The sequence below is a fragment of the Paraburkholderia sp. FW306-02-B genome (assembly GCF_058782725.1).
On record NZ_JBYSXZ010000003.1, the window covers coordinates 113,720 to 224,056 of the forward strand.

Below are 110,337 nucleotides of genomic sequence, written 5' to 3' on the forward strand. Positions count from 1 at the left end.
GAGCGCCCGCGTCTGGCGCGTAACGCTCCTCATTGCGCGCCTCACGAAACCTTGACGCGCGCCTCGTCTCGACTGAGCCACGCATGAATCTGGCTGACAACTGCTGCGCCGTCCCCTACCGCTGCGGCCACCCGCTTCGGCGCGCCTGAACGGACGTCACCGATCGCGAAGAGCCCCGGCACATTCGTCTCGAGCGGGAGGCGCCGAGTGCCTGCGCTCGCATCGGACGATCCCGTTTCGACAAAGCCGCGCTCGTCCAGCTGAACGCCCAACGATGTCAACCAGTCCGTTTTTGGATCCGCGCCGATGAACAGGAAAAGATGCCGCGCCTCTATGAGCTCGCTGCCCTTGTCGTGATGAAAGACGCGAATTCGCTCAAGACCACCGTCGCTCGCTTCCAGTGATTCGAGCGTGCATCTTGCGCAAATCGACACGTTTGGCAGAGCGCTGAGCCGGTCTATCAGGTAACGGGACATGGTCGCTTCGAGACCGTCTCCACGTATCAGAACGCGTATGCTTTTCGCAAAGTTGGCGAGAAAGACGACAGCCTGCCCAGCCGAGTTACCCCCACCTATCAGCACAACGTCTTTCCCGCTGACGAGACGCGCCTCGATGGGCGACGCCCAATAGTAGATCCCTCTGCCCTCGAAACGTTCAAAGCCCGTCACGGAAGGCTTTCGATACACCGCTCCGCTCGCGACCACGACCGTCCGCGCACGAACGCACTGTCGATCGGATAGCGCGAGCATGAAGTTGCCCGCCGCGCCCTCGACCCGATCGACCGCAGTGGGAATGGCCACGTGAACACCAAATTTCAATGCCTGCTGAAACGCGCGTGCCGCAAGGGCTTGCCCCGATATGCCAGTCGGAAAGCCGAGATAGTTTTCGATACGTGCGCTCGCACCGGCCTGACCACCCGGCGCGCGCCGATCGAAAACGACGACCGAAAGCCCTTCCGAAGCTGCGTAAACGGCCGCCGCGAGGCCCGCCGGACCCGCGCCGATGATTGCGATGTCGTAACGCTGCGACGCACTGAACGTCGGCACGAGGCCGAGCCGGGTGGCGAGCTCCACTTCGTCGGGCGCCCTCAGGACCGACCCGTCCGGGCAGAAGACAAGCGGAAAATCCTCGGCCTTCGAGGTGAGGCCGGCAAGCAGTTGCACGGCGTCCGAATCCTTGTGTGCATCGATCACCGCAGCCGGATAGGCATTGCGCCGCAAAAAGCCTTGCAGGCGGACCACCCTCGCGTCGTCACCCTTGCCGACGATAATCGGACCGAGCCCCTGCTCGATGAGCCCGAGACGCCTCAGGATCAATGCGCGCATGATGTGCTCGCCCAACTGGGCGTCCGCGATGATCAGCGCCCGCAACTGCTCCGAGTTCAGGACGAGCGTCTCGCAGTCAGTCATGGCAATCGCGTCCACCAGCGACGGTTTGCCGGTGAGTTGCGCCATTTCGGCCATGAAATGGCCGTCATGATGGTCTGTCACGACCGTGGTACGTCCTTGCGGATCGCACGAATAGATCCGGACACTCCCGTGCAGCAAGATGAATAGCCCTTCGGCAACGCGCCCCGTCCGGAAAATCGAATCGCCAACCTTGAACGCCTTGGGGCGGCCATAGCGGCTCGCACTACGGATCTCCGCATCAGAAAGGCGCGGAAACATTTGGTGCTGCCGATACTCAAGGGACGAAAATGGAGGTTCAGCGTCGACTGGGCCTGCGTCCGTATTACCTGCGTCGATCATATTTGCCTCGCCTGTCGACCAAGTTGAGTTAGAGTCAGAATGTTAGCGATAGGGAGCCCAAAAGTTCTTGTCGCGACGCTGAATAGTTCTGAAGAGAGCAGCAACCGTTTTCGTCAGCGACGCGAGCATTTGGGAAATCGCAATGAAGTCAGGAATCGCGAAGCTGGACGCAGATGTGAACGAGCTAGTAGCCCGTATTGAAGAAGCGGGCTTTCGCGAACTGCCCATGACGGCGGCGCACGCTGCGGCAGTTCGCGATCTGGCCGATATTCACCGCGATCCGTTTGACTGGTTACTGGTTGCGCAGGCCATTACCGAGCCATTGCGGCTGCTACCCGCCTGAAGGTCACGCGGGCATCACTAGCATTCGAATTCCGAACCGCGCACTGACTCGACCAGATAATCGACGAACGACCCGATGCGCGACGAAATCGCAGTATTGCGGTAGTACACCGCGTTGATCGGCTGCCGGAGATCCAGTGTCTGGCGAGGCAGAAGCTGCACCAGCGTCCCTTCGCGACGGTCGCGCGCCGTCATGAAGTCGGATAGACACACAATGCCGGCACCCGCCAGGGCCAACTGCCGAAGCGTCTCGCCACTCGAGGAGTGAACGGCGGGCGAGATGCGGTAAGGCGCATTGTCGGGCCCGAGAATGGGCCAGACATTCAACCCTTCTGGTTGAGTGAATCCCAGCAGTGAAAGTTTCCTTAGATCCTCCACCCGCCTCGGCTGGCCATGCGCGTCCAAGTATTCCGGGCTCGCGAGAATACGCATACGGCTGCTGCCCACCGGTCTGCTGTGCAGGGTCGAGTCCTTCAACTGGCCGATCCGGATGGCAACATCGGTGCGATGCTCGAGCAGATCGATGATCCCTTCATTGCTATTGAGCTCCAGTTCCACTTGCGGATAGCGAGTTCGATAACCCGGCACGTTCGGCACGATGACGTGCAGCATGAATGGCGTCGCTGCGTCAATACGCAAGCGCCCCGACGGTCGCTCGCGGCGGGTTGCCATCTGCTCCTCCGCGTTCTCCAGAAGCGAAATAATCGCCCTCGCGTCGCGGAGAAACGCTTGTCCTTCTTCCGTCAATTCCAGCCGGCGTGTCGTCCGGCGCAACAACGTCGTCCCGAGCTTGTCTTCGAGCCGCCCCAACGTTCGGCTCGTTGCCGAAATGGTTAGATTGAGCTGATTCGCGGCTGCCGTGATGGATCCCGTGTCGACCACGGAAACGAATGCCTCTAACTCATCGACCGTACTCTTCATACTTGTTTTCGGAACAAAATCGTGTCGTTTTTGAACAGGTTTAGGGTCGAGATTCTGACACGCCGATCGCCAATATTTGATCTTTTTTCAAATATCTTTCTCGCTAGCCGCAGTTTTTCGCCAGGATATGAATGGGTAGAATCGCGCCTTCGATCCAGGAGGCCAGTCCGCGACCGAAGCCACGGGGATAGAGCGATTCTAATCACCCGCGTGTATCCGACTTTGCAGGGATGGGATTTGCCGGACAGCTTGTTTTGACCGCAACGGATAATCGTACCGTTGACCCGCATGGTGCTTTGATGGTTACCCGGTATAGCCTGACATTCGGCCCGTTCCGCATCGACTTCCCGCAGCGGGTCCTCACCAGAAATGGTGACGAAGTCCGCATCGGCAGTCGTGCGCTCGATATTCTTATCGTGCTAGCCGAGCACGGTGGCGAACTGGTCTCAACGCGTCAACTGCGCGACGAGGTCTGGAAAGAAAGCGTGGTCGACGATGGCGCGCTTCGTGTGCACGTTTCCACCCTTCGGAAAGCGCTGAGCGATGGACAATCGGAAAGCCGGTACATCGTCAACGACAATGGACGAGGCTATCGGCTGGCGGTGCCGGTCCATTCCACGAGGGCTACGCAAGTCACCGCCCCCGCGCCGACTGCGCCGACCAGTACCCCCGATGAAAGTGCGCGAGCGTTGCCGGTGACCCTCGCCCGGGTCGTCGGCCGGGAGGATGTCATTGACGGCCTGACCGACCAGCTTCCCGAACGCAGGCTATTGACCATCGCCGGTCCCGGCGGCATCGGCAAAACCACGGTCGCCGTGGCTATCGCGTATCGCTTTTCCGGGCGTACCGGTATCCGCGCACTATTCGTCAACTTCGCCCCCGTTTCCGACAAGGCGAGCGTCGCCAGTACCGTGGCGTCGACGCTCGGCGTCGCCGTATTCAGCGGCAATCCAGTCCCCGGCCTGATTGCCTCACTGGGCGACACCCCAATACTCCTGGTGCTCGACAATTGTGAGCATGTCGTCGAGGCGGTCGCGCAGGTCGCGGAACAATTGCTGCAAGGCACGTCGGGTGTGCACCTTCTGGTAACAAGTCGGGAGCCGTTGCGCGCGGATGGCGAGTCGGTGCATCGGCTTTCGGCCCTGCCGTTTCCCGACGTCGGTGCGCGGATCGGCATCGAGGCGGCCGGAAGTTTTCCGGCCATCTCGTTGTTTCACGACCGCGCAAAGGCGGCCGACGACGCCTTTCAGTTCACGGTTTCGAACATCGGCGCCGTGGCCGACATTTGCCGGCGCCTGGACGGAATTCCTTTGGCGATCGAATTTGCGGCGGCGCGCGTCGCGCACATGGACGTGCGTGCGATCGCCGCGCGCCTGGACGACCGCTTTGCGCTGCTCACACAAGGGCGCCGAACCGCACTGCCGCGGCATCAGACGTTGAAAGCGACGCTTGACTGGAGCTACGAGCTGTTGGACCCGCGTGAGCAGCACGTCCTGCGCCGGCTGTCGGTGATGCGCTCTTCGTTTGGCATGCGTGAAGCCGTTGCCGTGGCAGGCTGTGGGCAGATCGATGAACTGGCGGTGTTCGACGCGATCAGCGGCCTTGTCGCCAAGTCGCTTGTCGCACGCGATATCGGTGACGCCGACAACCCGTATCGGCTTCTCGACACGACCCGCCAATACGCACACCTTCGATTGCTGGAAGCCGGCGAAGCGAACGCGACCAGGCGCCTCCATACCATACATTGCTGCGAGACCTTCGCGGACCTGGGCGCCGCCTGGGAGGGCAAGGCGCAACCGCAATGGCTGGCCCAGCTCAGCAAGCGAATCGACGATATCCGCGCGGCGTTCGAGTGGGCCTCCCATCAGGAGGGGGATCCGGAGCTCGAAATCGACCTCGTTATCGCCACGGCGCCGCTCTGGCTCCATCTGTCGCTGCCACACGAGTTCCTCAGCATGGCCGAACACGCCATTGCAGCGGTTGAGCGCTCCGAGCGCTCCGAGCAGGCCGGCAGCACGCGGCACGCCGAACTGCTGGTGGCCTACGGACACTCGCTCTGGCATACGCGTGGGCCAACCATCGAAATGGCACGCGCTTTTGAACGTGCCTACGCGCTGAGCCGACGACTGGGTGACGAGGCGCTGGAATTCCGCATTCTGTGGGGCGTATTTGCACATCGGCTTGTCACAGGTCGATACCTAGAAGGTCTCGCACTGGCCGAGGCGATGCAGGCGTTCGCGGATCGTTCCGCAGACTCGACGCTCAATCAGATGTCGGGCCGCAATCTCGCCTATGCACACCATTACCTCGGCGATCAGGCGAAAGCGCGTACGCTGATCGAGAGGGTCATCGCGCTCGAAGCTGGCCCCACGCGGGAAAACCTTTCAAAGGCAAACGATGCGCAAATGGATGGCCGCATCGCGAGCATGACGGTGTACATGCGAATTCTCTGGCTGCAAGGCGAGACTGAGCGCGCCGTGAGGCTGGCAAGGGACTGCGCCGAACTCGTCGCTTCGATCGAGCACGACCTGTCGCTCGTCTACGGCCTCGCACTCGGTTCAATACCCATCATGATCTGGGCAGGCGAGCATGACTTCGCCCGGCAGCTCACGCGCATGCTTCGCGAGTGCACGAGCCGGCGCGGATTGGCGCATTGGGACGTCTACGGCGAAGGATTCGAACACATCCTTGCCGGCAAGCCCGTGACCCTATCGAGGGCAACCGTTCCGCAACTGGAAGCGTTTGCCAGCGTCGGGTGCAAAGTCTCCATGAATGCGCTGATTCTGGCGGATCGCGTTGCAGAGCCGTGCTGGGTGAGCGAGACGCTTCATGAATACGCGCGCTCAGGCGTGCAGTGGCCCGCTGCTTGCACGGGTGGGGCTCGCGGCGGCGAAACGTGATGCTGGCGCGCTGCCGGGATTGCATCCCTGGCTAACGCTTCTTAGCAAACTTTAACTGAACGGTCCGGACCCACCGGCTGGAGAATAGCGGCTACCGGGACTCGACATCGTTTCAGGCTCAACAGGTGCAGTCGACACTGTGTGAGGCGCGACTGGGAGTCCCCCAACCGCTCAACTCTGATATGTCGGCTTTCATGGACCACGTTCCGCCTGCAAGTACCGTCGATTCCGCGTCACCGCGTCTCGCGACGCCATGGTCATCCCACCCGGTGCTGGACCCCGAGACGCAGCAGTTTCTCGATCTGGTGGCCGAAGCCGGCATGCATCCGGATTCGCTGCTCGCCGAACAGCCATCGTTTCCCGGCCGCGCCGACAGTGACGACAGTTGCGCAGACGAGTATGCCGTCACCATCGAAGCGCTGACCTTCAAGACCGGACCGACGGGCACCATTGACGTGCACATCGTGCGACCGGCCGGCGCGCCGGGCTTACTGCCCGTCGTGCTCTACTATCCGGGCGGCGGCTGGCGCATGGCGAGCTTCGCAACCCACCGCAGGCTCGTCTCACGCCTTTCGGCTGAAGCAGAGGTGGCGGTTGTCTTCGTCCGTTGTTCACCAGCGCCTCAGGTCCTGTTCCCGACACAGAACGAAGAGGCATACGCCGCGCTGCAATACGTCGTTGCACATGCCGAAGTGCTGCAGCTCGATGGTCGCGCGATCGCGGTGGCCGGCGATGGTGCAGGCGGAAACATCGCTGCAGTCGTGGCGCGATGGGCGAGAGACCGGCATGGCCCGAGTCTGCGCCTGCAAGTGCTGTTTTGCCCCATCCTGTCGGCAGACGCCACCACGCAGTCATATCGTCAGTTCGCGACGGGGCCCGGTATGACGGCCAGGGCGCTGGAGCGTTTCATCGAGTCACAGTTTCCTGAGAGATCGCGGTCACTCGCGGCGGCGATGCCGATAAAGTCGAAACCCGACGAACTCGAAGACCTGCCCGCCGCACTCGTCATCACGGCAGAGAACGACATTACGCGAGACGACGCCGAAGAATATGCCCGCAAGCTCATGCGCGCAGGCGTCAGAGTGAACGCCGCTCGTTATATCGGCACGATTCATGACTTCATGGTTTTCGATGGGTTGGCTGACACCTGCCCGACAGACGCTGCGTTCAGACACGCCAGCAGCGTTATAAAGCGCGCACTCCGTCGGTAGCCGACATAACTTCACCACTCACCGCTGGCGAAGACACGCGTGCCTATTTCCCTTGCTGGAGGCGACCTTATGAAAATCGGCCGGATCGAACTCGATATGGACGCGCGACGCTTGCGGCGCGATGGCGAGGATGTGCGACTGGGCTCTCGCGCCTTCGACCTGCTGGCGACGCTCGCCTCGGCAAACGGTCGAGTGGTGTCGAGGTCCGAGCTGATGCAGACGGTCTGGCCCGGCACCGTCGTCGAAGACTGCAATATCGACGTCAACATCTCTGCGCTGCGCAAGGCGCTGGGTGATGACCGGGACCTCATCGTCACGGTCGCGCGCCGTGGCTACCGGTTGGCCCCGTCTCGGGACGTACAGCCGAAACTCCGTACTGCCGCCAGTCCGCGGCCGCTCCCGCGCCGCGTCGGGAATCTCGTCGGGAGAGACGTGGTCGTGGCCAAGGCAGCCGAGGCATTGGTCGACTCCCAGGTGCTTACGCTGACGGGCACAGGTGGTGTCGGAAAATCGAGTCTTGCACTTGAACTCGCCTATCGGATAGCGCCGTCATGCCCGGCGACGGTGGCCTTTGTCGATCTTTCATCCGCAGCCACGATCGACCAGGTGCTGAGTGCCATCGCGTACGGTTGCGGTGTCGACATGCCGGAGGACGTCGTCTCTTCCGAGCGTCTGGGCGCAGCGCTGTCGAATGCGCCGTGGTTGTTGATACTCGATGGTGCGGAGCACGTCATCTCAGTGGTTGCACAAATCGTGGAAGCATTGTTGGCGGCAAGCCTGAATATCCAGTTCCTGGTGACGAGCCGGGAGCCCCTGAAGATTCGCAACGAGACGGTTTTCCGGGTGAACCCGCTTGGCGTTCCCAAACTTACGGACCGTTGCGACGAGATGTTGGACAGCCCGGCTGTCCAGCTGTTTGTCCACCATGCGCAGCAGATGCATCCGAGGTTTGTCCCTCGCATCGGCGAGATAGCGAGCATCGCAAAGATTTGTCAGCGCCTGGATGGTATTCCACTCGCAATCGAGTTGGCCGCCGGCAGGGCGGAATTGTTGGGCGTCGAAGGCGTGCAACGCCTTCTGAGCGATGGACTGTCGTTCCTATCCGGGGGATACCGCACTGCGACGGCGCGGCATCGCTGTCTACGGGCAGCCCTCGATGTCAGCTTCGACCTGTTGAGCGACTCGGCCCAGTCCCTGCTCGTTCAACTTTCCCGGTTCGTCGGACCGTTTAGCTTCGATTCGCTGCGTGGAGTCGTCAACGACATGGCAATGACGACAGGCAGCTTGATTGAAAACATCGATGAGCTTGTCTCGAAGTCGCTTGTCAACGTCTGTATCGACGGGCCGGAGGCGATGTATAGCCTGTTCGAATGCACCCGGACGTACGTCGCGGAGAAATTCCAGTGCGCGTCGGATGAGCACGCCGCCAGGAGGGCAGTTCAAAAACCTCTCGAAGGCGATGTTAGCTTTCTCGGCGAGCTGTTGCCCTTAAGCGTCTGAACAACGAACCCGTTCGTCGATCGGGCCAGCCGTAGTCAAAGCCTGAACGACGTAGACACAGGGCGCGATCCCCGCAACGCTCCTGACGCCGCCGGGATCGGCACGATAGCCGGCAAGTCCTACCACCCGTACTTGAGTTCGACGCCCGCGTAGTCGGCATTGCGGCCGCCCGCCTTACGAATCGAGTTTCCCACCTGGAAGTGCACGGCTTCGACCGAACCTACCAGGTTGGCCGCAATCGTCCAGTCCGCGCGCAATTGCACGTACATACCTGTCCACAGGCTGCCTTTGCCCGCCGTGCCCGGCACAGGCTGATTCGGCTGCTGGTACACGGCGTCGCCAGTCGTCTCGCGCCACTGGAAGCCCAGCGCGCCAAGCAGCGTGAGACTGGCCGAAGGCCTGAGCGTAATCGACGGTTTGATATGGATCAGGTTCGCGTAGCCCGTATAGCCTGCCAGCGTGAAGTAATAGCCGTTCGGAAATAGCGGATTGAAGGTCTCGAGCCGACCATCATGCGGGTGCCGGTCGCCGGACGCCGCATCGATCTGCAGTGCGACGCGCGGCGTCCACGGCATGTCGAATTTGTAACCTGCGAGCGAGCCAACCGCCCACGCGAGAACCGTACTATTACCGACCGTTCCCGTCTGCAGCATCGCCTCCGCATCCCAATCGACGCCGCCGCGCGTGCCGAAATAGTGCAGGTCCCAGACGTCGCGGTGCTCAGAACCCTGAGCGTCGAGGTATCGCGCGTTGGTGTTGTTATAGCGGGACCAGTACCCGGACATGTCACCCGGCCCGACGGATTGCCGCTCGAAACGCACGCCGCTGAAAGTGAGATTGCGGTTCGACACCTCGTCGAACACGGTCGCGTTGCGGTACTGCACGGGCTGCGTTGCGTAGGCGATAAAGCGCCACTTCTGGTATTCGTAGTCTGCCCAGATGGCATCGAAGGCCTGTCGTACGTTCGGGCCATCGCGTACGGCAATGAAACGCTGCAAGTCGAATGCCATTTCCTGGCGGCCAACGCGAAACTTGAACGTACCGCCGCCGAGCGCTCCGGTGTAGGCCACGAATGCCTGCTCGAGATCGAGCGGATTCTTGTCCACCGGCGTGACCACGTTTTTGCCAAACGCTCGCGCATCCTCAAGTTGGACGAAGAACTGCCAGTGCTCGGCGAGATGTGCATCGGCATGCACTTCGATGCGCTGAAGCAGATAGGTATCCGACTGCGCAGAGCCGACACCGAACAGCGGGGCGTCATTGGTTTCGATACGCTCACGCAGGTTCGCACCAAGCGACAGATATGACGCGGGGTCGCCGCCGAGCGGAATGTACTTGAGGCTGTCGAGCGGCTTGCGCGGAACGCATGGGTTCGCAAGCACCGACCAGTCTTCCTGCCAGCGGTTGAACATCACGGCAGGACGTTTGACGTTGCATGCATCGGTCATTGTGGCGGCATTCAATGCGGTGCCTGTGTTCGCGCCGGCTGCGTCAGCCGCGAGGCTCGCACCTGCAACCGGTTGCGCAGCTGTGTCTGCGAACGCCGCGTCGGCGCCCGCCAGCAGCAGCCCGGCGATGGCCGTCCAGCGCGCTGCCTTCTCGAATCGACGCCCGCGCATCTTGCTCGATACCATGGATTTCCTTGCCTTTGTCGGCTCGTGTTTGTGTTTGCTCGTCCCGCGCACGCGCCCAGCCTGAGCAGGATGATGTTCTTCGCCGCCTGGATTCATGAGCGCCCCGCTGCAATCGCGCGCTCATGCTCTCCCGTAGTCACCGCCAGCCCGGCGAGAGCACACGCCGGCGCAAGCAGCGCCCAGAAGCCCATGTAGACCACTCCCAGTGCGCCGGCCACCGCACCACCGGCAAACGCGACAATCGCAGGCATCATCAACCGGAAGCGCAAGCACGCCGCTGCACGCACGCTGTCGGCCGTGTCCGGCGACAGCATGTCGATCACATCCAGAACGGCTTGCGTGACATTGCCCGTCATTACGGTGTTGGGCACACCAGGGCGTTGGACCAGGCGCGGATGCGCATTCTGCACACCCATCGCGAACGCCCCCACGACGCCCGCCAGGATGACAGGCAGGCTATCTGGCTGGCTGATCGGCGTCGCCCATACGCCGGCGAGGCAAAAGCCGACTATCAGCACGGCCTGCACCGCATAAAGCAAGCGTGCGCCCTGACGTGCCTGTCCCTGCGGGAGCCAACGCACGAGCAGGCTGCTGAGAACGACCCCGCCGATAAACGCGGGGAACACGATCAGCTTGAGCAGAACGCCCTGCCCGGAGCCGGCGATGCCGGCGCCTATCAATACGAAGTTGCCCGTCACGTGTGCGGTGAACAAACCGAACAATGCAACGAAGCTCAGCGTATCGACAAAGCCGGCGATCGCGGCAAGGATCGAGTCCTCAGACTTCATTGCGCCGTGACCGCGTGAATTTCGGCGATATAGCCGCCGGGGAACTGCACGATCGCGGCATCACGGCCGGCCGACGTGAACGGCGGCACCAGCACGTTGCCGCCAGCGGTCTTCGCCTTTTGAAGCGTATCGGCCAGATTCGATACTTCGTAGCCGGTCACTTCGCGCCCGTACGGGTAAGGCAAGTGGCCGTCCGTCACGAGCACGGTCATCTTGCCGAACGGCGATTCGATCCGAATGCGGCGATAGGTGTCGTCGGGTCTGCCGATCTCGACTCCCGGCGCCTTCAGGTCATCGGACACCACCTTGCCGTGTGAGAATTTAACGAAATCGTGAACCAGCTTGTGCACGCTTTGCGGCGACACGTAGACCCGATTTTCGGGAATGGTCTGCAACTTGTCGTAATGCGGCGCCTCGGTGTGCCAGTAGAGCTGCATGTTGGTGCCGCCCGGCCACGTGATGATTGCGTCGCGGCCGATCGGGTCGGGGAACGTATCGACGATCACATCCGCACCGAGTGCACGCGCCGAGTTCACCGCCGCGTCCATATCCGTCACGAGGTAGCCCGTGCGCTCCGCGCCGAACGGATACGGCATGGGCGTCTTGAAGCCGAATACGGATATCGTGCCTGCCGGGGTAAACACGAGCTGCGACATCGTCTGGCTCGGTGTCGGCGTGACCTGGAACACCCCTTGTTTCGACTTGCTGCCGCCGAACGTCGCCACGAAACTGTCGGTGAAGCGATCGAAGTTCTCTGGCGCTACGTATACGTGCGTCGTGTCGTACTGTGGACCGACTGCGACCGACGGCGATTCGATCGGCATTACGGGCGGCTTCGCGAAAGAAACGGGCGCGGTGGCGAGACCGCCCGCGATCATAAGTGAAACTAAGGCAGTGCGAATTGCTTTCATAGCGGAATTTCCTTGATATTTCATCGTACTGATCAATCGGTCAGGCGCGGTTCTCGCCGACCGGACGCTGCATATCGCCGAGCAGGGTCGCGAGCACCAGGCCCGCGATCAGTCCAAGATGCTCGAAAAAACTGTTGAGCGCCATGAAGCGGTCGGCACCGGCATGGTTCCAAAAGTCGTTGGCAACCAGCATCGCGACGACGGTCAGCATGCCGAGGCCGCCAGCGCCGATCCATGTGAAGCGGCGCAATACCACGCACAGTGAGCCGACGATCTCGACCGCCACCGCGAGCGCTGCCCAGAGAGCGGCCGGGTGCAGGCCGAAATGCGCCTGCTCCGCAACCGCGCCCTCGAAGTTCAGTGCTTTGGTGACACCGCCGATGAGGTAGGCGGACACGAGCGCAAGGCGCACGAGCGGTCCCACCCACGGCTGCGATAGCAGCGCATCAACCCATGCGGGGTTGGTGCTGCCGTTCCATGTCGTCATGTCAGATCGCCCAGCAAGAGCAGCCGAATGCGCCCCAGAAGCCCCTTGCATCCGAAGTCGGCAACGCACTGGCCCACGCGCTCGCGTGCGCATGGCCATGCACGCCGCAGGCGCTCGCGCAGGCACACAGCGCCGCGGCAGCGGCACGCCCGAGCGGCGCGCCGTCGCGCTGCGTCGCGCCCCAGCCGCCATAGCCGCCGTATTGGCGCACCGGCGACCAGTCCGGCATTGCAGGCGGGATGGGCTGATCGTGTTGCGAGAACGGGCCCGCGCCCCAGACGATCTTTCCGCCGACCACCGTGAGCAATGCGGTGGTGCCGGCAATGTCGTCCTCCGCGCACGAGAAGAAGTCACGGTCCGGAACCATCAGGTCGGCGAGCTGCCCCGGCACGATGCGCCCCTTCTTGCCCTCTTCGTTCGAGAACCAGGCGACGTACTCCGTCCACATGCGCAGCGCCGTATCGCGATCGAGCAGGTTACGTTGCGGATACATCCGCAGACCGCCAACCGTCTTGCCGCTCACGAGCCATGCGAGCGACACCCACGGGTTGTACGACGCGACGCGGGTCGCATCGGTGCCAGCCGAGACCTTGATGCCCTTCTCGAGCATTCTCGCGACGGGCGGCGTGGCTTGCGCCGCCTGGGCGCCATAGCGCTCGACGAAATACTCGCCCTGGTAGGCCATGCGATGCTGAACCGCGATGCCGCCACCGAGCGCTGCGATGCGATCCATCGAGCGCTCCGAAACGGTTTCCGCGTGGTCAAAGAACCAGTTGATACCGTCGAGCGGAATATCCTTGTTGACCTTTTCGAACACATCGAGCGCGCGGCTGATGGTTTCGTCGTAGGTCGCATGCAGGCGCCACGGCCAGCGGCTCTGTGCGAGTACCCGCACGACGCCTTCGAGCTCGCCTTCCATTCCGGGCGGCAGTTCGGGGCGCGCCACGCGGAAGTCCTCGAAGTCAGCCGCCGAAAACACCAGCATTTCACCCGCACCGTTGTGGCGGAAGTAGTCCGAACCATCGTGATACTTGACCGATCCGGTCCAGTTCACGAAGTCTTCCTTTTCGGCCTGCGGCTTTTGCGTGAAGAGGTTGTACGCGATGCGCACCGTCATTTCGCCGGAATCGTGGAGCTTGCGGATGACTTCGTAATCGTCCGGGTAGTTCTGCGAGCCGCCGCCGGCATCGATCGCGCCGGTCACGCCAAGGCGGTTGAGTTCGCGCATGAAATGGCGCGTCGAATTGTATTGATACTCTATCGGCAGCTTCGGGCCTTTCGCGAGTGTCGCGTAGAGGATCGACGCATTGGGGTTCGCGAGCAGCAACCCGGTGGGGTTGCCTGCGCTGTCGCGCATGATCGTGCCGCCCGGCGGCTCAGGCGTGTCCTTCGTATAGCCCACGACGCGCAATGCGGCGGCGTTGAGCAGCGCCCGGTCGTACAGATGCAGGATGAACACGGGCGTATCCGGCGCGACGGCGTTCAGCTCATCGAGCGTCGGCAGCCGCTTCTCTTCGAATTGGTGCTCGGTGAAGCCGCCGACCACGCGCACCCATTGCGGCGCGGGCGTGATCGCGACCTGCTGCTTGAGCATCTCCATGGCAACGGTGAGCGAGCGTACACCGTCCCAGCGCAGCTCCATGTTGTAGTTCAGACCGCCGCGAATCAAATGCAGGTGATTGTCGATGAGGCCAGGCAGCACGGGCCGGCCACCGAGATCGATAACTTTAGTCGCACGGCCCGCAAGCGGCATGACGTCCGCATCGCTGCCGACCGCGACGAAGCGGCCGTCGGCAATCGCCACGGCACTAGCGACCGGGTTCGAACGATCCAGCGTCGTGAACCGTCCGTTATGCAAAATCAGATCGGGATGGGTAGCGGTTGCGCCCATTTGCGTTTCCTCGTTTCTGTCAGTTCGGTTAAAAGCCCAACAATTGCCTCAGGGATGGAACGGCCTGCGCGCCGATCAACATGCCAAGCAGGCCGATGAGGGCAACGAGCGGAGGCGCGGGCGAGCGGACCTTGATCACGCTGTAGATCACGCCTATCAGCATCCCTGCAGCGAGGGACAGCAGATAAGATTCCATACGATCAGTCTCTCTGTGAGTGTGGAATGCTGATGCGAGACCTCGCGGTTCAACCCGAGTACCTCGCGGGGGATGCACTGCAGCGCAGCGATCGGCAGATCGCATGCGCTACCGCCGCCTTTACGCGGAGCGCATCGCCCCGGTTCCGGCGATCGCGACGACGAGGCGATTAACGTGCCGGTACGGCCGGCAGCACCTCGTGCTGCGTAGCGGTGCGCTGCGCTGCCTTGTGGACCATCGTGTATGCGTAGTCGACGCCCATGCCGTACGCGCCCGAGTGTTCCTTCGCGATCGCCATCACGGCGTCGTAGGTCGTGCGGTGAGCCCAGTCGCGCTGCCATTCGAGCAGGACCTGCTGCCACGTGACGGGCACGGCGCCCGCCTGGACCATACGCTGCATCGCGAAGTCATGCGCGTCTTTCGACGTGCCGCCCGATGCGTCGGCCACCATGTAGATCTCGTAGTCGCCTTCGAGCATGGCGCACAGCGCGAACGTCGTGTTGCAGACCTCGGTCCACAGACCCGCCACGACCACCTTCTTGCGGCGATTCGCCGCGAGCGCGTCGCGCACCTTCTGGTCGTCCCACGAATTCATCGACGTGCGTTCGAGCACCTTGTGCTCGGGGAACACGTCGAGCAGTTCCGGATACGTGTAACCCGAGAAGCTCTGCGATTCGACCGTGGTGATCGTGGTCGGAATGTCGAACACCTTGGCCGCCTTGGCCAGACCGACGACGTTGTTCTTCAGCACCTGACGGTCGATCGACTGAACGCCGAACGCCATTTGCGGTTGGTGATCGATGATGATCAGTTGGCTGTTCTGCGGAGTGAGTACTTCGAGCTTCGAATTGTTCATGACGGGTATTTCCTTTGAACCGGACAGAGGAGGAAGTCGCCATGCCGGCCTGGCCGGCGGGCGTCCGACGTGCATTGGCGCTGGGCGATTCGACATCCAGCTGCGGTTATTTGACACGCAAAGACAGAGCAGCAACAACTAAAAAAGGGATTAAATTTTATGGCCCGAATAATTAATCTTAAAAAGCCTTAATCGGGATTTTCTTAATGCAGAGTAACCGCTAGGCTTTCCACGAATTCGCTCGGTAGATCCTGTCATGGGACAGGTCGTCAATGAGGCTCGCACTATGAAACCGTATATCCTTTCCCTGTTGGCCGGCATCCTTGCCGGGGTCGTCTACGGTGCGATCGGCGTGCAATCGCCGGCGCCGCCCACCATTGCGCTGATGGGCCTGCTGGGCATGCTGGCCGGCGAGCAGATACTGCCGCTCGCGCGCAGGGTGCTCTCCGGTTCGAAGTTGGGTGCCGCATGGCGCGAGGCGAAATGCGGCCAGCACATGTTCGGCTCGCTGCCGGGCGCTCACGGCTCCAACGCAGCCGCAAAGGACCCGCAGTCATCCTCATTCTGATCGGCATCTCTCGGGCGTCGGCCTCGAATGCCCGAGAGAACCCTCCGGTTACCTCGCCCAATCCCTCGAGTCACGCGTTGACGACATACGTCATTCGTCGCGTGACCCAAGCCTCCTTCACGCGAGCTCGAAACGGTCGAGGTTCATCACCTTGACCCACGCGGCCACGAAGTCGCGCACCAACTTCTGCTCGCCGTCCGCGCTCGCATAGACCTCGCTCAGCGCGCGCAACACCGAGTGCGCACCGAAGATCAGGTCGACGCGCGTGCCGGTCCACTTGAGCTTGCCGGTGTTGCGGTCGCGGCCCTCGAACACGTCCTTCGCCGCCGAGACCGGCTGCCATTCGGTGCTCATGTCGAGGAGGTTGCGGAAGAAGTCGTTGGTGAGCGTTTCGGGACGCTCGGTGAAGACACCGTGCGCGTCCCGGCCCGTGTGGACGTTGAGCACGCGCAAGCCGCCAATCAACGCAGTCATCTCCGGCGCGCTCAGCATGAGCAACTGAGCCTTGTCGACGAGCAGCGCCTCGGCGGACACGGGGAACTCGCCCTTGAGGAAGTTGCGGAAGCCGTCGGCGGCCGGTTCGAGCATGTTGATCGATTCAATGTCCGTCTGTTCCGCCGACGCATCCATGCGGCCCGGCGAGAACGGTACCGTAACGGCGTAGCCGGCTCGCTTCGCGGCCTCCTCGATGGCCGCGCCGCCCGCGAGCACGATCAGGTCGGCGAGCGAAATCTGCTTGCCGTCCGGCTGCGCGCCGTTGAACCCGGCCTGAATGTCTGCCAGTATGCCGAGCACCCGCGCGAGTTGCGCGGGTTCGTTCGCCGGCCAGTCCTTCTGCGGCGCGAGACGGATGCGCGCGCCGTTCGCGCCGCCGCGCCTGTCGGAGCCGCGGAAAGTCGAAACCGAAGCCCAAGCTGTCTGCACGAGTTCGGCGACCGACAGCCCCGAAGCGAGAATCGTCTGCTTGAGCGCCGCCACGTCTTTCTCGCTCACGAGCGGATGATCGAGAGCCGGAATCGGGTCTTGCCAGATCGGGGTCGCTTCAGAAAACGGAAAATAATGCACGTTAAGCGGACAAAGCCCGTCTGGGCTCGGGCTTTGCGCTATCGCGCGGCGAAAGCCTGAGTCATCTGACGTGCCCGCTTGACCTCGTCGCTTTGCAGGTAAATCGAGGTGGTCGCGATCGAGGCGTGGCGCAGGTTATCCCGAACCGTCGTCAGTTCCGCGCCACGGGCCAGCGCATGTGTGGCATGGGTGTGCCTCATCCAGTGCGGGCTGGCGCGTCGCAACTTTTCGGCGGGCGCGGGATGGTCGGCCGCAATGACATCGGCGACCTGACCAAAGAAGCGCCGCATCACGTTCCACAGGCGGGTACCGGTGATGCCGGTCGTGCTGTCCTGCTCGAGGCTCGCTAGCAGCGGCGTCCTTGGATCCCAGCGCGCCGGCGTGACCGGAAGGCGACGCTGTACAAGATACTGATCGAGCGCCGTGCGTGCCAGTGGTGGCAAAGCGACCTTGCCGGGCTTGCCCCCCTTGCCGACCAGATGCAGCCAGTGATCGCCGTGTTCGTCGGTGCGGATGTCGCCCAGCGCCGCTCCGACGAGTTCACTCGCACGTAACCCAGTCGCATACGAGAAGTCCAGCATGAAGCGCATCCGTTGAGCCGCAGGCGCTTCCCAGCCATATGACCATTCGAGGCCGTCTGCAATCGTGCGAACGAGCAGCCATTCTCCTTCGCTAAATCCACGCGACGTGTCGAGCGGCGCGACGCGCGTGCGGCCCCGCACCTTGATGCCGGCAAACGGGTTGGCCAGCACATAGCGCTGCTCGATCAGCCAGCGAAACAGTGCGCCGAGTACCGACAGCGCGTAGGCGGCCGAACGCGCAGACAGGTTGCCGGCGAAGGGCCGCCAGTCCGGTGCAGTGCGTGGTCTCGGCGGTCCAACCCAGCGCTCGCGTGGCGTCGGCCGGCGCAGGAAGGCCCGGTAGGCGATCGCATCTTCCGTGGTGAGTGAGGAAAGCGCCCGTCCGCGCTCGACAATCGCCCACAGGATGAGCCGCTCCGCCTCCTTGCGATACGCACGCTGGGTGGTCGGCGCCTCGTGCAGCGCGAGCCAGGCCTGCACCGCGTCATAGTCGTTTGACGCGTCAAGCGTACACACCTGCCGGGGGGCGCGAAAGCTCCCGTGTGAGCCATCAACTTCATGCGGCAACCGCAACCGTTCCCATGGCACAACCGTGCCCGGCGAGGCACTCGCGATCAGTGCGCGCGCCCGTTGCGTCAATTGCGGATAGGCCTCGAAGAACATCTCGATCTGTCGGGCACTGGTCTGGCCCAGACCGGGGATCGCGGTCCACCAGCGACGCCGGCGAGGCACGCGCACGGTCAGGTCCGCAAGCGTTGTGATGCCGGCCGCACGCAGCACGCGCACGGCGCGGGGGTTCAGCCACAGTTCGATGTCGTCGGCGATCTGCGGCTGCGGTGCAGGCAAGGCGCTGAGTATCTTAAGCGCATGTGCGACCGCACTGGCACGCTCAAGCCGTTCGTTGACGGGATGCTGGAAGAGATCGGCGAGATCGGTGCGCTGACGATGACGGGCAAAGGCGACCAGTTGCCGGCGGATCTGGCCGATGACGCCGCGCGCCGACTGGCCAGAAGTCTTGCCGTGCGGCAGGTAGCGGTCCACCGCGGCCGTGGAGGACAGGCCCGCATACCAGCCGCGCAGCGCCGCTAGCTGGTCGGCATCGGGAATCGTTGGCGCATCGGGAGTGTGGCCGTGCCCGGGATCGGAAGACTGACGTATTTTCATGACCCGAAGTTTAGTGTAAAAATGTGTCCATTACGATAAGAAGGATTATCTGAATAGACGTAAATTTCGTGGCTTTTTGGTACCACAACCATGGTCTCAGTCAGCCGAAATAGCACTCAAAATACCGCCGCGTGAAGGCCTTGCGATACTCCGCTTTCATCGGTTGCCGCGTATTGGGTGTCCAGCCCTGACCGCCGTAGCTCGCGCGGCAATACGCACAGCGATATGGTGCCTCCAGAAGCCGTACGCTCGCCACATATGGCGCTTCATAACCGCAGCGCCGGCACGCCGTTTCCAGTGATCGGTGATGCGCCGGGCAGGCGTAGATGCTTTCCAGCTGATGCAACACGCTGTGGTAGCCGTGTGCCATACAACGGTGACAGTGGCGGAAAACTCCGCTGCAACGTCGCCGCTGGTTCGGCTGCAGCAGCGACGCATGTAGCGTTTTGATTGGTACGGGAAGACTTTCATGCAGCCGACGAATATCAACCAGACCCAGTTGCGGCACGACACCTTCGTAGGGATCGATGTCCGGTCCCATCAGTCGTGCGACCACGTGGCCTGGTAGAGCATTCGCCTTTTCAAACTTCCAGAGAATCGAGATGAGGGACTCACAGGGATCAATCCACTTCTTACTGAAGACGTAGCCCAGCGCGGGCGTTAGCTTGCGCTCGTCAAGTGTGAGGATCGGAAAGCGCGGCGCGCGCAGCAATGCTGCGCTACGCGGCGGCGACGAGAACGCGGCCGGTTGCATGACGGGACTGGACGTAACCGCAGTGATGGACCGCATGTGCCCATAGCGCAGCATCTGGCGTGTATTGAAGCCCGTCCTTCAGTTCACTCTCTTTAAGCACGATCTCGACAGCCCTGGCGAACGATTCCATGGGTATCTCAAGTCTTCCGGGCAGATTCGCCCTATGGTGCGCAGACTCAAACGCGTGCCACAGAACGCCTGCGTCGCTGACCAGACGATATCCAGTCTCGAATGCGCGAGGGACGTAAAAGCGGGTAAAGCTCCAATCGCTGCCCTCCGGGTAAGCCGTCCTGTCATAGCCGTCGAGACAGGTAGCCACGTCCTCCGCGTCGCGTATACCGTAGAAAGACAGTTCATCGACCATCAGTCGCGCGACGATCTGCGTCTTTCCGGCGATCTGCAGGCCGGTCTTCCGCGCGAGAAGCTCCTGCTGACCAACCAGGAACGTGAAAAGCTTGATCTGTTGACGGTCCAGTGCATCGTGGACATCGCGCAGCCACTCATATTCGTTCTCGTTGTAGCGTTGCGCTTCGTCGCAAAAGAGCAGTACGGTACCGCTGCCGGCGCGGGCGGCCGCCTCGCGTATTCTTAGCGAGAGTCGCATCCGCTTCGACGGGTTCGAACCCGCGTTGGGATCGGGGTCCCCGACCGCCTCGAGCAGATTCGCAAAGAATGGGCCTTCGGCATGGCGGGGCTTATGCTCACACTGCGCGTGATAGCTGCAACTGGTTGCTAGTTTTGACGCTGATTTCGTACAGAGCGGTCGAACAAGCCCGAGCTGCAAATCGATATCGGGCACGGCGCGCCGAAGATGCGAAGATATGTTTCGGCATGCGAAGATAAAGGTATCAGCAGGTCGAGCACAATCGCGACGCTGGGCTGAGCGCCGACGATGCTACGCCTCGCCTGGACGTGAGATCAGTTTTGGCAGTAGTGCCGCAGGTTGATCATCGTATAGGCGAGCGTCTTTAATGCGTAGTGCACGTCACTGATGCGTTCGAAGCGCAGCAGCAGACGGCGAAACTTGTCTTCCCAGGCAAAGACGCGTTCGATGGTCCTGAAGCGCTCCTCGAAGATCGCCGGATCAAAACGCTGCTTGCGCCCACGCTTCGGTGTTTTTCGCCCACGCGGGTTTTCGGGGATGTTCGGGGCCATGCCACGATTGAAGATCGCCTTGCGGTTGGCCCGGCAATCGTAGACGCCATCCAGACTGACGGTTGAACCCTGCAGGTCCGCGCCAATGGCGCGGACCAATCCGGTGAGTCTGGGCAGCGCATCGCGCAACAGGGGCGATTCGTTGCGGTTGCCCGGGGCCGTCACGAACGGCGCAATGATGTTGCAGTCGCGATCGCAGAAGGCGACAACCTTGCAGCCCTTGAGATGCTTATGTCCGCTATAGCCGAGGTTATCGCCGCCTTTCTTCGCTGCGGTCGTCGTGCCGTCGCCGTGGATGACGGAAAGCTCGAGCAGTTGGTCCTGATGAAGTTGATGTACCGTGCCCGCAAAGATTCGCTCGATGCTGCCATCGGTCTGCCAGCGCCGCATTATCCGGTAGACGCGCGTGTGGTGGATTTCGGGGCGGCCTTTGTCATTGCTTTCGATTGGCAGCATCATCCACTGACACCCCATATAGAGCGCCGTCAGGATGTAATTGAAGATCTTGTGCAACGACAGCGTCGGCGGCGGTCCGCGTCGGCCACGACTCAGGTGTGGCAAGACAAATTCCTCGAACTGCGCTTTGCTCAATTTCGTCGGAATCGCTTGCCAGCAGGGGTTATCCGTCATTCGATGCGTCCAGAAATCTGGACTCTAACCGATTTTGCCCTGACGCTCAGAAACCCAGCCTGGGCGGGGCTGGCAGACAAATTCGACCATCTCGAAAAACCCGCAACCAGTTGGACAGCCGATACGTTACCGGTGTCCATCCTCAGAGCCGGATAAACGTGTCCCAACGCGACTGGACTGTGTGCGGGAAGCGCTGCAAGGCAAAGGAAGAAGGAACGGTTCACGGCTCTGTTCCATCTGATCGACATTGACCTGCTGGAAACTTCGTTCTTCTGGTTGAAGAAGAAGGCGGCGGCTGCGGTTGATGGCGTGACGTGGCACGACTATGAGCACGACCTGGAGCGAAATCTCAACGACCTGCACGGGCGTCTGCATCGACAGGCCTATCGTGCGCTGCCGAGTCGTCGACACCACTGGCCAGTTTCAGTGCTGTGTGAAGCGCTGGAAGTCAGCCCCAGCGGATATCATCAGCGCCAGCAACGCACCGCCCAGGACAAGCCGCACAGAGGCTGCATGAGCAACGATGCCCTGCTCGCGCACATCAAGGCGATTCACGCGCAGGTCAAAGGCGAATACGGCTGGCCGCGCATGTGGAAGGAACTGCTCGCGCGCGGCGTGCGCGTGGGCAAGGAGCGGGTTCGCAAGCTGATGGCGCAGCATGGCATTCGTGCACGGCACAAGCGCAAGTACATCGCGACGACGAACTCGAATCACAACCTGCCAGTTGCACCAAATCTGCTGGAGCGCAACTTCACGGCGTCGGCCCCGAACCTGGTCTGGACGAGCGATATTACCTATCTGGCGACAGCCGAAGGCTGGGTGTACCTCGCGGTCATCATCGACCTGTTCAGCCGGCAGGTGGTGGGCTGGTCAATGCAGCCGCACATGAAAGCGGAACTGGTCACAGACGCGCTACGCATGGCGTGGTTCCGGCGCCGCCCTGAGGCTGGTGTAATCGTGCATAGCGACCGGGGCAGCCAGTATTGCGGCGGCCTGTTTCAGGACACGTTGAAGGCCTACGGCATGCGCTCGTCGATGAGCCGACGCGGCGACTGCTGGGACAATGCGCCGACAGAAAGCCTGTGGGGTTCGCTGAAGGTAGCACGTATGCATGGACGGCACTTCACCACGAGGCGTGCCGCAATGGATGAGGTGATTGACTGGCTGGGCTTTTACAACGCACGCCGGTTACACTCGACACTCGACTACGTCAGTCCCATGACGTTCGAGAACAACTGGTTCGCAGCTCAGCAGGGACGAGCCGCATAATTCCCTCGGTTATGGGATTCGCGGAACAGGGGCAAGGTCAGTCATCGAGCAATTCGCCCTGGACGGCGAGACCTGGAAGGAGTAACCACCCCGCCCGGCCAGCAGCTTAGCCTATTGAGCTGCTGTGAGCTTGAGTCCCGGCCGCAACGCCTGCGAGGTCTCTGTTTGGCCTTTGCGCTGATCAGAAACCTGCTCGATGCCGTTTTTCAAAACCTCTTCGCAAAAGGCCAGGCGCGTACGGTAGTAATCCGCATGCATCTGCGCGTCCAGAACACGTTGCTCCGCCTGAAAAAGCTCCAGACGCAGTTCTCGCAACGCCCGCTCAGCCTGCTTCTCCGGAGTGGGTGCGTTACGCACAGCCCAGCTTGCAATCCACCGCAGCATAATGAAGCCCTCCTGTCGTCGGGTGCGCTTCCGCTGATGTCAATTCATGCTGTCACGCCGGGGCACGAAACGGCGGGCTCCGGTCGCCAGCAAGACCAAGGCTATCAAAAATAAGGGGAACACCTGTGTGGCATGCACCGCTTTGTTGTGAGAATGACGCACCACCCTTCCTGCGTGCCGGCTTTGACGCTGCAGGGCGTCCGCAAAGATTCGTGAGGAATTGGGCAAGAAGGAGTCTTGGAGCGGCGGGTTAAGTCTTGCGATTCGGCGGAACGCCTGGCGGGCCGGTGACGGCGAACGGTGGTGTGCTTGTGCGGCATCGGCGGGTAACGCAGAAAAGGCGGGCCGCTACCTTACCAGTCTCCCCCCACGCCGACGAAGTGCACCAACGCCCACGCGATACGCTATCCGTGGCGTCGCCCCCCTGCCGAGCGTGCACCGAGGTAGACATTGCGTTCGATGAACGAATAGAGACGGTCGGCAGCAACGTGCGTGATATGGCGCATAGCAGCGCTTCCCGGTTCGTCGACCTGATGCACTTGGGCAACGGCTGGGCGATACGGTCGGCCCGACTTCCCGTGACCGGCCATAAGGTCGATCAGAAAGAACATGGCACAGCCGATCCCGACCGCAGCAAGGATGACGAGCAGCGTGCCGACGAAGGTTTGCAGTTAGTCAGACATGATGGTCTCACTGAGTGGTAAGACTTTATTTTCGAAAGCCTGTCGTGGCCCGGGATCGGATCCTTTAACCCCTCCATGGCTCGCCGGCACAAGGGGCAATTCAAGGGGCCGAATCCCGTTCGTTCGTTAGGCAACACACCGGCATCGAGTAGGCCAAGGCCTCGCGGTTTTCATCCAACGAACTGTGTGAAACTGCTTGCTCGCTCACGCTGTGCAGGAATGCCCGGCGATGGCTCGGACCGACGTCGGCGACGCGCATTGCATTTTGGAAAGAATCTCCGGGGGTGCTTACGGATATCGAACGTAAACCTTGTGAGGTTTGACATGACTACGAATGACGAAGATGGTGTGTCCGCTGGCCCAGTTCCAGTAATCGACCCGGTGAACTCGGGGGATGACTCGCCTGTGCCCGATCCAATAATAATCGACCCGATGGGCCCGATAGTCGAACTGGTAACCCCCGGACTCGAGCCATCGTTATCTGGCGACCCCATGCCGGAACCAGGTGAGGAACCCGTTCCAGTTGTAACTGCACCTCCCCCGCCTGAATTCACTGATGTAACTGATCCGCCCGTTGAGGGTGGTGGTGAAGGTGGTGAAGGTGGTGGTGGTAAAGACGATCCAGATCCCGGCGAATAATAGTCGTAGTCGCCTGAACTTCGCACGTTGTTGAGCTCGGCGTTCAATAATTGAACGCCGGCACTCATTCCGAACTTCACAAACCAGCGCGCTAATCTGCTGATAGCGACGTTGAAGAGCCCTGGATACGGCGGTACGCGTTGTAGTGCCGGAGCGCTCTTGCTTGTCCCCTCGAAGTTCCTTGAGTCTTGCAAGGTTGTAGTGTGCGTCCGCGTAATCCGGCTCAATCGCGAGGCACTTTTCGTAGCCATTCAGCGCATCCTCGGGGCAGTCTAGCTCTTCCATGGCAACGGCGCGGTTGAAGTGAAGCTGGCAATCGTCCGGGAAGTATTCCAAAGCCCTGTCAAATACTGCCAGCGCTTCTTCGCAGCGTCCCGCTTCACACAGGATGGACTGTCAAAAAGCGCGGGGTTTTCGGCAACGCTAGCATTGAACCTCGCCAGTGCCTACGCCGAGGTACGTGATGAAAATCGTCGTTCGCGTCGAATTGATTACCGACTGGGGTGATGCAAAGACGATCGAGGTGGGCCGGATCGACCGGCCAGGCCAATCACTCGATTCCGAATCTATAGGGCTGTCGTTGGCGGACGGAAAGCTACTGCTGCATAACCTGCAACAGGCGTTGATCCCAGCCCAGGCGGACGAGATCTGCGCCTTGCGACGTATCTGTCGATGATGCCATCGGTGGCCGGCGTTGAAGGACTACCGGCAACGCAAAGTGGATACCGTGTTTGGTACCGTCGGCTTCCGCAGCCCACGCATCGTGTCGTGCGCCTGTGAGCCGCCCTGGTATCTGGAAACAGCGTTCTGCCCGCTATGGCCGATCATACCGGAGCGTGCCACGCCGGAGCTGTTGGCCCTCCAGGCGAAACTCGCGGCGCAGATGTCCTATCGACGGGTGGTCGAGACGATGCGCGAATTTCTCCCGGTTAGTGAACAGTGCAATCATGTGGCGGTCCGAAACAGGACGTTACGGTTTGGCGCGCGGATTGACGCGATTGAACTGCTGGTCGCGCATACACGATTAGTGGTGACGTACCGGTGCTGGCAGTGTCGCTGGAACTGGCGGCGGCCAAATGGAAAGTCGCACTTCACGACGGTCGGCGCGAGAAGCCGGCCGTGCACACGGTCGCACAGCCGCAGGCCGCGGCGCGTCTGCAGGCGGTGCTGGACCTGATCGAGGCACACAAGGAGAAGTGGTCGTTGCCTGCAGACGTACGGGCCGTCGTGAGCTATGAGGCGGGGCAGGATGCGTTCTGGATCTGTCGTGCGCTGCAGCCCCGAAACATTGAGTGCCATGTCGTACTTCGCCAATCCCTTTCAGACGCGCCAGCGCATCGCAACGCTGGCGCGCGGGTGCTGGTACGTTTGTCTGTCGCGTCTTCTCAAGCGCCGCAACCAAAACTATGTCACAGGTCTGTACCGTGCCGCTGGCCTGGGTGCCGGTCACAGCAGCCACAGTGGTCCGCAGGACGTTCGCGAGCCGCTTGGTAGCACAGGGCCACTCGCTCGACACCGTTCAGTTGCTGCTCGGCCATTCGCATCTTGATTACGTCTCACCCTATCTGGACGTCACGGCGCGCGAGCAGCGCGATGCGCTACCGGCGTTCGATCAGTTGGAGTGGGACTGAAGAAAACGCTTTGATGTGCCGATACCAGTTAAAGTTGGACGTCGTTTTCGATGATAGCAATGCTTGCAATCCGTCGCCTGAATGATATCATTGATATCAACATCACAGGAGGCATTGCAATGGCAAATCTTTTGGTGCGTAACGTGGACGACGCCTTGGTTCAGAGTTTGCGCGAACTGGCCGCTGCGCATGGCCGCAGCGCCGAAGCCGAGCATCGCGAAATATTGGCAAAGGCGCTGCGAAAGCCCAAGCGTAAGAGTTTTGCGGAAGTGTTGACGGGTATTCCAAACGTCGGTGCGGATTCGGATTTTGAGCGCGTCGATGACGGCGAGGCTTCGCGTGTATTTGGTTGATACGAACGTTATCAGCGAGGTCCGAAAACGGGACCGCGCGAACAAAGGGGTGCGTGCTTTCTTCCGCCAAGCGGTGCGAGACGACAGCGATATTTATTTGTCGGTCGTCACCGTTGCGGAATTGCGCCGTGGAGTTGAGTTGATCCGCCACAGGGGCGACACACAGCAGGCGACAATCCTCGAAACGTGGCTTGAGGCGATCATGGTTGACTATGCCCAAAACGTTCTTTCTGTGGACGAAGAAATCGGCCAACTATGGGGACGGCTCCGCGTGCCGCATCCGGAGCATGCCTTGGACAAACTGATTGCGGCCACAGCCTTGATTCATGACCTCACCGTTGTCACGCGCAACGTCGATGACTTTGCAGGAACAGGGGTCCGGTTGTTGAATCCCTTTGACTAAGGAAAAGCGTATGCGATTCATCCCAACGGATTACTCGCAGACGGGCGGCTCGCTGCCCCGAACCGATCCGCGCGCGAAAGCCGACTTCATCCGGCAGCATGTGAGGCACGGGTGGACCGAAAGCGATGCCACGGCGCGTTATGAATTATGGGCGGCGCAGGCGATCGATACCAACCCCGACTTGAATATCAACTCGCACCAAAGACTGGGCGATGAGGCAATTGCGAGCGCGCGCAATTCGTCGCGCTCGCAGGACTAGGAAACGTTGGCTAATCGGGTATCACCAGCACCAAAACAAAGCAAAGGGAAGAGAAGATGAAATCGAACGGAACGGATCTTTTTGCGCGACGCGATGCTATCCGCGAGCAGTTGGCGGTTTCGATTGGGTCGTTGCAAACGGTCGGCGGGAAAGTCGCATTCGTCGCGGCGATGCAGCCGCACCTGCTGCAGTTCAAGCTCATCGAATCGCTAACAGACCTAGAGCGCGAGTTCAATTATGCAATAGACATGCTGTCGTTGGTTTTGGCGGGCGGGGCAGCCGAACTCGAAGCAGCGGTCGAAGGCGCGAGGAAAGATTTCGATGATGTACGCGGAAGGTTGGAGTCTGAGTATGCTCCTCTTATCGAAAAGCTGACCAACTCAGTCCTGCCCAACGGTTAGTAAACACCGGAAAAGAGCGAACGATGAACAAAGCAACCTATTAGAAATGCGCCCGTTGGAGTTGGTCGACGCCGCTGGACGCGAGGGGCGCGACTATCTGCTCGCCCCAGCGGAACAACTTGATGCTGAAGCTTGTATCGCGCTTGGACTGTTGACCGTTCATGATGGTGTCGCGCTTCTCACTGGCGATGGTCGGCGTTTCATCATTCACCTGAATACCTAACGGAGCGGAAATGTATGGAAGACAATCATCCCATTGGTGCACAACTGGCTGCTCGCGAAAAGGTAGAAGCGCTGGTTACGCGTATTCGCGTCCAGGGAGAAAGTGATCTTCGCGAAGCGAAGGCGATAAGCCGAAAAATCAAATGGACAGCGCGGTTGGTCTTGCTGCTTGCCTTTCTATCGTTCGTTGTCAGCATTCTCGCAACAGGTTTGAAAATACCAAGCTACTACGTAACCATCGCACTTGCGTTGACCGGCGCCTTGGAGTGGCTTCGCCAAAATCGCGGCTGGCGCGAGAAAGCCGGTGCTTTATGGGCGTCACACGATCGGTGCGACGAGTTGGTCCGAGAACTGGAGTTCCAGAACGCTAAGGTTTCATACGATCGCTTGGCAAAGCTTGATCGTGACTTTACGGAACATCTCAGGAAGCGCGGAGGAAGGCTTAGTAGGGCCGACGAAGAAGCGGATAAGAAAAATCTCGCTGGTATTTTTACGTCCGCCAAGCATGACGCGCAGGGTAAATAACTGACCGGAAAAGCTAATGAAAATCACGATCAATCTGACCGATGCGTCGACAGAACAGAAAGCCCGTTTTCAGGGCGCGGCTCTCAATCAAACTGTCTCAGACATTCGCGATGCGGTAGGCGACGATCTGGCTACTATCGAAGTGCATGGCGCAAAGCCCTTTGTTACGTACATCGCCGCCGTCCAAACGACTGCCGATCTCGAAGCCACGGGATTCAACATTGTTGACAAGTATCGCGAGCAACCCGGAATGCTGCTAGGTACGCTGCAAAGCCTCACACCGGTCTCGCTGTCTCAAGATGATGAGGACCTCGCGTTTACCGTCGTGACCGACTTGCTCGCGCGCAAGTCCGACGCGCATCTGCTCGACGTGTACGAATGCCTGCGCACAAAACCATCGCTGGTGACGTTCGCGGACGCGATGCGCGCTGCCTGCATTCCGTCGTAACCATCGGAAAAGCGCTTGCGACGGTCGTGCGGGCCAAACAGGAGAACACTATGTTCAAGAGGCTGCGTGATGCTTTTTCGCCGAAGCTTCCCAATGTCGTTACGTCCCAACCAACGGCCCTCATCGCCGCTTCGGTTGCCATCCGCGACGCTTGGACGAACAACTTGTACGCGACGCAGGATTTAACGCCGGATTTCAAGGAGCAACAAGCGAAGAGGTGGATCGAAAAGTCGATGGAAATTCTCGCATCGCCCAGCCCTGTCCTCGCAAATCGCAACGTGCTTGCCGGTTACGTCGCAGAAGTCGCCGACTTTCAGGTTCTCGTTATGGACCCTGAGCCTGCTTCCGATCCGTCAAGTCTACGAGGAATATTGGGTATCTCCGGTGAGCTAAAGACGCACCTCGATCTGTTATCGCTGCGCTGTCGGAAGTTGGCTGAGTTTCTGCATGAAATTGGGGCCGATCTGAGTCACGACGAGAAGTGGAATGCGGTTGTCTATCGTTACCGCGTCGTTTGGGCGGGTATGAACATCTTCAATGCGTTGAGGAAGTCTCTCGGCGATGCGCACAGCGGGGCTGTGTCGCGCTAAGCACTGGGGTAAAATCGGAGCCCGCCCACCGATGACGAACACATGGCCAAGATGAAGACGCCGCGCAGGACGCTGCCCGCTGGCATTGGCAAGGTGCTGAAGCGGCTGCACTACCCATTCAAGAGCGGCGCCAATCTGGCTGCGCTCGAAGCGCTTAACGCCGAGCGGCCGGCACCGATCAAGGTCCGCCAGAGCAAGTATCTGAACAACATCGTCGAGCAGGATCACCGCGCTGTCAAACGCATCGTCAGACCGATGATGGGATTCAAGACTTTCCGCTGTGCGCGCATCATCCTTTCCGGCATTGAACTCATGCACATGATTCGCAAGGGGCAACTGCAAGATGACGGTGTTGCTAGGACCGCAGCCGGGCAATTCTATTCCTTGGCCTATGCATATTGACCTTGCTCGTCCTACCCTCCTTATCGCGACACAACCGTCTGCGGCTCGTCTGGGCCGTTGTGAACGACGGGTTGAGGATTTGGGTAATTTGGTGCCCACCAAATTATTGCGGACACCAAAGGGGACAAAAATTGAGGGCACGCACTGGGCATTGGTGCATGGATCGCAAAGAGGGCGAACTTCGCTCTTTGATATCCGCCTTTCATTGTCGGCAAATACAAGGGTGAATAGCCTAACCACCTGGAAAGGAAGAATAGCGCGACGCAGAAAACGGCCTGATCGGCCATGCCTGCCCGTGCCCGCCGTCAGCGCAGCCCCCCCGGATGCCGTGCGCTTGTGACGGCGCGGCATGGAGAGTGCGCCGTGCATCTGAGCGCGGTGCGTAAAAATGTTGATGGTCGGCGTGTGACTTCAAACGAACGCGGGTGCGGTTGGCGGTGGTCGGGGGCGTGCGACGGCGGCGGTTTCGGCAATTGGCGCGCGTCCGCCGCGACCATCGAAGAAGCTTTACATCAAGCTCATTGCCAGCTTGCTTTGCTCAACGGCGCGTTGCCAGATAAGAGGTATTAGAAACTCAATGCTCAGCGTTCCATCATCAATCATGGCACCCCCTGCTTTTAATGACTTCGTTGCATCGGGATAAGAAGTCACCAATCTTTGATACATCGGCTCGGTAGGAGAAATTGTATTCCAGCCTGCACCCTGCAACTCGCGCTCCCAAAGACTAGCGGCGAGAGCGTACTGGAGGAGGGAACTCTTGAAGCTAGCTATGGCCTGCGGGTGCTGCACTCCTTCCTTCGACGCGGCGTACAATTTTAGTTCAAGGTTTGCGTCGCCGACGAGTACGTTGTAAACGCGATAATTTATGCCTGTCTTGATCTGTGCATCGATATTCATGAATGCACGTTGCAACTCTCTGCTCGACTGAGCAAACGCCGGTGCTCCTAACGGCAACCCAAGAAAGGCCGGTGCTCCCAACAGCAACCAAAGAAAGGCAACAAGTGCAATTTTAAACTTTGTCATTTTTGATTTCCCTTTCGATGGCGTGTGAGCATTAAGCGTGCCATTGACTCGGACGCAGCGTATGCATTGGCTAAGACCCACAACCCACCTTCTTCAAGCCACGGATTCGGGCGCCAGTGTTTCAAGACTGAGACGCCCCCGGTGGTCCGTACCTGTTTGAGGAAAGTTGCCGAAGGCGGGTTTATCAACTGCGCTCGACGCAAGGTGACTGCCCACACGGGCGCGCCGGGCGGGTGCGGTAATCGGCGTGCATTGTGGTCTGAACCGAAAACATCTCGCAACGGCCTGCCGCACGTCGGACCTCCGGGCACGGTCAACCCGCGGCGCGCACGCCCGTGGCGGGCCGCCTGGTCGCCTTGGCGGGCCTTCCCGCAGGGTGTAGGGGGTATTCCATCTCTACGGGCAAGGCCGCCGAGAACGCGGTCGGGGTGTTTCTTTCATCGCCGCGATTCAAACGATGGTAGGGGTATCGCCCAATGCGTATCAGCGCACAGAAAATGATCGGCAAATGGGTATTGTTGATCCACGGCATGGGGGAAGTTTTTGCCGTGGCCTGAACCGGGCGCGCTACTGCTCGCATAGATTGCAGCGCGCAATCGGACAGACGACCAACAATCACACGCCCGCTTGGACCGGCACGACAAAAATGAAACGGGGACCAAATCATGAAACATGAAACCCTGAAGGGCATCGCGCAATTGCAGTCACGGCAGCGTGAGCGGCTGGCTGAAGACGCCACGCGCACCCTGCGTGACGGGAACCTGACGCTCTCACAGCGCGAGCTGCTGGGTCGCATGCGCCTCGCGCTGATCGACATCGACGTAGGGACGGTGTTCGGACACGATAAGGCGAACTACGTGTCGCGTTACGTGTACGAGGCAGTTCAACAGGTGCTTAACGATATCCGGCTCGTGCTGCTCGAATACGGCTGTCCGTCGGAAGCTACAGTGACCGACTGGCTGCGCGAGCGGCTTGAGGCAACCAAATGAAAACCGACAGGTACAGCTCGGCGATTCTGGCGGTGCCAACCTGCGCGCGAAAATGCGCATCGAGGTGCATTACCGAAGCGAACCGGTACGGCGCGAGCATCGGGCGAATGCTGCGCAAGGTGTGGACGGCGCACTGGCCCCGAAAAAGCTCACCTTAAGGCACGTAGAAATCGCTGGCGGGTCCGGGACACGCGTCGATATCACCCGAGCCCTGCGAGCGGTTTGCAGGCGTCTACCGGATGGCGGGAAGCGGCATTCGCGGCTCGGACCTTCCCGCGCATCACCAGCGACGACAACATCGTCGGACGGCTCCCCGCGCGGCATGCCCATTTCTGAGTTTATTCATCGGATTTGCGCCGCCATGAGCCGGTCACGACAGGCAACAAGCAGCCATTTCTCGCCTAACGATCGGAGGGCCTTCCACGGTTGGATCTGGGGGCTAGACGCGGCCCCACTGTCGCCAGGCATCCCCTACACATTGAACTACGATCCAACGGATGCGGAATTGCTCGCACCTAAGGCCGCTCGTCGTCCTTTGCTCTCAGAGAGGGTTTCCGTCTTCTGACTCCTTTACGATGTAGAAGTGATCGCCCATTGGCCTGATAAGACTTTTCGGGAACGGCCATCTTCTGACATTCACTGACGCCGTCGCGCGGACATTTGAAAGTCGGTTTCACGGCAGAAAGCGGCCCTACGTGGAACGATGCCATCCGGTGGGCCGTCGGTGCGGATTCAACCGGTGGATGCAACACACTAAGACTGCGCGAGCAGAAGGAGTGTTGCAAATGAAGCAGCGAAGTGGGTCCGTCGGGTCAGGAAAAACCGCTCAGGATTGGATAAATAATTGGCAGGATAAAGGACGTCAGAATGCCGTTCAGGCCCATCCCGAGGCCTGCAAATGCGCCGGCTTCTTCGCTCATCTGCAACGCACGAGCAGTGCCGCTTCCATGGGATGCTACCCCCAGTGCGAAGCCACCCAGGTCATGCCTCGACACGCGAATCAACCTCAAAAGGCCGCTGCCAATCACCGCCCCGGTGATGCCGGTCATGATCACAAGGACGGCCGTCAGCGACGGCAACCCGCCGATTTTCTCGGAAATACGAATAGCAATTCCTGCCGTAACGCTCTTCGGAGCAATAGTGGCAAGTATTTGACCCGTGGCCCCCAGGAGCCTTGGGATCAAAACAGCCGATGAGATGCCCGTCGCACACCCCGCCACAAGTGCGCCAGCCAACTGCGGGGCTAGCCGGCGCAATTTAGGCAATTGTCGGTGCATCGGTATAGCGAGCGCGACGATTGCCGGTCCGAGCAAAAATTGAATGGGCTGGGCGCTTTGCATGTAGGTGACATACGAGGTGTTCGATTCACGCAAGGCAAGTATCAAAAGCGCTATTGCAATTAACACGGGATTCGCGAGCGCACTTTTTCTTAGCGAGCCGGGACGACCTGCGCGATTGCGTACGCGAGGAACGTGAGGGTCAGCCAAAGAAGGGTGTTGTTCCGAGAAATCCCCACGCGGACGCGATGTTCTGATGAAAGTTCACGGTGTATAAACCGTCGCAATGTCGGCAGCCGGAGGCGCTGTGTTTCCGTCGGCATGGAACGGCGATGCAAACGGTGTTGTCAGCGGTGCAGCGCGCGGGGGCCATAAAGCGCACAAGCCTTGGCCGACAAGCGCGGTAACGACGATTGTTAGCACCGTACTTACAACAATGGACACGGCTATCGGGAGCAGGTCATGAGCCACTTGGCCGGCAAAGACCATGATGCCCACTCCTGCCGGAACGAACAAAAGAGGCAGAAACCTAAGCAGGGCAAGAGAGTCGCTCATCAATGGCGGATGAAAGGCCGGGGCGGAGACTCAGGGAGGCTAACAACAGGATCATCCCTATCATCGCGCCGGGAATCGGCAGGTTCCCGGCGTATGCGATTAACTCCCGCCGTAGAGCGCGTTCAAGCGATCCAGCGTGCCGTCCTTCTGGGCGCGCTGCAATTCCTGATAGACATCCGCGCGAGTCTTGCCAACGTGGGCACCGCTCATGCTACCGCCCCCGGGCGTGCCGCCGACTGCGGCCGACGTCATGGCTGCGTTGCTGTCGGTTGCCGTACTCGCTATGCTAGCGTCGTCGCCCGCATAGGCCAGCGTGGCGCACAACGCCAATACGGCAATAGGGATCAAAGTCAGAGTTTTCATCATATCCTCAAGCATGGTGTATGACATGCCCAACGCCAATCGAATCATGCAGTTGGCGCCGGGATTTCGTGCCGCTTCGAAAGGCATCGAAGGTTCTTGCAAGGACTCGGCACGCTCTTGCAATACCAGGGCAGAATTTTCTTTATTCGCGAGTTATCTCCTTTTTTGTATCGCGACCGCTCCAGGATAGGACCCGGGCATCCAGCCAGGGTCTATTTTCATCACCTGCAACTGACTTCCTTGGTATTTATGAAAGTTCTGCCGGGTGTTCCAGTTGGAACGATATTGGAATTATTTTTGAGATCTGTAAGTAGGACGTCGGCGTAGCGCACGCAAGCCAGCTCAAGGCTCTGTCTGGATGGACGAGTCCTATTTCCCACGGCCCATCCATAGGGCCAAGACAGTGCGGAATTCAGAACTGTGCCGAATTCAGAACTACAACGTTCAATGGATATTGGTGTTCATGGCGGCGATCCTCGTGGAACCGCTGGGTTTCGACTGCCCAGCCCGTCCACGTGTTGCGGCACGCCGGCAGGTACCACTGCACTGTATGCGCTGACCGCACGCGCCTGAATAAGGCACTGTTCCTAAACGAGGCTAAGGGATTGCCTTATTCAGTGACCGGGCTCCGCCCTATTGGCTCTCGATCCACTGAATTGCGAAGCGAATCAGCTCGTTGCCGTTACGGATATTCAGCTTTTCTTTGATGTTGGCCCGGTGTGCCTCGATGGTCTTGACGCTCCGATTCAGTTTCTCGGCGATTTCGCGGGTACTGAAGCCGAGTCCGATCAGCTGCAGGACCTCGAATTCCCGTTCCGAAAGGCTCGCAATTGGGCCCGCCGGCATTTTTTTGGGACCCGCGAAGGCTCGCGCCAGCTTTTCATGCATGGTGACACTCAAATAAATATTGCCCGCCAGCACTTCGCGGATGGCGCTCACGACATGCTCTGTGGCCTCGAGTTTCATCAGATACCCGTTTGCCCCGGCCCGTAGTGCGCGTTCGGCAAACAGGCTTTCGTCATGCATGCTGAGGACGAGGATTGCCAAATTTGGGTAGCGGTGGCGGAGGGTTTTGACAAGATCCAGGCCGGAGTCCGATTGCAGACTGATGTCCACAATGGCCATGTTGGGCTGGCAGGCCATCGCGACCAGGGCTTCTTCGGCGCTGCCGGCCGCACAGCAGACGTGCAGATCCCCTTGCAGATTCAGCAAGTGCGTCATCCCCTCCCGGATGATGGGGTGGTCATCCACGATAAGGATTTGAGTCGCGCGGCCTGGGCTAGACGAGTTCCCGTGCATGGTCTGGGCGCTCCGGTATCGGATAGCTGATGGCGACCGTGGTGCCACCCAAAGCATTGCGGGTCACGGTGCAGGAGCCGCCCAGAAGACTCGCCCGGTGACGCAGGTTTTGGAGTCCCAGTCCTGCGGCACGCTCCATTTGTTCCAGGCCGACGCCCACCCCGTCGTCACTGATTGAAAGCGTCTGCAAACCGCCTGCGCGCCCCAGGTCGATCCAGATGTGGCGGCCTTCGCTATATTTCAGCGCGTTGTTGACTGCTTCCTGTGCCGCACGGTACAGGTTGATCTGAGTAGGCGGATCGAGTAAGTCCACGTCTGGCTCGATCCGGAGCATGCAGTCTATGCCATTCGGCGTGCGAGCCGTTTCCGCCAGCCCATGCAGTGCGGCTGCAAGGCCACCATATTCAATGGCGACCGGGTCCAGCCCATGGGCAATCCTGCGAGTCATCAAGGACGCCTGCTTCACCAATCCGACGATGATAGTGGCGTCGGCGGCGGCTGGGTGACCCTGCGTCCGGAGTTTCTGATTCAAGGCGGCGCAGTACAGACCCAGGCTGGTCAGGTGTTGCCCAAGTCCGTCATGCAACTCCCGGCCGAAGAGTCTCTGCTGCTGATCGCCGACCAGGATCAGTTCTCCTTCCAACAGACGGCGCCGCGCCATCTCCTCCTTTAGTTCATTGTTTGTCTTCTCCAGGTCTTCGGTTCGCTCCTGGACGCGCCGTTCCAATTCGATGTGGGATGCCTTGAGCAGGCTATGGACGCGCTTCTCCTGAGCACGTACCGCCACCAGCAGCAGTCCGGTTACCGCCACAACGTTGGCGAAGGTGCACCACCTCACGAGGCTATCCACCGGAAATTTGGCGGCGAAGGGGCCCGTGCCGTGGGTGGTACCCCAGATGGCCACGACTGAGACCATCAGGGTCGCGAGACTGGTGCCCAGGTGATCGAAGCGAAGAGCCGCCCAGATAATGAACGGAAAGATCGCCAGGGCTGCAGGATAGTAGCCGTGTCCGGCAAGTTGCGGGGCGCCGAAGATGAGGTAGCTCACCCAGAAGGTCGCAATGGTCAGTCCGCACGCCTCCACGGCCTGCTCCGTCGAGCGGATGGGGTTTGGATACGCGAGCAGGCTGAGCAGGGGCGGAGCCACCACCAGCACGCCCATCATGTCACCGAGCCACCATTTCAGAAAGGCTGCGCCGTACTCGGCGACCGGCACCAGGCCCCCTCCGAATAAGGCGGTTGTGCCGATCAGCGCACTCACTGCGGTGCTGAGCACCGCAGCCAGGGCGATGAGGGCTAACACGTCCTTAATGCGGTCGAGGGTGATCTGGAATCGGGCTACGCGGTTCAACAGTATTGCTGCCGTCAAGGCTGCAACTGTACCGCCGGCGCTAATCACCGCGGCCACTGGCAAGGGCACGCCCACCGACACGTTGGCGAGGAAGGAGCCAATCGCAATTCCGGGGGCAACCTCGAAGCCCAGAGCGAGCAGTGCAACCAGGGCGATACCGCTGGAAGGCCACACCAGAGAGACTGCGCCGCCCACTATCGCATAAGCAAGTCCTACTTTTGCGCCTGCGTAGTACGCCAATGCCACAAGCCCGGTGTGCAGGAAGAGTCTAAACCTGGAATTGCCTCGAATAATGACCATTGTTCGCTTCAAACCCTCTACGCGAGCGATGCCCCACGCGTCCCTGCACAGCCCGCAAGCAGCAATCCTGATGAACCTATCAATATGGCGAATTTGATGCCGGGATTACGCAGGTCACACGCCTCATATCAAGACGACCAAAACTACTATGAACCCACGTCAGAATTCTTCTGCGCGCCATCGCACATACGAAGGACGGATCTGGTGCAAAAAGGGGACGCGGCCGAGACGTTTCTTATAGATATGGATACCTTATCGATTGAACAGGACAGCATTCCAGACACCGGTCGTAGCGGTATCGTTGATGCCGAGATCGGAGAAATCGAACTGCCTCTTGCGAATGCGATGCATCAACTCGATACTTGAAATGGTGGTCGCGGCACTCCTGAACCGTTTGAAGCCGAGCATCACGTTCGTTCTGGACTTGATGTGACGGTGGTCCTGTTCGATCAGATTATTGAGATACTTCGAAGACCGCACCTTCGTGTCCTTGGGCAACAGGCCATCAGTCTTCATCTCCCGTACGGCGCGGTGCGATGCGGCATACCCATCGAGCGTGACCGTCTCCGGTGGCTGGCCCTGATGTTTGATTGCCTTGCTGAAAAAGGCTTTTGCCGCAGCCACATCGCGCTTTGCCCTGAGCATGAAGTCTACCGTCTGGCCGACGCGATCCACCGCCCGATATAGATAAACCCATTTGCCCCGAATCTTCAGGTACGTCTCGTCAACCCGCCACGACCGTCCCGCAGGCGTGGCGAAATGGTTCCAGCGCTTGACGAACTCGGGCGTATAGCGCTGCACCCAACGCAGGATCGTCGTGTGAGCCAGCGACAACCCTCGCTCAGCCATCATCTCGACGAGATCGCGCAGGCTGAGTTTGTAGCTCAGATACCAGCGCACACAAAGAATGATCACATCACGGTCAAAGTGACGGCCCGCGAACAGCCCGTCCAGACTCTTCAGTTTGCTCATCGCGGGTCCTCAAATTCCCAGCCTGACACTCTAACCGATTCGTTAACCGCTATTTGCACCACAGCCCCGCAGATTTGGCAGGAGCGCAAGAAAGTCTTCAGGCGGTTGCCACCCGACCAGATAGCGGACTGCAGCCGGGTCGCCGATTTCCGGCCATATGTGAAACGGGAGGTCAGGCGCGCGTTCGGCGAAGATAGCCAGCCAGATGAGGCCGCGTTCCGGGTCAGCCTTGTAGAGAATGGTCATATTGTCGTTCCGGTCTGGCTAACTTTGTGCGGAACTGGCGCCTGAACACACGGGAGACCGGACTTCACGCTGTTCAATAGCCCGCGGCCCAGCGGTTCAGATCGGAGGCAGATTGCTGGCCGTCGAAGCATCCAATCACGCGGGCACCGATAAGTGGGCCGAACTTGAACATCTGGCCGTCGCAGTTCGTGATCACGACGGTGCGTCCCAGTGGGTCGACGCGGAACCGCTCGCTGGCGTCCTTTACGTAGTACCCGACCTGCATGCGGACCGGCCTGTATCGGGCAGCTTGCCGAAGGAACGGGGAAAAATGGCTGATGACCTCATCGCCTTCGGAGGCCAGTGACTGGAATCCATCGCATGGACGCCCGGGCCGCCTATGGCTTCCAGAGCCGAATTTCAGTCCTGTCCCGTGAATGGGCGCGATTGCGTAGTTATCGCCGGGGCCGAGATCGGTGAGACAGGGGCTGTTGCGCCATGCATCGAGATACTCTTCCGGCGGTTCCACATAGCAGACGGCCTGCCGGAATGTTTGCATTCCTCCGTAGTCGGGAAAGAGCTCGGGGAGCCAGGCGCCGCATGCGATGACCACGAGGTCTCCCGACACAAGCGAGCCATCTTCGAGCGTGACCTCGCTGCGCGCTGGGTCGACGCGTACCACCCTGGTATGCGCTCTTTTCGCGGCACCTTTGGCCGAGACCCAACGCGCCAGATCATCGACTATGCGACTGGCAAACAGCGCGCCCCCCGTCGGCGCAAGAAGCCCCCAGTTGTTCTCCGGCAAGCTCAATTGAGGACACATTCGCTCAGCCGCTTCCCGATCGAGGACTTCATGCGCGATGCCTAGCTTGCGAAACGTCGCCAGACTCCTTCCCGTGTAGTCGCCGGGTGACTGCGAAATGCCCATCGTTCCGGTGTTGGAGAAATGCTGAACGCCGAGATCGGCCCATAGACGATCCCACTCTTTAAATGCGTCATCCACCATGCGCGTATAACCCTCAGCGTCACCGTACTGATAGCGGATCATCCGATGCTGGTCGTAGGACGCGGAAGTGGGGTTGGCGATCGCGCCTTGCTCGAGCAGAGTGACCTTGTGTCCGCTTAGCAGCGCCGAACGGGATACAGAGAGGCCGACAATTCCGGCTCCGACAACGACAATATGGCCCATAAGGACAGTACCTCAACTCAATGTGCTTTCAACTGATTCAAGCTTCGGAAGTTCACGTGACTGCTATGCCGGGCGGTCCGCAGGACGAAACCTGACCCTCACACCCGCCGTCGGTAAAATCGCAGCCAGGAGTTTGATCTGGCAACAGTGCGGTGCATGGACAGTCGTGGTTCCAGCCATGACCTCATGACGAGCAACACCGCGAAATTGACGATCAGGTACAGCAATCCAGCCAACGTGAATACTTCGACAACCGCAAATGTCTCGCTCATCAATCGTTTGGCCAGGCCTGTAATCTCAAGAACCGTAACGGTCGACGCAAGACTCGACTCCTTGACGATGACGGTGATCTCGTTCGCATAAGCCGGGAGCGCCTGGCGAAATGCAAGGGGAAACCGGATACGCCGGAAGCATCGCCAGTTCGACATCCCGCACGCGCGAGCCGCCTCGATCTCGCCAGCGGGAATCGCCATGAGGCCGCCCCTGAGGATTTCCGAGGTATAGGCAGCGGTATTCAACGTAATGGCGAGCGTCGCGCAGTTAAAGCCATCGCTGAAGAACCACCAGAGGGCAGTCTGGTCCCTGAGAAACTGTAACTGCCCCAGTCCGAAATAGATGATGAAAATCTGCACCAGCAGCGGTGTGCCACGAAACACCATGCTATAGAGCAGGGCGAATGCGGCGAGGCTGCGGTTTGAAGATAGTCTGGCGAGTGCGAAGCCAAGCCCTAGTGGAAAACCGACGACGATCGCCACGAGACCTATTCCGAGTGTCGTAGCGAGTCCCTTGAGGAGCAGCGGGATGGCCTGTTGAATGAGGTCGATGTCCATCATTACACCACTCTCACGCCGCGATTCAGGTTGCGTTCGACCAGACCGAAAGCAACCTGGCTGAACAGGGTGATGACGAAGAACACGACGGCTGCGATGACAAAGAAGATCAGCGGTTGCCGCGTGGTGCCGGCGCCGATGTAGGCGACACGAATGAGTTCCGCCAACCCTGTCACCGAAACGAGCGACGTATCCTTGATCGTCGCCTGCCAGACGTTGCTGATGCCCGGCAACGCGTACCGGAACATCTGAGGCCCGATGATCCGTGTATAAAGCTTGCCTGTTTGCATACCGACGGCGCGCGCTGCCTCGATCTGCCCGGGATGAATCGCATCGAGGGCGCCGCGAAAAACCTCTGCCGCATAGGCCGCGGCAATGGCCCCAACGGAAACCACACCGACGATAAAAGAGTAAGCACTTTGAAACGCATCGGCATACCCGAAAAACGTACCCACTCTCGCGATGAACTCGACCGATCCGAAGAAGATCAGATACACCACCAGCAGCCCCGGCACGCTTCGCACGATTACCGTGTACACATCGGCCACCTGCGAAACGACCGGAACCCGGGCCCATTTCACAGCGGCCAGCAGAAGCCCGAGTAGCAACCCGAAGCCCATTCCGAGAACGCCAACCGCCACCGTGACGACGCTCCCGCGAAGAATGGACAAGCCCCATCCGTCTTCCCATAGCAGGCGTGAAAGAGCAATGTCCATAACGGCTCCAGAGTTAAATTACTTGCAGGTCAGCGAGTAGTCGTCGCTGAACCACTTCTCGCTCATCGCTTTCATCTGACCGCTCTTGATGATGTCACAGAGCGCGATGTCGATTTTCTTCGTCAGATCCTGATTGTCCTTGCGGATGCCGACGCCCATCCCATGACCCAGGGTGGACGGGTCGTCTGTTGCTACGACCTTGACTGGAACCATTTCAAAACTGGCACCCTCCGGCTTTTTCAGGTAGTCGGTCCATGAAGACCCGTCGTCAAACGCAGCGTCGAAACGCCTTGCACTCAGGTCGCTCTCCATCTGGGTCAGTGAATCGTAGCTCTTGATCGTTGCATCGGGAATGTTCTTCGCGATATATCGCGAGTAGGTCGTGCCTGTCACCACACCGATGGATTTCCCCTTCAGCGCAGCGAGGAGCGGAGGCAGCGAAGCAAGCTTCGCGAGGGGCGAACCCTTGGGTACGATGAAATATTGCGGTGCTGACGCGTAGGGGATCGAGTAACCGATTTTCTTTTTCCGCTCTTCGGTGATACCCAACCCGGAGATGATGATATCGAACCGCTTGGCGTCGAGGGCTGGAATCAATGTGTCGAAAGCCTGGACGACAAATTTGCACGTGACGTCGAGCTTTGCACAAATCGCTCGCGCGACATCTGCGTCAAAGCCCATTACATTGCCGCTGGCGTCGGCCATGCTATAGGGCGGAGCGTCGCCCTCGGTTCCGACGGTCAGGACCCCTTGCGCAGCCACACCGGAAGTGGAAATGGCAGCGAACAACAGGCCAAGCAGACAACTTAAGAGTTTTGCTTTCGACATTTCCATTCTCCAGATTGTTCGGGCTCCCACTATTGGGTGCCCTTGGTTGCATCAAACAGAAAAGGTGTTCGCCCGTAAATCCACGCGGTCCGTCGCGACGAATCAGAATTGTTGCCGCAAGAATCTGCGCGTCTGGTCAGACTGGGGGGAGTCGAACAGGTGGTCCGGTTTTCCTTCTTCCTCCACTCGTCCCTGATGCAGGAATATGATCCGGTCCGACACTTCGCGCGCAAAGCGCATTTCGTGCGTGACGAGAAGCATCGTGCGGCCCTCGTCAACCAGCCCGCGGATAACACGTAGCACCTCTCCGACGAGTTCCGGGTCGAGGGCAGATGTCGGTTCATCAAACAGCATGACTTTCGGCTGCATGGCAAGCGTGCGGGCAATTGCAGCGCGTTGTTGCTGTCCACCTGAGAGGCGACTGGGATAGTGGTCCCGCTTGTCGGAGAGTCCGACCTTTGCGAGTAAATGCAGCGCGTGTTCGGTCGCCTCTTTACGTGGCTTCCTGAGCACGTGAACTGGCGCCTCGATCACGTTTTGCAGCACCGTGAGATGCGACCACAGGTTGAAACTCTGAAACACCATGCCGGCGGTTTGACGAATGCGTTCGATCTGGCGCCGGTCCGCAGGCTCGTTGCGCCCTTGACCTCCCGACCGCAGCCTGACCAGTTCGCCGCAGATCTCGATCTCGCCCGCATCAGGTGTCTCGAGCAGGTTGATACAACGCAACGCCGTACTCTTGCCTGATCCGGACGCGCCGATGATCGAAATCACGTCTCCCTGATTTGCTGCTAGGTCGATGCCCTTCAGGACCGGGACGTTTCCGAAGCTTTTCCTCAGGTCGCGAACGGAGACAGCGGGGATGGGGCTGCACGTTTTTCCGCTACACGCGGTCGCATGGACGGGATCTGAGATCGTGGACACGGGATGCCCTGGCGGATTGGGACTTTCGACGGAGTCTCCAACTCCGGGATGACGCGCAACCCGTTCAAGAATCGAACCAGCAACACCGTCTGATGCGAAAGTCTCGTCTGACATGAAAGCGCTCCTGGAAGAGGGCGTGTGGGCAGGCGATGGGCTTAGAACCTTGCTCCGTCGCGCACCAGTTCGTCGGTTACCTGTCTGATGGCTGCTGCCGTGATCTCCATCATTTCGTCGACTTCACTCTCCGTCATGACCAGCGGCGGCGCAAAGCCGAGGATGTCTCCATGAGGCATGGCTCGCGCAATGAGTTGCCGGTCCCGGGCTGCCCTGGAGATGCGCGCGCCGACTTTCAAGGCTGGATCGAACCGGAGCTTCCGGTCACGATCGGCCACGAACTCTATGGCCGCGAGCATGCCAACGCCCCGAACCTCTCCGACGATCGGAAGGTCTGCGAACCGCTCGTGCATGCGCGCCTGGAGGTATGCCCCGGTCGAAGCTGCCTTTTCGACCAGGTTTTCCCGCTCGACAATGTCGAGAACCGCATTGGCTGTCGCTGCGCCGATCGGATGGCCTGAGTACGTGTAACCGTGCGAAAAGGCTCCGACGCGGCTCGCGCCTGCCTCCATCACCCGATAGACTTTTTCACTCACGATCGCAGCCGACAGTGGGAAGTACGCAGAGGTCAATCCCTTCGCCACGGTAACGAGATCCGGCACAATTCCGTACATGTTGCAGCCGAAGGGCGTTCCGATACGGCCGAATCCGCAGATCACCTCGTCGGCGATAAGCAGGATGTCGTACTTGCGCAGCACCGATTGAATCGCGGGCCAGTAGCCCTTCGGTGGCGGAGTGAGGCCGCCGGTGCCCAGCACGGGCTCGGCGATGAAAGCACCGACGGTATCCGGGTCCTCAGCGAGAATCAGTGCTTCAAGTTCCTGCGCGCGCCGCAAGGAAAAGGCTTCCTCGGTTTCGCCGGGCACGGCGCCCCAGTAATGATGCGGGACGCCGGTGTGCAGGATTCCGGGGAATGGCAAGTCCATGTGATCGTGATAGAAACTCATTCCCGTCATGGATCCGGCTACCACCGTGCAGCCGTGATATCCCCGGTCCCGAGAAATGATTTTTTTCTTTCGCGGCCGGCCAAGCAGATTGTTGTAGTACCAGACCAGCTTTGCCTGAGTCTCGTTGGCGTCTGAACCGGAAAGTCCATAAAAGACCTTGCTCATGGTTCCTGGCGCCATCTTTACCAGCCGGCTTGACAGTTTCGCCAGCTCCTCGGTCGTGTGCGCGGCGTAGCTGTGGTAGTACGCAAGCTTGTTTGCCTGACGCGTAATGGCGTCCGCGACTTCAGTGCGACCGTAGCCCACGTTCACGCAATACAGGCCGCCGAAGCCATCAATGAACTCCCGCCCGGTCGAGTCCTTGATCCTCACACCCTTTGCCGTTTCGACGATCGTCGGGTCTCCGAGGGTGCCATCGGCGAAGTCTTTAAGGTTCGTGAACGGATGCAGGACGCTCGCGCGGTCCAGCACCGCTGTGCTGCTACTGGTTGCCATTCTTTATTCTCCGATGATCTACCCGGCCAGATTGCCGAAGCAGACGTATTTGAGTTCCATGTAGTCATCGACACCGTGGCGCGCTACTTCAGAGTCTGCATCCATTGCGGCATCGATCCACCCCTCATCGCAACGCGCTACTCCGCGATAATCTCGCCCGTCACCGGATCTGTCACGGACATCGAGCCTTCCCCTGCGACTCAGCGTTCTGCCACGAGTGCACCGGTGCCAGGTAGACCGGCATAACTCAACGGCTTTTGCGTGTTTCGGGAGAGACCCGGCACGCCGAGGCTCCGCGAGTGAAGGAGTAGGAGTGGTCGATTGAATTGACATGAGGTAGATTAGCTGGGCAATAAAGCAAAATCCGGCGAAAAAATTCACCTTGACGCAGTATTCGGGCGTATAGCTAGGACAAACGCAGCAAAACTGCGTTCCACAGATGGCGAATATTGACCAGATCGATGCACGTATTCTCAAGGCCGTTCAGGCGAACAATCGCCTCACGTCGGACGAACTCGCGGCAAAGGTGAACCTTTCGTCGACTGCCGTACAACGTCGGCTGAAAAGGCTTCGTGCCGAGGGTGTGATCCAGGCGGACGTTGCGGTCATTGAGCCGAAAGCGGTCGGACGGCACATCTCGATGTTCGTGCTGGTGTCACTTGAGCGGGAGCGCGCGGACATAGTCGACCGCTTCAAGGAATCGATACGTACGACGCCTGAGGTGATGAATGGGTACTACGTGACAGGCGAGTCGGACTTTGCGTTGGTCGTCACCGCCAGGGACATGGAGGACTACGAGAAATTTACCCGCCGCTTTTTCTATGAGAACCCGGACATCAAAGGCTTTAAAACGATGGTCATCATGGACCGGGTAAAGGTGGGATTTTCTATTCCTGTGGGCGTGGTCGACGATCCCGCTTAGGGCGGAGCGTCATGCGCCAGGAGGCGAGCGACCAATTCGAAATAGACCTGACGCATCTCGAACGGATCATTCCGTTACTTGTGCACGGAAATCCCCTCGCGCTAGCGTACTGGCGGCGTCGCGTTTCCTCGCTATCGCCGCAGCAGAGTCTGCTTCCCGATGGAAGCAGGCGCGTAACCCGACTGCTTAATGTATTCGATGAAGTCGAGCGCGCATTGATATCAGGCAAGGCCACCGCCCGACGGTCACCGGAATGACCCGCGACGCGCTTACGTCTCGGTCACAGCGTCTTCAAATCCGGCAACAGGCGCTCGAATTCCCGCTTCATCACGGTGCAGCACTCGCAGACATGCCTGATGTAGCGGGAGGCTGCGGTGACGCCTCTCAAGACCGCGTAGACGGGTTGGGTCCAATGGTACCGGAGTAGCGGAATGGGGTCTGCTCACGATGGCGGGCGAAGTAAATTTCCGCCCGCATCGCATCAGATCACCGAGACCATATCACTCCTTTCCCCCACCGTTGATCCCGCTTCCACTTCGCCATACCTGCTTTCCCCGCTCGGAGAGCTCGCCGCAACTATGCTCCGCGTCGGCTTCCGTCCCTTCTACCGCCATTTCGCCGCCTGCCTGTTCCTGTGCCTTCTGCTTCTGCCTGTGTCGCACTGCCACGGCTTCATCGTGCGACCTGCCTGCGTAATTCATGGTCATTTCGCCAACTCCTCCAAAAAGTAGTCTTTGCAACCTGCCAATCTGCCCAGCGCGTGTCATTTCTCGAGCGACAATCCCAATTGCCTGCGTAGCTTTTCCAATGCATGGTGTTCACCCATCCAACGGATCTCCCGCTTGCGCAGAAGGCTACGCCTGTATCGCCGCAGCGACACGCCGAACATCAGCGCCAGCCCGGCCGCGATGCCCCACATTGCGTACGTCATATCATCCTTTTCAATCTGTTCTCGCTTTACATCAGGCGACAGACCGCACGATAGAGAAATAGCACTCGCACGCCCCAGCGCCTCCAAAAATCATGTTGAATCACTCAGTGCTTATGGCGCAGCCAGTCGCGAATCGGATGCGTGTCTAGCCAACGGGTAACCGGCTCGTCCTTGTGTTCTCGCCTGTACCGTGCCGCTGTGAATATCGCGACGCATAGCAGCACCGCAATCCCGACTACAAAACTGATCATTGACTGGCTCATGGCAGCCTCCTTTGAGGTCGGAACCATGCTTATATATTAGGTGACCAGAGAAATAGCAGCGACCATTCTCATTCACCGAGCCTTGTTTCGCACGCTCCTTTTCTCCCAGCCGCGGTCTGTAGTCAAAGTGCGACGCCCGATCAAAAATCTCCAATCCAAAGTATTCCGTATCCTGGAAATAAAAAACCGGCGCTTCGCCGGTCTCTCCAATTCCACTATGTCAATGCAGGGCAACGTTTCGCTTAACGAGCACCGACCGTCTCCATCGCATAGGTGTGCCTGCTGTTCCTGGCTACATCCTTGCGCTTATGTCCTGAACTTCATCAACGTCTCCCGCCTTGCATGCATCTGCGAGAACCCGACAGGAAGCCGGTCGACTGGACGATGTCTTATCGATTCTTCAGTTCATGCTCGGCAGCCAGTGCGATGAACGCAGAGCGCGTCATGTGACGCTCTTTTGCCGCTGCATCGACTTGCTGCAGAAGGCTCTCAGACAGGTTGAGTGGAAGGCCCACGGCCTTCGAGGTAACCGGCGTCGGGTTGATGCCGACAAACACCCAGATTCCCTCACGTCATCCATGTCGAGCACATGCCATGCCGATGTATTGCAGGTGGGCGCTTTTTGTACGAACGTCATTCGACGAGCTCTGCACGCATGCCCCATTAGACGCTTCGTCTACGAATACGCAACGACTTTCTCGTGTCACGCCGATGCTTCATCAAGGAAAGCCCGAAACCGCATATACACAGCGTGACCTGCATTGTGGCTTTCGCGGAGTCATGACACGCGGAGCGTGCCAAGCCACGATTGTGAGGTTCAATGCGTCTATTCAGCGGTGCCAAGGATTACATCGATAGCGGCCTGGCCGGCAATCTCCGCAACAAGATAGGCCCAGCGACGGGAAAACGGCCCGCCCCGGATCTTGATACGCTCGCCGAGCGCTGCTACGCCGGGAGGCCTGACGGGGCCTTCGATACGAAACCAGACGTCGAACATGTCCTTTGACGTGGACAGCAAATCAACGTGAATTTCGAATCCGCGATATTCGACCGTTCGTTGCATGAAGATCTCCGGTTTCCACACCGCCGCAAGACAGGCAAATCAATGGTCGGCCATTTTGTCTTCAGTCGTCGACGTCAGGCGCCACGCCGCGTCGTTTTCGGCGGCCGCTGTCGCGAACTCCTCCTCAGAAACAATCGATCTCCCGAGTTCGCTGAAGGTAAGGTTCAGGTGCCTTTTGGGTCAGTCGTATCCGTTTCCCAGAGTTAAAATTCACCTTCTGCCAGCGCCTTGTGCTGCAAGGTCCCAAGAAAATTATGGTGTTCATCAGGTTCGATCAGTTGCATCTTCGGCCCCTCCGTCTGTTCGGCAGGGATATCTGTGACCCATTCGCGACGACGTCATGGCCTCAGAGGCATACGCCGCGCCTGAATGCGTTGTTGCTGCGGCTGAGGTTGCGAAAGTTGAGCGCCATGGTCTCATCCGGGCCCGATTCGGTCGCAGTCGGGAACCACCAGCGTACAGCTCTTGTGTGCGCACTCTATGTCAAACCGGGCGGACAGTTTTGTCATATGTCCTGCCATCCTTCATGACCCGTCGCAATTTGCTCGGTTTCGTGAGCGACCGTGAGCGGCCGAGGAGCCGCCCGCAGATGCGGAGAAAGACACACAGCCACGTTCCTGGCATGTCCCTTCTGCGTAAGGTCCTTATTCTCAACCATGTCATTGCATGACGTTGTCCCTGCCGGGTATCGTTTGCATGGCGCCGCTGTCAGCAACGATTGGGCAAAACGCCCTGGGGCATGTATCTGTACCGATGGTAACGTCCGTTCGAGGGACGAGTTGATCCGAATGAACGAATCGGTCGATAGGTAGACCGATAGTTGAGGTCCTTTGACCACAACAGGACTACACTCGAAATCAGATAAGTCCCGGAGGGGTACCATGGCCGACGCTACACCAAAAACCACCTTTCGTGGTCTTCCTTTGACTCCGGAGCAAGACGCAGAAGTCCGGCACTACATGAAGAAGAAAAAGCAGCAGGGCGTGCCGTGGGACACACCGGAGTTGGCGGCCATGCTTAGAGACATGCTGGAGCCCCCGGGCAACGACGACGGAGGACTCGGCGCCACTGTCGACGAAACGAAGGCGGCCACAGAACGCGCGACAGCTTCCATCGACGAGACCATGGAGCCCATTGAGGCCAGCGAAGAACGCAATGCCGCGATGGAAACCGAGGGTATGAGGGGACCGAAGCGTTGAACCCTAGGCAGCGCCCCCACCAGTTGGAAGACGGCGGCCCGCTGTGCATTTCGATGCGCGCTCCCCAGAGATGCCTTTCGGAAGACAGTGAAACACGGTCTATTGATGTACCTTTATCCGTGCCGGGCACAAAGCCGATTTAAAGGTCGGCGTGGAAGCGAGCCGCGGATCTGTTGCAGTCATTGCTCGAAGCCATTCGCGACGAGCACGAAAAAAACAATCACGCACAAGGTGCAGGACGACCCGCGCGGGGATTTTGCCTGGTCGGCTACAACTCCTCTGTCAGATGGAAAGCCCGGTGGCTTTCGTCTGACGAACGTCGATCGTGAACGCACACGGGGCGCGTTGTGCCGCGCCTTCCGCGGAACTGCGCGGAAGCACAAATAGGTGTGCGGCACACCGTACCCGGGATGCTCACGCGGACGCTGTACCCGTGGCGCCCTCTCGACGAATATTCCTATCTACGACAGGAGGAGATCGTGAAACGCGATATGAATCTGGCACTCGCAATATTGAAGACTCTCGAGGAAAACAAGTCCCCGCACCTCAGCGAGTTTGACATTGAAGGTGCGCTCAAGGATACGTTCGATGTTTCAAACCGAGGCGTGTGGTATCAGTTGAACCTGCTGGCCGACGCAGATCTCGTTCGCTCGATGGGTAGCGACTGGCGGCTAACCTGGGATGGCCACGAGTTCTTGAAGTCGGCAGTTCCGAATGCCTTCGAAGACACCTAGAGTACGAGTAGAACGTTGACAACGCCCCCCGGCTTTCGTGGAAACAACCTAAGTGCGGGGCATCGCACCGGAGGCGCCCAAGGCAATCTCCATGTCGGATAGCCATCGAAGTCATCCGCCGCTCACCTCCATGCTGGGCGCCGATTCTCGCTGCCGCGACCTATCGCGATCGGCCTAACCCTCGAGATGGATCGATGCACTTCAATCGATGATTGTTCGCATTGCAAAATACCTTCTTTGAATGCTTGGTTCTCGACGTCTCAAGCGCGCTCACGCCTGCTCCGCACTCTCTTGTCAGAGACGCCGTTGCTCCTGGTGCAATAAGCCCGCGGCACCTCGATGGCACGTTAGGAACCGAGCCTTAGCGCGTGTGGTGCGTATCGCGCGATTCATCGGTGACCACGTAACTCTATGTTCGGATTGCAAAACGTTCAGCCAACCTCGCGAAATTCGCAGCCCTCCTATCAACCAAACAGGACGACTTTAGTACACTTTTCGGACGACTTTGTGTCGTTTGACACTTAGACGCCGGATAGCCTGATCCGACGATCGTAGTTCATCCGGGCGAGCACCTTTTGCATAGCCTTGATTTCTCCTTCGTCGACCTTTCGAACATCCAGCTCGTAGTTCCGCAGGCTGGTTGCCAGGCGCACTACGGCTGATTTTCTGTCAAGGTGGAGTTCTTTGAGCAATTCGTCATCGTCTTCCAGGTACCGTTCAAACGAGACTCTCACTCCTCGCTCCCGATCTTCAAGCAGATGCTCGTACTTCGGCGTGCGCTGAAGGGTGAGACCGTCGATCTCGGTCGGATCCGCCGGCTCGATGACCGCAAAGGACACGATCAAGTCGTCCCCGTTTTGGGTTGAGATAAACGCGACAGTTTCCATAGTCCACGGGTTAACGAACACTGCCCCCTGAGCTGCCGCCCCGCCCGGCGGGCCGAAACTCGGCAAATTACTCGTGCCCGGTTAATGTGTCCGTGCGACGGCCTGGACGAGCCAATCCCCGTCGGTCAACTGAGGACGTTTATTCCCCGACGCGATTCTTTCCAGCGTGACGAACTGACGCTCGAGGAGCGCGTCCAGCTCGGCGCGATCCATTTGAAGTTGATCTGGGGCGTCCTTGACGAGCAATAGAGTAGCGAACTCATGCGGGCTGAGCATTTTCGTCTCCGAATATCAACGATGATGCTGTGGCGGCGGACCTGCATCAGAAGTCAACCGTCGCTAGTCGTATCTCTCCGCAGCGCGTGCCCCCGCGCAAGGGGACGATGGCCAGATGAACGACTGGCGATGTCTGCTGGAGTGTGTAGCCGTAGAGGACGCACTCTATCGAAGAACCGCCGGATGGTTAAAGCGGTGTTAACGCTATGCAGAAATACGTACGCTGTTCACGAAGCATCGGTAAAGATGACGTCCGCCGGCAGAGCAGGTCCGCATGAACGGCACGTGAGCGTTTGCATCCGCGGCCAGACAGTAACGAAAAAGCGCCCGCTGGCCGCTGGCGATTGTCTGTCCGATCGGGTCCGTAAATAGGCTTTTGTCCATGCTTGGCGACACCAATTTCGATGGGACTCCTGCGCGTTGCATCGAGGTATCGCGCGCATACTTGAGGTCCCTCCCCCACCCATCTGTGTCATCGAAAATTTTCAGGTTCACGGAAAAATGGAGAGCCCAAATGAACGAAGATACCTTCAACCTCAGTGTACGTAAGTTCTTAAAAATGGTTGGCGTAAATTCTCAGCGTGAGATCGAGCATGCAGTGGCCAAGGCCATTGCTAGCGGTGCCATCGCAGGAACTGAATCTTTTCCCGCGAAAGTTACGTTGGAAGTTCCGGAAGTCAAGCTGAAAGTCGAATTCGAGGACTTAATCAGGCTCGAATAAGAGCGCGAGGTACGCCACGGCCCATCGCGCCCACCGCCCCAGCGGCCACGCCCCTTTGCATTTCCAATCCGTCTGCAATGGAGGCTGACCAGGAATTCCGGGCTGGTCCGAACGTTTGTGATTCGAAGCCAGGCAGCTACTCCTCGCCGTATGGTGCGCAGCTATATCGGGCGCTTGCGGCCCCGATTGTTTACCGCCTTGAACTTGCTGCCATCAATCGCGACGAGGGCATCGGAGAAAAGATCCAACTGCTCGCATAGCTTCACAAACTGCCGGCAGACCGCCAGGATTGCTTTGCCGTTGTCTTTGCGGAAACGGGCGATCGTCTGGTTCTGTAGCAGAACCCTGCCGGTTCGCGGGAGATGCGTAACGTGAAGTCACCGCCTCAACCCGGCACGAGCCCTTTTTCCATCAGCCAGGCAGGATTGAATAGCCGGGCAAAGTACAGGTCCCCACGATCGCACAGGAGCGTGACGATGGTGTGGCCCGGCCCCATCTGCTGCGCCAGCCAGACGGCTGCCGCTACATTGATGCCGCTGGAGCCGCCCACGAACAGCCCCTCCTCCCGCAGCAGGCGGTACACCATCGTGACGCAACTCTGGTCATCGATCCGCACCGCGTCGTCGATCGGCGCGCCCTCGAGGTTGGCAGTGACACGGCTGGAGCCAATGCCCTCCGTGATCGAGTTGCCTTCCGCCTTGATTTCGCGCGTTTTCACGAAACTGTACAGCCCGCTGCCGTGCGGGTCGGCAAGCACGGTTCTCACCGCCGGATTCTGTTCCTTGAGAAAGCGCGCGACGCCGGCGAGCGTGCCACCCGTCCCTGTAGCGCACACGAAAGCGTCCACCGTACCCGCCGTGTCGCGCCAGATTTCCGGCCCGGTGGTTTCATAGTGGGCCTGCCGGTTGACGAGGTTATCGAACTGGTTGGCCCAGATAGCGCTCTCCATCTCCTGCGCCAGACGGCTGGCGATCTTCTGGTAGTTGTTCGGATCCCTGTACGGCACCGCCGGCACCGGACGCACCTGCGCGCCGAGTACGCGAAGGAGGTCCATTTTTTCCTGCGACTGGGTCTCCGGAATGACGATCACGCAGCGATAACCACGCGTGGCGCAGATATGCGCCAGCCCGATGCCGGTATTGCCGGCGGTGCCCTCCACCACGGTGCCGCCAGCCTTGAGCACGCCACGCCGCTCGGCATCCTGGATGATATACAGCGCCGCGCGGTCTTTCACCGATCCGCCCGGATTCAGGAATTCCGCCTAGCCGAGAATTTCACACCCCGTTTCCGCACTGAGCCTGGCAAGCCGGATCAGCGGCGTGCTGCCAATGCAGTCGACGAAACCATTCTGTACATTCATGATGTTCCTCTGGACGCGCTCAATCGTGACGAACGGCGGATGCTTCCAGAATAGGCCGATCACCCCGACGGGCGCTACCCCTGTTCAGTTGGCTCGGGTGCAAATTTGCAGGCCCTTTCGACACGTCATTTGAACCCGATCAAGGCTTGCCATTGATCGCCGTCAGATACCTCGCGATCGGCTCAACCTCATCAGCCGACAGTGGCGCGCCGTAAACGGTGCGCATCTTGTTCACTTCGGCCTTCCACTCGTCGAACGAAAGGGTGGGTTGTCGCGTCACCATCCCGACGGAATGGCATTGCACACATTGCGAGTTCGCGCGGTCCGCCCCGTCGCCGGGCGGGAACGTCGCCGTACCGCCCGGCATCGTGACGTCGACGGTCCGGGTCGCCGCACTGCCCGGTTTGTCCGGGCCGGCGGCCGCCGCGGACGGCCATGCACAGATCGCGCACATCGACAGGACTACAGCAGCCGCCTTCATGTTCCCCTCCTCACGCGACGACCACAGTCGCCAATTCGACGACATTGCGCATGTAGCCGCCGGCATTCCAGTTCGGGGTGTCCGGTTGAGCGACGCCGTGGTCGTTGACGGCTTTAACCTTCAGCACCCACTGGCCGGCGTGACGCGGCGTAAACTGCGCGGCGGTGAGCGGCCATCCGGCGGGCTTTGGCTCAGTCGCGATCGGCAGCATCAGGATGGTTCTCGCCTGGCAATTCGGCGCCGTGCGCACGGATCGCGGCGATCAATTCGGCCGGCGTGATCTCATAGCGCACCTCGCGGTGGATGCCAGTTTTGCGCGAATCGACGTCGATCAGCAGCAGGCTCTTGCCATCGGGCGTGGCTTCGAGCCGCACGGTACGCCGCACGCTCGCGGTGAGCGCGTCGCTGTCGGTCAACAGATGGACGGTGCCGTGCGCGCCGTTGTGAGAGGGTGGAAAATCGGCAATTTGGCCTTCCGGCCTTATCGGGCGCGGGCCGCAGCCCTTCTTTCGCTAGCAAATGCTGTGAACATGGTTAGCGCAATTAACGAACGTCAACATGTGCAAACGCCAGCAGATGCGCTGGAGCCGGCTAGGTGCACACTGCCTCATCCAGGTTCGAACTGCGCTTTTGAACCAGGAACTCAATGCGCTAGCGCAGCGCCAGTTTCCTTGGCCAGGTGGGCGACGCATTTCCTGGCCTTGGCAGAAAACTTCCCACCCTTTTTAACGGCTTCCACCCAACATCTGTTGGAAGAAACGCGCGCAGCCGCCATTCGCATCGTTCGCTCGCTGCCACGAGATGAGACGACGCTGGAACGTTTCGCCCAGACCGGTCGTGAAGAACCTTTGCTACGCAGTCTTGCCGATGCCTTGAGCAAGCGACCTGCCCAGAGCACCGTCCAGGACTTCACCGCTCTGTCGTCAAGGTTCCGCCCTCGTCCGACCCCGTCTGTGTCTTCTCCACACGTTCAATCTGCACGCGCATCGACCGCGCGTCTGGCAAACCCAGGGCTTCCGCCGCGGCGTAAGAGAGATCGATAATCCGGCCTTTGACGTATGGTCCCCGATCGTTGATGCGAACGGCAACCGACTTTCCGGTAGCCAACGATCTGACGCGCACATAGCTGCCGAGCGGTAATGTTCGATGGGCGGCAGTCAAGGCGCCGCCATCGTAGCGTTCTCCGTTTGCGGTCAGATGCCCCTGGAACGTTGCCGAATACCATGACGCCTCGCCGGATTGCAACATCTCGTGCTCGTGCCGGGGGCGACAGGAATCAGCTCTGCACGCAGCATGCCTGGACGGAATCTGTCCGCAAGCAGTGAACAACGCGCAGATTCCCAAGACTGCCAGATAGCGAAGTGATAGCACCATAGACCACCCGTCAGTCAATGAGACGTGGTTCTAACGGTCTCCAGAAGTTCGCGTTGGCGGCGTGCCCGGGTTACGGAACCCCTAGACAATATTTTAGGTGACACGCGAGCTCATTCGGGAGGTGTCGGAGGCGGACTGGCCCTTCGTCTCACGGGGCGCCGAATTCATCTTCATCCCCTGTTCAATCGTCGCGCACTCATACGAAACCGGCACCTGTCGCCATGGGCGGTTCTTGTTGGGCGATGGCTGCCAGTCGTTGAAAACACGCTGTAATAGCACAATCCGGTTGCTTGCAGCGATTCCACGTCCTGCGCGATTTCGTTCTGTCATACGACACGACAACCTGAATGCCGGTGCGTGTCAAACCTGGTGGCGTCCCGTGACAGCCCGGGCGGACCGCACCCAGGATCCGGTTTGCTTCGCACATTCCGTCCCTGTCGTCATCCGTGGTGACGGCCCCTGATGCGGCCATCGCGCCGGCGGGACGGATCGGGCCGGGCTCGCGGCTAGTCGGGTTCCGACCGCGGTGCGCCGGCGCCGGTCATCCGCTGGTAGTAGCCGGCGAGTTCGCGCCGCACGCGCTTCCTTTCCGCCTGCACATAGATCGTGGTGGTCTGCAGCGACGCATGACCGAGCACCTGCTGCACGACGTCGAGCGGCACGTCGACGGCCGCCTGGGTGCCGAACGTATGCCGGAACGCGTGCGGGGTGGTGCCGGCCAGCTGTCGGCGCTCGACCTCGGTGAGATCGAGCTGCGCGCGGATCTGCCGCACCGCCCAGTTGACCAGCTCGCGGAGCCCGTTGCCCGAATAGCCCACCCCACCCTGCTGCTCCTGCCGACCGTGCCCATCCTGCGCACCGGCATGCCGGCGCTGCGCCGCCGGCGTCGCCGGGATCACGAGCGGCGTGACCAGCGGCGCGGACGGCGGCGGCGCCGCGAGATCCAGCGCGCGATCCCGCCAGTGCGCGGCCAGCGCCTCGATACACGCGCCGCTGACCGGCACGGTGCGCTGTTTGCGGCCCTTGCCGAGCACTTCCAGCTCCCAGCTGGCCGGCACCTCGCCGTCGGCCGGCACGTAACGCAGCTGCTCGCGCCGCGCGAGCGCCGCCTCGGCGTTGCGCAGACCCGAGTCGCCCATCAGCAGCAGCGCCGCGCGCGCGGCGCGCCAGCGCGGCCCCGCCGGTCCCAGGCTCGCGCTGCGGTCTTCGGCGAACCGCCGCACCCGGCTCCACAGGTCGACCGGCAGCGCCCGCTCGATGCGCATCGCGTGCGCGCGCGTGACGGTCACCGGATCGTTGACCGCCTGCCACGGGTTGCCGGCCAGGTAATGCACGTCGACGAACCAGTCGAACGCGGCGCGCAGCGCGCGCACCGCGTAACGCTGGCTGTCCGGGCTCAGGCCGTCCGGCGCAAAGGGTCGCCAGCGTGGCGAATCGCGCCGCGTGCGGGGGCCGACAAAGGCCGCCGACGGCACCGCGAGGAAATCCTTGTAGGCCTCGCAGTCGTCGACCGTGAGCGACGACAGCGCCGTGCCCCGCACCGTGACCGCCCATAACAGCAGGCGCTCGAGCTCGCGCGTGTACGCGCGCAACGCCTGCGGCCGGTCGCGGTAGCGGTGCAGCCAGGCGCGTACCGCGTCGAGGTCATGCTGCGCCTGCAGATAACACAGGCCCGGTGCACGGTTGATGCCGCGCGTGCCGTTTCCCTGCGGCCCCTCCCCGCCGGACAGCGCGTGGGGCAGCGCGACCCGCTCGAGCGGCGCCAGCTCGCCGGCGCGGCCGGCGCCGGCCGGGACCAGCGCGACGCGCGCGGCAGCCGCCGGTGCCTCGAGCGGATCGGCAACGTCGACGTCGTCGGCCACCGTGACGCCCAGCGTGCCGGCGTGCCGGCGCAGCCACGCGACCAACACCCGCGCGCGCAGCAGGCCGATGCGCGGCACGGCCCGCCACCAGCTGCCGCCGCGGCGGTTGCAGAAGTCCACCAGTGCGCCGAGCGTCGGGATGCCCTCCTCCACCAGGCGCCTGGCGACCAGCGGGCGGAACCACAGGCCGACCGGGTGCGCGGCGGCCGGCGCCGCGGCGGCCAGCCGGGACGCCTGTTCGACCATCCTCAGTGTGACGGTGGTGAGCTTCGCGCTGCCGTGGTTGCGGATCGACGCCTTCAGGTGATCGGCCAGCACCGGCGAGCCGTGCAAGGTCGCGAGGTGCACCAGGTCATCGCGCATCGTGCGCAGGTAGCGCTCGAGCGCGTTGGCGCTCGCCGCATGCGGCGCGGTGTCCGGATCGAAGTACAGCCGCGCGACGGTCGGCAGCGGCACGCGCTGCACGAACGCGCGCAGCGCCGTGAAGTCGGTGCGCGTATAGCTGCGCGGCGGCGGCAGCGTCAGCTGTTGCGGGCGGTTGGCCATGTCAGGCTGCCGGTGGACGGGCGCCCGCCACGCCGCGCGCGGAACCGGATGCATGCGTCGGGCACGGCAGCGGGTGCGCCATCAGTGGTCGTTCTCCGTCGGGTCGGCGAAAGACGGTTCCCAGGCCTGTCCACCGTAGAACACGCCAACGATCGACACCGCGTCGGGATCCACGAGGTAGGCAATCACGGCGCGCTGCCGGTAGTGGGTCACGCGCAAGCCAGGCAGCAGGTCATCGCGCGGCACGCCGCGCCCGGGGAAGGTCTGCAGGCGCAGGCAGAAACTCACGATGGCGTCCACATAACGGGCCGCCGTGACGGGCGACCCCGCTTCACTGATGAACCGCTCGATGTCTTCAAGCTGGTCCCGCGCTTCCGGGGCGAACTGCACCCGGTAGTTCATGCAGCGCCCGGGCGCTTCTTCGCCAGATGGGCGCGCACCTGCTCGGGCGAGAGCGCGCGCGCGGGATCCGCGCGCAACGCTTCGGCCGCCGGCACCACCTCGTCACGCAGCCAGGCCTCGATGGCCCGGTCGCGGGCCGCGAGCGTGCGCAGCCCGTCGCGGATCACCTCGCTTTCGGAGGCATATTCGCCACTGGCGACCTTGGTGCGGATGAGCTCGGCCATCTCGTTGGGCAAGGTAATGCTGAACTGTTGGGTGGTGCGCATGGTGCTCTCCTGACTGACAGGATTTAATCCTACTCCGCCGACGGGGTACCGGCAAGGTGAGCCGGGTCTACACAGACGGGGCGGCGACTGCCGCGATTCAAGGGTTAACCCTACAAAAAGCGGGGCTCAAGGCGGTTTCCCCGTATTCTACCGATTAAACGCCATGGTGCTAATACGAGTTATCACCATTGAGCCCGCACAAAAAAAAGCCCGCTTCAGTTGTGTGAACGCGGACCGGTGCGTGGCGGAGCACAGACGGGCGGCCAGTTTGCCCGCCAGCCCCGCCTCTGCTCCGTTTGTAGTCACGTGCGTTTAGCACGGACCACATATACATGATAGTCGCTGTTCCGCCGCCCTGCCGGGCCTGGCTGCCAATAGCAATTAGCAGACAAGGGCCGGCCGCAGGAAGAACCGACGCATCGGCGCCGCAGACCGTCCGGGCCCCCGCCCTGCCCGTGTCAACTCGCCGGCCGGCGCGATTGTCCTGCTGTGTCTGCGGCCGCGCGAGGATCTGCCGGATCGTCGCTAGATTGCGCTCGCCGACGTCCAGGTGCGCCGCGCCGCGGGTGACGGCCGCCCGCACGGGCCACGGCGGTCAGCCGCAGCCCGAGCTGCCGGCACAGCTACGAGACGTACGGCTTGCTCGGCTGGACCGGCGCACGCGTACCCGGTGTTCCGTGCCGGCTCAACACCTGTATATATTAACAGTACTGTTAATATATACAGGTGTGGTAGTGCTTTCAAGCGGGATGCTGGATTGCCCGGACGGTAGTCAGGCAATGACCGACAACAAACGTTTGCCCCGCCGTAGACCAAGTTGGCAATATCGGCACGGTACCGGTTACCTCTGCCCATCTCTGCAACGCGTCTACAGATCCAGACTGGCAGAACAAAATGACCGTCCCTTCTCGGCCCCCGCACGCAGGCATGGCCCGCTGTGACCGCAGCTCCCTCCACCGAAATGCACGCGCTGGAGCCGCAAATTGACCGATGCTGTTCGTCTTCGGCCGACCGGCGCCCCCTAGGCGCACGAGGATGCCAAGTTGGGTGTCGCCGATCCGGGTCAGCAAAGGAGCATTGGGCAGGGTTCTCCGGGAGGCGGCCGCTAACGCGTGGACAGGTTGGGGTTCTGTTCACGACGTCGGGTACCGAACTGCTCTTCGAGCTCGGCAGTCGCAGGCAGGTGACGGCCAGCACGCAGCGCATCGAAATTCTCTTCCCAAGATCGGGCCATGCCGCGGGCTGCGCTTCAAGGACGTCGTGCGTGGTCGATCGATGGGCGGAAATCACGATCTTGCGGGCGCCGGCGGTATCGAAGAAAGTCTGTCCGATGCGACGGGAAAGCACGGCTGCACCTCATGCGCATCGAGTTGAACCTGCTGCGAAGCATCCATCGCGGCCTAGCGGGCAAAGCGTCGGTGAGCAAAATCGGTGGGCGCCATGAACTGATTGCGCAGGTAGTTGATCGGGCGGTTGGAGGCTTTGAGGTGCTTCCAAACCACGGCGACCACATTGGACAGCAACCTGCCATGCCGCCCGGCTTCTTTGATCGGCTTGAAAATCAGGGCTTTATGAGAACCCGGGGACCGCTGGCGCTGAAGGTCCGCTGTCAGCGGCCCATGTTGGCTCTTTTGAAAGGCAGCAGGGGAAAGATCCATATACGGTGCCGTCTGCCACGCTGGCAGGCTGCTGCGCCGGGGAAACGCGGGAATATCGTCAGCCTGTTGCTGGTCCGGTTCGTAGCTGACAGGGGTGGCCGGTGGCTCAAAGAGCCCTAGAAGCTGGGCGGCCTGCTCAGTCAGCCAGAGGTAGGCTCGACCGCAGAGTTCTGCCTCACTGTGGCGTTTCTATGGCGGGCGAGCGATCAGACCGGCGGCTTCGCGATCATCGTGGCCGCAATAGATGCTGCTTATGGATCGCATGGCACGACCGTGCCGGCAACTCGCTGCGCGCGAAGATCGCCGCACACGGACGATGGGCGTCGTTGATTCGGGCGTGGGCCGTGGTGAGGGAACGTGAGCGGGAAAGGAGTCCGTGCAGATGCCCAGGGCAATGCGCGAAACGGGAGATTACCCACGGCAGATTTCGGGCCAAGCCTCGCTCCAAACTATCGCCATTTATACGCGGGCTGAGCGCGCCTGCCGCTCGGAGGAACTAGGAAAGCTATATCGTGACGTCGCGATACGGATCATGTCAATCAGGCCTGGCCGGTCCGCAGAGACCGGAGTCACATTTGCAAGGGGGATTACCATGACCCGGAAGAACGCAGAGGGAACCGCTGTGCCGTCGACTACAGTTCAACGCCTCGCCGGAGAGCGCACCAAGGAGATGGTCGGTCGGACAGCCTAGACCCTGGTCATGCCCACCATTGCAGTCTGTTGATCGCTATCTTAGGAGTTGCCGTGGGACTTGGCTTTGTCGTTCATAGGGCACAAGAGCACTGGACCGAATTACCACAGTGGAAGTTCGCAGCCGGGCAACTTCTCGAAGCCTAGGCCGGTGCTGCGTCGGGCTCGCCCAGTCCTTCGGCAAGCAGGTGTGGGAGCTACTCAAAGGATGCTGAAGTACCGCGGCAAGGTCGTAAGAGCTGGCTTCGCACAGCCATCGTTGATTTTCAGGACCAGGGTATGGTGGGCAAGAACGTTCACTGGTCGCTGCGATAAATGCTTGTCGCAGGTTTTGGGTCCGACGTGAAGAGCATCTTGGGGTCCCACGCTTCTCATATTCATGTTGATCAGGCTGCTGCGCCGTCGCTGACTCCTATGCCAGGCTTCTATATCACAGCTTGGCTCTTGGCTAGCTGTTTCAGTCGGAGGCGTGTCCAGAGTCTAGACATGCTCACCTGTCGTCCACCAGCCTTGACGCTCCGGGAAGCCATGAACTACCGGGATTCTGACAACACTGCTCAGAACCGACAGCGATCCTCGTGCGTGTCTAGACTCTAGACACGCCAAGGATGGTCGCGGCTATTCATTGGTCCCTGCATGCCCGAGCGACGCCCGCTGACCGCTGCCTAATCTCGTGTCTAGAGTCTAGACACGTATGCTCTGGGTGGGACGGCGACGCAGCGGCCGGTGTGTCTAGACTCTAGACACAGCAGGAACGGCTGGACGAAAAAAAACCCGCGCAAGGGCGGGCTCAGTTGAGGACGAAGCGTTCCTCAATTCGCTTTCGGCTGAGCGTGGAACATCTGGCTGATAAGCTCCCGAATCTGCGTCTCCTGCGCGTCGGTGAGCACGCCGGCTTTAATTTTCACCGTGATACCGCTGATGTCCTTGGTAATGGAGCCCGCGTGTTCCTTGCCAGAAAAAAACTTGTCGATGCTCCGCTCGCTTGCAGAATTCGTCGTCGTTCGACGAGTTGCCAACGCCTTAATCGCCGCTGCCATTTTCCCCTGGTCCATGTCGCCCTTCACAACGAGCGGCCAGAGTTCCATTGCCGCGTTCACACCGTCTTCGCCGTGTTTCTTGATGGCCGCAACAATCGCTTGGGCAGCAGTCCCGCCAAGGAGCCTCGGCTGGATGTCGAGGTCCTTCCTAATGAAGTCCGGCAGATTTTCGAACGAGAAGAACTGGTAGAGCCCGCTGCGGGACATACCCAGTGCCTCGGCCATCCGCTTACGTTCAGGAAACTCCCTTTCCGTCTGCCTCATGGACATGGCGACTTCATAGTCGGACAAGCCGTCACGACTAACATTTTCCACGAGAGCTAACACAGCCATGTCTGCGTCGGAGCACTCCACAACGACAGCCTTGATGTCGTCGAGTCCCACCATCTTGTGCGCACGCCACCGACGTTCGCCTGCCACAATCTGATAGATATCGTCGGAGCGGCGGACCACAATGGGCTGCATAAGTCCGACTTCACGAATGGACTCGGCCAGTTCCGACAACTTCGCCTCGTTGAATACCCTTCGCGGCTGCCAGGGATTCGGCACGATGTCGGACACCGATAATTGCGACGCGGCGCCGGTGGACTCCAGCTCTTGCACACGGAGTTGCGCTACCGCGAGCGCACCCGCGAGGCCAGGCGCCGTCTGCGTTCGGTTGCTACGCTTGACCTCATCTTCCTTGATAGATGAGGTCGTCCGGATGCCGGACGTCTTCGCCAGCAGTTGCTCTCGCATGTTGCTCATTGCGCGTTCCTCCATTTCTCTGCATAGATTTCGTCCACCCATCGGCAGTAATCGACAAGGGGCTGTCGTACACGCTGCAACGACTTAGCCGCGCTATGGGTACTGCTTACGTCGAATACCGTTGAAAATGCCAGCGCTCCTGTGCTCATCACAGAACTGGCCGGCACTTCAATCGAATGCAGCCAGCTCTCGTACGCGCTCTGTGCCCATGCGCGCACGATAGGTGCGGAGGAGGTACGCCCGTAATCGACCCTCGAAAGCATCAGTGAGATAAAGTCGTATTTCTTGTCCTGCTCATACTTGATGAAACTCTTGGATACATCTGAAAACAATCGCCAGAACGACAGCGAGCTGATGAAGTCCAGATTTTCGGGGACCATCGGCATGACCATGGCATCCGCCGCCAGCAGTGCATTCAGGTTGAGGTACGACAGCGAAGGCGACGTGTCCATGAGGATATAGTCGTAGCGCTTGCGTAGTGGCTCGAGACCTTGCCGAAGCACCGTCCAGAACCGGAAGCCTGGCCTCATCTTCTGCATCGCCGGCAGATGGAACTCCGCACCAATCAATTCAGTGTGAGCCGGAATCACGTCAAGCCCATCCCAGTAGGTCGACTGAACCCTTGTTTCCAGGCCACCCTCGACGTCCTGGTCGTAGATATACGGCAACACGGTGTCGTCCGGCGTCACATCCTTTTCCGCGTACAAGCCGCACAGTTCGGAAAGCGAGGCCTGAGGGTCGAGGTCGATGACAAGCACCTTGCGCCCGCGCAACGTCAGTCCTTGTGCGAGACACATAGTTGTGGTTGTCTTTGCCGAGCCGCCCTTCAACTGGGCCGTTATGACGATTTTCCCTTCCGGTTCACGCGTTCCCGTGACGAGTGGAGTCTGATAGATGTCGGAAACTTTCTGGACCCAGAGGCGTGCCTCCTCCAGAGTGAATGTGCGGGTCCGGCCGGTACCGGCAGCGGTGCCTGGCGGCAACTCTCCGTCGCTCTTGGTTGCGAGGTATTGGACCTGAGAATGAGAGATGTTGCACATCTCAGCAATTTCCCCTGTTTTGAAAACAGGAGCAGCTTTTCGCGGTCGGGGGGCAAGAATGGTGTTACGCAGCTCATCCGTGAAAATTGAGACCTTTTCAGCGAACTGGCTAATCTGCTCAAGAGGAACTGTTCGGTCTACAGCAGGAAGTTGGCTCGTTTTCACCATTCTGAGGTTTATCCGTAAATTTCGATGAACCTCAGAATACAGGAAACACATGAAAATTGCTCTATAAATGACTGTTTTTTATGAAGACTTTCTGAAAGACCACCCGTCATTGCGCGTTCCCGGTTGACTGGAGTGCGGCCGACAAGCGTAGAAGAGACACTTCCTGCTCTTCCAGACCGCTGCCATTCGGCAGGATTGTCGCCGATAGGGCACGGTAGTTGGCGCGCCGGTCACCAGATGGTCGTTCAAGGTGAGGTCGCTTGTGCTAATTCTGAAAGCAGTATCGCCACGCAAATCGACCTTTGCACAAAAGTACGACACATGGTGAGGTTCATTGTGCAACGAACACATCGGCGCGCTTCGAGTTGTTTCACCCAGCACAATTGACCTCACCTTCCTCTCCGATTTTCACCGCGTCGCACGCGCGGGGGTTTTTATACAGGTGTCTGTGCACACGCCTGCACAATGAACCTCACCTTCACTCGGGTGCTTTACCGATCGAAAACGTGTTTCTGTGGAAACAGAACAGGGGCTGGACCAAAACTGCTGTTCGGCACAATCAACCTCACCATCAGGGACGCTCGGCAAGTTGCTTCCTGGTAACGGGTTGGTTTGTTTTTTTAAAAAAATCAAACAACCCAACAAACCAACAGAGGAACGTGATTTTGTTTATTTTCAACGTCTTAACCTCCAAAAGGTGAGGTCCGTTGTGTCAAAGGTGAGGTCAGATGTGCACAAAGGTGAGTTTCGTTGTGTCGGCAAGGTGAGACCGCTTCCACACGAAGGTGAGGTCAGATGTGCGGGATTTGCTGGTTCGCACCAAGGTGAGGTTGGCTGTGCATAGCGGCGCAGGAGCTAATTCCAATCACACGGAATAAGGGTTTGACGGGAGATGCGGGTCCATCGTGGTGAGGTTGATTGTGCTGCGGTGAGGCTCATTGTGCATGGCGGATGAGCGTAGGCCGCAGACAGCCAGTGCGGCCGGCTGATGGTGAGGTTGTATGTGTTGACAGCTCACCCACGAATGCTACATTCCCGAAAGCGAAAATGAAGAGCGGATGAGAATATGGCGGCGGAGGACATTCCGGAAGAAGGCAAGTCGAAAGTGACGCCGCGACAGATGGCGCTCGCGCTGTTCGAGGATATGTTCGACTTGGGTTTGCCCATCAGCGAAGCCAATCGTGAAATCGGATACCAACGCAACAACTTCTTCACCCAAGTCGTCAACATGGGGCTGCCGGCGCGGCGCTTTCTTGACGCCGCGTATTTCATTGTCGCCCAGGAGCAGGAAGCACGAGACCAGTACGAAGTTGAGCTGAACTACTTCAAGTGGTTGATGCGCTATGACAGCCGCAATCTCAAACACTTGCGCACTATCGCGGAAGAAGCTCAGGACGCGAAAATCCAGGTCACCGATACACCGCTCGATCGGGACCCCAACGAAAACGATCTGTGGGTATCAGTCCAGTTGATGGGCATGGTCGGCTTCCACAGGGGGCGCATTCGATTCGACGTGCATCCTCGCTTGGTCCCGCAAATCCGTGACCCAAAAAAATCCCACTGGTTGAGCCTGCGTATATCGACGGCTTTTACACGCAGCTTGGCGCGCGCGATCTATGACCAGGTCCTTCCCAGTGTCCCAAATGGCCGAACAGAATGGATACCGCTTGAAGACATGCGAAACTGGCCCGGCAGAATGGGAGCGAACGCCGCCATCTTCAAATACTTCAAGCGCGACTGGCTAGAACCGGCTGTGCGAGAAATCAATGAGGTGTCGGACATCGAGCTGTCCTATGAGACCAGGACCGAGTCCAGCACATCGAAGAAAATCGACCGCATAAGGTTCCTGCTCAAGCGCAAGGATACCGCCGACGCTGCGCTGGCCAGCTTGGCTGACGCCAGTCACCTGTACAAAATTCTCAAAGAAGAATTCAACCTGTCTACCAAGCAGTTCAGCGAGATCTCCGAGAACCGCGAAGTCTGGACCGATGCGCACATCCAGCAGGCTGTCGAATACACGCGATTCAAGCTCAATCGTGGACAGATAAAAAGGAGTCCCGCCGGCTACCTGATGCGAGCCCTGCGCGATAACTGGAAGATGTCTGAAGCCGAGCGGAAGATGGTCGAGGTTCAGGCGAAGCTACTTACCGAAGAGACTGAAGCGGATGTCGTAAAAACCGAAACCCAGAGTTCGGTCGCACGCAGCATCGCTTCGCGTGAAGAAGAAGTCCGTGCACGCATGAACGAGGAGTCGCGTAAGGGCCGCGAACACTTCAACGCGGCGGACGCCAAAACCCGCAAGGAACTGGTCCGCGCATGGGTTGCGTCGAGGGAGGGCAAGCTCATGCTGCGTCGTATGAAGCTCGAGGCCGCAACTGTAGCGGAGGAGGACATCGTCGCGAATACGGAACTGGTTTGGTACTTGGGGCAATTCGTATTCGGGCGCATGAATTCGTCTCGCGCATCGGCGTGAGTGTCAGCATGAGCACCTGCGCGTTTCCAAGCGGTTCGCCGTCGCTACCTTTTTGAATCACCTGCGGCCCTGGGAATTTCTGGAGTTAAAGGATGCGGTCCTGTTTGCGCGGATGCGCCGCCGTGCTGTAGGGCGGCGCTACCGGCGGCCGCGGTCCGCGGGAACGGTCTCATGAACACCCGACAGGGATAAACGATGAATAAGCAGGAACTGGTTGATACGGTCGTCGCCGCGAAAAGCGACAGCAAGACGGGCACCGGCGAGGCGATCAACGCGCTTATCGCCGCGGCGGTGACCACTGCGGTGGCAGGGCGCGGAACCGTGCTACTGATCGGTTTCAGTTCGTTTTCGAGCTGTGAGCGCGCCCCACGCGTTGGCCGTAGCCCGGCAACCGGCAAAGCAATCCAGATTCCAGCTGCGAAGGCGACCAAGTTTACGGCCGGCAAGGTGTTCAGGGAGGCGGTGAACGCGTCATGACGAAGTCCGACATTGCGGCAGCCGTTTATGCGGGCCTACAACGCGAAATTGCTGACGTGGTGGAGTCCACGCGCGAAGCGACAGCCCGCAGTATCAACGCGTTGATGACGGCAACTTATTGCGAGATTGGCCGGCGCATCGTGGAATTCGAGCAGGGCGGCGAGGGCTGGGCCGCTTACCGCGAAGCACTGATCAAGCGACTCGGCGCCGATCTGTCCCAGCGATTCGGGCGAGGCTTCGGCTGGCGCAACCTTTCGCAGATGCGGGCGTTTTATCTCAGCAGACCGGCGGAGCAGATTTTGCAGACGCTGTCTGCGAAATCCCCGTCCCCGAGAATTGTCCCGACACCGTCTGCAATTTCTGCCGGACGACACCTTTCCGGACCACCTGCGCGGAACTCTCCTGACCTGGCCGCCGTGGCAAAGGCATTTCCCTTGCCCTGGTCGGCCTACGTGCGCCTGCTGTCGCTCACTGGATGAAGCCTGGTGAAAATCCGCCCGTAGGCCTGATTCTGTGTGCGGAGAAGGGCGCTGCTGAAGCGCACTATGCGCTAGATAACCTGCCGAACAAAATTCTCGCAGCGAAGTACCAGACCGTGCTGCCGGACGAGAAAGTGATCGCGCATGAACTCGAGCGTACGCGGGCCGAACTGGACAGGCGTAGCGTCGGAACCGCGCGCGCTCCTGATGTGGACTGATCTTTTGCGACCGGCACGAAACCTCGCGACTCGCCGACAAACAGGAGTACACAGCCTACGCGCGCCAGACTGAATTGCGCGGCGGCGTTTCCCAATGCCGACCGAAGACGCTTGGAGAACGGTAGCCCAGGTCATGCGGCGCTTCGAACGCAAACGCCTACAGCTGGCGTACGTAAGCCCAAATCCTGACGGCACCGCGATAATGTTGCCACCAGATAAGCGCCTCATCACGAGAACACTTTCAGGATCACAAGTCATGCCCTTGCCACTCCGCCCCATTGCCTTCGTTCTGGCTGCATCCAATCATGGGAGCATGATTGTGAATCGCAATGACCATCACGTTGACTCCAGTAGCCGCCCCTACGGGGTTGGCTTCCAGATATTCGACACTTCAAGCTTTGACGAGAGCGAAGTAAGTTTGGTGCTGGCATTGCTCGACTGCCGTCGCAAACATTTCGGTAACGGCGTTGTCGCGATAGATGGAGGGGCCAATATCGGCGTGCATACAATTGAGTGGGCGCGACACATGTACGGCTGGGGGCACGTCCTAGGCTTCGAAGCACAAGAGGCTTTGTACTACGCCTTGGCGGGGAATGTGGCGTTGAATAACTGCATGAATGCGCGCGTGAGGCTTGCCGCTCTCGGCGTGCAGTGCGGCGAACTTGTTGTACCGCAGCCGGACTATTTCACGCCGACGAGCTTCGGCAGTTTGGAACTGCGTCCGAAGCCCGACAACGAATTCATCGGACAGCGCATTGCCTACGATGCCGCGTCCTGCAACATCATTCCGATGATCAGTCTCGATTCCCTTGGTTTAGAGCGTCTGGACCTGCTGAAACTGGATATCGAAGGAATGGAGCTTGAGGTGTTGGACGGTGGCCGGTCTATGCTGGCGAAGCACCGTCCCATCATGATCGTCGAAGTTCTCAAATCCGATCAGGTGGCAATCGAGAAATTTCTTGTAGGCCTCGGCTACCGTGTTTTTCCGGCCGGTCGCTTGAACATCATTGCCGTGCATACTGCGGACCCGACGCTCAACCAGATCACTGTAAAAGACGATCAGCCAATCGTGGCGACAGAGTAACGACATCTGCACCGTCGTCTCGTCGCCGTGAGTCAACGGCTGCGAGAGCAGCGAATACATCGAGATGTTCTACAACCGGCAATGCGCGCAGGTGTGTGTAGACTACCTGTCGACTGGAGCATTCACCCAGCGCTACTTTCTGAATCAGTCCGCTGCCTAACCCGTGGACGTCCACGGGTTCCGACCTCCTTTTCAGAGTAGGTCGACCGCGCTGGACCGAAGCACGTCCTCGAGCGTTGATCTCAAACTATCGACGCGCACGGGCTTCATCAGGTAGTGACGGAAACTCTCAGCGTCTGACGGCGTAATCGTCTCCCGTGGCATAGCGCTGATCCACACGATCGGAGTGTGCTGATTGGGACCCGGCGTCGTTCGAAGTTTACGTGCAAGCTCGGGGCCGTCCATGCCGGGCATCTGGATGTCAAATAAAAGAACGTCTTGGCGGATAGTCGCAAGATTGGTCATTGCCTCGAAACCATCGCAGGCAACAGTGCATTCGTAATTCAGCGCTACCAGCAAATCACGAATGGCTTCACGCGCGAATTCCTGATCGTCGACGACCATGGCGCGGCGCAGTTTTCCGGCTGCACTCATCGGCCGCACGTGAGCTGGCGTAGTAGGGGCCTGGTGCTCGACATGCGCGACTGGGAACGATGCGGCAAATACTGTTCCGTGTCCGAATTCGCTGGTCACGCTGATCTCTCCACCCATCAGGTCAACCAGACCTTTGACGATGGTGAGACCCATGCCTACACCGTCTTGACGGGCGGCGCCTTCGGGCCTGATCTGTGTAAAGGCTTTGAATACGTCATCAATGCGATCAGCTGGGATGCCTACACCGCTATCGCTGACACTCATATGCAGGACGGAGCAGTCCCGTTTAGAACTCGATGTCATCGCAACATCGACCGTTCCTTCGTGAGTGTATTTGATAGCATTCGAAATGAGATTAACAATGATCTGACGCAGGCGCGTCGCATCCGCCATGTACTCGTCTGCCTCTACGTCGACACCGACTGTGAGCTCCAGACCCTTGCCCGTGGCCAGCGGCAACATGTCGTCACAGACACTGTAGAGAACTTCGGCCGCATCGAAACGCGTCGGGCGAAGCGCCAGTTTTCCCGAATCAAGCCGAGCGTAGTCGGTCAGGTCACGCATCTGTGATTCCAGCTGTCTCGCGGCGCGGTCAAGACGGCTCATTACCCGTGCGTTCGCCTCATCGGGGTTGCTGGCGACCAGCAACTCGATGGATGACGTGATGGACTGAAGCGGAGTCCGCAACTCATGCCCTACCGCGCCGAGAAAAGCGTTCTTTGCGCCGATCGCTTCGGCCGCCGCATGGTTCGCTCGCTGCTCCGCCGCAAGAGCTGCGGATTGCTGTGCGACAAACGCGCGGCGTCTCCTGTCATAGACGAAGGCGAGCACACCCATTATTGACGCCAGCACGGCAACACCAACGCTGGCGATAAAGATGTTTCTGCGTTTGCGGACGAAGTCCCCATAGACGCTATCGCGGTGCGCGACTTCGAGATCGCCGATTTCGTATGCCAGCTGCCCACTATCCGCCTTCATGTTTTCGAACAACGGTATAAGCTCATCTGCCAAGCGGCGATCGGTATGCAATTGCAGCAGAAGCGGCTCCATCTGTCTCAACGCGGTGCCGAGTCGTTCCATGGTCGGTCGGAACGAAGGCAACCCGGCGAGCATATCTGCGGCCTCGGAGCGATGCGCCATGAGCGCATAGCGGGAGCGAAGTACATTGAATTTCGCTGTGACTGCATCGAAGTCTGGTGCGGTGCCCCGCTCGTAAAGGAGCACCTGCTGTTCGGTGTTGAGTGCCGCGATCTGGAACCGCGCAACCGTCCAATAGTGATTCTCCTGCGGACCTAGCGTAGAGATGATACTGCCAGGCGAGAGCAACAGGTCGTACAACGCGTATGTCCATCCAGCAGCCGCGACCAGAACGCAAGGCAACAGAAATGCGAGGACACGATTGCCCCGTCGAACACCGGGCGCCGGTTTCATTTGACGGTTATCCGGGTGACTTGCCAGACGAAGCGTGCGTCGTAGGTTGCAGTGTTTAGTTCGCCAGGGTATTTGTCGCGAGGATAGATAAGCCAAGCCGGTCCAAACGTCGAAGGCGGCAGCGGCCTGCCATCAGCTGTCAGCGCAAGGATAACTCCGTATTTCTCAGCATCTGCTACGGGCACATCGTGACAGTAATCGTCAACCGCACATACTGACAAGGTTGAACCTGCTGCGCCGACGCGCTTCAAAAGCGCGGAGAGCAGAGGGCCGGAAAACGATTCCTTCTTCGTCCAGTTTGTCGAAGTAATGATGGTCGCGGAATCCGTTGACATCAATTCTGCTTGCGAAAAGCGGTAGCCGTGCGTGGCCGGATCGTTGACGTTGGAAACTTTGCCGTTAATGATCAGCGGCATGAATTGGTCGGCCTGCACGGCGCCCACAGTCAGGAGGCCACAGGCGAGAGCGATCGAGAAATACTTCATAAGGAAATGTTCAGCGGCGAACCTGCCACTGGTAGCGGTAACTGAATGTTCTGATCGGACGTTGGGATACAGCTGTCCCAGCGTAACGGCGCGATAACCAATGCGTTGTTGGAAGACCCGTGTTTCAGCCGTACGGTATTATAGGTTCATGAAGTGAATCATCCGGCCCCAAATCAGGATGCAAGCGACGCTCGGCAATCGACTACCAGATTCTGGATTGCCTGCTTTACGTGCATGATTTCCAGAAACTCGGGGTCGGCGTTTTCAGTGCCCTGCGGCCAGAGCGAATGCGCCTCACGCGCGAGTTCATCGATACGCGAAAGCATCGATGATTTCTGAGCGCCGTCTGTCGCGAGGACACCGGACTGGATAACTTCCTGGCACTGGTGGAGCGCCTGAAGAAGGTCGTTTAGGCGCGCTACGGTAGAAGGTTTATCGGTTGCCATACTTGAAAAAAAGTAAATTTGCTTCGACCTGCGGTCGTCACTAAGAGAGAATGATTTTCTGACCTGCAGTTCGAAGAATACCGTAACCGGAGCGAACATTGAGAACGCTGCGACCGATCATAGCAACGCTGGCGCTTGTGTGTATGTCAACTGCTTACGCCCAGGAGATGGATTTCTCTCTCGACGTCAGTGGAAACATCAAGAATTTCACCGATCCGGCAACGCATTCATATCATTTCAAACGGAAGGATCTGCTCGCGCTCGGCAGCAAGACGATCAAAACCTCCACCAACTGGACGCCCGTCAGTACATGGCGTGGTCCGACACTGCAGAGCATCCTCGAAAAGGTCCGCGTGCAAGGAAAGGTACTGCACGTCTACGCTTTAGATGACTACCGCCACGATATTCCCGTGAGCGACGCCGTGCAGTACGGAGTGATCATGGCGTATGAGCGGGACGGGAAGGCCCTGGAACCCAAGGGTTTTGGGCCGCTGATGCTGATCTATCCGCGCGATGACCATCAGGAGGACCTGAACCGGGCGTCGATCGAGGCTCGATTTGTGTGGCAAATTTATAAGATTGTCGTTGAATGATTTTCCTTCGCCGACTTGGCGTCAAAAGAGTCCTCGGCGTCGCGATTGCTCTCCTACTTTCCGTATCCGGGGTATGGCTCTATTTCGCGTATTCGCTGCTCCTGTCGCCAGCGAGTCTCAAGGCGCTGACTGGTCCTCAAGAGAATTACTACTGGCCCGTGGCACAACTGGAAATCGCGGTCAACAAGGCAAAAAACACCCTTCTCCTGTACGGCGCAGGCCGATCGGATTACCGATCGGTGCAACTGCGCTTCGATGTGCTGCAGTCGAAATACGCGGTGTTGGCCGCACCATCCGATTCCACCCAGATTTTCAGCGGTAATGTTTCCTTTCGAGATGCGATCGTCCAAATAGGTGCTGTGATCGAGAAGGTGAAGCCTGCTATCGAACAGCTACCGCAAGATCCTGGCAAGGCTGTGGACCTGTCGCTTCGTCTGGGACAGATAGACGACCCTATGGCAGTCATCACGGATCACGTGAGCGAGGCCGAGATAGCCCGGCGTGATACCGTCTACGACGACTTGATCGAAAAGCGGCACCTTTTTTTCCTGAGCAGCCTGCTGCTGTTGCTACTCTTGGCGGGAGCGGCTGTCCTCGCCTTGATGCTGGGTGTCGATCGTAAGAGGCTAACGCGTCAGCAGGGCGCGGCGATAAAGGCGGAGCAGGATGCGGTACGCGCCAAAAATGCATTCCTCGGGATGATCGGGCACGAACTGCGGACGCCTCTGCAAAGTATCGTTAGTGTGGCCGATACCCTTTTGGATCGGCGATTTGCCGAAAGAGACGCGACGTTGATCAAGCGGCTGGCGGTGGCTGCAAGTAGGCTAGAAACACAGATGAAAGATCTTACCGACTTCGCTCGACTGGACGCCGGAGGCCTCACGTTGAGGGAGCGGGAATTTCAACCCGCCGACGTTATTGGATCGATGATTGACGACGTGACGACGTCTGCCAGGAGCAAGGGGTTGGAGGTCGTCGCGCTGGTCAACAATGGGGATGGCTGGTATCTGTCGGACCCCGATCGCATCAGGCAAATAGTTGGAAACCTGTTATCGAATGCGGTCCGGTATACAGATGCCGGTCGAATTCTTGTGCGTCTCGACGTGACGCCTTCCAGGGATGGGGCCGTCCTTGACATCACCGTTGAAGACACCGGGCCCGGGATACCTGCGGCGTCCGTTAGTCAGCTCTTTCAGCCTTTCACGCAACTGGACCAGTCCAATACGAGGAAACACGACGGCGCAGGCATTGGCCTCGCGATCGTCAAGGGGCTGGTCGATCTGCTCGGCGGATCGATCAACATCGACACTGAACCGGGGCGAGGAACGAAAGTCTCAGTGTCGCTGCCCGTCAAGGCAGCCGCAGCTGCTACAGAGGCCGATGGAACAGAGCTGCAAGTTACGGCGATCATCGAACGGAAGAGGGTACTTATCGTAGATGACCAGGAATCTGCAAGAGAGTCATTTGCGGATGTGCTGTCATCGTTTGGCGCGCATGTGGATGTTGCTGCCGACGCGGGCGAGGCTTTGGCTGCATTGAGTGAGGCTACGTATGACGCCGTATTGCTGGATGTGCAGATGCCAGGGGAAGACGGGATCGCCGTCGCTCGAAAGGTACGAGCGACGCCGGGACCGAATAGGGATGTTCCTATCATCGGCATCAGTGCGTTTTCCAGGGAGCTGCTGAAAGACAGTGGAGCCGAACTCTTCACCCAACACCTGCACAAGCCTGTGCGAAACTCGGTATTAAAGCAGGCGCTACTGGATGCACTTGCAGCTGACAAGCCACACTGAATTCAACCGAACGTGATTGATCAATGACTATCCTTGATGAGGTATCGGCGCTTACGAATGCAGGTTCCCTGCTATCGCGCGATGGTGAGATTGTTGCCTCCTATGACCTTGAGGTATCCGACGTGGCGGCAGAAGGCTTTCGCGCGCTTTCTGCTGTGCAGGCAATCAAGAATGCAAACGTTGCACCGTTTGAAGTCGACTACTCGCGTCTAACGCGCGTTCATGTCATCAACGGAATGGGCGTCACGCTGGGGGACTCGATTATTGGACTCACGGCGCTAGCGGCGATCAAGAGGCGGCACCCGGGAATTTCCTTTGTTATCTACCGTCCGAGTCGCGCTCCTGCGTACGTCAGGCAGCTATACGAACTGGCGGCGCCGATCTTTGGGGCTGTTGTGGATCTTCCCGTCGATGTCGATTCTCTGCCCGACGATGAACTCCGGGTCGATCTGGGTAACCATCTGTTCTGGCCGAACTTCTCGGCGATGCCCATGATAGATTTTTTCCTGTGGGCGCTCGGGATCGCACCGGCTGACGTTGGCCCGGACCACAAGTCGAATGACTGGCTTCAGCGCGTAACTCTTCCGGCTTTGAGCGCGGAGTGGTCATCGAAGGAATATACGTTGCTCTGTCCGACAGCCAGCACGCCAGTGCGCAGCATTCCGCATTCGTTTCGAGCCGAGGCTGTAAATACGCTTTGGGAGAGGTTTCACGTTCCCGTACTTGGCTTTGGCAAGGTCGACCACCAGCACTACACTGATATTAAGAGCCTATCGACGGACACGGCCACCTTTCTTGCATGGGTGAAAAATGCCCGCTTCGTTGTGACGTCTGACACGGCCGCCGTTCACATCGCAGCTGGATTTGACGTGCCTACAGTGGCGTTTTTCACTACGATTGCGTCTGAGTTGCGCGTGCGCGACTATCCGTCGTGCAAAGCTATAAACCTTCCTCTTCCGGAAATTCAGGGAATCCAGGCAAGTGGGCGAGCGGGCGATCTGGAGATAGTCGACCGCGCGTATCAGAAGTTGATCGCGAGCAACTGGGCGCTGCACCTTCGCGATTAGCTCGATGAGCGGCTCAGCTCGTGAGAGATTTCCGAAAATAAGATGGGCATACGGACCGGTTTTTCGATCCACTTGCAGCCAAACTGCTTAATCACCCTGGCGATGTCATCAACGCGGGCTTTGCCGCTTTGCAACTGGCCGGTCAGCAGGTAAATGGGCGCCGTTGCATTTTCTGCCTTCCGGATATCGAGAATCGCGGCCTCGGCGGTGTCATCGTTGATGAGCCAGTCGATTATAAAAGCGTCGAACGCGTTGCTCTTCAGGCTCTCGCGAAAGCTGGCCAGATCGTAAAACGGTGTGGCGTTCAGGCCGTGGTCGTTAAGATAGTCACAGACGTTGTTGGCCGCCTGCGTTTCAGTATCGTCGTCGAGTACCGCGATAGTCGGCTTCTCAAGGTGCGGCAGGTTGGGGCGTATTTCGACCGACAGCACATTGAAGATCCGGCCGGCCGGAGCAATTTCGGCCGGGTAGATATTCCATGCGTTGCCCGATTGGATCGCTACCAGATCGGCTGATCGATCACCGCTCAGTTCGTCGCCAATCCAGACTGAGCAGGGCAGCGGACGCGGGCTCACCATCAGCATCCCTTCTCCCGCAATCGAATCTTCAAAACCTTCGTTGCTTTCCACCAGGACACTCGGCGTTTCGCCGAAGTGCGTAGCAACCGCCCCGAGTTGCTTCAGATCCCATGGCAATTGGCCTTTCATCTTGCGGCTCGCAGCCGAGAAGCTGAGATTAAGTATCCGGCTTAGCTCGCTGGCCTGGGCCCGTTTTGTGACCCCGTGCCGCTCCATCAAATTGCGAACGCGGGTGGCGATGGCCATTGAATCGGTCTGAATGTCGTTATCAGGCATATCTCGATACCCCTCCTTTGGTTGCCGACTTTATCCATAACTGACCTGACACGCAAGGTTTGGGTAATATTTTGCAAAACATGACTTGACACGCGCTATATGGCTAGTAAAGTGACGCGGTAGGTAATCTTCATTCCATTGGATGACGCGCAGGGTTAGGAGTTAAGGCGCGGTATCCGCCTAACCACGAATCACTGAAGAGGCTTGATATGGCAGACGCCGTTGTAGGTAAGAGTGTTGCGAAGCGCCTGTTGTCCTTCATTTGCGAGAAGACGCGCGACGCGCGGGCGGCTTTCTGCAGTGTCGAAGCAAGCACATCGCGGCGCGTGTCATCGCTGATTGCTATGCTGTGCGCAGTTGCTTTCCCTGAATTTGCCTATGCGATGGACTACAGCACAGGCACTGGCCTGGTTCGCGATTTCGTTAGCTGGCTGTTCGTCGACGCGGGTCCCTATGTCTTCATGGCGATTCTCGGCATCTGTGTGCTCGGGGTGCCGAAGGGTTGGATTCCGATGAAGGGTGCCGTGATCGCAGTTATCTGCTCATTTGTATTCTTCGCGGTCCCTTCCATCGTCCGTTATGCGGCGTCGGTCGCTTCCTCGCAGATCTGAGGTGAGGTCATGCGTGAAGTTCACGAAATCCCGAAAGGCATGGTGCAACCCTGGATGATATGGGGCTGCTTGGCTGAGCTGTTCCTCGGCTCGTTCGTATTGCCCGCGGTTGTCTTCATGTTCCTCAAATGGTGGCCGGTGATGCTCGCCGTGCCCTTCCTGGTCATCGGCTCCTATCTGATCACCGCGAAAGATATGTTCGCGTTCTCGGTCGCGTATCAGAGCTTTGGCGCGACGGCGAGGCCACGTAGCCTCAAATACTGGGGCGGAGCGAAGACCTATGCCCCTCGGTGACTTTCTTGATCGTCATTTCGGCGCGTCGCCATTCGTTCAGCGGAGCGAGTCAGACAAAGATGATGCGGCTGATCTGCACGCCTCGCGCGAACTTCCGTTTGGCCTGAACGCGTACTACAACGGCCATACGTTGCGCACGCTCGACAGCGGACTGGTGCAGATTGTGCGTCTGCAGGGGCTCTACGCGGAAATGCTCGATGACACCGGCGTCGATGCGTACAAGCATCAGCGGAACACCGCGCTGGAGTCGATCGCTGACAGCAATGTGGGCATCTACGTGTACGAGATCCGGCGCAAGGCCAACCGGTGGCCCGCCGGCAAGTATTCGAACTGGTTTCCGAATTTCCTCAATGAAAAGCTGAAGGCGCGTTTCCAGACGCGGTCGTTGTATCAGCACGAAATCTATATTGCCATCGTGCGCTACCGGCATTACAGCGGGGTAGTGGGGCGGCTCGATCGCGTATTCAATGCGTTCAATCCATCCGGCGCCAGCGACAAGCTTGAAACGGAGTCGCGGCAGGCGCGTGACCTTGAAGAGAAGGTCAACTCGCTGATGAAATCGTTGACGCACTACGCCCCTCGGCGGCTGGGGCGCGTCGAGACGGAAATCGGACCCTGTTGTGAGATCGCGCGTTTCCTCCGCTATCTGCTTACGCAAGAAGACGGCCCCGTGCTGGCTGACTCATACAACCTGGCCCAGGCGATCGCGAGTTCGTATCTGCATTTCGGGCGCAACCCGATACTAGGGAAAGACGTTTTTGAGGTCAACGGGCTCAACCATCGCCGCATCGGACAGGTGCTGGCCATGTCGCGCTGGCCTGATGGCGCTGTCGCTGGGATGGCAGACCGGTTCCAGCGGTTGCCCGCCGAATTGATCGTCACGCAGAAATTTTTCCCGATCGACAAGCTTGACGCGAGCATGGCGACGTCGACCAGTGAGGCGCGGCTGTCGCACGACCGGACGACTGCCGGTATGTCTGCGGAAATTACGGCACTGCGTATGCGACAGGCTGCCAACAAGGCGGTTCTTGGAACACACCACATGAGCGTCCTCGTTCATGTGCCGGTAGAAGGGCGCTCGCAGGAGGCGGCGTTGAAGGCGCTTGAAGCGCTGGATGATGCCGTGGGCAAGACGGGCGAGTGCTTCAAGAGCTGGGGCGTGAAACCGGTTGTTGAGACGACCGGAATGGAGCGCGCCGTATGGTCGCAGATACCGGGTGCCAGAAAGCGGCACAACGGCCGGGTCGGGAAGGTCGAGACGATCCAGTTTGCCGCTTTTGCATCGCTGCACAGCTTTCCGCAAGGGCGTTTTGACGGAAACCTGTGGGGTGAATGCCTCATGGTCCTGCCGACTGAAGGTCAGACCGGCTACTACCTGAACTTTCATGAGGAACGCGCCGGGATGGTGCCTGGGCATGGCAATTTCGCGGCGAAAACGGGGGTGGGCAAGACGTTGTTTGTAGCGATGGTTACCAGTCAGGCCGATAAGGTGGAGCCCCGGGTGCACTGGTTTGACCGTGAGAACGGCGCGACCGTGTTCATGCAGGCAATGAACGGTGCCGACGTCGTACTAAGCCTGTCACGCTCCCTTGGCAACCCTTGCAAGATGCCCGACACGGAACAGAACCGCGCGATGCTGCGCGAGTTACTGCAGATGATGGCGACGTGCTACGGCTACAGGCTCACCGTCGACGATATCGAACGCATTGCCACGGCGGTCAATGACAACTTCGATGACAGCAAGACCAGGTTCGAGGACCGGCGCCTGCGGAATTTGGCCTGGCGTTTCGGAGCGAAGAATTCGGACCTGTATCGGGCGATTGCCGTGTGGCACGGCGATGGCGCGAATGCTGCGGCTTTCGACAACGAACTCGACACGCTCGATGTGACAACGCATCGTCACTACCGCTACGAAATGCGGGAGCTCATGAAAGACAAGGAGGGAAGGCCAGAGCTTCCCATCCTGCTCAACTACCTGACACACCGTATCGAGCAATCGCTTGACGGGTCGCCCGCGATCATCGTGTGGGACGAAGCCCAGACGTACATTCGCAATCCGTTCTGGCAACAGAAGGTCGAGTTGTATCGCGAGACATTCCGTCGGCGCAACTGCGTAACGCTCTTCATTACGCCCGAGCCGAGCGCTCTCTATCGGCCGGTGGCGGCCGTCAAGAATCAGGCGGTGACGAGCTTCTATTTCGCTAATGACAAGGCCGATCGACGGGACTACGTCGATAACCTGGACTTTTCGCAGAGCGAGTTCGAATTCATCGAGCGCGCAGCGCCCACTGACTACAAGGTGCTTATCAAGAAGGGCAGCGGAGTCAGTGTGCGCGCCTCGTTTGATATGTCGGACATGCCTGAGCTGGTGGCCGTTCTATCGTCGAATGACAAGTCGGTTGAACTGATGAATCGTGTCCGCGCTGAGTTGGGCACAACGGACCCAAGCCGGTGGGTTCCGGTGTTCATGAAACGCGCGCTATCTGAACGGACACACAACGTTTGAGTTGAGAGGGGGGCTTGTGATCGGACAGATTGCAATCGGTGTACTCGGTGCGGCAAGCGTTTTCCTGTCGCAGGACCGACGCGAACACTGGCGGAGGTGGGCCTGCATCTGTGGGCTTGCAGGGCAACCTTTCTGGTTCTGGATGGCGTGGGAATCGCAGCAGTACGGCGTGCTCGCGCTTTGTTTTGTGTATGCGTGGTCGTGGGCGCGAGGCGTCAGGGTGTACTGGATGGGCGAGGAAAGGAGCGCAGCGCGACTGGCGAAATCGACCTTACAACCGGAAGTGGAGGTGCAGAAATGAAAGGACCATTCGTAGCGGCCATCGCAGTGATGGCCATGTCGACAACAGCGTTCGCAACGGGCGTTCCGGTTGGCGATGCCGGGACCTGGACAGCGCTGGCCGCGCAACTCGCTCAGCTCAAGCAGGAATACGACACGCTCAAGCAGCAATATGGCGCGGTAACCGGGTCGTACGGGCGGGGTGGGCAGGGGCTGACCGATGCGATCGACGCGTCATCCATCGTGCCGGGCAGCTGGCAGGACGTTGTATCGCAGCAGAAGAGCGGTATCTACGGCAGCCGACAGGCGACGTATGAAAAGGTGATGAACACGATGTCACCCGATGACTTCGCGAACAAGGGTGAGGGTGCGAACTACAAGATGAGTACCGACTCGGTTCGATCGGCACTGGCCGGCGGAGAGTCGCTGTACGACGAGGCCCAAACGCACCTGCGTAACTTCCAGAACCTGTCACAGCAGGTCGACACGACGCAGAACGTCAAGGATGCGGCCGATCTGCAGAACCGCATGTCGGCCGAGCTTGGGATGGCCCAGTCCGCGCAGACGAAATTGCAGGCCATTAACGCGAATCTGACGGCGAACCAGCTCAACGAGAGTAACCAGGCCACCGCAGAGCGCGAGAAGTTTTTCAGTAACGTTTCGAAGTGAGGATCGACATGCGAAGCATCGTTTTCTACCTCCTGCTCGCCGGCGCCACGTGTCTGGCGGGTTGTGCGCATTCGGGCGCGATATCGAAATCGCCGTGCGCGTGCGATTTTCATCCTATCGGGCAGCAGGCGTGACAGGCGCGCCGTGAGCCTGCGGGCTCACGGGTGAAGAAACTGGAGACAGTCATATGACGTGGACAAGCAAGCTCAGTTGGTTCCTTCTCGCGGTCGCAGTTGTTGGCAGCGGCGGTTTGATCGTTTACGTCGTGCATACCAGTAGCACGGGAGGGGGCACTGTCGAACCCCCTGCGCAGATTGTGCCGGCGTTCGAGCCGAAGACGGAAGCGTATTACCTTGCGCATCGCGCTGAGATGAAAGCGCGCGAAGACGATTGCACAAACCGCGGCATTAGCCCCTTTGCTGACACTCCGGAAGCACGCGACTGCAACGCCGCAGCTGAGGCCTCCAAGCAGATTTTTTTTGGCCCGGGGAAGTGACATGGCTGATCCGGTAGATCAATTCATCCAGTCATTGTTCGACAGCATCCCGTCGCGAACGGAAGCGTTTCTGTCTACCAACTACCCGGTGCTGGGGCACGCAGTCACGCAACCCGCGCTATACCTCGCGATGATCTGGGTGGCAGTTAAGGTAATCCGGGTTCATTCCGGGCGGGATCCTGCGGACGTGTGGCCTCTCGTGAGAATGCTTCTGACGATCATGTTCGTGTTCGCGGCATTGAACTGGGGCGGGCTTGCTGGACAGATTTTTCATTCATTTCAGGAGCTGCGCGACGACACCGTAAATGCGTTGATGGGCGGGCAGTCCATGACGCAATACCTGGAGAACGCCTACAACAAGTTTTCCGATGCATCTGGCCAGATGATGAAGCAGTCGATGCTCAAGATCGGCATCGTGCTTCTTGGGCTCGTGTTGCAGATGGTCAATACAGCGATGGTCCTGGTCGCGCTTGTTCTGAAGGTCGGTTCCGACATGGGCTTTGCAGTCACGATGCTGCTCTTTCCGCTGTTCGTGCCGACGTTGATGTGGGACAGCACGCGTGGGTTCGGCATGAGCTGGTTTGCGGCGATGGCGAAATTTGCACTGGTCGGCATCCTGCTCGGTGTCATCGTGAAATTCAGTTTCGATATCACTGACCAGTTTGTATCGAAGATGGACCCCAACGCAATGACGGCGAACGATGCCTTTTCTGCAATCATCCTTGCAGGCGCCATCACACTCTTCATGGCCTTTACCATTCGCCCCCTGGCGTCCGCGCTGACATCGAGCGGCGCCGCCGGCAGCGGCATGGCGGACATGATCGGCGGCTTCATGATGTCCCAGATCATGTCGAAGTTCTCCGGGGGTGGGCGAGGCGGCGCCGGCGCAAATCCGGGCGCGGCGACTGCGCTGACCAGTATCAGCAACACCCAAACTGCTCACGGCAATCAGCTTGCCCGGATCGAGCGGGCGCTTTCCTCGGGCGGCGCTACGAGCCCTTCAAGCATGTCGAGCCCATCGGGTGCTGGTCAACCGGGCGGCCCAGGCGGCACAGCTCCGTCGAGCGGCACATCTGAGGGAGGTCAATGGTGAGCGCGATTATCCAGAAATCATCCAGGGTGCGTAAGGCGGCAGCGCCTCACGCACCGCCAGCCGAATCCTATGAGGCGATTCGCTTATCCCGGAATCGTGCATATCTGCTCGCGTTGGTAGCGTGGCCGATCGCGGGCCTTGCGCTGGCTTCGATGGCCTACGACAAGGCCAATCAGGAGTATGTGCCACCTGTGGTGCTCACCCTTGACACGCACAACCATGTCGCTAAAAGCGAGATCGGCACACCTGCGGTGCTCAGTTCGAAAGATGCCGTGATCGAAAGCGAGCTTGCCCGTTACGTGACGGAGCGCTACACGCTCGATCGTGCGTTTCGCCAGGACCATATTGATTACGTCAGGCTGCATTCTGCATCAAACGTGGCGGACAGCTTCAACCACGAGATGGACGCGAAGAACAAGGACAACCCGTACTACAGCATCGCCGAGACGACGGTGCGCCGGGTCAAGGAGGTTCGCGTACGGATTCTCGACCGGGACGATCGCAAAGCCGAAGCAACCTTCACGACCTATAACGACGGCAACGGCGACAACAAGACGGTGTACTGGCATGTGCTGTTCCGCTACGACTTCGTGAAGCAGGCGTTAACGCCGCAGAACCGCTACATCAACGGGACGGGCTTCATGGTAACCGGCTTCGAGCCGAACACAGAGCCGGGTGCGCCGGCCCCATCTGGAGGTTGACATGCGAACAGTCAGGAGCGCCTTGACCGCAGTGGCGTTGTCGGACGTGGCGCACGCAGTAACGGCTGCTGATCCTGTCCTGCGTGGTACGGAAGGCAATGTCCAGCGCCTGCCGTACATGCCGGACCAGATCTACGACCTGACGGTTGCTGACAGAACCTTGCTGGCGATTGACTTCCCGAGCGGCGAGCACATCAAGGCCGTCGCGCAGAGCACGGCACCGGTCTTTCATGTTCAACGAACGGGCGACACGCTGCAGGTGACGGCAGATCGGCCAGGCGAAAAGATGGGGCTGAATGTCACGACGACGCGCGGCACTTTCCACCTCCAGATAGCGTCGATAGACGATGCACTGCAGGCTGCGCATATCGTGCATTTCGTGACGCCCTCGGCGTACTAACCAGGAGAGGGAACGACATGAAGACGATTCGCCACGGCATGCTGGCATGGTCAGTGGGTATTGCGTGCGCCTTTATGGGTGTGAATGCACAAGCCGCCAAAAATCCACGCTGCGTGATCACGGACAACCGGGTATGCCAGCTTCAGTTCGATCCGAATCAGGTCTACGAAATCACGGGCGTCTATGGTTACGCGACGACGATCGAATTCGCGCCTGGGGAGAAGATCCTTAACAAGGCGATCGGCGATTCAATTGGCTGGCAGGTCCTGAAGTTTCGCAATCATCTTGTGCTCAAGCCGGTCGAGCCTGATGTGAGAACCAATCTGACGGTCACGACCAGCAACCACGTCTATTACTTCCGCCTGTCCAGTTCGAAGAATCCGGAACGCGCGACCTATGCGGTGCGCTTCCTGTATCCGGCTGACGGAAACGATGGATGGGGCGATGATTCGGGCGGCGTCTCTGACGCATCGTATTCGCAGCCCCGCATGGTCAACAAGAATTATCAGGTGTCGGGTGACGAAAATTCGTTCGGCCTGCAGCGCGTTTTTGACGACGGGCAGTTCACTTACTTTCTGACCACGATCGGCAAGCCCAAGCCGAGCATTTACGTCGTTGACCGGGACGGCACCGAGGCGCTTGCGCCCATGCGCAGGGAAGGGCCATACCTGGTGATCGAGCAGATGGCTGACCGTTTTACGCTGCGCGATGGCGATCGCACCTTGTGCGTGATCCGGTCGCAACAGGGTGCGGCGACGCAGGCGCAGCGGTCACCCTGGGGAGGCGGAAATTGAATACGCCTGATAACCCGAATGATCTGCCTCGTGACAGCGGGCAGCCAGGGGGCGAGCCGGGCAATGCAGGCGACAGCCTGAACGAGCGCCGGCGCGCAGCTGATGCGCTAAGGCAGACGTCGCTCGCGGCCGATCCTGCCCGCGGCCGGCGTCAGACTTTTTTCACGGTCGCCGGCGCGATTCTGTTCTTGTTGTGTGCCGGTGGCTTCTACGCGATGAAGCATGACGCGCCGGCGCCATCGAGCAGTTCCGACAAGCCGAAGATCGACGAAGACACGACGAAGGCCGCGCCGCTGGATGCTGGCCGGCAGAAACTTCCGGCGTCGATGGCGGCAGCTGCGTCGGCACCAGCGGCAAGCTCGGGCGTCGATCCGGACGAAGCGCGACGGGCTGCGGAGCGTCAACGTCAGGCGGCCGCAGCAGCTGAGCAGGCACGCAGAAAAGCCGAGGCAATGCACGAGGCGCGGATGAAGTCGGGTCTATTTGGTTCAGACACGGGCGGCGATGGTTCGGACGACGCAGGCGCCGCTTCCGCTGATGCACAGCCGGGTGAGGCAGGCCTGGGCCGCCGTTCTGGCGGTGATGGCCCGAATGATCCGAATTCGGCCTTCGCGCGCAGTGTTTCGAGCGCCGACGACTCCACGTCCAAGGCGCAAAAGATCGACAACCTGCAATGCAAGATGGAGCCGGGGGCAATCCTCGAGGGCCATCTGGTGCCGCGCATTATCTCGGACCTGCCTGGTTCCATCACGATCATGCTGGATCGGGATGCTTATGGGGAGCAGGGCAGGATTGCGCTGCTGCCGTGGGGCACGCGCATTACAGGCAAACCGAATTCGTCTGTGCGCAAGGGGCAGGAACGAACCTTCATTGCAAGCGCCGTCGCCTTGCGTCCGGATGGCGTCAAGATCCATGTTGACTCACCGGTTGCCGATCAGCTCGGATCGGCGGGAATCGATGCCGACGTTGATAACCACGTTGGCCAGATCCTCGGCATGAGTGCGGCGTTGGCAATCCTTGGCGCGGGCGCATCGAATTACGGGGTGTCGTCCTCGGACCGCAATAACTCATCTGCGATGTACCGCGAGAACGTCCAGTCGTCGATGGCCCAGTCTTCGCAGCAGCTGCTGGGCGGCTACGTCAACATCCCGCCGACGCTCAAAAACGACCAGGGCACGCGCGTGCGCATTCAGGTCGAGCACGAGCTGGACTTTTCCGACTACTGCAAGCCGGACGGCGAGGTGGATTGATGGCAACAGATATCTCGCACGTTCAACGCGAAGTCGCCGCAGGCGAACTGCGCCGCCAGCTGGACGACGCGGTTGCCGATGCGTTGCAGGCACAGATATTCAGGGACTTCGCGCGGGATGGCGGAAGGTACCTGATGCTTGCGCAGGCAAAGCTTAAGGCCGTTGCCCGCCAGTGTTTCGAAGCGCAGGTGTGCCTCGATCGGCCTGCCGTACAACAGGCCGGCGCGGTGGCTCGCGCCGAACGCATCCGGGGGCGCTGACATGTCGATTGTGCCGGCATTCTTCAACCGCACCGAATCCATCCGGCCGCTTTTTGATGACGCCGATGTCTCGGAGATCGCGGTGAATGGTCCAGGCGTCGTATGGGCCGGCCGGAAGGGCATGCGCTTCATGGAGCGAGTGGATACGCCAGTATTAACCGAAAGCACGTTGCGGGACTTTGCCGAGCTCGTGGCGCATCACTCGGACCAGGAGACAGATGCGCAGCGCCCGCTTCTCGCGGCCTCGATCCCTTCGGAACTGACGGGGCCGGGCAACCGCGATTTCCGGATCCAGGTTGTTCAACCCCCAGCGGTGCCGGCCCACACGATCGCGATCGCGATCCGCAAACCCTCGACGCTCGATCTGACGATGCAGTACTACGAGGAGAGTAGGGCTTTTGATCGGGTCAATGAACCGTTAGCGGATTCGGAAGACATCGACAGGAAACTGATATCGCTTTATCGGGATCGTGCGTGGCCGGCCTTCCTGCGACTCGCCGTCAAGGCGAAAAAGAACATCGTTGTGAGCGCACCAACTTTTGCTGGCAAGACGGAGTTCATCAACATGCTTCTGAAAGAGATCTCGCCAGCTGAGCGGATCGTGACGATTGAAGATGCGCGCGAGCTGCGGCCGCCGCAGGCCAATACGGTGAACCTGCTGTATTCGCGGGGGAATCAGGGCACGGCAAATGTGACGCCAGTTGAGTTAATGGAAGCGTCGTTGCGGCTTTCGCCTGATCGTGTGATTCCGGGCGAACTGCGTGGCGCTGAAGCCTACGTCGCGCTCGAAATGCTGAATTCCGGGCACGGTGGCTGGATGACGACGCTGCATGCAACCAGCCCCGAGCACATGTTTGAACGACTCGCGCAGATGGTCATGCGCTTCGGCTCGACCTTGCAGCGTGCCGAGATTATCGACTATGCCCGCAGTCTCATCGACGTCGTGGTGCAGATGCATCGCTATGACGATGGGGTACGGGGAATTAGCAAGGTGCTCTATGTCTCCCATTAAATCACTCGTCGTGCCTCTGGCGCTGAGTCTGATGCTGCTTTGCGCTCGAGCGTCACAAGCGGATATGCAGGTCGCGTCCCCACCTGTTGCAGCGTCCTTCGTCTCGCTGGCCCAGGAGTGCGCCCCTGACGTTCATCACGCGCTGTTGGGGCGCGTGGCGACAGTCGAGAGCAGCGGCAATCCGTTCGCGATCGGCGTCGTCGGTGGCCATCTTGCCCGACAGCCAAAGAACCTTCCGGAAGCGCTGGCCACCGTCAAGGCGCTTGACGCCGGCGGCTGGAATTACAGCATGGGACTGGTGCAGGTCAACGTACACAATCTGGCGCGTTACGGACAGACGACAGAGAGCATTTTCGAGCCATGCACGAACCTCAAGACCGGCGCTGCGATTCTTAAAGCGTGCTATGCCCGCGCGAAGCCGCAATTTGCGCAGGCTGATGACGCGGTACGTGCGGCGCTCTCCTGCTATTACAGCGGCGATCTGACGCGGGGCGCCGCCTATGCCCAAAAGGTGGCGGCTGCCGTCCCGGCGTCCGGTGTGCAGGGGGCGCAGCCGATCGAGGTTGTTCCAGACGTTCGCCCTGCAGGTGGACCCGCACGACGCGCAGCGGCACGGCCGGAGCGCGCCGCAAAGTCTGCGGCCAAAGACGACTGGTTCACGACCTATGGGGACGACGACGAAGACGGTCAGGCCAATGGCCAGGTGAGCGATACGCGCAAGGCAGTGCGGGCAACCGGAGCGGTCGATGATCAATAACCGGTATCGGATGCTGGCTGCCGCCCTGGTGCTGGACGGCTACGCCGTCACGGCGGCCGTGGCTGCATCGCAATGGTGGCATCACCAGCCTGGGGCCGGAGTGCAATTCGCGGCCCTCATGGTGCCTATGTCTTTTTATCTGGTGGCTCGGCTGGCGCGGGAGAGCGGTGGCTGGGTCCTGCTGCCGCCCGTGCTTGCCTTGATGTGGTTGGGCGCGGTGGCCGCGTCGCCGTTCTGTTTGTTGGGTCTGGCCGTGCGCAATACGCGGAGTGCCTGGCGATACATGAGGACCGGGCGCAGCGCGCTTACTTGGAAAGGGGGTGGGGTATGACGATGGAAAACAGAATCCGGCTGATGCTGCTTGTATTTACGCTCGCTTCAGGCGGTCACGCCAACGTAGCCCGTGCCGACGACGACTACGGATGCCGCATTGTGATCTGTCTGGGCAGCCCGGCATCGAATGGCGGGCCGTGGGCACCGTCTACCTGCGGGCCGGCAATGGATCATCTGATGGACGACCTCCGCCACGGGCGCGGCTGGCCCCAGTGTAAAGACTCGGACATGACTGTCCGTCAGAACAACACGCCTTATGACCCATGCCCTGCTGGCACGACGGCCGCGGCGACCGGTGCCTGGGTGGCCGAAGGGCAACGCAAGGCCGGAGCTCGTCCGTACAGCGGCATGAGCGGTTTTGCACTGGTCGGAGCGCCGAAGCCTTCCGTGGCGGATCTCAATAGCGGTTACGCGTATTACGGGCCGCAGGCCTGTGTGGGCAGCCAGGTCGGTGCGTATCAGGTGTATGGCGATCCCTCGGGCGATGCGTTAGCTGTGAGCTCGCGAAACGGGCGGGACGGTGGCGGATACGACGGGGATCCAGTCACCGTCACTGTGTATGACCACATCGTCTGGCAACAGCCGCAATCGCCGAACGCGGTCGACGTGTACGAGGCCGGCCAGTTCCAGACACGAATTCATTACTGACAGGGTGGCGGGGATGACTTACGCGGCAGCGCATGGTTGGACACGGGTTGGTCCGTATGAACTGGTTCATCCGACTGGATGGCGAATTGCTAGCTGCATTATTCAGGGTAAGCCTAGACACATTCTCTGGCACGGTGGCGAGACACAGGGCAATTTTGCGAGTGTTGACGTCGCCGTCGCGAAGCACGTCGAGTTATTGGGTCAGGGCCGGTGAGGGCGAGGATGAGCAGGCTCTATCGCTCTCTCAGATCTGCAGCCGTCACGTCGGTCCTGGCGGTTCTTGCCTTCCCCCTTCTGACCTACTCGAGCAGTGCTCAAGCGGCATGCGTAGCCCCTGACGGTCCCGCAATTGACACGGGTTTTTCGCCGGAAGGTTCTGCCGAGCGGCTTGTGCTTAAAGCCATCTGCACGGCTCGCCACTCGATTCACCTGTCGACGTATAGCTTCACATCGCCGGCGGTCGTTAAGGCGCTGATCGAAGCGCATCGGCACGGCGTTGACGTGGCGGTGGTTGCCGATAGGAAGAGCAACCTGGTTGAGGATCGCAGCGGCAAAGGCCGCATCGCGCTCGATCTTCTGTCGGGTGCGGGCGTCGGTGTCCGGACGATCGACGTGTATCCGATCCATCACGACAAATTCATGGTGATCGACGGTGAATCGGTCGAGACGGGCAGCTTCAATTACACAACGTCGGCGGCCAGGTACAACAGCGAAAACGCTGTGGTGATGTGGCATGTGCCGGTCGTCGCGCAGGCGTATCAGCAGCACTGGCAAAGCCGGTTTAATCAAGGGCGCCCCTGGTCCGGGCAGGCGTCGAACTGACGGAGGTTTTTATGTTTGAAGACACCGTATTGCGGTTTAGCGACAAGGAGCGTCAGCAACAGCTTGCGGAGCAGGAACAGGCGCTCGCGCAGCGTCGCGCGAATCTCGAGGCCCGCCAGAAGAATCTCGCATACCGGCAGGACTGGCTTAAAAGGGAGCCTCACGCAGTCGCGCAGGCAGTCGAGCGCGAGGACCAGCAGCGCCGTGAAGACAAGCAGCTCGCGACCGATGCCAAGGCGCTCAAGACACGCTTCGGCCTGAAAGAGGGTGAACTGATCGACACGGCCGCGATGCGGGGTGCGCTCGAGCAGGCATTAGCCGAAAAAGAAGTCGAGCAGGCACAGCGGGCCGAGCAGATTACCGATCGGGCGTCGCTTCTGTCGGGTCTGAACAAGCTGGCGTTGATCGACGCGAAGAAGACCGCCGAGATCCTGCACGCGAACAAGGATCTGAATTTGCAGCGTGAGTGGAGCCGGCAGGAAGTTGCCGACATGTTCGCGAAAGCGCAGGCGCGGGTCGACGACAAGGGCGCCACGCACACCTACCCCAAGACGCTCGATGGCTGGGCGAAATCGCTGGAAGCCCGCAATCGTGAGTTGGAGCTTGCCGAGATCAAGCTCGATGCGCAGGAGCAGGCACTACGGGCGCAGGTGCGCCGTGCGATCGAAGGGCCGGAGAAGATCGCAGCGCGGCCCGTCGCGGAGCAGGCCGCGCCAGCTGTGCAGAAGGCCGCAGACCGTGTAGTGGAGGTCGCGGCCGGTGTGGCCGTGGCCGCTGATCAGGCGGCGCAAGCAGGGTCATCGGCGACCACCGGAAAGCAGGCCGCGCCGATGGATCTGTCGTTTGAAAGATTGAAGGACCCGGAGCGATTTACGGAAGCGGTCCAGGAGTATGCGGCCAGGACGAAATCCAGCCCCGAGGTGGCGGAGATGGCCGTGGGAAGAGTGCGCGACCGTCTTGCCCGCAAGGAGCAAGGCGCGACCGGTACCGATAGGGCCGAGATTGAACGCGCCCGTGCCGCGTTCTTCGCGGGACCGAATGCGGGAAGGGCGACATCGGCCGGGATAGCGCCGCGGGCAACTGAGAGGCGCGGTGATGTTCGTGCGGCGCGCTCGAACGTAGTCGCGATCGACGCCGCAAAGCGCGGGCCTGATGTGGCAAAGGCCACCAATGCGACGGAAGCTGCGGCGGTAGGGAAGCAGACGTTAGACGCGGTAAAGGGCTTCAAGGTTCTTGGCCGTAATAAGACCAAGGATGCCGCGGAGCGTGGTGCGCCGGAGGCCGGCAAGTCGGCGGAGGCGGGCAGGGTGCAACAGACGGAAGGTGCCAGCGTCGCTCGCGCCGAGGCGGGACCGCGCAAGAAATTTTCCGAGCTGAATGCACACGAAAAGCTCGAGCGTCGCGCTGAGTTCTTCGGAAACCTGCGCGAGTCGGCCGGCTTTACGCGCGACGGCCAGCAGGCAGTCTCTGAGCGGGCCAAGGAGGCCATCAGGCCGGGAAAGCAACGTGAAGGACACGGGATCGGCTGATCATGCAAAAGCACGAGGTCGTGATGATGCAGTGGACGGGCGCAGTGCTCGCGCTTGTCCTTGGCCTTTGCGTGTCCTTCACACTCGGAGGGTATCCGCCTCTGCCGTTTCCTGCGGAGATCATTCACGGTTGCATGGCGGCCGTGCGTGATCCATTACTGTTCTGGGGCGCGGTGCCGGGCGCGGCGCTCGCGGCGGGGGTCGCCTGGGCGTGTTACGAGTACCTGTTCAATGGCTTCGAAGGCTACCGGTACGCCAAATTCATTCGTGGCACGAAGATGGAGAACCGGCACCAGCTCAGCAACCGGATCACGCGACATAACAACCAGTACCGCAAACAGGCCGTGAAGCATGGCGATGCTCCGCGCGCGCCGGTCGCCGTATGTGGCGTCGAGATGCCGACGGATCTCGAAACGCAGAACCTGATAGTCGTTGGTGCGCCAGGGTCCGGCAAGAGTCAGGCGATTAATGGATTGATCGCATCGGCACTGCGCCGCGATGACCGCATGGTGGTGGTCGATCCTAATGGGTCGCTTATGTCGCGCTTCTATTTGCCTGGCGATATCGTGATCAACCCGTACGACGCCCGGTGCGTCGGCTGGTCGCTGTTCAACGAGGTCGATCACGGTTTCGACTTCGAACGGCTCGCACATTCGGCGATTCCACCGCAGAACGGAGATCAGGCCGAAGAGTGGGCGGGCTATGCACGCGCTCTGCTCGCGGACACGATGAACAAGCTCGCGGACGACGACATGCGCGACATGGTGACGCTCACTGATTTGCTGGTGCGCGAGCAGCGCCCAGTGTTGCAAAAGTACCTTGAGGATACGGATTCGGTGGGCTTCTTCGCGAAGGATGCGGATAGGGCGACGGCCAGCATCATCTTTACGCTGAACAAGTACATCCGGCCGCTGCGTCGCATTCCTGATGGCGATTTCTCGATCCGTCACTGGATGAGCGACGAAAACGGCGGGAACATCTGGATTACATGGCGTGAGGACCAGCGGACGGCGTTGGGTCCGACGATCCCCGTCTGGCTTGACCTGATCTACGCGATGATCCTTAGTGAGGCGCCGACGTTCGACCGCCGTCTGTGGGTATTCAAGAACGAACTGGCATCCCTCGGTCGCCTCTACAGTTTCGAGGCTGCGGTATCGAAGGGCCGCAAGCATGGCCTGTGCGTCGTGGGGGACCTGCAGGATCTGGTTCAGTTGCATCAGCAACTGGGAGATCTACCGGCGAAAGCGACGCTTTCGTGTTTCCGCAGTCTGCTTGCATTGGGAGGGGCCAATGCACTGACAACCAAGAACGTTGCAGAGATGATCGGCTGGCACGAAGTGGAGCGCCACCCGATCGGCGTGCAGGGCCAGTGGCGGATCAACACACGCGAGCGTAAGCGCGATCCTGAGCTCGTCGTCACGTCATCGCAACTATCGAACCTGCCCGACCTGAACGGATATCTGAAATACGGCAAGGATTGGCCGCTCGCAAAAATCAGGTTTGGTGTGCGTGACTATCCGGTGCGCGTGCCTGCCTACATCGAGGCGCCTCCACGTGAAGTGCTTCCGTCAATCGCTGTGCCTGAACCTGTTAATCCAGCGCCTGCTCCGCAGGGCGAACCTGGGGCGACTGCAATCATCATCGGCGCGGCCCTCCCTTCAACGCAGTCGTAGCGACATCGGTAGAGGTAACGCTATGAGCGAATTTCGATTCGATGACGTGATTGTTGCGGCTAATGCTGGTGACCTGCAGACGTATCTTGCCGATGCGCACGGCGAGAAGGTTCGGCCGCTGTGTATGTGTACGCCGGTTGGCGTCCCGATGTATGTCGCGAAAGTCGGCGAACACTATGTGATCAAGCGCATGCCGAATACGGGGGGCGCACATGCGCCGGACTGTACGTCCTACGAGCCGCCGGCGGAACTCTCCGGATTGGGCGAGGTGAAAGGTGAGGCTATTCAGGAGAACATCGAGGACGGTATTACCACGCTCAGGCTCGATTTCAGCCTGTCAAAGACCGGTGGTAAAGCGGCGCCGGCACCTTCGGACGTGGCGGCCGACACGGTGCGGACAGACGGCGCAAAACTGACGTTGCGGGGCACCTTGCACTACCTCTGGGAAGAAGCTGGCCTGAATCGCTGGTATCCGGCGATGGAGGGCAAGCGCAGCTGGTACATCGTGCGCAAATTCCTGCTGCAGGCCGCGGCCGGCAAGGTGTCCAAGGGGGAGCCGCTGGGGCGGTCACTGTATGTGCCCGAGTCGTTCTCGTTGGAGCATGCGGCAGGCATTACACAGCGCCGCATCGCTCACATGGCAGAGCTGGCGATCAACAAGAAAGCACGCAAACTGATGATCGCGATTGGGGAAGTGAAGGAGATTGCGGAGTCGCGCTATGGCTTCAAGATCGTCGCAAAACACCTTCCGGACTTTCCGTTCATGCTGAGTGAGGATCTGCATCGACGGCTCCAGAAGCGTTTTGCGAATGAACTGGCACTGTGGGACAGCATCGAGGACGCGCACCTCGTGTTCATTGCAACCTTCGGGCTGAGCCCGACCGGCATCGCGACGATCGAGACGCTGGCCGTCATGGTCGTGTCGTCCAACTGGATTCCATTCGAGCACGCTTACGACAAGCTGATGCTCGATGCGCTCACGGCGCGCAAGCGCCGCTTCGTAAAGGGCCTTCGTTACAACCTGGCGGAGAACAAGCCGCTTGCGTGCGCGGTGCTGGCCGATGTGTTACCGAAGCCCGTCGCGCTGTATGTGCAGCCGCCCGGCGTCGAACAGGAAGACGAGGATGCGCTGTCTGCGCTGATTGATGAAAGCGACATGCCGTCGTGGATCTGGCGTGCAGGCGAGGAGATGCCGGAACTACCGCCGTCGACGTTAAGCCGCGGCGCGAAGTCATTGCAGCGTGCGGACAGAACACTGGATGAGGACAATGCGGCGGCGGGGGATGCGGCGGCTTCGTCAGGCGCACAGGAGTCTGCATGGTGAGGCGAGGTTTACTTGTCCGGCGGCTCACCGTGGTTGTTGCAAACAAATGTCATGAGCCGCTTCGATCGGAAGATTTTTCATTCTCTGTTCAGTAGGACTGCGTAGCGCACGACAAAACCGAACCTACAAAAGAAAAACCCCCGCCTGGCAGCGAGGGTAGTTCTTGATGACGGCCAGCACAGAAGTGCTAGAGACATCGGATTCAGCGAATTGAAGTCGATTCTAGCAACTCCTCACTCTGTGTCAAGCGTCGTCCGTGGGCGTCCGATCGTAAAAAAATGAGTGACCGCATGAATCGACGACTTGCCAACCGGGCAGGACGGCCCGTACCCGTTCCTTCCGCAATATCTGCGCCGCCCTATCTGACAGGGCCATGCAGGCGAAAGCCGTTTCTTTCCTCCGTGTTCCTGATGCCAGCGCCGGCGCCGTAACCTACTCCGGTATGTCCGGTCGGTTGCACGCACGTCGCGTCGCGGCACTCCCGCCAAGACTGCCGAACCCGCCCCGTACCGGGGCGGGCGGACACCCACACGTGCTGACCGAACTGATGCACCGCCTCGGGCGCTATCTCGAGGCGCCCGACGAGTGGTTGCCCAGCCTGAACCGCGCGAACGGTTCGACGCGTCAGCAACGGACAGAACGCAGCGTCGCGTGCATGCAGTTGCTGCGCGCGAGCCTCAAATACCTCGATCTGTTGACCATGCGCGTGGGTGTTCCGTCGACTGGCGGCGGCATGCAGAACCTGACGCTGCCGTTTCTGGCCGAGCAGGCTGGACTTGATCAGCGGCGCGCGGAGCGTGCAATGCGCGACCTGCAGAAGGCTGGGCTGACCTCGGTGCTGCCGCGCTGCGAGCGCATCAACGATGGTAACTACAGGGGTCTGGCCGCGATCAAGTATGTGCCGCCGGCGCTCTTCGGCGCGTTTGGCCTTGGAAAATGGCTGCGGCACGAGCGTAGCAAGGCGGCGCTCCGTCAGCAGATGCGGGCGGCCGCCGACTTCAAACAGCGCCGGCGCGATGCACGTGACGAGCGCGAGCACGCCCGTGGCCAACTCTGGCTGGCAGGCTTGAAAAACGGTGTGGCGGAACGTGCCGACCGTTCACGACCCGACCCGACCGGGGCGTCCCGCGGGAAGGTCGTCGATGATGAAGCCGAGTTCGAGCGGCAGATCCAGATCCGCGCCGGCCAGATCAAACAGGCCGATCCTTCCTTGGACCACGAAACCTGTTTCAGGCTCGCGCGACAGCAGCTCGCGCCTCCGCGCCGCTAGCCTTCTTCTTCTCCCGCATGACCTGCCTATCGCGCCCTGCGAGGCACCGACTCGCCCGGATTTTGCTGGTCAGCGGCCGCCGTGCGCCCCCTAGACCGTTTCCGGCGGATTCGCGCACGCACGGCACCGGCTGAAAGGCAATTTCGCAACCCGCCCGCAGAGTTATCCACAGTCGATGCAATGCCCAATCAAATAAGTGTCGGGAACGCCGCGATTTAACTGTCGGGTCTTAATCACGGTCTCTTTTCACTACCGGCCGGTGAAAAAGCGCCTACCCTCCGGACCTACGGTCCTTCGCCCCGACGCTGCGCGTCGGCCTGCGCGTGCTACGCACGCTTTTATCCAGTCCTCAGAGAGGAAGAATGAACTTAAAACCGTTCGCCGAGGCTGCTACGGGGCAGGCACTAAGGGCTACGCCGGCCTTCAGCCGCCGAATCCCTAAGTGCGCGATAAAAGATTTACGCGCGTGCCTGCGGCACACCCGTAAATCAACGCGCTCGCGTGCTCGCCCGATTGCCCTGCAAGCGTTATTGACCAACAAGGCCCCAAGAAGTCTGCAGAAAAGGCAATAATCCGCCATCGCGAAAATATCAAGTGAATTTGGATATTTTCGCGCCGAACCCGGCAAGAAAAAAGCCCGCACTTAATCAGGTGCGGGCTATAAACAACGCCATTCCGAGGCGGCGATGAGGCATTGGCCCAAACATCGGGCTGTGGGCAAATCAATTGGTTCATTCAGCGTTGGCCAATTATCCCGATAATCGGGGATTAATCGCCGATCTCTGGCCCGCCACGTCCGCGCGTTGCCGTACTCTCACGCGATGGCTTATTCCGCTCGACCGGCTGGCCAGCCGCTTCACGAAGCTGGACCTTGAACTCGTTGCGCCGAACCTGGCGTTCTTCCGGCGTCAGGTCGGCGAAACGCCGGGATGCGGCGGCTGGCGACGTCGCTTGCGGGTGTCCGGCGCCCCCCGCGTCGATGCCGGCGCGCTGTGCCCTGGCCTGCGCTACTTCGTTGACAAGCGCCGTCGCCCGCGCGGCGCCGCTGAGCTCTACGAGCGCACGCCAGGTACGATCATCCCGCTCGACCACGTACCGGATCTCGCGACGCATTGACGGATCGAGCCGGTTCAGTCCAACACTCGCCCGCTTCAGCGCCGCGCGATCCTTCGCCGGCACCGGCTTGCCTGCCCGGTTTGCGGCCGCCGCGGCGGAGAGGGCATCGGCATACTGCTCGACTGAACGATCGAGGGTCTTTTCTGCCCGTCGCGGCCGCGGTGCGTTCGAGAATTCGACGCGGCGCTGGTTCAACGTGTGCCGGTAGCCTAATTCTGGCCGGCGATCACGCTCGGGCCGCAGCTCATGCTGCGCACTGAACGATTTTTCGTCAGCACGCGACAGGCTGCGCATCAGGGCCGCGCCGTCGGCAAACTCGTCCCGCCCGGCCGCCACAGTCAGATTTTCCTTGTGCCGGGTCATCGCGACGTAGGCCAGCTCGGCATGCATGCTCTTCGTGGCCAGTACATACGCACGATCGACCGTCACCCCCTGACTCTTGTGGACCGTGAGCGCGTAGCCGTGATCGAAGTGGCCGTACCGCGCCGTATCGACCGCGAGGCGCCGGCCGTCATCGAGGCGCACATGCAGCACGGCGCCGCCCGTTTTCCTGTCAGCCGGTGCCTCGATCTGCTCGACCGTGCCCAGCGTCCCATTCTTAACCTGCATCACGTGCTCGTTCTGCAGGAACATGATCCGCTCGCCGGCGGCGACCGCGATGTGCCGGTCTTCGGCCCGCATGGTCTGTTCGGCACCCAGCTCGCCGGCGGCCCACCGCAACTCGCGCACGCGCGCATTCAGCGCGCAGCGCTCTTCGTTGGTGTGAGTTAGCAGCAGCTGGGAAGTGCCGGGGCTTCTCCGGCGATCATCCTGCCATTGCGCAATCAGTTGCTCGCGTGCGTCGGCGACGGTCGCATACAGCTGTACGCCACCGCGCTCCGCATACGCGGACACCGCCGTTTGCACATCGTGCCTGGCCAGCGCCGTAGTCGCTTCGCGCTGCCAGGCCTCGTGCTGCCGCTTGATCTCGGTCAGGCTTTCGAGCCGGTTTGCGGCGGCCGCTTCGCGTGACACTGCGCGGAAAGCATCACCCGCGTCGACCGCATGCAGCTGCCACGCATCGCCCACCAGGCGCACACGCGCCCCGGCCGCCTGTGCGTGGCCAAGCAGTTTTTCCATCTGCCGCGAGCCGACCATGCCGGCTTCGTCGATCACCAGAACCGTTTTTGCATCCAGCGCGACCGTGCCGCGTTCGATGCTGGAAAGCAGACTGTGCAGCGTCCGGCTTGCGATGCCGGCGTCGCGCTGCATGTCGTCGGCCGTCTTGCCCTGCAGGGCTGCGCCCAACACGCGCAGTCCGTCCGCCTCGAGCGCTTCGCGTGCTGCGGCGAGCACATAGCTTTTGCCGGTACCCGCCGCGCCATTCACCACCACGAGCTGGCCGCCGTCGGCGAGCGCGACAAAAGCCGCATCCTGTCCCGCATTGAACTTCCGGGTTGCGCGTAGCATTTCGCGCACCGCGGCGTCTCCAGTTGCAGCGTCGCCGGCGCGACTCATCGAGCGCGCACGCTCGACCAGCCGGACCTCGATCGCGCGCAGATCCGCCGACGTGAACCACTCGCCGTTGCGACCGGAATCCTTGAGCGCGAGCAGTTCCTTCGAATTCATCAGCCGCGCGTAAACCTGCCGGAACTGCTCCGCACCATCGGTGTTGCGAAACACGAACTGCTCGACGTCGCGCCGCGAGAAGATGGACTGATTGATGGTCAGTGCGGCAACGCCGATCGCCGGATTGATGAGCAGCCGCTGCCCATTGCGGTAAGCGCGCTGGCGATTCTCTTCCAGCACACTGGCCATCACGCCACGCTCGCCCGCGTACCGCGCGACGCCCACTTTAACGGACGGCTCCAGCTCGATACCCAGCGTCCGGTAACTGCGATGATCGATTCGGGCCTCGATGCCCGCCCGTGCCATGAAGTGATTGGCCGTGACGGCCCATTCTTCACGTACGTCGCGAACAAACTGCCGGCTGCTCAGGTAGCGGTCCTTTCCGGCACCGCCTTTTTCAGGTTCCTGCGCATTCCAGCGTCTGAAATAGTGGTCTGGATCGCGTGCGATGCCGTCGTTCACCCGTTCCGTGAACATGATGTGCGCATGCGGCTGTTCCAGTCCATCACTCGCCGCGGGATTGTGGATCGCCCAGGTGTACGCGTGCCGCTCGCCGAGGGTGTGTTCAACGAACTCGCGCACGAGCGCGACGCGCTGTTCGTCGTCCAGTTCACGCGGAATCGAAACCTCGATCTCCGTGTACGGCCGACCGTTTGCCCGCTCATGGGTGTCCGCTGCCTGCCAGAAAATGCTCGCGTCGTGCGCGGCCCACGCCGGCATGTTGCCGCTCTCGGTCATCTTCAGGTCGCCGCGTTCCTCGAACTTGCCACCGCGAGAAATGTAGGCGTAGTGATCCTCCCGCGCAATGTACTTGGCGTGTTCCCCTGCGGCGGCCTTGCTGCCGGCTTTTACGCTCAGGTGGTACGTTGGCATTGGCGACTGGGCTTTCGTCTTATCATAAGCTGTTTCTATGCTAGCATAGAAACGCGGAAGCGCGCTTTGACTCGCTTTGCTCGCCAGATACTACCGGGCGCCGCCTCCTTGCTGGCCCGCTTTTGCGGTTTTCATAATCCGGAATGGCTTGACAGGAAGGGGGCCGATGGTCGGCCTGCGCTGTCGCTCGATACAACGTGAATTTGATCCAGGAGAAAAATGATGGCAAAAGCCGAATGGCTCACGAAACACGTCCAGTACATCAAGGGTTTGAAGTCGCCCACCGCCACGCAATCGTTGCTGGTCGAACTGGCCGCGATTCCGAATCCGACCGCGCAGGAGTCCCGCCAGCTGGACAAGCTGGTCCGACTTGAAAAGATCAACCAGAAGGCCGACGCAATGAAGGCCGAAGCAGCCCGCATGCTGAGCGCGAGGCGCGAGGATCAGCGTAAGGCCCGCACGCGCGAACTGATCGAACTCGGCGGCATCGTCTCGATGGTCGATTTTCCGGTGGATCGCGGCACACTGACCGGCGCGCTGCTGTGGGCGCTCGATCAGTTCAGGACGGACGACGACCTGCAGTACACGCTCAAGAAACGCGGTGACGCTTTCATCGCTGAGCGCGAAAATGAGAAAAAGGCGGAGTCGCAGGCCAGCGCGGAGGTAGCGGCTAAAGCGGCTGCGGCGGAGAACGTCCCCGCGTAGTGTTCGGGCGCCCAGCCGGATCGCCACTGCGCTGTGCTCCGGGTCGGCGCTCTCCCCGCACCTGCGGCGCGGGTCCCCGTGCGCCTCGATCCGGGCGCGACGGCGCGCGCGATAGTGCAGTGGTCCGCATGGCTTTGGGCCTGCAGAAAAAGAAACAGCGCGTCGTGGGGAACGACGCGCCGAAGGCGTAAAAATGGATTCTGGAAAATGAGCCGGGTATCGATCAGCGCCCCGGTACAGCGTCGTCCGGGGCGCGGCGCTCGGCTCGCTTAGGCGGCTTCTTCTTCCTTGTCTTCGTCGTCATCCCATACGACGGGCGTTTCCCGGTTCACCAGCACCTCGGGCAACCAGTGTGCATCGGCCAGTAATCGTTCTGCCGTCTCTGCCGCTGCGTCTTTCTTCAATTTCTCCAGCGGTGCCGCCGCTTCGGGGGAGAGCGCTTGCACTACCACGCCAACGATACGTGCTTTCGAAACGTGGTTCAGATAGCTCGTTCGCGTCGGCGTCCAGTACTGTGTCATATCGACGTTTAGCAGATTCATCAGCACGTTCACCGGGTGTGCGCCATCCGATTCGCTCACGCCGTTGACGGTCGCGGCCACGCAGAAGGCGAACAGGTTGCTCAGCACGTCTTCGCTCTGCGTCATCAGCCAGGGCAGCACATCACTGAAACGCTTCGGCAGCAGCGCGGCCCACTTTTCGCGCTCGGCCGAAATCTCTTTCCATGCCGCGCTGGCTTCCATGTCGTCCGCTGCCTGCAACAGGCGGTTGTGTGAGCATGTGGCCCGCACGTCGGCGGCATGCTGGTCGTAGACGCAGACATAGCGGTCATCGAACACAACCGGGATCAGCCGGTGCATCAGTACCGCCAGTGCGACCACCGGGTTCCGTGCAAGTTCGATCTGGACAGCGGCGGTGCGGTGTGCCGTCAATCGCCTGCTGAGTTCTTTGCCGTGCAGCGGCTTTTCTGCTGGCGCTGGTAGTTCGTCAGCAGCCGTCGCACCTTCGCGGTTCACGTTGGCCCGGTCCTCGGATTTGACCAGTCCGCGCTCGATCACGGCCTTGCCGTCATGGTCGAGTGTCACGAATGCACCGGCACGCGCCTTCTGGTCGTCGCTCCAGATTTCGAGACGTTCGGCAAAGTCGTCCTGCGCCTAGGAAGCGGCGTCCGCTGCGGTTTCCAGAGCGTCGCGACGGGCGTCGTCCTCGGCTTCGTCTTCGGCGTCGTAGTACGCGTTCAGTTCCGCTGCGGCCTGTTCGCTCGCCTTCTTCAGCGCGCGAAGCTCGGTCTTTTCCTTCTTCGTGTACTCGCGCGACGCCGACGGCAGCCGGCCAAAGCGGGCCATTTCGGAAAAGTCACGGCGCACACGTGTTTCGACCCAACTCCAGCCCTCGTTGCTCAAGGTCTGCGCGACAGAAACCAGCTTTTCTGCGACCAGGCGATGCAAAAGTTCTGCGTCGGTCACATACCCGGCGTTTTGCTCGTCGCTAAAGAGGTCCCGGCGAACGTGACCGCCTGCCGCCTCATACGCGTCGAGCGTGACGAACGCGACCAGGTTGCTATCGGACACATCGATCTCGCTGTTCGTGATCGCGTCGCGCAGCTGCGCCGGGTTGCGTTGCCACGCCTGGGCGGCGTCAAACCACAGGCGTTCCTGCAGTTCGTGATCGTCCGTCAGTGCAAGCGTGCGGATCTGTTCCAGCGTCATGCCGTCATCGCGAAAGACGTCGATCAGGCGGGGCGACACGTTCGCAAGTTTCAGGTGCCTTTGCACCTGGATTACAGACAGCGAGAAAAGCGCCGCAATGTAGTCCACGGTACGGCCTTCGTTGACCAGCAGGCGGAATGCTTCGCAGGCGTCCGCCGGATGCATGGCTCGCGCTGCTGGTTCTCGATCAGCGACACGGCGACGGCATCGGCTTCGCTCACAACCTTGACCGGTACGAGGTAGCTGTCATCGATCCGGCCAGTCGAGCGCAGCAGTTCCAGTGCGAGCAGACGGCGCTGGCCCGTGCATACGCCCAGCTTGCGCTGCTTGCCGCGCGCCTTCATCTCGTGGGCGACCAGGTTTTGCATGACGCCCGCCGCAGCGATGTTCCCGGCCAGTGTCTCGATGCCGGTAGGCGCTTTGCGGCGCACGTTGTGCGGTGATTTGCACAGCAGTGCGAGCGGCACATATTCGATCTGGGTGTCGTTGCCGAAACTGCTTTCGGGAACGGTTTCGGTTGTACGGTTTTCAACGATTTGATCCACGGTTATCTCCGGTTATGGCCATCGCACCACGCGAGGCACATAACCACTATAAGGGCTTAAAGACCTTATTCAAAGATAATTATCCGGAATTTCAGTTAATATTTTAAATTGATTTTATCCGATGATTTAAAATATAAATAAAAATACATGTTGATTAGGGCTTAAAGCCACTATAATTAAGTTGTGCCTCGCGTGGTGCGATGGCCATAACCGGAGATAACCGTGATTGATAATGAAACCAGAATCTCGTCAAACGTTGTTGTTGATGAGTTGCGTCTGAATTTCCTTCCTCACTACCTGGGCGCGCAATACCTCCAGGGCGAGGCGTTGGTGTACGACTGGGCCGCGCGCCTTTCGAGTGCCTACAACGGCGGTTCGTGGGACTTCTTCCAGTTGTCGAATGGCGGCTTTTATATGGCCCCCTCGAACTGCGGACGGGTGCACGTGCGGTGGCATATGAACGGCTACAGCGACATGATGGGCGCGGACGCGTTCGGGATCGTCGTCACGCTGTTCGCCCTGTGCCACCTGGCGGAAAAGTGTGGCGATGACAGGATCATTGACCACTACCACTCCCTGCGTGCCTTTGCGACGCAGCACGCAGAGGCCGCGAACATTCTCCGCGCTATCGACTAATCAACCAGCCCCGGCCTGCGGGCTGGGGTCTTTCGCCCTACCTGACAATCAGTGAGGAAGAAATGGACATGACGCAAATTCGCCCAACCTGGCTGACCGCACTTCTGCCTTTGCTGGCCGTCTACCAGTACGGGGACCGCGAAATCGTGCGTGCTGAACTGTTCCGTATGGCGCTGTCGGCGGATGCGGCGGCCATGTCGGCCGACGCACTGCGCCGCATCGCCAACATGCTCGACCGGGACGGTCATGCGGTCGACATGCACCGCGAAGAGCTTCGCGCGATCGCGCGTGCCGCGCTTTCGGAGTTTGACCGCGTACCACCCCGCGCGCCTCTGGTAGCGGTTCACGAAGCGGTTCGCCACACTCGCGGGCGTGCCGCATGACGACAGAACTGAAACGGGGTTGCGAACTGAAGCGCGGCGACGTGCTGCGCACATGGTTCGGCAATCAGACGATTCTTGAAATGCTGCCGTACAGCGGCCCGTTCGATTTCATCTGCGGTGTGGCGAAGTTGCAGGATGCCGAAATGTCGATCGACCGGGGCGGACTCTACGAAGTGCTGTTCGCCCGCTAACCTGAACCCTGAACCGCCCGCGTGCATGCGCGCGGGCTTCGGAGTCTGACATGCCAACCTTTACAATTGCCGAGATTGAACAGGCGATCAACGTGTGGCGCAACCGCCAGACGTCAGGAGAAGACGGGGCGCTGTGCCCGAAAGCGCGTCTCCTTGCCGATATCTATGGCGGGATGATCTACACACACGCAACGGCCATCGACGTGTCTTCGCTGTCTGCCGAGCAGGTGGAAGCTGTGACCACTGCCCTTTATCAACAGGAATTGCCGCTATGACCGACGAATCGAAGTTCCCCCCCGAAGTGCTCGAACAGTTTCGCCGCGAGCAGGAGGAAAGCGACGCCCACTTTACTGCCGCGCCTGCGCGGTTTTTTGAGGCGTGGAAACAGGCCGTCATGCTCGCCGGTCCGGTGTATTTCGGCGATGGCACCAGCGAGGCCGTTGAGAAGGCGAAAGACAAATGGGCGCTCGCGCCCAATGGCGCGGTCATTCTCGATGCCTTCGGTGTTCTCAGCAGCGGCGAGCGGACTTTCCTTGCCGCGCTGTATTCGTTCTACAACTCGCACGATAGCGTTCTTCTGTGGGAGAAAGCGGGCATCAGGGGCTTCGCCGACCTGTCGGGGCTGGATCTTGTTCGCCGTGAGCTGATCGCGGAGCTTTTGCTGAACTACGTTGGCTGGTAATGGCCAGGTGTGTCTGTGTTCGAAGCTGACAGGCTCCGGCTCGTCAGCCCGATTGCAGACATCTGTGCCGGGCAACCCCCTTCCTGCTAAACCAGGTCTCGTATTCGCCGGGAGCGCATCGCGCGCGCCTGCACGCCCGGATCGAGGCGCACGGGGACCCGCGCCGGGAGGCGTGGGGAGAGCGTCGGCCCGGAGCGGCAGCGGAGGGACGATCCGGTGAGGCGTCGCGAAGCTATGATCGGGGTCGTCAAGCAGCCGCAGGCTGCGTGATTCCCCCGCGGCGAAGCCGTGGGGGCTGGATCGAGGTCGGACACAGCATGAATCGTTCAGGATCAGGAGAACACCATGTATCGAGTTCAGGTCTGGGATAACGATGCGAACCGCTACGTCGATGTGGTGCTCAGTTTTGACAAGTGGGGCGCGGTCGGATTCCGGCACGCCCAGTTTGGCGATTCGCCGGCGGAATACGACGATCCAGGGGAGGCATGGCGAGATGTGGTTGACCTGCAGGAACGATCCGGCGACGCGATCGTTACGCTGCTCGACATGTCGACCGGGGAGCGACACCTTGATGAGCGCAACCTGCCGGAGGTTGGCGCAGATACCAGCGAAGCTTCGGCGGCGCCCGAAATCTGGACGGACGACTGGATCATCCAGCGTGCCGTGCGTATACGGGCGGGGAGTGCTGGCGGCGACGTGTACGAACCATGGCCGGGCTATACGCACCCGATGACTCGAGATCAGGCAGTCAAGGCACTCGAGGAGTGCGAAGCGCGGTGGCCGGAACATGAGTTCCGCGCGCATCGATTACGGCTGGAAGAAAAGGTCGCGGCGGACGCGATCGACCGGGCGCGAAGATCAGTCCGATCCAGGAAGTACGGCTAAGAGAAAAGGCGATAGAAAAATGACAGTTGATATTCATACACCCATTCGGGCCGAGTGTTTGCTTCCGGCGGATGAGGGATGGGAGCGGCCCTGGGGCGCTGAAGTTCAGGAGGTGGTGCGACGCATCGGCCTGTCGGGTCGGGCTCTTGCCAGGGTGCTCGGGCTGAGTGAGCATGGCGGCCGCCAGGTCAGACGCTGGATCAGCGGAGAGGCGCCGATCACCTATACATCGTGGGCGATTCTCTGCGACATGGCGGGCCTTGGTCGGATCTGGCGAGGCAAAACCCTCGAATTGGGTTTGAGCGGCTTGGCTGAATCAGCACCCGATGACGAATGAACAGGCGTTACGTTTTGCTGTCACCATGTTGCGCGGTAAAAGAAAAGCCGGCGCACCGAAGCGCGCCGGCTGAATGTCCTGACTACATTTCGAGGCCGGCCAGAACCTGAGAGGCTTTCAGGATATCCACTGTCCGGTGCAGGTTTCAGGCGCTTTGCGGCTGATTGAACGGTTGCGCGTCAGCCCGCCGACCAACTGTGGACTCCGTTCGACGCTCGGGCGACGCCTTGCGCTTTTCTTCAGCGTTCGCGATGAAGTCGGACAGTTCGCGCTCCATGGCTGAATCCTTGGCGCCCGGCTTCCACATCGCGGCTCCGTGCTGCCGGCGCGTGGTCCGAGCAAGTGCCAACGCTGCCATCGCAGCCTTCGCACATTCGTATTCAACCTGGCCACAAACGTCGATCGGCTCACCGAATTCGCGGAACGCTTCCACATACTCCCGAGCGGCGTACACCGTTGCCGGGTACTCGCGTAGCCCGGAGATAACTTTGCGGCTCAGGACGCGCCACTGAAGCTTGTCCGGATAGGCAAAGACGGGGATGGACACGCCCTGGCTGGCTTCGCGGCTCATCGGGCCGACCGGCTCCGATGCCGCCCAGGAGGACTTATGCATCATTGTCCGACAGGTTCGAGCGTGGCTTTCCAGCGATAACGCAACCTCCAATGCAGTGTCGCGTCGCTGACGCCTGCGCTCCCTGGCATCCCTTGCTGAGATCCACGCGAGCGTTATGACAGAGCCGACTGCCCCTGACGCCAGCGCCAGAATCATTGGAGTGTTCCAGTCAAGTCGCTGGAGATATTCAAGCCATTCCTGCCGCATACGATGCGCCTCGGAGAAAGAGGTGCATAGAGTATAAGCAATCGTTTGCGGAGTATTCAGAGCAAAAAATGCGGTGGGTGTTTTTGCCACAAACGCTTCGATGGGGCGGTGCGCACCTTGACAGACCGCGCCGAACAGCGGGCTTCCTGCTCGATGACGGTCTCGTCGTCGAACACGGAATTGCAGATCGCCGGCTGACTACCTAAACGGCGCAGAAGATGGTTCCGTGTTGAGAGGTCATCCAGAGATAGAAGGATCGTTATACAGTGTCGCGTATGCAGCCGCACTTACTGCACCCGAGCGATCCGCGGATCAGCGTTGCGGACGATATCATCGGGGCTCGATTTGGCCAAGCCGCTCCGTCAGCGATTGCGGGTGGCCATCAAACAGCGCCGCGTAGTAAACCGTGTTCGACAATACATTCTTGACGTAGTCGCGGGTTTCGTTAAACGGAATTGTCTCCGCGAAAATCGCGCCTTCCACCGGTCGCGGCAGGTTGGCCTGCCACTTACGCGGGCGCCCAGGGCCGGCGTTGTAGCCGGCGGTCGCGAGCACGGCAGAACGGTCAAGCTGGTTGTAAATCATCGATAGATAGTACGTGCCAAGCAGGATGTTCGTGTCGATGTCGTTCATCTTGGCCCGCGAGATCGTACCGAGCCCGATCTTCCTCGCGACCATCTCAGCGGTGTTCGGCATCACCTGCATCAGGCCGCCCGCGCCAACCTCCGAGCGCGCATTGATAATGAAGCGCGACTCCTGGCGAATGAGGCCATACGCCCATCCGACGTCGAACCCGGTGGACCGCGTATCGCGCTCGACAATCGTGCGGAATGGCGCCAGGTAGCGCAGCGAAAAATCATGTTCCGTCTGCGTCCTGTCGGCAGTGCTCACAGCCCGGTCATAAAGCTCGATGCGACGCGCGTACTCGGCGACTGCGAGCAGTTGTCGGTCAGTCATGCCGCGCAGCTGCCAGTTCCACTCACGGTTGCCTTCCGTACGCAGGTGCAGCGCGTAAAAGCGTTCTGCCAGCTCGAAGCCTGGTGTCCGGCCAGCCCGCTCAACTTCTTCGTCGGTCACCTTGGTCTGCGGCGGGATCACGATCTGCCGGCCGAGCGCCTCGGAGGCCAACTGGCCATAGAAGGTGTAGTTACCCGCGATCGTTCGGAATTCCTGGTCGGCTGCCGCCACCTCGCTGCTCTGCTTCAACGCGCGCGCGTACCAGTAGACCCATGCTGGCTGTGCGCGCAGCGCGGCCGGCATCTGCTCGATCGACCAGCGCACCATTGTCCAATCCCCGGCCAGCAGCGCGCTGCGCGTGCGCCACTCGTAGGCCTGACTCGACAGGGGCGCGTTCGCCGACAGCCGGTACCAGTTCACCGCGCCCGGTAGCTGCCTGAGCACCGCCTGATAGGCGATCGTGCCCCAACCGATAGCCCGTTCTGCCAGGGTGAGCGACGGTGCGATTACGGTGAAGGTGGCCTCGGCGGCCTCCGGATCGCCGACCGCCAACTGTGTGATGGCGAGCAGCGCGAGTTGATGGGACGCTGCGTCCAGCTGGATGCCTTTCGCGAGCAACAGGCGTGGCTGGTTCGTCGCCTGCTCGAGGAGCAGCTGATCCGGGCGCGCCGCGCCCAGCGCATCGACCAGTCTGCCGCCCGTCGTCCTCGCGCCCTGTTCATAGGCCTGGCGAATCAGCTGCCACCCATCGTCCGGAGTGAACTGCTGGTTACGGTCGAGCGCGGTGATCAGATCGACGCAGCCGTCACCGTACCAGTTCGGCTCGACGAGCAGCGCCCGCGCCGCGTCGGCCACATTTTCGCCTCGCGTGGCACGGGACTCGAGCGCATAGCACTTCACCTGCGTGTCGTCGTCCAGGACGAACTTTGAATATTGCGAATCGAAATCGTGCCAGTCGTGGCGCGCCCCGAGCACGCGAAGGTAGTCGTTGCGCAGACGGTCGGCAATCGCCTGTCCGTCGTAGCGTTGCAGAAATGACAGCACCGGTGCGTCCGGCGCGTCGAGATTCGCATGCCCCGCGCCGTTGAACAGACGCGGCTTGATCTGGAAATAGCTGAGATAAGCCGGCGCCGGATAATTCGGAATCAAGCTTGCCAGGTGCGCTGCGCGCGCGGGATCGTTGTCGCGTGCAGCGTCATGCAACTTGATGAAAATCTGATCGTCGGCGGATAACGAGGTGAACGGGGTGGGATGTCTGGCTAGCACCGTGCCAGACATGACCAATGTCACGGCGGCAAGGGCAAGGCCGACCGTGCGAGACACCCGGTGAAGTCGTGTGGACATCGCTGTTTTCTCGTTGTTTCAGTGCAGAACATTGAACCAAAGCTTAGGCCGCTACCCGGCGAAGCGAAGCTTCGAAAAACACAGGACTCAACCCGCAATTCAGCTCTTTGCGAGCCGGATGCCTGGGCCACATCGGCACTTGCGTGTCCGCTGTTTCGTAGCGTGGGCCGGGAGCTGGATTCGGCAATGCGATCCAGAAGGTCTTGAACGCGGCGTTGGTCGTTCTGGCCGGGATGCTCGCTTCTGGGTGGTTTTGGAGCGGAGGGTCGTCAAAGAGCAGCGAGGACTAAATGAAACGGGCACCCACCTGGGTGGAGATTCCTCCGCTTATGTCGAGAAAGACTCTTGACTGACCAGCGCGGCTAGAGCTCACGAGTGCTGCGAGTGAGGTGGTTGTTGGACCCAACCACGGTAGCCAGGCAGCGAGCGCGGGGGGCACGGCCGAGACCTTGGCTAGTCGGATGGAAGTCGAGATCGACGAACGTGGCCGAGTTTGTGATTTACATCGTCAAAGGCCGTGACGTTCGAAGCAAATCTTTATACGACCGCTTTGCGCGCTGCGTCAGTATTTAACGGAGCACGGTAGTCGGCGACGATAGACGGCCAATTGCAGCAGTTCGCTCCCGTCGGCGCGTGGTCATTCGACCGGCGATTCAGATTTGGTAAGAGACATTGAGACGGCCGAGCGTCGAGCGGCAGAGAAGGGTCGCGTGCTGACGCTCGTGGCACGCACGGGTCGATCGCACGACGATGGGTAAGGTACGGCCCATCTCCAGCCGTTCGCCCGATACCGTGCGCGTTCCTCGGAAACCCAAGAGGAATCAGTTGCGCACGCTGAATCGCGTTGTTCATCCTGTTCGGCACGCAACCGACCACGGCAGATGACACCGGACGTACGACGTAGTCGTGCGGGAAATGCCCCCGAGATATACTTCCTGCATGGAACTCGACCCCCGCGACCTCGATAAAATCAGTGCCGTCACGTTGCAGCACTACGACGCGCACGCGGAAGATTTCCGCGACGGCACGTACGACCACGACGTCACGCAGAACATCGCGGCGCTGCTGCACCATATCGAAGTCGAGCCCCCTTTTACGATCCTGGATTTCGGCTGCGGGCCGGGGCGAGATCTCAAGGCCTTCACTACACTCGGCCATTGCGCGGTCGGCCTCGATGGCGCCGAGCGCTTCGTTGCAATGGCGCGTGACGCGACTGGCTGCGACGTCTGGCAGCAGGATTTCCTGCATCTCGATTTGCCGGCTGCGCACTTTGACGGCATTTTCGCCAACGCCGCGCTGTTCCATGTCCCGAGTCAGGCGTTGCCGCGCGTGTTGCGGCAATTGCACGCGACACTGAAGCCCGGCGGTGTGCTGTTCAGCTCCAACCCGCGCGGCACGAATCAGGAAGGTTGGAGCCACGGCCGCTACGGCGTCTTCCATGATCTCGAAGCATGGCGCCGATATATGGCGGGCGCGGGATTCGTCGAAATGGAGCACTATTACCGGCCCGCTGGCTTGCCGCGTGAGCGGCAGCCGTGGCTAGCCAGCGTGTGGCGCAAGCCGGTCGCCTGAAACGCCAGGGGTTGTCACCGTATGCCCGCGTTGGGCTTGGTAGATGCTTGCGTTCAAGCCGCTTTGATGCGGCGCAAAGCAGCCGATTTGCAGCACTGTCCATCGCGCAGATAAACGGCCAGTCGTGGATCTCGCACAATCGGCGGAAGCGGGGACGCCTGTCGTCGGCCGCGACAGGCAGCGTGCGGCCATTTGGGGACGGTCGATGCTGCGCGAAAAGGACTATAGCGGCGACCGTTGTCCTTTACGTAGCGGACGTTCAATGCGACAGAGAACGACGGCACGAATCGAACCAAGTTAGCGGTAGTCCCGTAGAGGCGTTACTCCCCGACCCTGCGTGGGGCGGTTCGCAGTAGTTCATGCAACTCTGGCTTGTAGAAGCGAGCCAGTCCGTTCGTACCGTGCCCGCACGTATCCTCGCTGGCAGGGATCAGAAGCAGCCGGCCGTCGCGCACAAGCTGCATCGCGCGCTCCATCAAGCCGGTCTCCGGCGGATAGCGCTCATCGTCGGCGACGTTAATGGCGAGGACCGCAGCCTTCACGTTCCCCAGACCGGGTGCCGGGCTATAACCGCGCGATGCGCTCCACTGGTATATGAAGTCGTTGGCATCCCATGTGAACGGCTGTGCTAACTTGTCGTCGACGTACCTGTCGGCTAGTTCGATCGTCGGCGCCGCCTTTTGGCAGGCGAGGGTGCCACCGTTGGTAGCCAGCACAAAAAAGGCGTTGGAAAGGCGCAACGAACTGGGCTGGCAGGTGTAATCGCCGCCCCGGTACTCCGGGTCGTTTCGGACCATCTCAATGAGCATGCGGCGTAGCATCCAGTTGCGGCCGGACATCTCCGTCGGTTGCGACGCCATTGGCACGAGCGCGTCCATGAAGTCCGGATACCGCACACCCCAGATCCATGCGTGCATGCCGCCCATCGAGTTACCGATCAACAGGCGCAGGTGTCGGATGTTCAGGTGCTCGGTCAGTAGCCGGTGCTGCGCGAGCACCATGTCGTCGTAGTTGTAAGCCGGGAATCGTGTGCGCAGTCCGTCAGACGGCTTGGACGATTCACCGGCTCCTAGGGCGTCCGGAAGGATGATGAAATACTTGTTGGCATCGAGCGGCTGCCCGGGGCCGAACAACTCTCCCGCGAAACCAGGTGTCAGCATGCTGGCGCCAGTGCCCGTCGTGCCGTGCAGGACTAGGACCGGCTCTCCGGAGGGGGCGCCGATGGTTCGGTAGTGCAGCCGCACCTCCAACATCACCTCGCCGGTGTGGAAACGGAAATCTCTCGCGAACCAGTCCCGTTCCTGCGGCGCAGGATAGTCGGCCTCATTGCAATGTCTTGTTTGCGGCATAAGCGTGCGATCCGACAGACACGTCACTTAGAAAATCGGCTCGAGAGTTTGAAGCGCCCCCCCCTGGCGAGCTGACGCGTAGGCGGCATCCATGACTTGCATCATGAGCTCTGCGTCGCGCAATGACGCGATTGGCCTTGCGCCAGTACGGCATTCCGTGAGCACCCGCTTGACGAACAACGGGTAGTAAATATCAGTCTCGAGCTGGAGGCGGCGGCTTCGCGTCCCGGCAGACAGGTTGTTTCTCTCCCGAATCTCGATTCGGTCGGGGCCGGATTTCGCGTACATACGATCGGATGCAAGAGTGAACGAGAATTCGCGCTGCTCGTCGGGTGTACTGGGGAAGCTATATCCCGTTTCCACCAGGCCGATCACGCCGTCTTCGGTTTGCATTGTCAGCAGCGAATAGTCCTCAACGGCCGTTTGATGCGTTCTTGAGTTCATCGTGGCGGAGACTCGGACGATCTCCTTGCCAGTGAGCAATCTGAACAGGTCGATGAAGTGAGTCGCCACATTGATTGTCGATCCGCCTCCGGAATACACAGGATCGAGCGCCCAGCCGGCACCGGCCGCTTCGTATCGACTGGGCGGTCCCACAATGAAACGGAACGACATGTAGTTGAAGTCCGACGGTATGCGCCCCTCCGCATCTTCGAGCGAGCTGAGCAACTCGCTCATTCGGAAGATCAATGGCACTGCGCAATAAAGATTGGCTTCCTCGGTCAGTTTGCGAAGTCGGGTGATCTGCGACATGTTGACGCCGCACGGTTTCTCCAGCGCAAAGGGAATATTACGCGCGATCACGGCCTCAGCGAGCGCCGGCATCTCAGAATGCCGCCCGAACACGAATGCGAAATCGACTTCCTCACGCTCGAGCAGTTCATAGGCCGACGAGTACAGCTTGCTTCCGAATCGTGCGGCAATTGCCTCGCCCTTGACATCCTCCGCATCTGACACGGCAACCACTTCAATCCCGGGCGCTTCCAGCGCATCGAGATAGAGTGGCACATGCCAATGACTGACTTCCAGTAAAGCAACTCTCATGCGTATTCTCCTTTGAAATTTTTACTCATCGCGGGCCGTGTCCGGTGCTGATCGTCCATCGGGGCGGTAATCGAATCCCAGAAACTTAAGTGCATAGACAGCCTGCCCCTGATGCATCGGGCCCCCGTCCTGGGTCCGGCACCCGCGCGCGTGCGCGGCGCGGCGAAGCGGCGTTGGCTCGGACGCATTGATGATGTCTACGACGATGGCGCCAGGCGCGAGCCGCTCAGGATCAACTGGCATGGCATCGTTCGCTTTCATGCCAAGCGGCGTGGCATTGATAACGATGTCGAAGCCTTGCGGATCGGGTGGCCCCGAACGTACGTCG

Annotated in this window: 112 protein-coding genes and 10 pseudogenes; 58 read left to right on the forward strand and 64 right to left on the reverse strand. The window is 60.1% G+C overall.

Translation table 11 applies throughout. From position 1 onward, the window contains the following. Window positions 1-41: 41 nt before the first annotated feature. Window positions 42-1,748, reverse strand: a complete 1,707-nt coding sequence (locus AC3WOG_RS36205) for an FAD-dependent oxidoreductase (RefSeq protein WP_492582665.1) — start codon at window positions 1,746-1,748, stop codon at window positions 42-44. Window positions 1,749-1,836: 88 nt separating this feature from the next. Between AC3WOG_RS36205 and AC3WOG_RS36210 the strand changes: the two genes are divergently transcribed. Continuing rightward, entirely contained in the window at window positions 1,837-2,091 is a 255-nt protein-coding gene (locus AC3WOG_RS36210; RefSeq protein ID WP_429345048.1) for a type II toxin-antitoxin system VapC family toxin, read from the forward strand. A 17-nt stretch (window positions 2,092-2,108) separates the two neighbouring features. Here AC3WOG_RS36210 and AC3WOG_RS36215 read toward each other — a convergent pair whose 3' ends face one another. Further along, entirely contained in the window at window positions 2,109-3,011 is a 903-nt protein-coding gene (locus tag AC3WOG_RS36215) for a LysR substrate-binding domain-containing protein (RefSeq protein ID WP_492582666.1), read from the reverse strand. 299 nt (window positions 3,012-3,310) lie between these two features. On the opposite strand from AC3WOG_RS36215, the gene AC3WOG_RS36220 reads away from it, so the two are divergent. From AC3WOG_RS36220 to AC3WOG_RS36230, 3 genes are all read left to right on the forward strand, one after another. Beyond that, entirely contained in the window at window positions 3,311-5,911 is a 2,601-nt protein-coding gene (locus AC3WOG_RS36220; RefSeq protein ID WP_492582667.1) for an ATP-binding protein, read from the forward strand. A gap of 305 nt (window positions 5,912-6,216) precedes the next feature. Further along, window positions 6,217-7,122, forward strand: a complete 906-nt coding sequence (locus tag AC3WOG_RS36225) for an alpha/beta hydrolase (protein ID WP_492582668.1) — start codon at window positions 6,217-6,219, stop codon at window positions 7,120-7,122. A gap of 69 nt (window positions 7,123-7,191) precedes the next feature. Next, a complete protein-coding gene (locus tag AC3WOG_RS36230) occupies window positions 7,192-8,622 on the forward strand; it encodes an ATP-binding protein (RefSeq protein WP_492582669.1) in 1,431 nt (476 codons plus the stop codon). Between the two features lie 119 nt (window positions 8,623-8,741). Here the strand turns inward: AC3WOG_RS36230 and AC3WOG_RS36235 are convergent, their stop codons facing one another. The 7 genes from AC3WOG_RS36235 to AC3WOG_RS36265 all read right to left on the reverse strand — a co-directional run bounded on the left by AC3WOG_RS36235 (window position 8,742) and on the right by AC3WOG_RS36265 (window position 15,385). After that, window positions 8,742-10,256 carry an alginate export family protein gene (locus tag AC3WOG_RS36235; RefSeq protein ID WP_429259597.1) on the reverse strand — a complete coding sequence of 505 codons (1,515 nt, stop codon included), beginning with the start codon at window positions 10,254-10,256 and terminating at the stop codon, window positions 8,742-8,744. Between the two features lie 92 nt (window positions 10,257-10,348). Beyond that, window positions 10,349-11,044, reverse strand: coding sequence for a YoaK family protein (locus AC3WOG_RS36240; RefSeq protein WP_429259596.1), 696 nt, complete (start codon window positions 11,042-11,044; stop codon window positions 10,349-10,351). Beyond that, complete coding sequence (locus AC3WOG_RS36245) at window positions 11,041-11,955, reverse strand: glyoxalase (RefSeq protein WP_492582670.1); 915 nt, start codon at window positions 11,953-11,955, stop codon at window positions 11,041-11,043. Before AC3WOG_RS36245 ends, AC3WOG_RS36240 begins: the two co-directional genes overlap by 4 nt. Window positions 11,956-11,995: 40 nt before the next feature. Then, window positions 11,996-12,442, reverse strand: a complete 447-nt coding sequence (locus tag AC3WOG_RS36250) for a DoxX family protein (protein ID WP_492582671.1) — start codon at window positions 12,440-12,442, stop codon at window positions 11,996-11,998. A 1-nt stretch (window position 12,443) separates the two neighbouring features. After that, window positions 12,444-14,333 carry an amidohydrolase gene (locus AC3WOG_RS36255; protein WP_492582672.1) on the reverse strand — a complete coding sequence of 630 codons (1,890 nt, stop codon included), beginning with the start codon at window positions 14,331-14,333 and terminating at the stop codon, window positions 12,444-12,446. Window positions 14,334-14,361: 28 nt separating this feature from the next. Then, entirely contained in the window at window positions 14,362-14,529 is a 168-nt protein-coding gene (locus AC3WOG_RS36260) for a DUF1427 family protein (RefSeq protein ID WP_013092658.1), read from the reverse strand. Between the two features lie 169 nt (window positions 14,530-14,698). Then, a complete protein-coding gene (locus tag AC3WOG_RS36265) occupies window positions 14,699-15,385 on the reverse strand; it encodes a hydrolase (RefSeq protein ID WP_429259592.1) in 687 nt (228 codons plus the stop codon). Window positions 15,386-15,671: 286 nt separating this feature from the next. Between AC3WOG_RS36265 and AC3WOG_RS36270 the strand changes: the two genes are divergently transcribed. Further along, window positions 15,672-15,953, forward strand: coding sequence for a XapX domain-containing protein (locus AC3WOG_RS36270; protein WP_429259591.1), 282 nt, complete (start codon window positions 15,672-15,674; stop codon window positions 15,951-15,953). A 117-nt stretch (window positions 15,954-16,070) separates the two neighbouring features. On the opposite strand, the pseudogene AC3WOG_RS36275 reads toward AC3WOG_RS36270, so the two are convergent. From AC3WOG_RS36275 to AC3WOG_RS36295, 5 genes and pseudogenes are all read right to left on the reverse strand, one after another. Continuing rightward, window positions 16,071-16,985 (reverse strand): annotated as a pseudogene (locus AC3WOG_RS36275) (peroxidase family protein); the annotation flags it as partial. Window positions 16,986-17,056: 71 nt separating this feature from the next. Further along, entirely contained in the window at window positions 17,057-18,763 is a 1,707-nt protein-coding gene (locus AC3WOG_RS36280; protein WP_492582673.1) for a site-specific integrase, read from the reverse strand. 100 nt (window positions 18,764-18,863) lie between these two features. After that, the gene (locus tag AC3WOG_RS36285) at window positions 18,864-19,517 is read right to left on the reverse strand and encodes a hypothetical protein (RefSeq protein WP_492582674.1); all 654 of its coding nucleotides are present in this window, start codon (window positions 19,515-19,517) and stop codon (window positions 18,864-18,866) included. Then, a pseudogene (locus AC3WOG_RS36290) lies at window positions 19,483-20,238 on the reverse strand (AAA family ATPase); the annotation flags it as partial. The gene AC3WOG_RS36285 and the pseudogene AC3WOG_RS36290, both read right to left, overlap by 35 nt. Window positions 20,239-20,435: 197 nt before the next feature. After that, window positions 20,436-21,302 carry a transposase gene (locus tag AC3WOG_RS36295; RefSeq protein WP_492582675.1) on the reverse strand — a complete coding sequence of 289 codons (867 nt, stop codon included), beginning with the start codon at window positions 21,300-21,302 and terminating at the stop codon, window positions 20,436-20,438. A gap of 402 nt (window positions 21,303-21,704) precedes the next feature. Here AC3WOG_RS36295 and AC3WOG_RS36300 point away from each other — a divergent pair. Beyond that, a pseudogene (locus tag AC3WOG_RS36300) lies at window positions 21,705-22,571 on the forward strand (IS3 family transposase); the annotation flags it as partial. Window positions 22,572-22,682: 111 nt separating this feature from the next. On the opposite strand, the gene AC3WOG_RS36305 reads toward AC3WOG_RS36300, so the two are convergent. Both AC3WOG_RS36305 and AC3WOG_RS36310 read right to left on the reverse strand, forming a co-directional pair. After that, window positions 22,683-22,955 (reverse strand): hypothetical protein, encoded by a 273-nt coding sequence (locus AC3WOG_RS36305; RefSeq protein WP_492582676.1) that lies wholly within the window; start codon window positions 22,953-22,955, stop codon window positions 22,683-22,685. Window positions 22,956-24,115: 1,160 nt separating this feature from the next. After that, a complete protein-coding gene (locus tag AC3WOG_RS36310; RefSeq protein ID WP_492582677.1) occupies window positions 24,116-24,613 on the reverse strand; it encodes a tetratricopeptide repeat protein in 498 nt (165 codons plus the stop codon). Between the two features lie 127 nt (window positions 24,614-24,740). On the opposite strand from AC3WOG_RS36310, the gene AC3WOG_RS36315 reads away from it, so the two are divergent. The 7 genes and pseudogenes from AC3WOG_RS36315 to AC3WOG_RS36345 all read left to right on the forward strand — a co-directional run bounded on the left by AC3WOG_RS36315 (window position 24,741) and on the right by AC3WOG_RS36345 (window position 27,324). Then, entirely contained in the window at window positions 24,741-24,953 is a 213-nt protein-coding gene (locus AC3WOG_RS36315) for a hypothetical protein (RefSeq protein WP_492582678.1), read from the forward strand. 347 nt (window positions 24,954-25,300) lie between these two features. Beyond that, window positions 25,301-25,582: pseudogene (locus AC3WOG_RS36320) on the forward strand (IS110 family RNA-guided transposase); the annotation flags it as partial. Between the two features lie 101 nt (window positions 25,583-25,683). Continuing rightward, on the forward strand, window positions 25,684-25,908 hold the full coding sequence (locus AC3WOG_RS36325; RefSeq protein WP_492582679.1) for a tyrosine-type recombinase/integrase: 225 nt from the start codon (window positions 25,684-25,686) through the stop codon (window positions 25,906-25,908). 119 nt (window positions 25,909-26,027) lie between these two features. Beyond that, window positions 26,028-26,261 carry a FitA-like ribbon-helix-helix domain-containing protein gene (locus AC3WOG_RS36330; RefSeq protein ID WP_492582768.1) on the forward strand — a complete coding sequence of 78 codons (234 nt, stop codon included), beginning with the start codon at window positions 26,028-26,030 and terminating at the stop codon, window positions 26,259-26,261. Beyond that, window positions 26,230-26,664 (forward strand): type II toxin-antitoxin system VapC family toxin, encoded by a 435-nt coding sequence (locus AC3WOG_RS36335; RefSeq protein ID WP_492582680.1) that lies wholly within the window; start codon window positions 26,230-26,232, stop codon window positions 26,662-26,664. The genes AC3WOG_RS36330 and AC3WOG_RS36335 overlap by 32 nt, the downstream gene beginning before the upstream one ends. Window positions 26,665-26,674: 10 nt before the next feature. Further along, entirely contained in the window at window positions 26,675-26,923 is a 249-nt protein-coding gene (locus AC3WOG_RS36340; RefSeq protein WP_492582681.1) for a hypothetical protein, read from the forward strand. A gap of 56 nt (window positions 26,924-26,979) precedes the next feature. Then, window positions 26,980-27,324, forward strand: a complete 345-nt coding sequence (locus AC3WOG_RS36345; protein WP_492582682.1) for a hypothetical protein — start codon at window positions 26,980-26,982, stop codon at window positions 27,322-27,324. A gap of 40 nt (window positions 27,325-27,364) precedes the next feature. Here AC3WOG_RS36345 and AC3WOG_RS36350 read toward each other — a convergent pair whose 3' ends face one another. Beyond that, a complete protein-coding gene (locus tag AC3WOG_RS36350; protein WP_492582683.1) occupies window positions 27,365-27,535 on the reverse strand; it encodes a hypothetical protein in 171 nt (56 codons plus the stop codon). A gap of 26 nt (window positions 27,536-27,561) precedes the next feature. On the opposite strand from AC3WOG_RS36350, the gene AC3WOG_RS36355 reads away from it, so the two are divergent. From AC3WOG_RS36355 to AC3WOG_RS36370, 4 genes and pseudogenes are all read left to right on the forward strand, one after another. Then, window positions 27,562-28,071, forward strand: a complete 510-nt coding sequence (locus tag AC3WOG_RS36355; protein ID WP_492582684.1) for a hypothetical protein — start codon at window positions 27,562-27,564, stop codon at window positions 28,069-28,071. A gap of 16 nt (window positions 28,072-28,087) precedes the next feature. Further along, window positions 28,088-28,519, forward strand: coding sequence for a hypothetical protein (locus AC3WOG_RS36360; protein WP_492582685.1), 432 nt, complete (start codon window positions 28,088-28,090; stop codon window positions 28,517-28,519). Window positions 28,520-28,569: 50 nt separating this feature from the next. After that, window positions 28,570-29,109 (forward strand): hypothetical protein, encoded by a 540-nt coding sequence (locus AC3WOG_RS36365; protein ID WP_492582686.1) that lies wholly within the window; start codon window positions 28,570-28,572, stop codon window positions 29,107-29,109. Between the two features lie 120 nt (window positions 29,110-29,229). Further along, a pseudogene (locus AC3WOG_RS36370) lies at window positions 29,230-29,511 on the forward strand (DDE-type integrase/transposase/recombinase); the annotation flags it as partial. 507 nt (window positions 29,512-30,018) lie between these two features. On the opposite strand, the gene AC3WOG_RS36375 reads toward AC3WOG_RS36370, so the two are convergent. Next, complete coding sequence (locus AC3WOG_RS36375; protein WP_492582687.1) at window positions 30,019-30,534, reverse strand: hypothetical protein; 516 nt, start codon at window positions 30,532-30,534, stop codon at window positions 30,019-30,021. Window positions 30,535-31,199: 665 nt separating this feature from the next. On the opposite strand from AC3WOG_RS36375, the gene AC3WOG_RS36380 reads away from it, so the two are divergent. Continuing rightward, window positions 31,200-31,523 (forward strand): hypothetical protein, encoded by a 324-nt coding sequence (locus AC3WOG_RS36380; protein WP_492582688.1) that lies wholly within the window; start codon window positions 31,200-31,202, stop codon window positions 31,521-31,523. Between the two features lie 812 nt (window positions 31,524-32,335). On the opposite strand, the gene AC3WOG_RS36385 is transcribed toward AC3WOG_RS36380, so the two are convergent. From AC3WOG_RS36385 to AC3WOG_RS36445, 13 genes and pseudogenes are all read right to left on the reverse strand, one after another. Continuing rightward, window positions 32,336-32,929, reverse strand: a complete 594-nt coding sequence (locus tag AC3WOG_RS36385) for an LrgB family protein (RefSeq protein ID WP_492582689.1) — start codon at window positions 32,927-32,929, stop codon at window positions 32,336-32,338. Between the two features lie 135 nt (window positions 32,930-33,064). Further along, window positions 33,065-33,355: a CidA/LrgA family protein gene (locus AC3WOG_RS36390; protein WP_492582690.1), complete on the reverse strand. Its 291-nt coding sequence runs from the start codon at window positions 33,353-33,355 to the stop codon at window positions 33,065-33,067. A 99-nt stretch (window positions 33,356-33,454) separates the two neighbouring features. Then, the gene (locus AC3WOG_RS36395) at window positions 33,455-33,805 is read right to left on the reverse strand and encodes a DUF4148 domain-containing protein (RefSeq protein ID WP_492582691.1); all 351 of its coding nucleotides are present in this window, start codon (window positions 33,803-33,805) and stop codon (window positions 33,455-33,457) included. Between the two features lie 546 nt (window positions 33,806-34,351). Beyond that, window positions 34,352-35,074, reverse strand: coding sequence for a response regulator (locus AC3WOG_RS36400; protein ID WP_492582692.1), 723 nt, complete (start codon window positions 35,072-35,074; stop codon window positions 34,352-34,354). Continuing rightward, complete coding sequence (locus tag AC3WOG_RS36405; RefSeq protein WP_492582693.1) at window positions 34,998-36,668, reverse strand: MASE1 domain-containing protein; 1,671 nt, start codon at window positions 36,666-36,668, stop codon at window positions 34,998-35,000. Before AC3WOG_RS36405 ends, AC3WOG_RS36400 begins: the two co-directional genes overlap by 77 nt. A 252-nt stretch (window positions 36,669-36,920) precedes the next feature. After that, the gene (locus AC3WOG_RS36410) at window positions 36,921-37,640 is read right to left on the reverse strand and encodes an IS6 family transposase (RefSeq protein WP_492582694.1); all 720 of its coding nucleotides are present in this window, start codon (window positions 37,638-37,640) and stop codon (window positions 36,921-36,923) included. A 69-nt stretch (window positions 37,641-37,709) separates the two neighbouring features. Beyond that, window positions 37,710-37,886 (reverse strand): annotated as a pseudogene (locus tag AC3WOG_RS36415) (glyoxylate/hydroxypyruvate reductase A); the annotation flags it as partial. Window positions 37,887-37,959: 73 nt separating this feature from the next. After that, window positions 37,960-39,054: an NAD(P)/FAD-dependent oxidoreductase gene (locus tag AC3WOG_RS36420; protein WP_492582695.1), complete on the reverse strand. Its 1,095-nt coding sequence runs from the start codon at window positions 39,052-39,054 to the stop codon at window positions 37,960-37,962. A gap of 98 nt (window positions 39,055-39,152) precedes the next feature. After that, window positions 39,153-39,887 carry an ABC transporter permease gene (locus tag AC3WOG_RS36425; protein WP_492582696.1) on the reverse strand — a complete coding sequence of 245 codons (735 nt, stop codon included), beginning with the start codon at window positions 39,885-39,887 and terminating at the stop codon, window positions 39,153-39,155. Further along, on the reverse strand, window positions 39,887-40,600 hold the full coding sequence (locus AC3WOG_RS36430) for an ABC transporter permease (protein ID WP_492582697.1): 714 nt from the start codon (window positions 40,598-40,600) through the stop codon (window positions 39,887-39,889). The genes AC3WOG_RS36425 and AC3WOG_RS36430 overlap by 1 nt, the downstream gene beginning before the upstream one ends. An 18-nt stretch (window positions 40,601-40,618) precedes the next feature. After that, window positions 40,619-41,428: a transporter substrate-binding domain-containing protein gene (locus AC3WOG_RS36435; RefSeq protein ID WP_492582698.1), complete on the reverse strand. Its 810-nt coding sequence runs from the start codon at window positions 41,426-41,428 to the stop codon at window positions 40,619-40,621. Window positions 41,429-41,530: 102 nt separating this feature from the next. Next, complete coding sequence (locus tag AC3WOG_RS36440) at window positions 41,531-42,466, reverse strand: ABC transporter ATP-binding protein (RefSeq protein WP_492582699.1); 936 nt, start codon at window positions 42,464-42,466, stop codon at window positions 41,531-41,533. A gap of 41 nt (window positions 42,467-42,507) precedes the next feature. Further along, on the reverse strand, window positions 42,508-43,908 hold the full coding sequence (locus tag AC3WOG_RS36445; RefSeq protein ID WP_492582700.1) for an aminotransferase: 1,401 nt from the start codon (window positions 43,906-43,908) through the stop codon (window positions 42,508-42,510). Window positions 43,909-44,347: 439 nt separating this feature from the next. On the opposite strand from AC3WOG_RS36445, the gene AC3WOG_RS36450 reads away from it, so the two are divergent. Beyond that, the gene (locus AC3WOG_RS36450) at window positions 44,348-44,830 is read left to right on the forward strand and encodes an Lrp/AsnC family transcriptional regulator (RefSeq protein WP_492582701.1); all 483 of its coding nucleotides are present in this window, start codon (window positions 44,348-44,350) and stop codon (window positions 44,828-44,830) included. A gap of 500 nt (window positions 44,831-45,330) precedes the next feature. On the opposite strand, the gene AC3WOG_RS36455 is transcribed toward AC3WOG_RS36450, so the two are convergent. The 5 genes from AC3WOG_RS36455 to AC3WOG_RS36475 all read right to left on the reverse strand — a co-directional run bounded on the left by AC3WOG_RS36455 (window position 45,331) and on the right by AC3WOG_RS36475 (window position 47,087). Beyond that, window positions 45,331-45,537: a hypothetical protein gene (locus AC3WOG_RS36455; RefSeq protein ID WP_492582702.1), complete on the reverse strand. Its 207-nt coding sequence runs from the start codon at window positions 45,535-45,537 to the stop codon at window positions 45,331-45,333. A 56-nt stretch (window positions 45,538-45,593) separates the two neighbouring features. After that, window positions 45,594-45,749 (reverse strand): hypothetical protein, encoded by a 156-nt coding sequence (locus tag AC3WOG_RS36460; protein WP_492582703.1) that lies wholly within the window; start codon window positions 45,747-45,749, stop codon window positions 45,594-45,596. 116 nt (window positions 45,750-45,865) lie between these two features. Next, window positions 45,866-46,024 (reverse strand): hypothetical protein, encoded by a 159-nt coding sequence (locus tag AC3WOG_RS36465; RefSeq protein WP_492582704.1) that lies wholly within the window; start codon window positions 46,022-46,024, stop codon window positions 45,866-45,868. A 389-nt stretch (window positions 46,025-46,413) separates the two neighbouring features. Continuing rightward, entirely contained in the window at window positions 46,414-46,581 is a 168-nt protein-coding gene (locus tag AC3WOG_RS36470; RefSeq protein WP_492582705.1) for a type II toxin-antitoxin system HicB family antitoxin, read from the reverse strand. Window positions 46,582-46,850: 269 nt separating this feature from the next. Then, window positions 46,851-47,087 (reverse strand): hypothetical protein, encoded by a 237-nt coding sequence (locus tag AC3WOG_RS36475; RefSeq protein WP_492582706.1) that lies wholly within the window; start codon window positions 47,085-47,087, stop codon window positions 46,851-46,853. An 881-nt stretch (window positions 47,088-47,968) separates the two neighbouring features. Here AC3WOG_RS36475 and AC3WOG_RS36480 point away from each other — a divergent pair. Together AC3WOG_RS36480 and AC3WOG_RS36485 are read left to right on the forward strand one after the other, a co-directional pair. Continuing rightward, entirely contained in the window at window positions 47,969-48,286 is a 318-nt protein-coding gene (locus AC3WOG_RS36480) for a hypothetical protein (protein ID WP_492582707.1), read from the forward strand. Window positions 48,287-48,765: 479 nt separating this feature from the next. Next, entirely contained in the window at window positions 48,766-49,020 is a 255-nt protein-coding gene (locus AC3WOG_RS36485) for a DUF2513 domain-containing protein (RefSeq protein WP_492582708.1), read from the forward strand. Between the two features lie 521 nt (window positions 49,021-49,541). Here the strand turns inward: AC3WOG_RS36485 and AC3WOG_RS36490 are convergent. Both AC3WOG_RS36490 and AC3WOG_RS36495 read right to left on the reverse strand, forming a co-directional pair. Then, window positions 49,542-49,973, reverse strand: a complete 432-nt coding sequence (locus tag AC3WOG_RS36490) for a hypothetical protein (RefSeq protein WP_492582709.1) — start codon at window positions 49,971-49,973, stop codon at window positions 49,542-49,544. A gap of 15 nt (window positions 49,974-49,988) precedes the next feature. Beyond that, on the reverse strand, window positions 49,989-50,183 hold the full coding sequence (locus AC3WOG_RS36495; protein WP_492582710.1) for a hypothetical protein: 195 nt from the start codon (window positions 50,181-50,183) through the stop codon (window positions 49,989-49,991). A 514-nt stretch (window positions 50,184-50,697) separates the two neighbouring features. On the opposite strand from AC3WOG_RS36495, the gene AC3WOG_RS36500 reads away from it, so the two are divergent. Then, a complete protein-coding gene (locus tag AC3WOG_RS36500; protein ID WP_492582711.1) occupies window positions 50,698-50,904 on the forward strand; it encodes a DUF6494 family protein in 207 nt (68 codons plus the stop codon). 176 nt (window positions 50,905-51,080) lie between these two features. Here AC3WOG_RS36500 and AC3WOG_RS36505 read toward each other — a convergent pair. The 5 genes and pseudogenes from AC3WOG_RS36505 to AC3WOG_RS36525 form a co-directional block, all read right to left on the reverse strand. Then, window positions 51,081-51,233, reverse strand: a pseudogene (locus tag AC3WOG_RS36505) (IS5/IS1182 family transposase); the annotation flags it as partial. 56 nt (window positions 51,234-51,289) lie between these two features. Beyond that, a pseudogene (locus tag AC3WOG_RS36510) lies at window positions 51,290-52,264 on the reverse strand (cysteine synthase A). Between the two features lie 139 nt (window positions 52,265-52,403). Then, window positions 52,404-52,745 carry a c-type cytochrome gene (locus AC3WOG_RS36515; protein ID WP_492582712.1) on the reverse strand — a complete coding sequence of 114 codons (342 nt, stop codon included), beginning with the start codon at window positions 52,743-52,745 and terminating at the stop codon, window positions 52,404-52,406. Between the two features lie 10 nt (window positions 52,746-52,755). Continuing rightward, window positions 52,756-52,956: a hypothetical protein gene (locus tag AC3WOG_RS36520; RefSeq protein ID WP_492582713.1), complete on the reverse strand. Its 201-nt coding sequence runs from the start codon at window positions 52,954-52,956 to the stop codon at window positions 52,756-52,758. After that, a complete protein-coding gene (locus AC3WOG_RS36525) occupies window positions 52,937-53,212 on the reverse strand; it encodes a hypothetical protein (protein WP_492582769.1) in 276 nt (91 codons plus the stop codon). The genes AC3WOG_RS36520 and AC3WOG_RS36525 overlap by 20 nt, the downstream gene beginning before the upstream one ends. A gap of 91 nt (window positions 53,213-53,303) precedes the next feature. Here AC3WOG_RS36525 and AC3WOG_RS36530 point away from each other — a divergent pair. After that, a pseudogene (locus tag AC3WOG_RS36530) lies at window positions 53,304-53,474 on the forward strand (ISKra4-like element ISBusp5 family transposase); the annotation flags it as partial. A 180-nt stretch (window positions 53,475-53,654) separates the two neighbouring features. On the opposite strand, the gene AC3WOG_RS36535 reads toward AC3WOG_RS36530, so the two are convergent. The 7 genes from AC3WOG_RS36535 to AC3WOG_RS36565 form a co-directional block, all read right to left on the reverse strand. Further along, window positions 53,655-53,993 carry a septal ring lytic transglycosylase RlpA family protein gene (locus tag AC3WOG_RS36535; protein ID WP_492582714.1) on the reverse strand — a complete coding sequence of 113 codons (339 nt, stop codon included), beginning with the start codon at window positions 53,991-53,993 and terminating at the stop codon, window positions 53,655-53,657. 632 nt (window positions 53,994-54,625) lie between these two features. Continuing rightward, window positions 54,626-56,527, reverse strand: a complete 1,902-nt coding sequence (locus tag AC3WOG_RS36540; RefSeq protein ID WP_492582715.1) for a site-specific integrase — start codon at window positions 56,525-56,527, stop codon at window positions 54,626-54,628. An 81-nt stretch (window positions 56,528-56,608) separates the two neighbouring features. Beyond that, window positions 56,609-56,929: a type II toxin-antitoxin system RelE/ParE family toxin gene (locus AC3WOG_RS36545; RefSeq protein ID WP_492582716.1), complete on the reverse strand. Its 321-nt coding sequence runs from the start codon at window positions 56,927-56,929 to the stop codon at window positions 56,609-56,611. Continuing rightward, complete coding sequence (locus AC3WOG_RS36550; protein WP_492582717.1) at window positions 56,926-57,195, reverse strand: type II toxin-antitoxin system ParD family antitoxin; 270 nt, start codon at window positions 57,193-57,195, stop codon at window positions 56,926-56,928. Before AC3WOG_RS36550 ends, AC3WOG_RS36545 begins: the two co-directional genes overlap by 4 nt. Window positions 57,196-58,595: 1,400 nt before the next feature. Beyond that, window positions 58,596-58,853: a hypothetical protein gene (locus AC3WOG_RS36555; RefSeq protein WP_492582718.1), complete on the reverse strand. Its 258-nt coding sequence runs from the start codon at window positions 58,851-58,853 to the stop codon at window positions 58,596-58,598. Window positions 58,854-60,355: 1,502 nt separating this feature from the next. Then, window positions 60,356-61,330: a ParB/RepB/Spo0J family partition protein gene (locus AC3WOG_RS36560; protein ID WP_492582719.1), complete on the reverse strand. Its 975-nt coding sequence runs from the start codon at window positions 61,328-61,330 to the stop codon at window positions 60,356-60,358. Further along, the gene (locus tag AC3WOG_RS36565; protein WP_201078903.1) at window positions 61,327-62,538 is read right to left on the reverse strand and encodes a ParA family protein; all 1,212 of its coding nucleotides are present in this window, start codon (window positions 62,536-62,538) and stop codon (window positions 61,327-61,329) included. The genes AC3WOG_RS36560 and AC3WOG_RS36565 overlap by 4 nt, the downstream gene beginning before the upstream one ends. A 1,066-nt stretch (window positions 62,539-63,604) precedes the next feature. On the opposite strand from AC3WOG_RS36565, the gene AC3WOG_RS36570 reads away from it, so the two are divergent. The 5 genes from AC3WOG_RS36570 (at window position 63,605) to AC3WOG_RS36590 (ending at window position 67,269) form a co-directional block, all read left to right on the forward strand. Then, on the forward strand, window positions 63,605-65,011 hold the full coding sequence (locus tag AC3WOG_RS36570; protein ID WP_492582720.1) for a RepB family plasmid replication initiator protein: 1,407 nt from the start codon (window positions 63,605-63,607) through the stop codon (window positions 65,009-65,011). A 195-nt stretch (window positions 65,012-65,206) separates the two neighbouring features. Next, window positions 65,207-65,488 (forward strand): HU family DNA-binding protein, encoded by a 282-nt coding sequence (locus AC3WOG_RS36575; protein WP_492582721.1) that lies wholly within the window; start codon window positions 65,207-65,209, stop codon window positions 65,486-65,488. Beyond that, entirely contained in the window at window positions 65,485-65,967 is a 483-nt protein-coding gene (locus AC3WOG_RS36580) for a DUF1016 N-terminal domain-containing protein (RefSeq protein ID WP_492582722.1), read from the forward strand. Before AC3WOG_RS36575 ends, AC3WOG_RS36580 begins: the two co-directional genes overlap by 4 nt. Beyond that, window positions 65,964-66,185 carry a PDDEXK nuclease domain-containing protein gene (locus AC3WOG_RS36585; protein WP_492582723.1) on the forward strand — a complete coding sequence of 74 codons (222 nt, stop codon included), beginning with the start codon at window positions 65,964-65,966 and terminating at the stop codon, window positions 66,183-66,185. Before AC3WOG_RS36580 ends, AC3WOG_RS36585 begins: the two co-directional genes overlap by 4 nt. Before the next feature lie 94 nt (window positions 66,186-66,279). After that, window positions 66,280-67,269 carry an FkbM family methyltransferase gene (locus AC3WOG_RS36590; protein ID WP_492582724.1) on the forward strand — a complete coding sequence of 330 codons (990 nt, stop codon included), beginning with the start codon at window positions 66,280-66,282 and terminating at the stop codon, window positions 67,267-67,269. A gap of 192 nt (window positions 67,270-67,461) precedes the next feature. Here AC3WOG_RS36590 and AC3WOG_RS36595 read toward each other — a convergent pair whose 3' ends face one another. The 3 genes from AC3WOG_RS36595 to AC3WOG_RS36605 all read right to left on the reverse strand — a co-directional run bounded on the left by AC3WOG_RS36595 (window position 67,462) and on the right by AC3WOG_RS36605 (window position 70,324). Continuing rightward, on the reverse strand, window positions 67,462-69,201 hold the full coding sequence (locus AC3WOG_RS36595; protein WP_492582725.1) for a hybrid sensor histidine kinase/response regulator: 1,740 nt from the start codon (window positions 69,199-69,201) through the stop codon (window positions 67,462-67,464). An 89-nt stretch (window positions 69,202-69,290) separates the two neighbouring features. Then, entirely contained in the window at window positions 69,291-69,779 is a 489-nt protein-coding gene (locus AC3WOG_RS36600) for a putative pterin-binding protein (RefSeq protein ID WP_492582726.1), read from the reverse strand. Window positions 69,780-69,952: 173 nt separating this feature from the next. Next, window positions 69,953-70,324: a hypothetical protein gene (locus AC3WOG_RS36605; RefSeq protein ID WP_492582727.1), complete on the reverse strand. Its 372-nt coding sequence runs from the start codon at window positions 70,322-70,324 to the stop codon at window positions 69,953-69,955. A gap of 44 nt (window positions 70,325-70,368) precedes the next feature. On the opposite strand from AC3WOG_RS36605, the gene AC3WOG_RS36610 reads away from it, so the two are divergent. The 3 genes from AC3WOG_RS36610 to AC3WOG_RS36620 are packed head-to-tail and all read left to right on the forward strand — an operon-like array spanning window position 70,369 to window position 73,678. Further along, entirely contained in the window at window positions 70,369-70,818 is a 450-nt protein-coding gene (locus AC3WOG_RS36610; RefSeq protein WP_492582728.1) for a putative pterin-binding protein, read from the forward strand. Further along, window positions 70,815-72,611 (forward strand): ATP-binding response regulator, encoded by a 1,797-nt coding sequence (locus AC3WOG_RS36615; RefSeq protein WP_492582729.1) that lies wholly within the window; start codon window positions 70,815-70,817, stop codon window positions 72,609-72,611. Before AC3WOG_RS36610 ends, AC3WOG_RS36615 begins: the two co-directional genes overlap by 4 nt. Window positions 72,612-72,634: 23 nt before the next feature. Next, window positions 72,635-73,678 (forward strand): glycosyltransferase family 9 protein, encoded by a 1,044-nt coding sequence (locus AC3WOG_RS36620; protein WP_492582730.1) that lies wholly within the window; start codon window positions 72,635-72,637, stop codon window positions 73,676-73,678. Here the strand turns inward: AC3WOG_RS36620 and AC3WOG_RS36625 are convergent. Continuing rightward, a complete protein-coding gene (locus tag AC3WOG_RS36625) occupies window positions 73,675-74,532 on the reverse strand; it encodes a helix-turn-helix domain-containing protein (protein WP_492582731.1) in 858 nt (285 codons plus the stop codon). The two genes, AC3WOG_RS36620 and AC3WOG_RS36625, sit on opposite strands and share 4 nt — an antisense overlap. Window positions 74,533-74,741: 209 nt before the next feature. Between AC3WOG_RS36625 and AC3WOG_RS36630 the strand changes: the two genes are divergently transcribed. The 9 genes from AC3WOG_RS36630 to AC3WOG_RS36670 all read left to right on the forward strand — a co-directional run bounded on the left by AC3WOG_RS36630 (window position 74,742) and on the right by AC3WOG_RS36670 (window position 83,625). Beyond that, the gene (locus AC3WOG_RS36630; protein WP_492582732.1) at window positions 74,742-75,143 is read left to right on the forward strand and encodes a mating pair formation protein; all 402 of its coding nucleotides are present in this window, start codon (window positions 74,742-74,744) and stop codon (window positions 75,141-75,143) included. 9 nt (window positions 75,144-75,152) lie between these two features. Continuing rightward, window positions 75,153-75,437, forward strand: coding sequence for a VirB3 family type IV secretion system protein (locus AC3WOG_RS36635; protein ID WP_492582733.1), 285 nt, complete (start codon window positions 75,153-75,155; stop codon window positions 75,435-75,437). Further along, window positions 75,424-77,943, forward strand: a complete 2,520-nt coding sequence (locus AC3WOG_RS36640) for a VirB4 family type IV secretion/conjugal transfer ATPase (protein ID WP_492582734.1) — start codon at window positions 75,424-75,426, stop codon at window positions 77,941-77,943. The genes AC3WOG_RS36635 and AC3WOG_RS36640 overlap by 14 nt, the downstream gene beginning before the upstream one ends. 297 nt (window positions 77,944-78,240) lie before the next feature. Then, a complete protein-coding gene (locus tag AC3WOG_RS36645; protein WP_492582735.1) occupies window positions 78,241-78,891 on the forward strand; it encodes a TrbJ/VirB5 family protein in 651 nt (216 codons plus the stop codon). 626 nt (window positions 78,892-79,517) lie between these two features. Next, window positions 79,518-80,480 carry a TrbL/VirB6 family protein gene (locus tag AC3WOG_RS36650; RefSeq protein ID WP_492582770.1) on the forward strand — a complete coding sequence of 321 codons (963 nt, stop codon included), beginning with the start codon at window positions 79,518-79,520 and terminating at the stop codon, window positions 80,478-80,480. Continuing rightward, complete coding sequence (locus AC3WOG_RS36655; protein WP_492582736.1) at window positions 80,474-81,181, forward strand: VirB8 family type IV secretion system protein; 708 nt, start codon at window positions 80,474-80,476, stop codon at window positions 81,179-81,181. The genes AC3WOG_RS36650 and AC3WOG_RS36655 overlap by 7 nt, the downstream gene beginning before the upstream one ends. 31 nt (window positions 81,182-81,212) lie before the next feature. Continuing rightward, complete coding sequence (locus AC3WOG_RS36660) at window positions 81,213-81,581, forward strand: TrbG/VirB9 family P-type conjugative transfer protein (RefSeq protein ID WP_492582771.1); 369 nt, start codon at window positions 81,213-81,215, stop codon at window positions 81,579-81,581. A gap of 17 nt (window positions 81,582-81,598) precedes the next feature. Beyond that, entirely contained in the window at window positions 81,599-82,375 is a 777-nt protein-coding gene (locus AC3WOG_RS36665; RefSeq protein WP_492582737.1) for a TrbG/VirB9 family P-type conjugative transfer protein, read from the forward strand. Then, window positions 82,306-83,625 (forward strand): TraB/TrbI/VirB10 family type IV secretion system protein, encoded by a 1,320-nt coding sequence (locus AC3WOG_RS36670; protein ID WP_492582738.1) that lies wholly within the window; start codon window positions 82,306-82,308, stop codon window positions 83,623-83,625. Before AC3WOG_RS36665 ends, AC3WOG_RS36670 begins: the two co-directional genes overlap by 70 nt. Here the strand turns inward: AC3WOG_RS36670 and AC3WOG_RS36675 are convergent. Continuing rightward, a complete protein-coding gene (locus AC3WOG_RS36675; protein WP_492582739.1) occupies window positions 83,595-83,888 on the reverse strand; it encodes a hypothetical protein in 294 nt (97 codons plus the stop codon). The two genes, AC3WOG_RS36670 and AC3WOG_RS36675, sit on opposite strands and share 31 nt — an antisense overlap. On the opposite strand from AC3WOG_RS36675, the gene virB11 reads away from it, so the two are divergent. The 9 genes from virB11 (at window position 83,887) to AC3WOG_RS36720 (ending at window position 93,253) form a co-directional block, all read left to right on the forward strand. Then, window positions 83,887-84,897, forward strand: coding sequence for a P-type DNA transfer ATPase VirB11 (gene virB11, locus AC3WOG_RS36680; RefSeq protein ID WP_492582740.1), 1,011 nt, complete (start codon window positions 83,887-83,889; stop codon window positions 84,895-84,897). The genes AC3WOG_RS36675 and virB11 overlap by 2 nt on opposite strands. Beyond that, window positions 84,884-85,654 carry a lytic transglycosylase domain-containing protein gene (locus AC3WOG_RS36685; RefSeq protein WP_492582741.1) on the forward strand — a complete coding sequence of 257 codons (771 nt, stop codon included), beginning with the start codon at window positions 84,884-84,886 and terminating at the stop codon, window positions 85,652-85,654. The genes virB11 and AC3WOG_RS36685 overlap by 14 nt, the downstream gene beginning before the upstream one ends. Then, complete coding sequence (locus tag AC3WOG_RS36690) at window positions 85,644-85,985, forward strand: hypothetical protein (RefSeq protein ID WP_492582742.1); 342 nt, start codon at window positions 85,644-85,646, stop codon at window positions 85,983-85,985. Before AC3WOG_RS36685 ends, AC3WOG_RS36690 begins: the two co-directional genes overlap by 11 nt. 2 nt (window positions 85,986-85,987) lie before the next feature. Further along, complete coding sequence (locus tag AC3WOG_RS36695) at window positions 85,988-86,635, forward strand: hypothetical protein (RefSeq protein ID WP_492582743.1); 648 nt, start codon at window positions 85,988-85,990, stop codon at window positions 86,633-86,635. A gap of 390 nt (window positions 86,636-87,025) precedes the next feature. Further along, complete coding sequence (locus AC3WOG_RS36700) at window positions 87,026-87,457, forward strand: phospholipase D family nuclease (protein ID WP_492582744.1); 432 nt, start codon at window positions 87,026-87,028, stop codon at window positions 87,455-87,457. A gap of 11 nt (window positions 87,458-87,468) precedes the next feature. Continuing rightward, a complete protein-coding gene (locus tag AC3WOG_RS36705) occupies window positions 87,469-88,986 on the forward strand; it encodes a hypothetical protein (RefSeq protein WP_492582745.1) in 1,518 nt (505 codons plus the stop codon). A 2-nt stretch (window positions 88,987-88,988) separates the two neighbouring features. Continuing rightward, window positions 88,989-90,659 carry a type IV secretion system DNA-binding domain-containing protein gene (locus tag AC3WOG_RS36710; RefSeq protein WP_492582746.1) on the forward strand — a complete coding sequence of 557 codons (1,671 nt, stop codon included), beginning with the start codon at window positions 88,989-88,991 and terminating at the stop codon, window positions 90,657-90,659. Between the two features lie 22 nt (window positions 90,660-90,681). Next, a complete protein-coding gene (locus tag AC3WOG_RS36715) occupies window positions 90,682-91,983 on the forward strand; it encodes a DUF1173 domain-containing protein (RefSeq protein WP_492582747.1) in 1,302 nt (433 codons plus the stop codon). Between the two features lie 532 nt (window positions 91,984-92,515). Further along, window positions 92,516-93,253: a hypothetical protein gene (locus AC3WOG_RS36720; RefSeq protein ID WP_492582748.1), complete on the forward strand. Its 738-nt coding sequence runs from the start codon at window positions 92,516-92,518 to the stop codon at window positions 93,251-93,253. 768 nt (window positions 93,254-94,021) lie between these two features. Here the strand turns inward: AC3WOG_RS36720 and AC3WOG_RS36725 are convergent. Beyond that, entirely contained in the window at window positions 94,022-96,850 is a 2,829-nt protein-coding gene (locus AC3WOG_RS36725) for an AAA family ATPase (protein ID WP_492582749.1), read from the reverse strand. A gap of 219 nt (window positions 96,851-97,069) precedes the next feature. On the opposite strand from AC3WOG_RS36725, the gene AC3WOG_RS36730 reads away from it, so the two are divergent. After that, complete coding sequence (locus tag AC3WOG_RS36730) at window positions 97,070-97,555, forward strand: conjugal transfer protein TraD (protein WP_492582750.1); 486 nt, start codon at window positions 97,070-97,072, stop codon at window positions 97,553-97,555. Between the two features lie 269 nt (window positions 97,556-97,824). On the opposite strand, the gene AC3WOG_RS36735 is transcribed toward AC3WOG_RS36730, so the two are convergent. The 3 genes from AC3WOG_RS36735 to AC3WOG_RS36745 all read right to left on the reverse strand — a co-directional run bounded on the left by AC3WOG_RS36735 (window position 97,825) and on the right by AC3WOG_RS36745 (window position 99,809). Then, the gene (locus tag AC3WOG_RS36735; protein ID WP_492582751.1) at window positions 97,825-98,640 is read right to left on the reverse strand and encodes a hypothetical protein; all 816 of its coding nucleotides are present in this window, start codon (window positions 98,638-98,640) and stop codon (window positions 97,825-97,827) included. 69 nt (window positions 98,641-98,709) lie between these two features. Then, a complete protein-coding gene (locus AC3WOG_RS36740) occupies window positions 98,710-99,429 on the reverse strand; it encodes a ParB/RepB/Spo0J family partition protein (protein ID WP_492582752.1) in 720 nt (239 codons plus the stop codon). Then, a complete protein-coding gene (locus AC3WOG_RS36745; RefSeq protein WP_492582753.1) occupies window positions 99,336-99,809 on the reverse strand; it encodes a ParB/Srx family N-terminal domain-containing protein in 474 nt (157 codons plus the stop codon). The genes AC3WOG_RS36740 and AC3WOG_RS36745 overlap by 94 nt, the downstream gene beginning before the upstream one ends. Window positions 99,810-100,031: 222 nt before the next feature. On the opposite strand from AC3WOG_RS36745, the gene AC3WOG_RS36750 reads away from it, so the two are divergent. The 7 genes from AC3WOG_RS36750 to AC3WOG_RS36780 all read left to right on the forward strand — a co-directional run bounded on the left by AC3WOG_RS36750 (window position 100,032) and on the right by AC3WOG_RS36780 (window position 102,923). Next, on the forward strand, window positions 100,032-100,445 hold the full coding sequence (locus AC3WOG_RS36750) for an antirestriction protein (protein WP_253045726.1): 414 nt from the start codon (window positions 100,032-100,034) through the stop codon (window positions 100,443-100,445). 62 nt (window positions 100,446-100,507) lie between these two features. Beyond that, window positions 100,508-100,828, forward strand: coding sequence for a hypothetical protein (locus tag AC3WOG_RS36755; protein WP_492582754.1), 321 nt, complete (start codon window positions 100,508-100,510; stop codon window positions 100,826-100,828). Beyond that, on the forward strand, window positions 100,825-101,019 hold the full coding sequence (locus tag AC3WOG_RS36760; RefSeq protein WP_492582755.1) for a hypothetical protein: 195 nt from the start codon (window positions 100,825-100,827) through the stop codon (window positions 101,017-101,019). Before AC3WOG_RS36755 ends, AC3WOG_RS36760 begins: the two co-directional genes overlap by 4 nt. 50 nt (window positions 101,020-101,069) lie before the next feature. Beyond that, window positions 101,070-101,294, forward strand: a complete 225-nt coding sequence (locus AC3WOG_RS36765; RefSeq protein WP_492582756.1) for a DUF3717 domain-containing protein — start codon at window positions 101,070-101,072, stop codon at window positions 101,292-101,294. After that, on the forward strand, window positions 101,291-101,701 hold the full coding sequence (locus AC3WOG_RS36770; protein ID WP_492582757.1) for a hypothetical protein: 411 nt from the start codon (window positions 101,291-101,293) through the stop codon (window positions 101,699-101,701). Before AC3WOG_RS36765 ends, AC3WOG_RS36770 begins: the two co-directional genes overlap by 4 nt. 345 nt (window positions 101,702-102,046) lie before the next feature. Next, window positions 102,047-102,586 carry a hypothetical protein gene (locus AC3WOG_RS36775; RefSeq protein ID WP_492582758.1) on the forward strand — a complete coding sequence of 180 codons (540 nt, stop codon included), beginning with the start codon at window positions 102,047-102,049 and terminating at the stop codon, window positions 102,584-102,586. 19 nt (window positions 102,587-102,605) lie between these two features. Beyond that, on the forward strand, window positions 102,606-102,923 hold the full coding sequence (locus tag AC3WOG_RS36780) for an XRE family transcriptional regulator (RefSeq protein WP_492582759.1): 318 nt from the start codon (window positions 102,606-102,608) through the stop codon (window positions 102,921-102,923). 145 nt (window positions 102,924-103,068) lie between these two features. On the opposite strand, the gene AC3WOG_RS36785 is transcribed toward AC3WOG_RS36780, so the two are convergent. Further along, on the reverse strand, window positions 103,069-103,494 hold the full coding sequence (locus tag AC3WOG_RS36785) for a hypothetical protein (protein ID WP_492582760.1): 426 nt from the start codon (window positions 103,492-103,494) through the stop codon (window positions 103,069-103,071). Between the two features lie 579 nt (window positions 103,495-104,073). Further along, entirely contained in the window at window positions 104,074-106,044 is a 1,971-nt protein-coding gene (locus AC3WOG_RS36790) for a lytic transglycosylase domain-containing protein (protein WP_492582761.1), read from the reverse strand. A 939-nt stretch (window positions 106,045-106,983) separates the two neighbouring features. On the opposite strand from AC3WOG_RS36790, the gene AC3WOG_RS36795 reads away from it, so the two are divergent. After that, complete coding sequence (locus AC3WOG_RS36795; RefSeq protein ID WP_492582762.1) at window positions 106,984-107,616, forward strand: class I SAM-dependent methyltransferase; 633 nt, start codon at window positions 106,984-106,986, stop codon at window positions 107,614-107,616. Window positions 107,617-107,936: 320 nt separating this feature from the next. Here AC3WOG_RS36795 and AC3WOG_RS36800 read toward each other — a convergent pair whose 3' ends face one another. From AC3WOG_RS36800 to AC3WOG_RS36810, 3 genes and pseudogenes are all read right to left on the reverse strand, one after another. Continuing rightward, window positions 107,937-108,965, reverse strand: coding sequence for an alpha/beta fold hydrolase (locus AC3WOG_RS36800; protein WP_492582763.1), 1,029 nt, complete (start codon window positions 108,963-108,965; stop codon window positions 107,937-107,939). Window positions 108,966-108,992: 27 nt separating this feature from the next. Further along, on the reverse strand, window positions 108,993-110,009 hold the full coding sequence (locus AC3WOG_RS36805; protein WP_492582764.1) for a Gfo/Idh/MocA family protein: 1,017 nt from the start codon (window positions 110,007-110,009) through the stop codon (window positions 108,993-108,995). Between the two features lie 21 nt (window positions 110,010-110,030). Then, window positions 110,031-110,337, reverse strand: a pseudogene (locus AC3WOG_RS36810) (shikimate dehydrogenase family protein); the annotation flags it as partial.

Excerpts from the sequence above, each read along its gene's own strand:
- AC3WOG_RS36380 (WP_492582688.1), top strand. The coding sequence starts at position 31,200 with ATGAAACATGAAACCCTGAAGGGCATCGCGCAATTGCAGTCACGGCAG.
- AC3WOG_RS36280 (WP_492582673.1), bottom strand. The coding sequence starts at position 18,763 with ATGAAAATACGTCAGTCTTCCGATCCCGGGCACGGCCACACTCCCGAT.
- AC3WOG_RS36495 (WP_492582710.1), bottom strand. The coding sequence starts at position 50,183 with ATGCTCAGCCCGCATGAGTTCGCTACTCTATTGCTCGTCAAGGACGCC.
- AC3WOG_RS36425 (WP_492582696.1), bottom strand. The coding sequence starts at position 39,887 with ATGATGGACATCGACCTCATTCAACAGGCCATCCCGCTGCTCCTCAAG.
- AC3WOG_RS36755 (WP_492582754.1), top strand. The coding sequence starts at position 100,508 with ATGGACATGACGCAAATTCGCCCAACCTGGCTGACCGCACTTCTGCCT.
- AC3WOG_RS36600 (WP_492582726.1), bottom strand. The coding sequence starts at position 69,779 with ATGAAGTATTTCTCGATCGCTCTCGCCTGTGGCCTCCTGACTGTGGGC.
- AC3WOG_RS36570 (WP_492582720.1), top strand. The coding sequence starts at position 63,605 with ATGGCGGCGGAGGACATTCCGGAAGAAGGCAAGTCGAAAGTGACGCCG.
- AC3WOG_RS36645 (WP_492582735.1), top strand. The coding sequence starts at position 78,241 with ATGAAAGGACCATTCGTAGCGGCCATCGCAGTGATGGCCATGTCGACA.
- AC3WOG_RS36535 (WP_492582714.1), bottom strand. The coding sequence starts at position 53,993 with ATGTTGCAATCCGGCGAGGCGTCATGGTATTCGGCAACGTTCCAGGGG.
- AC3WOG_RS36220 (WP_492582667.1), top strand. The coding sequence starts at position 3,311 with ATGGTTACCCGGTATAGCCTGACATTCGGCCCGTTCCGCATCGACTTC.
- AC3WOG_RS36400 (WP_492582692.1), bottom strand. The coding sequence starts at position 35,074 with ATGCTTTGGGTGGCACCACGGTCGCCATCAGCTATCCGATACCGGAGC.
- AC3WOG_RS36245 (WP_492582670.1), bottom strand. The coding sequence starts at position 11,955 with ATGAAAGCAATTCGCACTGCCTTAGTTTCACTTATGATCGCGGGCGGT.
- AC3WOG_RS36205 (WP_492582665.1), bottom strand. The coding sequence starts at position 1,748 with ATGATCGACGCAGGTAATACGGACGCAGGCCCAGTCGACGCTGAACCT.
- AC3WOG_RS36305 (WP_492582676.1), bottom strand. The coding sequence starts at position 22,955 with ATGCTGCGGTGGATTGCAAGCTGGGCTGTGCGTAACGCACCCACTCCG.
- AC3WOG_RS36635 (WP_492582733.1), top strand. The coding sequence starts at position 75,153 with ATGCGTGAAGTTCACGAAATCCCGAAAGGCATGGTGCAACCCTGGATG.
- AC3WOG_RS36760 (WP_492582755.1), top strand. The coding sequence starts at position 100,825 with ATGACGACAGAACTGAAACGGGGTTGCGAACTGAAGCGCGGCGACGTG.
- AC3WOG_RS36730 (WP_492582750.1), top strand. The coding sequence starts at position 97,070 with ATGATGGCAAAAGCCGAATGGCTCACGAAACACGTCCAGTACATCAAG.
- AC3WOG_RS36665 (WP_492582737.1), top strand. The coding sequence starts at position 81,599 with ATGAAGACGATTCGCCACGGCATGCTGGCATGGTCAGTGGGTATTGCG.
- AC3WOG_RS36240 (WP_429259596.1), bottom strand. The coding sequence starts at position 11,044 with ATGAAGTCTGAGGACTCGATCCTTGCCGCGATCGCCGGCTTTGTCGAT.
- AC3WOG_RS36420 (WP_492582695.1), bottom strand. The coding sequence starts at position 39,054 with ATGGGCCATATTGTCGTTGTCGGAGCCGGAATTGTCGGCCTCTCTGTA.
- AC3WOG_RS36775 (WP_492582758.1), top strand. The coding sequence starts at position 102,047 with ATGTATCGAGTTCAGGTCTGGGATAACGATGCGAACCGCTACGTCGAT.
- AC3WOG_RS36605 (WP_492582727.1), bottom strand. The coding sequence starts at position 70,324 with ATGTTCGCTCCGGTTACGGTATTCTTCGAACTGCAGGTCAGAAAATCA.
- AC3WOG_RS36435 (WP_492582698.1), bottom strand. The coding sequence starts at position 41,428 with ATGTCGAAAGCAAAACTCTTAAGTTGTCTGCTTGGCCTGTTGTTCGCT.
- AC3WOG_RS36575 (WP_492582721.1), top strand. The coding sequence starts at position 65,207 with ATGAATAAGCAGGAACTGGTTGATACGGTCGTCGCCGCGAAAAGCGAC.
- AC3WOG_RS36560 (WP_492582719.1), bottom strand. The coding sequence starts at position 61,330 with ATGAGCAACATGCGAGAGCAACTGCTGGCGAAGACGTCCGGCATCCGG.
- AC3WOG_RS36295 (WP_492582675.1), bottom strand. The coding sequence starts at position 21,302 with ATGACGGATAACCCCTGCTGGCAAGCGATTCCGACGAAATTGAGCAAA.
- AC3WOG_RS36255 (WP_492582672.1), bottom strand. The coding sequence starts at position 14,333 with ATGGGCGCAACCGCTACCCATCCCGATCTGATTTTGCATAACGGACGG.
- AC3WOG_RS36655 (WP_492582736.1), top strand. The coding sequence starts at position 80,474 with ATGGTGAGCGCGATTATCCAGAAATCATCCAGGGTGCGTAAGGCGGCA.
- AC3WOG_RS36590 (WP_492582724.1), top strand. The coding sequence starts at position 66,280 with ATGCCGACCGAAGACGCTTGGAGAACGGTAGCCCAGGTCATGCGGCGC.
- AC3WOG_RS36375 (WP_492582687.1), bottom strand. The coding sequence starts at position 30,534 with ATGACAAAGTTTAAAATTGCACTTGTTGCCTTTCTTTGGTTGCTGTTG.
- AC3WOG_RS36580 (WP_492582722.1), top strand. The coding sequence starts at position 65,485 with ATGACGAAGTCCGACATTGCGGCAGCCGTTTATGCGGGCCTACAACGC.
- AC3WOG_RS36405 (WP_492582693.1), bottom strand. The coding sequence starts at position 36,668 with ATGGTCATTATTCGAGGCAATTCCAGGTTTAGACTCTTCCTGCACACC.
- AC3WOG_RS36355 (WP_492582684.1), top strand. The coding sequence starts at position 27,562 with ATGGAAGACAATCATCCCATTGGTGCACAACTGGCTGCTCGCGAAAAG.
- AC3WOG_RS36550 (WP_492582717.1), bottom strand. The coding sequence starts at position 57,195 with ATGCGCACCACCCAACAGTTCAGCATTACCTTGCCCAACGAGATGGCC.
- AC3WOG_RS36265 (WP_429259592.1), bottom strand. The coding sequence starts at position 15,385 with ATGAACAATTCGAAGCTCGAAGTACTCACTCCGCAGAACAGCCAACTG.
- AC3WOG_RS36685 (WP_492582741.1), top strand. The coding sequence starts at position 84,884 with ATGTCTCCCATTAAATCACTCGTCGTGCCTCTGGCGCTGAGTCTGATG.
- AC3WOG_RS36215 (WP_492582666.1), bottom strand. The coding sequence starts at position 3,011 with ATGAAGAGTACGGTCGATGAGTTAGAGGCATTCGTTTCCGTGGTCGAC.
- AC3WOG_RS36465 (WP_492582704.1), bottom strand. The coding sequence starts at position 46,024 with ATGAGCCAGTCAATGATCAGTTTTGTAGTCGGGATTGCGGTGCTGCTA.
- AC3WOG_RS36315 (WP_492582678.1), top strand. The coding sequence starts at position 24,741 with ATGAAAATCGTCGTTCGCGTCGAATTGATTACCGACTGGGGTGATGCA.
- AC3WOG_RS36800 (WP_492582763.1), bottom strand. The coding sequence starts at position 108,965 with ATGCCGCAAACAAGACATTGCAATGAGGCCGACTATCCTGCGCCGCAG.
- AC3WOG_RS36480 (WP_492582707.1), top strand. The coding sequence starts at position 47,969 with ATGGCCGACGCTACACCAAAAACCACCTTTCGTGGTCTTCCTTTGACT.
- AC3WOG_RS36780 (WP_492582759.1), top strand. The coding sequence starts at position 102,606 with ATGACAGTTGATATTCATACACCCATTCGGGCCGAGTGTTTGCTTCCG.
- AC3WOG_RS36440 (WP_492582699.1), bottom strand. The coding sequence starts at position 42,466 with ATGTCAGACGAGACTTTCGCATCAGACGGTGTTGCTGGTTCGATTCTT.
- AC3WOG_RS36345 (WP_492582682.1), top strand. The coding sequence starts at position 26,980 with ATGAAATCGAACGGAACGGATCTTTTTGCGCGACGCGATGCTATCCGC.
- AC3WOG_RS36285 (WP_492582674.1), bottom strand. The coding sequence starts at position 19,517 with ATGCAACCGGCCGCGTTCTCGTCGCCGCCGCGTAGCGCAGCATTGCTG.
- AC3WOG_RS36235 (WP_429259597.1), bottom strand. The coding sequence starts at position 10,256 with ATGGTATCGAGCAAGATGCGCGGGCGTCGATTCGAGAAGGCAGCGCGC.
- AC3WOG_RS36365 (WP_492582686.1), top strand. The coding sequence starts at position 28,570 with ATGTTCAAGAGGCTGCGTGATGCTTTTTCGCCGAAGCTTCCCAATGTC.
- AC3WOG_RS36585 (WP_492582723.1), top strand. The coding sequence starts at position 65,964 with ATGAAGCCTGGTGAAAATCCGCCCGTAGGCCTGATTCTGTGTGCGGAG.
- AC3WOG_RS36565 (WP_201078903.1), bottom strand. The coding sequence starts at position 62,538 with ATGGTGAAAACGAGCCAACTTCCTGCTGTAGACCGAACAGTTCCTCTT.
- AC3WOG_RS36625 (WP_492582731.1), bottom strand. The coding sequence starts at position 74,532 with ATGCCTGATAACGACATTCAGACCGATTCAATGGCCATCGCCACCCGC.
- AC3WOG_RS36520 (WP_492582713.1), bottom strand. The coding sequence starts at position 52,956 with ATGCTGCCGATCGCGACTGAGCCAAAGCCCGCCGGATGGCCGCTCACC.
- AC3WOG_RS36395 (WP_492582691.1), bottom strand. The coding sequence starts at position 33,805 with ATGCCTTTCGAAGCGGCACGAAATCCCGGCGCCAACTGCATGATTCGA.
- AC3WOG_RS36620 (WP_492582730.1), top strand. The coding sequence starts at position 72,635 with ATGACTATCCTTGATGAGGTATCGGCGCTTACGAATGCAGGTTCCCTG.
- AC3WOG_RS36740 (WP_492582752.1), bottom strand. The coding sequence starts at position 99,429 with ATGCATCCGGCGGACGCCTGCGAAGCATTCCGCCTGCTGGTCAACGAA.
- AC3WOG_RS36230 (WP_492582669.1), top strand. The coding sequence starts at position 7,192 with ATGAAAATCGGCCGGATCGAACTCGATATGGACGCGCGACGCTTGCGG.
- AC3WOG_RS36450 (WP_492582701.1), top strand. The coding sequence starts at position 44,348 with ATGGCGAATATTGACCAGATCGATGCACGTATTCTCAAGGCCGTTCAG.
- AC3WOG_RS36515 (WP_492582712.1), bottom strand. The coding sequence starts at position 52,745 with ATGAAGGCGGCTGCTGTAGTCCTGTCGATGTGCGCGATCTGTGCATGG.
- AC3WOG_RS36690 (WP_492582742.1), top strand. The coding sequence starts at position 85,644 with ATGATCAATAACCGGTATCGGATGCTGGCTGCCGCCCTGGTGCTGGAC.
- AC3WOG_RS36340 (WP_492582681.1), top strand. The coding sequence starts at position 26,675 with ATGCGATTCATCCCAACGGATTACTCGCAGACGGGCGGCTCGCTGCCC.
- AC3WOG_RS36705 (WP_492582745.1), top strand. The coding sequence starts at position 87,469 with ATGTTTGAAGACACCGTATTGCGGTTTAGCGACAAGGAGCGTCAGCAA.
- AC3WOG_RS36360 (WP_492582685.1), top strand. The coding sequence starts at position 28,088 with ATGAAAATCACGATCAATCTGACCGATGCGTCGACAGAACAGAAAGCC.
- AC3WOG_RS36390 (WP_492582690.1), bottom strand. The coding sequence starts at position 33,355 with ATGAGCGACTCTCTTGCCCTGCTTAGGTTTCTGCCTCTTTTGTTCGTT.
- AC3WOG_RS36545 (WP_492582716.1), bottom strand. The coding sequence starts at position 56,929 with ATGAACTACCGGGTGCAGTTCGCCCCGGAAGCGCGGGACCAGCTTGAA.
- AC3WOG_RS36790 (WP_492582761.1), bottom strand. The coding sequence starts at position 106,044 with ATGTCCACACGACTTCACCGGGTGTCTCGCACGGTCGGCCTTGCCCTT.
- AC3WOG_RS36770 (WP_492582757.1), top strand. The coding sequence starts at position 101,291 with ATGACCGACGAATCGAAGTTCCCCCCCGAAGTGCTCGAACAGTTTCGC.
- AC3WOG_RS36260 (WP_013092658.1), bottom strand. The coding sequence starts at position 14,529 with ATGGAATCTTATCTGCTGTCCCTCGCTGCAGGGATGCTGATAGGCGTG.
- AC3WOG_RS36615 (WP_492582729.1), top strand. The coding sequence starts at position 70,815 with ATGATTTTCCTTCGCCGACTTGGCGTCAAAAGAGTCCTCGGCGTCGCG.
- AC3WOG_RS36410 (WP_492582694.1), bottom strand. The coding sequence starts at position 37,640 with ATGAGCAAACTGAAGAGTCTGGACGGGCTGTTCGCGGGCCGTCACTTT.
- AC3WOG_RS36430 (WP_492582697.1), bottom strand. The coding sequence starts at position 40,600 with ATGGACATTGCTCTTTCACGCCTGCTATGGGAAGACGGATGGGGCTTG.
- AC3WOG_RS36555 (WP_492582718.1), bottom strand. The coding sequence starts at position 58,853 with ATGGATCTTTCCCCTGCTGCCTTTCAAAAGAGCCAACATGGGCCGCTG.
- AC3WOG_RS36650 (WP_492582770.1), top strand. The coding sequence starts at position 79,518 with ATGATCTGGGTGGCAGTTAAGGTAATCCGGGTTCATTCCGGGCGGGAT.
- AC3WOG_RS36250 (WP_492582671.1), bottom strand. The coding sequence starts at position 12,442 with ATGACGACATGGAACGGCAGCACCAACCCCGCATGGGTTGATGCGCTG.
- AC3WOG_RS36675 (WP_492582739.1), bottom strand. The coding sequence starts at position 83,888 with ATGTCAGCGCCCCCGGATGCGTTCGGCGCGAGCCACCGCGCCGGCCTG.
- AC3WOG_RS36715 (WP_492582747.1), top strand. The coding sequence starts at position 90,682 with ATGAGCGAATTTCGATTCGATGACGTGATTGTTGCGGCTAATGCTGGT.
- AC3WOG_RS36540 (WP_492582715.1), bottom strand. The coding sequence starts at position 56,527 with ATGGCCAACCGCCCGCAACAGCTGACGCTGCCGCCGCCGCGCAGCTAT.
- virB11 (WP_492582740.1), top strand. The coding sequence starts at position 83,887 with ATGTCGATTGTGCCGGCATTCTTCAACCGCACCGAATCCATCCGGCCG.
- AC3WOG_RS36330 (WP_492582768.1), top strand. The coding sequence starts at position 26,028 with ATGGCAAATCTTTTGGTGCGTAACGTGGACGACGCCTTGGTTCAGAGT.
- AC3WOG_RS36335 (WP_492582680.1), top strand. The coding sequence starts at position 26,230 with ATGACGGCGAGGCTTCGCGTGTATTTGGTTGATACGAACGTTATCAGC.
- AC3WOG_RS36695 (WP_492582743.1), top strand. The coding sequence starts at position 85,988 with ATGGAAAACAGAATCCGGCTGATGCTGCTTGTATTTACGCTCGCTTCA.
- AC3WOG_RS36725 (WP_492582749.1), bottom strand. The coding sequence starts at position 96,850 with ATGCCAACGTACCACCTGAGCGTAAAAGCCGGCAGCAAGGCCGCCGCA.
- AC3WOG_RS36710 (WP_492582746.1), top strand. The coding sequence starts at position 88,989 with ATGCAAAAGCACGAGGTCGTGATGATGCAGTGGACGGGCGCAGTGCTC.
- AC3WOG_RS36475 (WP_492582706.1), bottom strand. The coding sequence starts at position 47,087 with ATGCAACGAACGGTCGAATATCGCGGATTCGAAATTCACGTTGATTTG.
- AC3WOG_RS36795 (WP_492582762.1), top strand. The coding sequence starts at position 106,984 with ATGGAACTCGACCCCCGCGACCTCGATAAAATCAGTGCCGTCACGTTG.
- AC3WOG_RS36640 (WP_492582734.1), top strand. The coding sequence starts at position 75,424 with ATGCCCCTCGGTGACTTTCTTGATCGTCATTTCGGCGCGTCGCCATTC.
- AC3WOG_RS36270 (WP_429259591.1), top strand. The coding sequence starts at position 15,672 with ATGAAACCGTATATCCTTTCCCTGTTGGCCGGCATCCTTGCCGGGGTC.
- AC3WOG_RS36455 (WP_492582702.1), bottom strand. The coding sequence starts at position 45,537 with ATGACCATGAATTACGCAGGCAGGTCGCACGATGAAGCCGTGGCAGTG.
- AC3WOG_RS36460 (WP_492582703.1), bottom strand. The coding sequence starts at position 45,749 with ATGTGGGGCATCGCGGCCGGGCTGGCGCTGATGTTCGGCGTGTCGCTG.
- AC3WOG_RS36805 (WP_492582764.1), bottom strand. The coding sequence starts at position 110,009 with ATGAGAGTTGCTTTACTGGAAGTCAGTCATTGGCATGTGCCACTCTAT.
- AC3WOG_RS36610 (WP_492582728.1), top strand. The coding sequence starts at position 70,369 with ATGTCAACTGCTTACGCCCAGGAGATGGATTTCTCTCTCGACGTCAGT.
- AC3WOG_RS36765 (WP_492582756.1), top strand. The coding sequence starts at position 101,070 with ATGCCAACCTTTACAATTGCCGAGATTGAACAGGCGATCAACGTGTGG.
- AC3WOG_RS36500 (WP_492582711.1), top strand. The coding sequence starts at position 50,698 with ATGAACGAAGATACCTTCAACCTCAGTGTACGTAAGTTCTTAAAAATG.
- AC3WOG_RS36630 (WP_492582732.1), top strand. The coding sequence starts at position 74,742 with ATGGCAGACGCCGTTGTAGGTAAGAGTGTTGCGAAGCGCCTGTTGTCC.
- AC3WOG_RS36785 (WP_492582760.1), bottom strand. The coding sequence starts at position 103,494 with ATGAGCCGCGAAGCCAGCCAGGGCGTGTCCATCCCCGTCTTTGCCTAT.
- AC3WOG_RS36325 (WP_492582679.1), top strand. The coding sequence starts at position 25,684 with ATGTCACAGGTCTGTACCGTGCCGCTGGCCTGGGTGCCGGTCACAGCA.
- AC3WOG_RS36445 (WP_492582700.1), bottom strand. The coding sequence starts at position 43,908 with ATGGCAACCAGTAGCAGCACAGCGGTGCTGGACCGCGCGAGCGTCCTG.